Raw genomic sequence first — 115343 nt, 5'->3', positions numbered from 1 at the left:
CTTTTTTAAGAACTTTTGGACTACAAACCAAAATTTTCATTCGATTTCCAAGCATATTTTAACATCAATGCTGTACTTTAGCTCTATTTTTTAAATTTAAAATCAAAATACATACCATAAGTCCTGAACAATATGTAATAAAAGTAACGATTTGTAATCAACTAGTATCTTTTTACTATTTAAAGATTCTATAATATAATTTTTAGATTTTTATATGAAGTTTGTTAAAGATTTATAAAAATAGTGAACGAATCGTCTTAAGCCAGAGCGAACCTTTTCATACTGAGAGCATATAAAAAAAGCACACGGGCTTTGCCCGTGTGCTTTTTGGTTCATAAACTTAGTTAGATTTTAATTTTTCAAGCTCTACTAAGAATTTGTTGTTAAGAACTTTAATGTAAGTTCCTTTCATTCCTAGCGAACGTGATTCAATAACGCCAGCACTTTCTAATTTACGTAGCGCATTTACGATTACTGAACGTGTAATTCCAACGCGGTCAGCAATTTTACTTGCGACTAATAGTCCTTCATTTCCATTTAACTCTTCAAAGATGTGCTCAATAGCTTCTAACTCACTGTATGATAATGAGCTAATTGCCATTTGTACAACAGCTTTGCTACGCGCTTCTTCTTCAATCTCTTCTGCTTTTTCACGAAGAATTTCCATACCTACTACCGTTGCACCGTATTCAGCAAGGATTAAATCATCGTCTTCGAACTGACGGTCTAAACGAGATAGTACAAGCGTACCTAGACGCTCTCCGCCTCCGATAATTGGAACGATTGTTGTTAGTCCTGCATCAAATAAGTCTTTATTTTCAACTGGGAAAGCTGTATATTGACTTTCAATGTTTAAATTAGAAGATGTTTCTTGAATGTTAAATAGGCTTTGAGTATATTCTTCTGGGAACTGGCGTGCTTCTAACATATCTTTCATGCGCGCATTCTCAATTTGCTGTTTAACAGCGATTCCTAATAATTTACCGCGACGACTTACTACGAATACGTTTGATTCGATCACTTCGCAAAGTGTTTCAGCCATTTCTTTAAAGTTTACTGGTTTACCAGCTGCTTTTTGTAGCATTGCATTAATCTTTCTAGTTTTCCCTAATAAATCCATTAGTACTCTTCCTCCTGCGATTTCAGTTCTATAAAATAAATTGACTCAAATCTTTGTTTTTAGCGATTTTTTCTAATTTTTCTTCCACATACTGCGGAGTAATCACAATTTTCTCTAATGTTACTTCTGGTGCTTCAAACGATAAATCCTCTAGCAAACGTTCTAAAATCGTATGAAGCCTTCTTGCACCAATATTGTCTGTATCTTGATTTACCTGATATGCAATTTCTGCAATCTTACGTATAGCATCGTCAGAAAATTCAATTTGTATACCTTCAGTTTCCAATAATGCCGCATATTGCTTTAATAACGCATTATCTGGCTCTACTAAAATGTTTGTAAAATCTTCAACGGTTAGCTTCGTTAATTCAACGCGAATTGGGAATCGACCTTGCAATTCTGGAATTAAATCCGACGGTTTTGATACATGGAAAGCACCAGCTGCTACAAATAAAACATGATCAGTTTTGACTGCGCCATATTTGGTAACAATCGTTGACCCTTCTACAATTGGTAAAATATCTCGCTGCACGCCTTCACGTGAAACATCAGCGGAAGATGAATTACCACTTTTTTGAGCAATTTTATCAATTTCGTCAATGAAAATAATTCCGTATTGTTCTGCACGATTCACAGCTTCTTGCGTCACTTCATCCATATCAATCAATTTTTGCGCTTCTTCATTTGTTAATACTTTTCGTGCATCTTTAACAGTAAGTTTGCGCTTTTTTTGTTTTTTAGGCATAAAATTGCTTAAGGCATCCTGCATGTTCATGCCCATTTGTTCCATACCCGAACCTTGTAACATATCAAACATAGAAGGCTGTTGCTCTTCTACTTCAATTGTGACATAATGATTTTCAAGCTCTCCTAGAGCAAGCTGATGAGCAATCTGCTTGCGCTTCGTTGCAATATTCGTTTCCTCATCTTGATCAGGATCCGCATCGCTTGACTGTGTACCGTTTGAAAAAATCATTTCAAACGGATTTTTAAACGATTGCTGCTTCTTTTTGCTTGGAACAAGAAGCTCCACTATCCGCTTGTTTGCATTTTCTTCTGCACGATCACGCACGCCGTTCATTTTTTCTTCTTTCACAAGTCGAACTGACGTTTCCACTAAATCACGAACCATTGATTCCACATCGCGTCCTACATATCCAACTTCCGTAAATTTTGTTGCCTCAACCTTAATAAAAGGTGCACCGACAAGCTTAGCTAAGCGGCGTGCAATCTCGGTTTTACCCACACCTGTAGGACCAATCATTAAAATGTTTTTCGGCACAACTTCATCACGTAAAGATTCGTCTAGCAGACCGCGGCGATAGCGATTTCGCAGCGCAACAGCGACCGCTTTCTTTGCCTTCGTTTGACCAATAATATACTGATCGAGCTTTTCTACAATTTGTCGAGGTGTTAAATGAGAATTCATAAAAAAATCCCCTTTCCTACAGTTCTTCTACAATAATATGATCATTTGTATAAACACATATCTCACTTGCTACATCTAAAGCTGCTTTTGCAATTTCTTTAGCTGTTAAATGTTCGCCTGCATGTTGTTTTAATGCACGTCCCGCTGATAAAGCATAATTTCCGCCTGATCCAATTGCTAAAATGCCGTCGTCCGGTTCAATAACTTCACCCGTTCCTGATACTAACAGTAAGTTATCTTTGTTCATAACAATAAGCATTGCTTCTAACTTTCGCAATACTTTGTCACTTCTCCATTGTTTAGCAAGCTCCACGGCTGCACGCTGAAGATTTCCGTTATACTCTTCAAGCTTCGTTTCAAATAATTCAAAAAGAGTGAATGCATCAGCTACTGAACCTGCAAAGCCGGCAAGAACTTGCCCTTGAAATAGACGTCTTACTTTTCGAGCAGTATGTTTCATCACAACAGCATTTCCAAACGTTACTTGTCCGTCCCCAGACATGGCACATTGACCGTTATGCTGAACTGCAAAAATCGTAGTAGCATGGAAAGTAGACAAATTAACTCCTCCTTTTATGCGCGAGGATGGTGATTCATATAAACTGCCTTTAAACGATCCTTCGTCACATGTGTGTATATTTGAGTGGTTGATAAATGTTCATGACCTAGCATTTCTTGAACTGTACGTAAATCTGCCCCTTCATTTAACATATGAGTCGCAAAAGTATGCCGCAAAACGTGTGGACTAATATGTATATTCTCAGCGGTTTTCTTTACTAACTGATCAATGACTAAGCGTATGCCTCGGTCTGTCAACGGTGTCCCCTTATAATTTAAAAAGAGCGAATGAGTATCAGAAGGAGCCTTTTTTAAAAGAAGCTTTCTTCCATTATCTATATATACTCTAAGAGCGTCCTTGGCATAACAGCCAAATGGCACGTACCGTTGTTTTTTCCCTTTGCCATATACAAGCAAAGTTTGAAGTGAAAAATCTATATCGCTAAGCTTAATAGATGCACATTCACTCACTCGTATTCCGGTGGCATACAGCAATTCTAAGAGAGACTGATTACGCTGCCCTAACGGAGTTGTTAAGTCATTCATTTGAAATAATTTCACAATCTCCTCTTCATACAGGAAGCGAGGATTTCTCTCTTCCTTTTTAGGAAGGGTAACGAGCGCAAATGGATTATCTTCTACTAATTCTTCTCTATTTAAGTAACGATAAAACGTTCTCAAACAAGAAATTTTGCGTGACATCGATCTTTTTGAATACTGCTTTTCGTATAGGCGTGTTAAAAACAGCCTTGCATCAGCATATGTAACACTTTGTAGGTTTTGTATTTGCTCTTCCTGCATAAAAGACATGAAGATACCTATGTCTTTTTCATAGCAGTCAACTGTATATTTTGAATAATTTTTCTCAATTTGTAAATATTCTAGAAAGGAATTTAATACATCTTTAACAAATTCCAATGTTATCACCTCACAAGGGCTACTAAATATTATCACAATTAAGTAGCCCTTGCAAACAATTTTGATTATTTTGTTGTAAAATTCTGAATAGTTTCCAATGCTCGTTTAGCCAGCGTTTCATTTCTTTCTTGTTTGTTTTTGATTCGCACTTCCAATTCTTTGAATAAGCCAAAGTTGGCATTCATCGGCTGGAAGTTTTTGGCGTTTGTATGTGTGATATAGTGAGCCATACTGCCAATCGCTGTTTCCTGCGGCAATACAACCAATTCTTCACCAAGCACGAGTCGAGCCGCGTTCATTCCTGCCATTAGTCCGCTCGCAGCTGATTCTACATATCCTTCTACTCCCGTCATTTGTCCAGCAAAGAATAAGTCATCACGCTCGCGATATTGATACGTAGGCTTTAACAATTTAGGAGAATTAATAAACGTATTTCTATGCATAACTCCGTAGCGTACTACTTCTGCATTTTCTAAACCTGGGATTAAGCTTAATACTTCTTTTTGTGCTCCCCATTTTAAATGTGTTTGGAAACCTACAATATTATATAGTGTACCTGCTGCATCATCTTGACGAAGCTGAACAACTGCATAAGGTCGCTTTCCTGTTTTCGGATCTTCTAACCCAACTGGTTTCATTGGTCCAAAGAGCATTGTTTTTTCTCCGCGTGAAGCCATTACTTCAATTGGCATACATCCTTCAAAATAAATTTCCTTCTCAAATTCTTTTAAAGGAACCGTTTCTGCATTGATTAATGCTTCGTGAAAGCGCTGGAATTCTTCTTTTGTCATCGGACAGTTTAAATAGGCAGCTTCCCCTTTGTCATAGCGAGATTTAAGATATACTTTATCCATATCAATGCTGTCTTTTTCAATAATAGGTGCAGCCGCATCGTAAAAATATAAATAATCTTCACTTGTTAACGCGCGCAGCTGTTCCGATAAATCTTTTGACGTTAGCGGACCTGTTGCAATAACAGTTGGTCCCTGTGGAATTTCCGTAATCTCTTCATTAACAACCGTTACGTTCGGATGGTTTTTAACGCTTTCCGTCACACGAGAGGCAAATTCGTGACGATCAACAGCCAGTGCTCCACCTGCTGGAACCGCACACTCGTCTGCTGAACGAATAATGACAGAGTCTAATAATCGCATTTCTTCTTTTAGCACACCCACTGCATTTGTTAATGTATTCGCACGCAGTGAATTACTACATACTAATTCAGCAAATTTGTCCGTATGATGAGCAGGTGTTTGCTTTACTGGTCTCATCTCATAAAGACGGACTTTCAAACCGCGCTTTGCGATTTGCCAAGCTGCTTCACTTCCAGCAAGACCTGCTCCAATAACATTAATTACTTGTTCATTCATTGTAAATCCTCCAACTTCATTTCTATCTTTTCTATCATTTTACTTATTCATTCACTTGTCTTTTCCTTTTTTAACGGGACAAAGAAAATGCGACATTACTCAATGTCGCTAATAACGTTTCCATTTTAGCACATGAAGCAATGTCGCCGCATCTTATATAACTGCTATTTTTAAATTTAAAGTGTGGGAATTCATCCCATTCTCTTTTACTGCTGAGCTTCCTCTTTATAATCACAACTTGTACAGACCACTTGAGTTCCTTTTTTCTGTTTCTTCTCTACAAGCAGATTTTCACATTTCGGACATTTTCTTGCAATCGGTTTATCCCAAGATACGAAGTCACAGCCCGGGAATCGATCACAGCCATAAAATGTACGCTTTTTCTTCGATTTTCGCTCAACGATATTTCCTTCTTCACATTTCGGACACTTTACGCCAATCTCTTTTACAATTGGCTTCGTGTTGCGACAGTCAGGGAAATTAGAGCATGCCATAAATTTTCCGTAGCGTCCCATTTTGTATACCATAGGTGAACCGCATTCTTCACAGTCTTCTCCGGCAGGTTCATCTTTAATCTCCACTTCGCGCATTTCTTTTTCAGCATGTTCTAAGCGTTTTTCAAAATCACTGTAAAATTCGTCAATAACACGCACCCATTGAACATTACCATCTTCCACTTCATCCAAATCGTTTTCCATTTTAGCTGTAAACTCTACATCTAAAATTTCCGGAAAAAACTCCAATACAAGCTCTAGTACAATTTCTCCAAGTTCTGTTGGAACAAAACGCTTGTTATCGAGCGCTACGTATCCGCGCTTTTGAATCGTATCAAGTGTTGGAGCATATGTAGACGGTCGGCCAATGCCTAGCTCTTCTAATGTCTTAACTAAACGAGCTTCTGTATATCTTGGCGGCGGCTGTGTGAAGTGCTGCTTTTCATCGATGTCCTTAGAATAAGCTACTTCTCCTTCTTCTAAGTCTGGAAGAAGATTTTCTTTTTCCTCCACTTGATCATCATTGCCTTCAACATACACTTTCATAAAACCTGGAAATTTAACTTTTGAGCCGTTCGCTCTAAATGTTACGTCTCCATTTTTCAAATCTACAGCCATTGTATCCATAATGGCAGGTGCCATTTGACTAGCAACGAAGCGCTCCCATACTAACTTATACAGTCGATACTGATCACGCGATAAGAACTCTTTTACCTCTCCTGGTTTACGAAGAGCTGAAGTTGGACGAATCGCTTCGTGGGCATCTTGCGCATTTGAATTCTTCTTTTCTTTACGCTTTTCCGTCGCCACAAACTGATTTCCGTACGCGTTCGTAATGTAATCTCTAGCTTCTGTTTGAGCTGTTTCTGAAATACGAGTAGAATCGGTACGCATATACGTGATAAGACCTACTGTACCTTCTTTTCCTAAATCAATTCCTTCATATAATTGCTGCGCAATCATCATCGTTTTTTTCGCTCGGAAGTTCAGTTTCCGCGCTGCCTCTTGCTGTAATGAAGACGTGGTAAAAGAAGGAGCCGCATTACGCTTTCGCTCACGTTTTGTTACTTTAGAAATTGAAAATTCGTTTCCATCTAATTGTTTAACAATGTTGGTTACATCATCTTCATTCGATAGCTCTACTTTTTTCCCTTGATATTCGATTAACTGGCCTTCAAACTGGTCGTTCCCTTTTTGAAAAGTTGCTTTTACCGTCCAGTATTCTTCTGGGATAAACTTTGCAATTTCTTTTTCACGATCAATAATTAACCGCACTGCAATTGATTGAACCCTTCCGGCACTTAATCCTTTTTTCACTTTTTTCCACAGCAATGGACTGATATTGTAGCCAACCAGCCTGTCAAGAATACGTCGTGCTTGTTGAGCATCTACTAAATCCATATTAATTGCTCGTGGATGTTTAAAAGATTCTTTAATCGCTTCTTTTGTAATCTCGTTAAATACTACGCGGCAGTCCGATGCAATGTCTACATCCAAACTGTGCGCCAAATGCCATGCAATCGCTTCTCCTTCACGGTCTGGATCGGCTGCTAGGTAAATCTTTTTTGCTTTTTTAGCCGCTGTTTTTAGTTCTTTTAAAACCGGGCCTTTCCCGCGAATTGTAATATATTTCGGGTTGTAATCTTGTTCAATATCAATTCCCATTTGACTTTTAGGTAAATCGCGAACATGTCCCATCGATGCTTTTACTTTATATTTCTTTCCTAAATAACGTTCAATTGTTTTAGCCTTTGCAGGCGATTCTACAATTACTAGGTAGTCAGACATCTATTTGTTCCTCCTCAAGAGGTAGAATAAAATCTTCATTATTATTAAATATTTGGTTCTTGTTTGTCAAATGTCAAAAAGATAAGTCATACGATTTTCCTACGTATCTCACTAGTATTTCATACCATGCAAGAATATGACTACTTTGAAACATTCATCTTATATACATCATTTCATCTGTAATATCAGCAGCGCTTTGCACAAGTTTTGCCCCTAATTGGATTAACTTATTCGTTCCACATGATGTTTCTTCAAAAATAGAACCCGGTATGGCAAATACTTCTCTTCCTTGCTGAAGCGCCTGGTCGGCGGTAATAAAAGATCCACTTCTTTCTTTTGCTTGCACCACCAACGTGCCTCCTGTTAATCCGCTAATGATTCTGTTTCTGCGAGGGAAAAACCATTTCGTCGGCTTCATAAACGGGGCATATTCAGAAAGCAGCAAATGATGCTGCGCAATTTCTCTTGCTAAATTTTGGTTTCCTCTTGGGTAAATATTATAAAACCCTCCGCCTAAAACTGCAATCGTTTTAGCTTTTTCAGCGATAGCCAGTTCATGAGCAGCCTGGTCAATTCCTAAGGCTAGCCCACTCACAACGACAAATTCTTCATGCAGCATCGGCTTAACAATACGAGTTAAAGCTGCAGTTCCATATGAAGTAGGATTTCTTGTTCCTACAACGCTTAAGCTTGCCGGAGCGTGTAAAAGAGACAAGTTCCCCCTTGCAAATAATACCCAAGGCGGATCATAAATATGGCGCAAAAGTTCAGGATATTCATCATCTAAGATGGTGACACATCGAATATTCTCAGCGTCATATTTATCTAGAATATCTCGTATTGGAATAGTTTGCAAATCTTTTTTTATTTGATTAGCACGTTCAATCGAGAGAGTCAATAGTTTTTGAAGCTGTGATGGAGAGTACTCGTAGAGATTTTGTAATGAAGAATTCTGTTGAAGTAGCGTAAAAATTTGTTTCCAATTAACAGATGGACAATGTGCTAAATGAATTAATTTTTCCCGTAAACCAGACATTCTACAATCTCCTTTTTAAATGGACAAAATAGCCCCCGGTCAAAGGAGGCTATATGTCTTCTATTAATGAGTCTTACACTGCTCGTAAATGCCTTGTTCTTTTAACACCTTAATAAGTGTTTCTCCCATAACAGATGGTGTTTCAGCTACTTGGATACCGCACTCATTCATTGTTTTAATTTTTTCAGACGCTGTCCCTTTACCACCTGAAATAATCGCACCAGCATGGCCCATACGTTTTCCTGGAGGCGCTGTTTGACCGCCAATGAAGCCGACAACAGGTTTTGTCATATTTGCTTTTACCCATTCTGCCGCTTCTTCTTCTGCTGTACCGCCAATTTCCCCAATCATAATTACTGCATACGTATCTTCATCTTCATTAAACGCTTTTAATACATCGATAAAGTTCGTGCCATTCACCGGGTCACCGCCGATACCAACAGCTGTTGATTGGCCAATTCCAGCTTCAGAAAGTTGGTGAACAGCTTCATATGTTAATGTACCAGAACGCGAAACTACACCTACATGACCTTTTTTGTGAATGTACCCTGGCATAATGCCAATTTTACATTCTTCCGGTGTAATAACGCCTGGGCAGTTAGGCCCTACAAGACGCGTACGTTTTCCTTCCATATAACGCTTTACTTTTACCATATCTAATACTGGAATACCTTCTGTAATACAAATAACTAAATCTAAATCTGCGTCAACTGCTTCAATAATGGAGTCAGCTGCGAATGCTGGTGGAACATATACAACAGAAGCCGTTGCGCCTGTTTTTTCTTTCGCCTCGGCAACCGTATTAAATACCGGAACACCTTCTACTTCTAAGCCGCCTTTACCCGGCGTTACGCCACCAACAATTTTCGTTCCATATTCTAACATTTGCTGTGTATGAAAAAGGCCAACTCCGCCTGTAATTCCTTGTACAATTACTTTTGTATCTTGATTAATAAATACGCTCATTCCTATCCCCCAGCCTTTCTATTTCACTAGTGAAACGATTTTTTGTGCGCCGTCTGCCATAGATTCAGCAGCTGTGATATTTAAGCCTGATTTTTGTAAAATTTCTTTTCCAAGTTCAACGTTTGTTCCTTCTAAGCGAACAACTAATGGAAGGCTTAATCCAACTTGTTTTGTTGCTTCAACAACACCTGTTGCAATAACATCACATTTCATAATTCCGCCGAAAATATTAACGAAAATACCTTTTACATTTTGGTCAGATAAAATAATTTTAAATGCTTCTGTTACTTTTTCAGCAGTTGCGCCGCCCCCAACATCCAGGAAGTTAGCAGGGTCGCCTCCGTAATGCTTAATAATATCCATCGTTGCCATCGCTAAACCTGCACCGTTTACCATACAACCGATATTACCGTCTAGTGAAATGTAGCTTAAGTCGTATTTAGATGCTTCAATTTCTTTAGCATCTTCCTCTTCAAGGTCACGATATTCAAGAATATCTTTTTGGCGATACAGCGCATTTGAATCAAAGTTTAACTTCGCATCCAATGCCATAACGTCTCCGTCACCTGTTACAACTAGAGGGTTAATCTCTGCAATTGAGCAGTCTTTTTCAACAAATACTGTATATAAACCTGTCATGAATTTAACTGCTTTTCCAACTAATTCTTTTGGAATATTAATATTAAATGCAAGTCTGCGAGCTTGGAATGCTTGTAAACCAATCGCCGGATCTACATATTCTTTAAAGATTTTTTCAGGCGTTTTTTCCGCCACTTCTTCAATTTCAGTTCCACCTTCTTCAGAACCCATCAATACAACTTGAGACGTTGCACGATCAAGAACTAAACCGATGTAGTATTCTTTCTTAATATCGCATCCCTCTTCAACTAACAAGCGCTTAACTTCTTTTCCTTCAGGGCCTGTTTGGTGCGTTACGAGGGTCTTTCCTAAAATATCTTGTGCATATGTACGAACTTCATCTAAGTTTTTTGCTACTTTGACACCGCCCGCTTTACCGCGTCCACCAGCATGGATTTGTGCTTTCACCACTGATACTTGTGAACCTAATTCCTTTGCTGCTTCAACTGCTTCTTCAACAGTAAAAGCTACTCGACCGTTTGGTACTGCAACCCCATATTTTCTGAGTAGTTCTTTTCCTTGATACTCATGGATATTCATTTCCCATCCTCCTAACATAATCAACCACAAAACTATACTGCACAAAATAGACTGCGCTTTCATTGTATAAAAATAATTGTCTAATTGTCTACTATTCTAGTGAAAAATATTGAAATAATAAGAAAATTGATATTTTTATGGAGATAGTACTTAACCATACCTTATGAAGTAGATGAGGCTCTGCGGACGTTAAACGTGTGGTTGATCATGTAAATCAACCTTCATAACTAAAGCAGACTGAGAGGAAAATAATTTACGAATTTTTCCCGCTGCAATATCTCCGCTTACATAGGCTATATTCTTTTTAAGCCTAGAATCCCGCATTGAAACATGCGCTAAAAAGCAGAGATATGCTCGGGTATCATGTTCTAGTTTACTTGGTTTTTTATCGGTGCAAAAGATCGGCGGTGTTCTGGCAAAATTCCATATTGTTCGATTGCTTCTAAATGTTGTTTTGTTCCATATCCCATATGTTTTTCGAATCCGTATGCAGGATAGCGTTCACCAAGTTCTTTCATCATTCGATCTCGCGTCACTTTTGCAATAACAGAACTTGCAGCAATTGAAATGCTTGTAGCATCGCCTTTAATGATTGACTGCTGCGAAATAGGCACCGGCAGCTTCATCGCATCAATGAGCAGTTCATCAGGCTGAACTGCCAGCAGTTCAATGGCTTCAGTCATGGCCTTTTTTGTTGCTTCGTAAATATTAATAGAATCAATGACCTCTGCGTCTATAATCCCTATACCGATAGCGACAGCTTTTTTACAAATTTCTTCATAAAACGCTTCTCGCTTTGCTTCTGATAACTTCTTTGAATCCGTCAGACCAGGGAGAAAAAAATCGGGAGGCAAAATAACAGCAGCTGCTACTACCGGTCCTGCTAACGGTCCCCTTCCTACTTCGTCTACTCCGGCAATATAAGTTGCTCCTTGCCTATATAATTCATTTTCATATGCCATCATTTCATCAAACTGTTGCTTCAAGCGCTCAGCCGCTTCAAATTGCCTTTGTTTTTGAATAATAACCTGCTGCACACCTTTACGCTCATCTTGCGCATATGCCTTAAATAAAGCATCTTCCGGGCTTCTCACTTGCTTTAGTTCCTCTTTTATTTCCTTAATACTCTTTTTCATTAGCTCCACCTTCTTTATATCAACATTTTCACGCGGCACTTTCACATAAAAAACGCCTCATGCTGAAAAGGCAGAGGCGTTTTTTCCTTCAGTTCGCAATGTGTTGCTTACAGCTGTTGTTCAGCTTCACTTGGATCATCAAATGTAAAGGTGCCAATTTTATCCGTTCGAATTTCTCGAAGAACAAGCTCAGCTGTTTTATCGTAATCCACCATGCCGCCACCCATTAAACAGCCGCGGCGCGACCCAATTGCATCAAAAAGCTCTACAATGTCTTCAGGGATTTCATTTAAATCATAACGCTGCTTTAATTGTTCTGGGTAATGGCTAGTTAAGAAGCGCAGCGCATAAACAGCGACATCTTGCATATTTAAAATGGTATCTTTGATAGCACCCGTTGTCGCAAGCTTATATCCAACTGTTTCATCTTCAAACTTAGGCCACAAAATACCTGGCGTATCAAGCAGCTCTAGCTCGTTTCCTACCTTAATCCACTGCTGTGCCTGCGTCACACCTGGACGATCTCCCGTCTTGGCGATTTTTTTGCTGGCAAGGCGGTTAATTAGCGTTGATTTACCGACGTTAGGAATCCCTACAATCATCGCACGGATAGCGCGGGGTTTTTTAACTCCTTTTGCGCGCATGCGGTCAAACTTCTCTTGAAGAAGTTCTTTAGAAGACGAAACAATTTGTTTCATTCCTTTACCTGCTTGTGCGTCAATAGCTAAGGCATAAATACCTTGTTCTTTGTAATAATCTAACCACTGCTGAGTGACGCGCGGATCCGCTTTGTCCACTTTATTCAACAATACGATTCTGGGCTTGTTCACAATAATCTCATCAATCATTGGATTTCGCGATGATTGCGGAATGCGTGCATCAACCAGTTCGTATACAATATCAATCAATTTTAGCTTTTCAGTTACTTGTCTTCTGGCCTTGGCCATATGGCCAGGAAACCATTGAATTGTCATATTTTACTCACCTTTTATATTTTACTTTGCAAAACGCGCTTCTTTAATCGGCCAGTATACGGCACTCGTTTTACCAAGCACCTTGTCCATGCTCACAAAGCCAATCTGACGGCTGTCTTTACTGTAGCGTCGATTGTCTCCCATCACGAACAAATAGCCTTCTGGCACGGTCTTTTTACCCGTTACGTCTTCTAGTTTAAAATCTTCGGTTAAATTACCGTCAATCACTTCTTTTTTATACTGATCTAAATAGGGCTCTTTATAAGCTTTTCCATTTACATATAGCGTATCATTTCGATACTCAATATGATCACCCGGCAGTCCGATAATACGTTTTATGTAATCTTTTTCCGCTGTAGCATGAAAAACAATAATATCAAAGCGATCAGGATCACCAATCTTATAGGAGAACTTATTTACAATCATTCGATTTTGGTCATGCAGCGTAGGCATCATAGAAAGTCCATCTACTACAATCGGTGCAAACAAAAAATAGCGAATTACAACAGCTAACAGTACGGCAATGGCGATTGCTTTTATCCATTCCCACAGTTCATTTTTCTTTCGAGCCATCTTCAGTCCTCCAACTCTTATGTCATACCTTTATTTTAAACGATAATGTTTGAAACGCCTAATAAATAAATAGAATAAAAAAATGATGACTTGTACGTCTATTTTTCACTGTCAGAGAACGAATCGTTCTAAAAAAACATTTGAAAAAAGGAGCTTGTATAAACAAGCTCCCCTTTACTATTATCGAATTTCTTTAATACGCGCAGCTTTACCACGTAATTCACGTAGGTAATAAAGTTTCGCACGGCGTACTTTACCGCGGCGCATTACTTCGATTTTTGCAATTTTTGGCGTATGAAGTGGGAATGTACGCTCTACACCTACACCGTAAGAAATCTTACGTACTGTAAATGTTTCGCTGATACCACCGCCACGACGCTTAATAACAACACCTTCAAATACCTGAACACGTTCACGAGTACCCTCAACGATATTTACGTGTACACGTACAGTATCACCAGGACGGAACGTAGGAAGATCTGTTTTTAATTGTTCTTTTGTAATCTCTTCGATTAATTTTTGCATCGCGTGTTTCAACTCCTTCCAACAGACGCTCATACCAATGCTTTTCAATCATTGCAGCGGAACATCGTTATAGGTGACCAGACATCTGCCCAAGCCACAAAATCTATCTTAGCACACTCTTATACCGTATGCAACAGAGTTTATGCATAAATTTTATGGATTTATGAAAGGTTGTTTTCCTCTTTTAATTGAGCTACTAGTTTCTTTTGCTCTTCCGTTAGCTCCATCTTTTCAAGCATATCCGGTCTTCGAAGCAACGTGCGCTTTAAAGACTCTTTTTGGCGCCACTGTTCAATTTTTTTATGATTTCCTGACATAAGTACTTCAGGAACTGTTAAGCCTCTAAAATCAGCAGGACGCGTATAGTGGGGGTGCTCTAGTAAACCTGTACTGTGTGAGTCTTGTACAGCTGAATGATTATTGCCAAGCACATCAGGAAGCAGGCGAACAACGCTATCGATCACAACCATTGCACCAAGCTCTCCTCCAGTTAATACATAGTCACCAATTGAAATTTCATCAGTTACCAGCTGCTCACGAATTCGTTCATCATATCCTTCGTAATGACCGCAAATAAAAATTAAATGCTCTTCTGCTGCTAGTTCTTCTGCTTTTGCCTGTGTATAGCGTTCGCCCTGCGGACAAAGCAAAACTACCCGGGGCTTCTTAGCTGTTTCAGTCAGCTTTTCTACAGCGTCAAAAATAGGCTGAGGTGTCAATACCATTCCAGCACCTCCGCCGTAAGGATAATCGTCCACATTTTGATGTTTGTTCGTAGAATATTCTCGGAAATTAACTACATTCAGTTCAACCGCATTTTTTTCCTGTGCTTTTTTCAAAATTGATTCACCAAAAACACCGTCAAACATAGAAGGAAATAGCGATAGTACATCAATTTTCATTAGTCCAATAACCCTTCCATTACTGTAATAACAATCTCTTTTTCCTCTATATCGATAGATTGTACAACGTCGTCGATGTAAGGAATAAGAACTTCTTTTCCGCCTTTTTTAACGACCCACACATCATTAGCTCCCGGCGTTAGAATTTCTTTGACCGTTCCTACCTCTACTCCGTCTTCTGTTTTTACTGTACAGCCAATAATTTCGTGGAAATAAAATTCACCGTCTTCTAAATCCGTTAGCTGTTCCTCAGGAATTTTCACTTCGCAGTTTTTGTACTGCTCAACATCATTTACGTTGTGATAGCCTTCGAATGTAAGCAGATCAAAATTTTTATGCCTGCGATGGCTTGCTACCGTTACTTCCACCGGCTCGCTTTGCTTTTCTTTGAAGATATAAAGTTTATTTCCTTTTTCATAGCGCTCATCAGCAAAATCCGTAGTTGATACAATACGAATTTCTCCTTTTACACCATGGGTATTCACAATTTTTCCAACCTTAAACCATTTCATGCTTCTTCACCTCTATCTAATCTCAACAACTTTGCTATCTTTTATAATAATTGTTTTACTTTCTTTTATCTTTTCCCAATCATCGCCGATTTTTACCTCTACTAAGGCATCCAGTTCCGTTTCAACGAGTTCGCTCCCTAAAGGAAGCTTTTCTAATTGCGTCAGCTGAAAGTTCAACACTTCAATTTTTTCAAGGCGAGCGGATTTTTCTTTTTCAAATTGACTATGTAATAAAGAAGAACCTTTATTGGCTTTTTCCATGTGCTTTAACTGAAATTTCAGCTGTTCCATTTCCTTTTCAAGCGCCTGCTTGCGGTTTATAAAACGATTTTCAAGATCTTGTTTGCTTGCTTCAGTTAACACTTGTTTCACAACCACTTTTTGAATAATGTTCAAAACGTTCCCTCCGCCCTCAAGATAGTGACCTTGTGCTTTTTACATGCATATTGAAATAGCTGCTTCTTGCTCGCAAAAGACTTACTGTGATCAAAACGTTCATCTTATCATAACATAAAAAAAGGGGGAGGTTATCCCTCTCCCTTTTTGATTACTCTTGAATTTTCACATACACTTTTTTACCTTGCTGTGATGCTGCTGCATTCACAACAGTTCGAATCGCTTTTGCAACGCGGCCTTGTTTGCCGATTACTTTGCCGACATCTTCTTGGTGAACAGTAAGGATGTAAGTCACTTGACGTTCATCTTCTTGTTCCTCCACTTTAACATCAGCTGGATAATCAACAAGCGGCTTTACAATTGTTTCGATTAGTGATGTCATCTCGAGTGAAATTATTTTCCTAATTTAGCATTATGGAATTTTTCCATGATGCCTTCGTTAGAGAAAAGGTTACGAACTGTATCAGATGGTTTAGCACCATTTTGTAACCATTTAAGAGCTAGCTCTTCATCGATTTTAACTTCAGCTGGTTGAACTACAGGATTGTAAGTTCCAACTACTTCGATGTAACGTCCATCACGTGGTGAACGAGAGTCTGCTGCTACGATACGATAGAAAGGAGATTTTTTAGCTCCCATACGTTTTAAACGAATTTTTACTGCCATTTTATAAAGCACCTCCGAATATGTTTCAACAAGATAATATAATATCAAATAGGTAAAATGTTTGTAAAGGTTTTTTTCTTAACACTAGAAAAATATTTTATTTTCTTTGGTTTTTTCAGTTCAAATCAAGCATTTTATCATGAAAAGAATGGAAGTTTCATACCCTTTTTCTTGCCTTTTGACATATTTGTCATTTGTTTCATCATTTTTTTCATGTCTTCAAATTGTTTAAGCAAACGGTTGACTTCTTGTACAGAACGTCCGCTTCCTTTTGCAATACGCTTTCTTCGACTTGAATTAATGATTTCAGGGTTTGTTTTTTCCGCTTTCGTCATCGAACGAATAATTGCTTCTACATGATTAATTTGCTTTTCATCAACCTGCAGGTTTTTGAGCCCCTTTACTTTATTGGCGCCCGGAAGCATACCAATTAGCTCATCAAGCGGTCCCATTTGACGCACCTGAGCAAGTTGATCTAAAAAGTCATCGAATGTAAATGACTGCGTGCGCAGCTTAGCTTCAAGCTCTTTTGCCTTTTCAGCATCTACATTTGCCTGAGCCTTTTCGATAAGCGTCAGCACATCACCCATACCTAAGATACGGGAAGCCATACGCTCTGGGTGGAATGCTTCAATAGCATCCATCTTTTCTCCAAGACCGACAAACTTAATTGGTGTATCAGTTACTGCACGAATAGAAAGCGCTGCACCACCGCGCGTATCGCCGTCTAGTTTCGTTAATACAACGCCAGTTAATCCTAATTGCTTATTAAAGCTATCCGCAACGTTTACTGCATCTTGACCCGTCATCGCATCGACAACAAGGAAAATTTCGTCTGGGTTAGAAAGCTCTTTGATCTGTTCTAACTCCTCCATTAGATTTTCATCAACATGCAAACGTCCCGCTGTATCAATTAATACATAATCGTGATGCTCTTCTTTCGCATGAGCAATAGCTTGTTTCGCAATCTCCACAGGACTTACTTGATCACCTAATGAAAAAACAGACATGCTAAGCTGTTTCCCTAGTGTTTCAAGCTGTTTAATAGCTGCCGGACGATAAATATCTGCTGCTACAAGCAATGGATTACGGTTATATTTTTTACGTAATAAATTGGCAAGTTTACCAGTTGTTGTTGTTTTACCTGCACCTTGAAGTCCAACCATCATAATTACAGTTGGAGCTTTTGGAGCTACTGCAATCTTGCTTTGCTCTCCGCCCATAAGTGCAGTTAATTCTTCTTGTACAACCTTAATAACTTGCTGTCCAGGCGTTAAGCTCTTAAGAACGTCTTGACCTACAGCACGTTCGCTTACGCGCTTAACAAAGTCTTTTACTACTTTAAAGTTTACATCGGCTTCTAAAAGGGCAAGTCTAACTTCACGCATCATTTCTTTAACATCAGCTTCGTTAACTTTTCCTTTTCCTTTTAACTTTTGCAGTGTGCTTTGCAAACGGTCGGCTAATCCTTCAAATGCCATATACGCCGCCCCCTAATCTAATTTCTCGAGCGAATCAAGAAGAGAAGAAAGCTTACTGTTCTTGTGTAAGTCGGCTGCAAGTTCGTCTTTCAGTTGTTGAACAATTGATTGACGCTCTTGAAACCGTTGAAATAACAATAGCTTTTCCTCATATTGTTCAAGCATTTGCTCTGTACGTTTTATATTATCATAAACTGCTTGACGACTCACATCAAATTCTTCCGCTATTTCACCGAGGGAATAATCATCCAAGTAATAAAGTGACATATAACTTCTTTGTTTGGGCGTCAACAGCGCCTGATAGAAGTCAAATAAGTAATTCATTCTTGTTGTTTTTTCGAGCATATGCACGCTCTTTTCAACCATCTGACCGCCCCCTTGTTAAGTGAAAAGCCTTTACATGTTATTAGTTTAACTAGGCGAGGTTTGAATGTCAAGTTTTTTCCTTAACACCTCACATTTTTCCACTTAAAAGAGATGGAAACATAACTAAATTACTTCAATTTAAAGACGACTAAATATGAAACCTGCGTCCACCCTACTAATAAAAAGATCCGAACGATTAATCGTTCGGATCTTCCTTCAACGAAGATACTTTTATCCCAGCCTCTTTTTAGATTACGCCTCTTTTTCTGTTTCTTCTTCCACAGCATTGGCAAATAACCCATAGATATATTGCTCCGTGTCAAACGGCTGAAGGTCGTCTACTTTTTCTCCAAGTCCAACGAATTTAACAGGAAGCTTCAGTTCGTTTCGAATGGCAAGAACAATTCCGCCTTTAGCCGTACCATCTAGTTTTGTTAACACAATTCCAGTCACGTTCGTTGCTTCTGAGAATGTTTTAGCCTGACTTAAAGCGTTTTGACCCGTCGTCGCATCAAGTACGAGAAGCACTTCATGCGGAGCACCAGGAATTTCTCGCTCAATAACACGCTTTACTTTCTCTAATTCTTTCATTAAATTCACTTTGTTTTGAAGGCGACCTGCTGTATCACATAATAAAACATCTGCTTTTCGAGCCTTGGCTGACTGAACAGCGTCATACATGACAGCGGCAGGGTCAGAGCCTGCAGATTGCTTAATAACATCAACACCAACGCGTTCTCCCCATACTTCTAACTGCTCAATCGCACCGGCACGGAACGTATCTCCTGCCGCCATTACGACTTTTTTGCCTTCTTGTTTGAATTTATGTGCAATTTTCCCAATTGTTGTTGTTTTCCCAACGCCGTTTACCCCTACAAACAAAATAACCGTTAAATCATTTTGCTGCATATTTAATTCACCAATCTGCTCTTCACCAGATTCATAAATATCAATTAATTTCTCAGAGATGACAGCCTGTACATCTTGAGGGTCCTTAATATTACGGCGTTTCACTTCCGATTTTAAGTCATCAATTAAATCCAACACGGTAGCCACGCCGACATCAGCGCTAATTAAAATTTCCTCTAATTCCTCAAAAAACTCTTCGTCTACTTGACGATAGCGAGACACTAGATCATTCACACGTTCCGAAAAAGAATTGCGTGTTTTTGATAGTCCATCTTTAAATTTTTGTGTAACAGAATCCGTTTGCATTGTAATTTTTTCTTTTAATTTCTTAAAAAAGCTCATTCGTACCACCCTTTCATTCTATGAGTTAAACATATTGCTTTGATTCTTCTAAACGAACAGAGACTAATTTCGATACGCCAGATTCTTGCATTGTCACACCGTACAGTACGTCAGCTTCTTCCATTGTACCTTTTCGGTGAGTAATAACAATGAACTGTGTTTGATTACTAAATTTGCGTAAATACGTAGCGAAGCGATGAACGTTTGCTTCATCAAGCGCCGCTTCCACTTCATCTAGCACACAAAACGGCACCGGACGTACTTTCAAAATAGAAAACAGGAGGGCAATGGCTGTTAACGAACGCTCGCCGCCTGACAGCAACCCTAGATTCTGCAGTTTTTTCCCAGGAGGCTGGGCAACAATTTCCACCCCTGTATTTAATAAATCTTTCGGATCTGTTAATTTCAAATCCGCTTTTCCTCCTCCGAATAGTGAAGAGAACACTGTACCAAATTCATTGCGGATACGAGAGAACGTATCAGAAAAACGTTTCTTCATTTCCTCGTCCATTTCTTCAATCACTTGATACAGGGTATTTTTCGCTTCGTCGAGGTCAGCTCGCTGCGTATTTAAAAATTCATAGCGTTCTGAAACGCGTTCGTATTGTTCGATAGAACCTAAGTTTACGGTTCCTAATTCATCAATTGCCAGCTTAATGAGCTTGATTTTTTTCCTTGCTTCTTGAATATCTAATGTTAAAGGATACTTTTCTTTTGCTGCTTCAAAGCTAATTTCGTACTCTTCTGTCAGCTGCTGGAGACGGCTGTCTAGCTCTACGTCAATTCGATTGATTTTGACTTCTTCATCTTTTAAAGCATCCGTAATTTGTTTGTACTGACGCTGGAGCTCTTTTACAACCCTTTCTTCGTCTTCAAGCTTATTCTGGGCTTTCAACCGCTCTGATCTGCAGTCATCCATTAATTGTAACGTTTCTGTCTTTTCTTTTATTCGCTCATGCGCCGCTTCTTCGAGCTGAAGTTCACCCGAGTCGTTGCTCGTGATTTCACTCGTTAAAAGAGAAAGATCATCTGTAGCTTCAGACAAACGCTGAATGGTTTGATCAAGCTCAAAGCACACTCTTTCGTATTTTTCTTGCTGATTTGTGAGGAACTGTTCTTTTTTCGCAAGAAGCACTTTTACTTCTGTAAGCTCATGTTGAACCGTTTCTTTAGACGTTTGCTGTGTATGCTTGCGTGCAGCTAACTCTTCAATGTTTTTCTCTAATACATTTGCCTGCTGCTGATTTCCCTGCAAACTCGTATGCAGCTCATCAATTCGAGCGGACAAGCTTGTTTGATCTTGTCTAAAGCTAGCAATATCATGATCATACATGGTTAAGCGGTCATTCACTGCTTTTTCTTCGATGTCAATTTGCTTTACTTCTCGGTCAGATTCCTGCTCTTTGTCTTTCAAGCGTTCCACAAATGCCTGCTGTTTATTAATTTCCTGTTGAAGCTCTTCAATCTGTGACTTTTTATCTTTCACATCTTGCTCGAGCACAAGCGTCTTTTGTTCCATCTCTTCTATTTTTGCCGTAATGGCTTCTACTTCACGCTGACGGCCTAACAAAGAGTTGGACTTTTGCTTCATTGAACCGCCTGTCATCGAACCACCGGGGTTGACCACATCCCCTTTAACGGTCACAAAACGATAGCGATGCTGTACAAGACGGGCAAGTTCATTCGCGCCTTTTAAATCATTGACAACAATAACGGTTCCAAGCAAATTTTTAATAACTCGGTCGTAAGTAGCTTCGTATTTAACAAGAGATGAAGCGATTCCTACATACGCTTCGTGACTCTCTAGCATAGAAATAGTTTGAGCCGGAACATAACGGTCTTTTACAGACGTCAATGGTAAAAATGTAGCTCTTCCGTAACCGTTTTGTTTCAAAAAGCCAATTGCCTGACGGGCACTTTGTTCGTCTTGAACGACAATGTGCTGAGCTGCTCCTCCAAGCGCAATTTCAAGCGCTGTTTCATACTCTTTTGGGACATTAATTAGCTCAGCAATGGCACCTTTAATACCTGCAAGCTTCCCATCACGCGCTTTTAATACTTCTTTTACACCGTGAAAATAACCTTCATAGTCTTCTTGCATCTCTTCAAGCATTTCTTTTCGTGATTTTGTCTGTTGCACGTACTGATAAGCTTGATAAAGCGTAGACTCTTGTTTACGATAGGCTTGCCTTAATGACTCAAGCTTCTCTCCTTGCTGCTTATACACTTGTACAGCCTGCTGAAGCTCTTGACGAAACTGAGCGAGCCTTTTAATCGCCGCTTCTTTTCGCTGCGTTAATTCACGGCGCTGTTCGACGTATTGCTCGTTGGATTTTGTTAAGCGCTGCTCTTTTTCAAACGTTTGCATTTTTTGCTGCTCTAAAAATGAAATTTCATTTCGAGCGGATGTTTGAGCGTTCGCTAATTCAAAATATTCGCTTTTCATCTGTTCAAGTTTTTCTTCTAGATTCTCACTGTACTGCCTGAACAACTGTTCCTGCTCAGCAAGCTTCAAACGTATCTCTTGCACTTCTTTTTGAGATTGCTCAAGATCTGTTCCTTCGCTGTCTTTTGCTTTACTTAGCTCTTGATGCTTATGAGTATACTCTTTTACTAAACGTTCCAGCTGCTCTTTATTTTGAAAAGCATTTTTCTTACGCTCTTTTAATACTTCTTTTTTGCCTTCTAGCTTTTCTACTTCTTCACTTACATATAGTAGTTTTTTATGTAAAGAGTCTAGCTGTTCATCGATTTGCTGAATATGCGAACGAAGGGTCTGGATTTCTCCTTCACGCGTGCGAATATTGGTCGCGAGAGATTCTTCAAGCTGCTCGTGCTGAGCCATTTCAGCTTTTAATTTTTCCCATTTCTGATGAAGATCTTCAACTTCAAATACCGTAACAGCCACATCAATGTGCTCTAATTCTTCTTTTTTCTGCAAATAATCTTTTGCAATAGACGATTGAATCTGTAAAGGCTCTAACTGACCTTCAATTTCATGAAGAATATCTACTACTCGATTTAAATTTTCTTGCGTTTCGAGAAGCCGAAGCTCCGCTTTTCGTTTACGCGTTTTGTATTTTAATACACCTGCTGCTTCTTCAAAAATTTTACGGCGCTCGTCAGATTTACTGCTTAGTACTTCTTCTACTTTTCCTTGACTGATAATCGAAAAAGCTTCTCTTCCAAGTCCTGAGTCCATAAATAAATCGACAATATCTTTTAAACGGCACGGCTGGTTGTTAATAAAAAATTCACTGTCTCCTGAGCGGTACACGCGCCTTGTAATACTAACTTCATGATAATCAAGCGGGAGAAACTGGTCATCATTTTCCAAAGTCAGCGTTACGTCAGCCACGTTTACCGCACGGCGTGATTCGCTTCCTGCAAAAATAATGTCCTCCATTTTCCCTCCACGAAGCGATTTGGCTGACTGTTCTCCAAGCACCCAGCGTATAGCATCCGTAATGTTGCTTTTTCCGCTCCCATTCGGTCCTACTACCGCCGTTACACCTGGCACAAAATCTATCGATACTTTTTCTGCAAACGATTTGAACCCTGCAATATCTAATCGTTTGAGGAACATAGAAATCCCCCCTCACACATGTAATCTTTTCATAGCAAATCCCCCTTTATAACGAATGCGTTAAGAGGGGGATCATTTTATTTCGTTTGACTTGCTCTAATTTTCGTAATAGCTACTTGAGCTGCTTTTTGCTCTGCTTCTTTTTTCGAACGGCCTACACCAACGCCGAGCTCTTCACCATTTAACGATACGCGAGATAAGAATTCGCGATTATGCGCTGGACCTTTTTCTTGCAAAACTTTGTATTCTAATTGTCCAACTCCATCACGTTGAATCACTTCTTGAAGCTGGCTTTTGAAATCCATCACATGAGAAAAAGCACCTTCATTAATTTTTGGAAAGACAACTCTTTTTAGAATCGTTACTACCGTATCAAGCCCTTGGTCTAAATAAAGAGCTCCGATAAATGCTTCAAACACATCGGCCAGTAAAGCCGGTCTAGATCGGCCGCCCGTCATCTCTTCACCTTTTCCAAGTAACACTAGTTTACCAAAATCCATTTCATTTGCAAAAGTAACAAGCGACGGTTCACACACAACTGCTGCACGAAGCTTCGTTAACTCACCTTCACTCATCGTTGGATACTTTTTAAATAAAAATTGTGATACGGTTAGCTCTAATACGGCATCTCCTAAAAACTCAAGACGCTCGTTGTCTTCATACGGTCTTCTGCGATGCTCATTCACATAGGATGAATGTGTAAATGCTTGAAAAAGAAGCGCTTCATTTGTAAACTGAATACCAATTTCCTTTTGAAACTCGGCAAAATTTTGCTTGAATTTCACGTTCATCTTTCGATCTCGATTTGAATATTGTTTAGGCATAAAATACCTCCGCTTACCTGCTTCAATTGTTTCGTAGTTTTTCCCTACCATCTCTCATTATAAAACGAGGTATCTTAAAAGATACACTACCTTTTCAAAAAAAAGAGGTCTTTTTTTGAAATTCTTAAAAAGAAGAGAAAGCCCCGCTGTTTAACGGGGCTTTTCATACATATACTACAGATTAAATTTGGCTCTGTATGTAATTAACTGCATCTCCTACAGTTGAAATTTTTTCAGCTTCTTCGTCAGAAATTTCGATATCGAATTCCTCTTCAAGCTCCATTACAAATTCAACTACGTCTAGAGAGTCAGCACCTAAGTCTTCTTTGAAACTAGATTCTAGTTTCACTTCACTTTTGTCTACACCAAGACGATCAACAATGATTGTTGTTACGCGTTCTAGTACCTCTGCCATTGTTCTTCACCTCCCCTCAAGTCATTATAGATGATTTCCATCTAAAATACTATGGTTGAATAATAAAGTTTATCGGTCGCCTAGTAAACGTCCCTTTGTACTTTATCACCAAATTGCACTTTTCGTAAAGTGCCTTTTTTACATCACCATTCCGCCGTCAACGTGAATCGTTTGACCCGTAATATAACGGCTTGCATCTGATGCTAAAAACGCAACTGCGTTCGCAACATCCTCAGGCTGGCCAAAGCTTGCAAGAGGAATTTGCTTTAACATTTCCGCCTGCACTTCTTCATTCAATTTATCCGTCATGTCTGTTGCAATGAAACCAGGAGCAACTGCATTCACTGTAATATTGCGGCTTGCTAATTCTTTGGCAGTTGTTTTTGTTAAACCAATCACGCCTGATTTTGCTGCTACATAATTTGCTTGTCCAGCATTACCGCTGACGCCGACAATTGATGAAATGTTAATGATGCGTCCTGCGCGCTGCTTCATCATTTGACGAGTAACCGCTTTTGTACACAAAAACACGCCTTTTAAGTTTGTATTAATAACATCATCCCATTCGTCTTCTTTCATACGCATAAGAAGATTATCACGTGTGATGCCCGCGTTGTTTACTAAAATATCTACTGAACCAAATGTAGAAATCGCTTCTTTTATCATTGCTTGTACAGAATCACTTTCTGCCACATTTGCTTGTACAGCAATTGCATCCGTTCCTAGTCCTTTAATTTCATCCACAACTTCAAGAGCTTTCGCTTCGCTTCCAGAATAGTTTACAACTACTTTAGCACCAAGCTTTCCCAGCTCAATTGCAACGGCACGACCAATTCCGCGAGAAGCGCCTGTTACAACTGCAACTTTCCCTTGTAACATGTTATTCTCCCCCTTTTAGTGCGTCAATCGTTGATTTTAATGATGTAAGATCATTAACAGCGTAAACAGCCGCACGGCGATTTACTTTTTTCACAAGACCTGATAATACTTTTCCTGGTCCAATTTCAACAAATGTATCTACACCTTCTGCAAGAAGTGTCTCAACTGTTTCTTCCCATCTCACTGGAGAATACAGTTGTTCCACTAGCTTGTTTTGAATATCTTGACTGTCAGTAACCGGCTTTGCTGTTACGTTTGCTATGACTGGAACTTTCGCATCGCTAAAGCCCACTGTTTCTAGCGTATCACGTAATTTTTCAGCAGCTGGCTTCATTAAACTAGAGTGAAACGGACCGCTTACCACTAGAGGAATCACGCGTTTTGCACCTTTTTCTTTGGCAAGAGCTCCTGCTTTTTCTACGCCATTTACCGTACCTGAAATAACAATTTGACCCGGACAGTTAATATTTGCAAGCTGAACAGCGTCGCCTTCGTTTGTAATTTGAGCGGTAACGGCTTCTAGATCTTCCGCAGACATGCCAAGCACTGCTGCCATTGTACCTTGACCTGCTGGTACAGCTTCGTCCATATAGCGACCTCTTTTGTGAACAGCCACAACAGCATCTTTAAACGATAAAACCTCAGCAGCCACAAGCGCACTGTATTCTCCTAGACTGTGACCCGCAACAAAATCGGGTGTAATTCCGCTCGTTTTAAACGCTTCAAGCAGCATTGTACTCGTTGTTAAAAGAGCAGGTTGAGCGTGATAAGTTAAAGTCAATTCTTCTTGAGGCCCTTCAAAAATAATGTTTGAAAGACTGAACCCTAAAGCTTCGTCAGCTGTATCAATCAGCTTTTTTGCTTCCTCTGTTTCATCATATAAATCTTTTCCCATACCAACAGTTTGTGACCCTTGGCCTGGAAAGATAAAAGCAATTTTCCCCATTTCTTATCTCTCCTTTTCTTCATTAGCAGTTTGTTCGATTGCTTTTTGAATAGTGGAAGACACATTGTTTTCCACCATATTCACAGCTTGCTTAATCGCGCTAAATACTGCATTCGCATCCGACGAACCGTGCGCTTTGATAACAGGCGCATGCAATCCAAACAGCCCTGCTCCTCCATATTCACTGTAATCCATTTTCGCTTTTAAACCCTGCAGCTGAGGCTTGAGTACCGCTGCGGCTAACTTGCTTTTTAACGTGCTCATTAATTCTTGTTTAATCATTGAAAACAAGGAAAGCGCCGTTCCCTCAATGCTCTTAAGAGTCATATTTCCTGTAAAACCATCTGTTACAACCACATCGGCTACGCCGTTTAGCAAATCACGAGATTCTACGTTGCCTACAAAATTGAGATCAGCGTTTTTTAGTAGCTGAAAAGCTTGTTTGGTTAAGTCATTTCCTTTTTTATCTTCAGTTCCAATGTTCAACAGTCCCACTCTAGGAGCTTGAATGCCGCGTACTTTTTCGGCATACACCGACCCCATCACAGCGTACTGGAGCAAATGTTCAGGCTTGGCATCAACATTTGCACCAACATCTAGCATTAAAAAGCCTTTTCCATCTAGTGTCGGAAGCGTCGGAGCAAGTGCTGGGCGTTCAATGCCTTTGATGCGACCTACAATAAAAAGTCCGGCTGTCATTAACGCACCTGTATTTCCTGCTGAAATACAAGCATCGGCACGACCTTCGGCTACTTCATTTGCCATTAATACCATAGATGCTTGTTTTTTACGACGCACAGCTCGCACTGGCTCGTCAGTTGCATCAATGGTTTCTTCTGTATGAATAATCGAAATACGATCTGAATTCGTTAAATACTTTTTTATTTCTGATTCGTTTCCAATTAACGTAATATGTAATTCTTTAAATTGAGCAGTAGCTTTTTCTACACCTTCAATAATGGCTTTCGGTGCATGATCTCCGCCCATTGCATCAATAGCTAGTTTCATGTTGGGTCTCATCCTTTTTATTATTTATCCTTTGTAGAACGATACATTTTAAAAGTGCCAGAGAACACTTGCTCTTGCCCTACATAGCTGTTTACCTCAACGGTGGTTCGCACTTCACTAGTTGACAGAACTTTCGCTTTTGCTATCACTCGTTCATGAAGCTTAACAGGGCGATGATAACGGATCGACGCATCTGCTGTGAGCGCTAGTTCGTTGTTAATAACAGCGACAGCTAACGAATTAGCTTGCGCAAAAAGGTGGTGACCACGAGCAATTTGATTACGCTGAAACACATGCTCTGTTTTCACATCAAAAATAGATATCGCTGATTGATCTAGTTCAATGTCGATAACTTCTCCAATTACTTCTTCAATCGGAAGCGAACGCACTTCCTCGTCTAGTTGTTTTGAAGCTACATGCTTAATACGTTCTCGCAGTTCAGGAATCGACAACTCTAGGCGGTCTAATCGAATTGTTTGAACGCTCACTGAAAAACGGTCTGCTAGTTCTTCATCCGTAATAAATGGGTTTTCTTCAATTGTCGTTTTTAATAGCTGCTGTCTTTCTTTTTTACTGCGCTTCATTGTCCACCATCCGAACTTTTAATACTAGGTACTAATAGCAGTATATAATCATTGCCTTCTAATTGCAACATTTTTCACATGCTGTATTCTGTGCATCACACTATGGATATTCATGACTATTAACAGCCGCTAAAAGTATCTACATACATGAAACCGACGTTCACCCTGCCAATGAAAAAATCCGAACGAGTTGGATTCTTCATCAAGAATCTCGATTCATCGTTCGGATTTCCCTTCAACTAAACTACTTTCAGCCTCTTTTACTAATCAAATTTTTCTCCAGTTAATACGCCCGTTGCTTCTAATTGTATTCTCAGCAGCGCAAACTGCTCTTCTGTCCAAAAACTGTCGGAATTTACAAGCTTAGCAGCATCTTCTCGAGCTACTTCAAGCGCACGGTAATCGTGCACCATATCCGCTACTTTAAACTCAGGCATCCCGCTTTGTTTTCTACCAAAGAAATCACCAGGCCCACGAAGCTCTAAGTCTCTTTCTGATAATACAAATCCATCGTTTGTTTCCGTCATAATGGTCATTCGTTCTTTTCCAACTTCTGATTTCGGATCCGCGAGTAGAATACAATATGACTGTGCATCTCCTCGTCCTACGCGTCCTCTTAGCTGATGAAGCTGAGATAACCCAAAGCGCTCTGCATCATAAATGACCATTACGGTTGCATTCGGAACGTTCACTCCTACTTCTACAACCGTTGTTGATACTAAAATCTGCACGTCATTTACGCTAAACTGTTTCATCACTTCTTCTTTTTCATCAGGTGACAATCTTCCGTGCATGAGACCAACGCTTGCTTTTCCATTAAAATAGTGAGTGAGTGTTGCATGCACATCAATTGCATTTTGAACATCCAGCTTGTCCGATTCTTCAATCAACGGACAAATAACATAAGCTTGTCTGCCATCGTGTATTTCTTTTTCAACGAAATGTAAAATACGTTCAAGCATATCATGTTTTACCCAGTACGTTTCAATAGCCTTACGTCCTGCTGGCATTTCATCGATAATGGACACATCCATTTCTCCAAACACCGTAATAGCAAGGGTTCTTGGAATAGGAGTCGCCGTCATAAACAGTACATCCGGACTTTCTCCTTTTTCACGTAAAACCCGGCGCTGTCCAACTCCAAAGCGGTGCTGTTCATCCGTAATGACGAGCCCTAAACTATTATATATAACTTCGTCTTGAATTAAGGCATGTGTACCTACTAATACATGAACATCTCCGTCTCTCACTCGCTGAAGCAGCTCTCTTCTTGCTTTTCCTTTAACAGACCCTGTTAGCAAGCCTACGCTGATGCCTACCTTTTCAAGCATCGCAGTTAATGACTCTGCATGCTGTTCAGCTAAAATTTCAGTCGGTACCATTAAAGCACCTTGATGTCCCGCTAAAACAGTGGCGTATAAAGCAACCGCTGCTACGACTGTTTTACCTGACCCTACATCACCTTGCAGCAAGCGATTCATGCGATAAGGCGATTTCATATCGTGCGTAATTTCGTTTACTACACGTTTTTGAGCGCTTGTTAACGGAAACGGCAGCAAGTTCGTGAAGTTTACCAGCTCAGTTGAATCAAATGCTTGCTTCATTCCAGGCGTTTCTTCTCTTTCGCGCTTTCTCAGCGCCTGCATTTTTAATTGAAAAAGTAGAAATTCTTCATAGACAAACCGACGTCTCGCTTGTTTTAAATCTTCATGATCACGAGGTAAGTGAATACTTCTAACCGCTTCTTCACGCGTTACTAGTTTGTACCTAGAACGAATAGAGGCCGGGAGCATATCCTGAATGCTGCTCCCATAATTCTTCAACGCAAGAGAGACGAACTTCCGCATTCCTTTGACCGTTAAGCTGCCTTTAACTGAGTAAACAGGCTCAATCGTTTGATTTTTAACAAACGGAGAAAATTGAAGCTCCTGCAAGTTAATCGTTTGCCGATGCTGATCCCATTTCCCTGTAACCGTAACAGTTTGATCGATTTCTAACTTTGATTTATAGTAAGGGCGATTAAAACAAGTAACCGTAATCAAATAGCGGTTTACTAGCAGCCGAAACGTAAGGCGCGAACGTTTTTTGCCGTAATACGTAAGCGAGGGGACGCTGTGAACCTTTCCTTCTACGGTGACCTTTTCGTCGTGCTTTGCTTCAGCCAAATCTTTTAACTCATAATCTTCATAGCGGTATGGGAAATGTTCTAACAAGTCATGCACACTGTGAATATGCATATCCTCTAATGCTTGTGCTGTTTCATCTCCAATACCTTTAATGGTTTTAATTGAAATAGTTGTTAGTTCATTCACTTTTATTTAATGCAATACCAAAGATCTTCGCTTCAAGCTCGCGACCTGTTGGTGTTGCCGCTAAGCCTCCTTGTGCAGTTTCTCGTAATGCAACCGGCATTGTTTGACCAATTTTATACATAGCATCAATGACTTCATCACATGGAATACGACTTGTAATGCCTGCTAAAGCCATATCTGCTGCAATCATTGCATTCGCCGCTCCCATTGCGTTTCGTTTCACACATGGAACTTCTACTAGCCCCGCTACTGGGTCACATACTAATCCTAGCATATTTTTAAGCGTAATTGCCATTGCTTCAGCTGCCTGACTAGGTGTACCTCCTGCCATTTCAACGATCGCTGCAGCTGCCATACCTGAAGCTGAACCAACTTCTGCTTGACATCCACCTGCTGCTCCTGAAATAGACGCATTATTGGCTACAACAAACCCAAAAGCACCTGATGTAAATAAAAATTCAATCATTTCTTTACGAGTGGGATTTAGCTTATGTTGCACGGCAAACAGCGTTCCTGGCACTACCCCCGCAGATCCAGCAGTAGGCGTTGCACAGATTGTCCCCATTGCCGCATTTACTTCGTTTGTCGCTACAGCTTTGCTGACTGCATCTAAAATTAAATTTCCAGATAAAGATTTTCCGCTTTGAATATAGTTTTGAAGCAGCACTGCATCCCCGCCTGTTAAACCTGTAACAGACTGTACCCCTTTTAAACCGCGTTCAACCGCTTCTTCCATAACCGTTAAGTTCCGGTCCATTTTTTCCATGATTTCTTCACGAGTAACTCCCGTGATATCTATTTCCTGTTGAATCATAATTTCTGCAATTTTTACATTTTGACTTTCTGCTAATTCTACTAGTTCTGCTACATTTCGAAACATAGTAACCTCCGCTATTATTCTGTCTTATTTTCACTTTAGAACCATATATAATTATTCGATTTATTCTCCCAGGCCTTTCCTATTCAACCATTCTTGTTACTTGAATAATGTGAGGCAATGTTTTTAACTCTTCAATTACATCATCTTCAATATTCGTATCCATTTCAATTGCCATAAGCGCTACTTCGCCGCGCTCTTTGCGAGATACTTCCATATGTCCGATATTAATTGAATGTTTCATCAAAATATTTGTAACGGTCGCAATGGCACCAAATCGATCATTATGCACAACGAGAATAGCTGGATTCATGCCTGATAAATTTAATTCAAATCCGTTAAGCTCCGTAATTTGAATTTTTCCTCCGCCAATTGAAATTCCAACAACTTCAATTTCCTTTAATCCGTCGCTCATTTTGATGCGAGCAGTATTCGGATGGTCTGTGATTGCCGCTTCCTCAACAAATGTGACGTCAATTCCTTCTTTTTTAGCCAAGTCCAAAGACTCCGGAATACGCTGATCGAATGTATCAAAATCTAAAATACCGCCAATCAACGCTACGTCTGTTCCGTGCCCTTTATACGTTTGAGCAAAAGAACCGTACAATGAAACCACAACTTTTGTGGGCTGCTTACCAAAGAGTGTTCGGGCAACGCGTCCAATACGCGCTGCACCAGCCGTATGTGAACTAGATGGTCCAATCATTACCGGACCAATAATATCAAAGACAGATTTATATTTCATAAGGATTTTCCCCCTGCTATTTAGACATTGTTATTACTTATATGTTACTTGAGCTTTTGACTTTTTGGAAGCTTTGTTTCACGCTCTTAAAAAATTTAAAAATTCTCATTTTTGTTAGAGATTCACGCACAAAAAAAGCGGTGTATTTATCCATAAAAATAGGATAAGCACACCGCTTTTTTTGCTATGTTATGCAGGAAAAGATGAATTACTTACGCTGCTTCTTGCTCTGAAGCTACATCGTCTACTGTTTTAATTTTAAAGTTTTTAAAAACAACTGAACCTATAAACCCAGCTAATGCTCCCGCTAGTGCACAAAGTACTGCACAAATTGTGACCTTCATAGGGTCATTAAACCCAAACATCACTGCAAGTCCTGCGATTGGCGTTGCCGTGCCTGCAGCATCATTTACTAATCCGAACAGAGCCACAACTACACCCGCTAGTGCCCCTCCAACAAAGTTGGTAATGTAAATAGGAATTGGATTGGCTGAAATAATATTCGCTTGTGTTAAAGGTTCAACTGCAACTGAAATGGTTGTACGACGATCCCCAATTTTTAATCGATCAAACAGCACATAGTTCATGAAAGAAGAACCAAACACAGCAAGAGCTCCAATCGCCATAGGCAATCCCGTTAACCCTAGCATAGCCGTTAAAGCCATTGAGCTAAGCGGAGCCGTTGCTACTACTGTAATAACTCCCCCTAAAATAATTCCCATCAAAATAGGGCTAGCACTTGTTGTATCTTTAATAATTCCTCCAATATTTAAAAGCGTCGCATCTACAATAGGTGAGAATGCATTACCAATTAATCTTGTTAAAGGTGCTGCAATTAAGATATTGCCTAATAAGTCTAGACCAGCAGGTGCCTTTTTCTCAATAAATTTCACTACAAATGCCATGAGGTATCCCGCAAAAAATCCAGGGAGCAAGCCTAGTCCTGAACACACCACGCCCATCATAAGAGCATATACAGGAGATACTCCTAACGCCAAAGCAACTAGTGCAGCTGCTGCAACTCCTCCCATTCCTCCTGCAGCCTTTCCAACTTCACCTAAGAATGAAATACCTAGTAAATCTCCTCCTACATATGACTGAAAGGCCTCTACGAGAAACGCAGCCACCGCTCCGCTTGCCAGAGCCCCCATCGCTTTCATGCCATAAGGTGCCTTGTTGCTAAACAACCAAAATAAAAATAAAACTAATAACAATAAACCTGTTCCTTTTAAAATATCCACTGTTGCCTCTCCTCTCATGCTGTTTTCTTTCACATTTGACTCAATCAGTTTTCAAAACTACCATACAAACGGGTTCTTTTCAACTAATATACCTAATATGCCGAACGATTACAACATGTAAAAATAAAATAGTTCGTATTTAACTTAAAAAACACAAAAAAGAAGCGCCCCTTGAGAGGAGTGCTTCTTTTTTTGTTATTCAATTGCAAAAATGTAAGAATATAAAGGTTGATCTCCTTTATGAAGCTCTACCTCAACTTCTTCAAACGTTTCTTCTACAAACGATGTTAGCGCTTCAGCTTCATCGTCTGAGACATCCTCTCCTTGAAGAATCGTAAGGATTTCCGCTTCGTCATCAATCATATAAGTCAATAGCTTTTTCGCTGCTTCTAATTTCTCTGAATCTTTTACGACGATTTTCTTTTCGGCAATACCCATAAAATCGCCTTTAGCTAATTCAAGACCATCAATATTTGTATCGCGAACTGCATACGTTACTTGCCCTGTTTTTACGTGCTGCAGAGCTTCTGTCATTGCTTCCTCGTTTTCTTTTAAGCTTTGCTGAGGATTAAATGATAGCAGCGCTGTCATTCCTTGAGGAACCGTTTTAGACGGGACAACCGAAACGTGACTGCCCGCAACAGCAGCCGCTTGGTTAGCAGCCATTACAATATTTCCGTTATTAGGTAAAATAAGTACCTGTTCTGCATTTGTTTCTTCAATCGCTTTGACAATATCCTCCGTACTTGGATTCATTGTTTGTCCGCCTTCAATGACAACCGTTGCCCCAAGGCTCTTGAACAATTCAGCAATTCCTTTTCCCATTGATACAGTAACAATGCCAAAGGGCTGTTTTTCAGCCTTTTTTACTGCAGGCTTTTCTTCATCTGAAACAATGCTGCTATGCTGTTCTCTCATGTTTTCAATCTTCATTTTAATTAAACTTCCATATTGCTGCCCGTAGTTTAACACTTCTCCAGGATGCTCGGCGTGAATATGAACTTTCACAATTTCATCATCAGATACTACAAGCAACGAGTCGCCCCATTTACTTAAATCTTGGCGAAACGTTTCTTCAGAAAATGTTTTAGCTGCGGGCTTATCCTCTTCCAGCCTTACCATAAATTCTGTACAATAGCCAAATTCAATATCTTCTGTATTCATATGGCTTTGCGCATGCTTATGATGCTCAGCATTTACAAGTTCATTCATCGAAGGAGCTGACATGGGTACACCCGGAAGTTTTTCACCTTTTAATTCAGCTAAAAACCCTTCATAAATTAAAACAAGCCCTTGACCTCCGCTATCCACTACGCCTACTTCTTTTAACACGGGTAAAAGATCTGGCGTGCGATTTAACGAAGCATTAGCTTCCTTAAGTACTTCTTCCATGAACAGAATCATATCAGATTGCTTTTTAGCAACAGCCGCTGCTTTTTTAGCAGTATCCTTAGCTACTGTTAAAATGGTTCCTTCGATTGGTTTCATAACAGCTTTATAAGCAGTTTCTACACCAAGCTCAAGAGCTTCAGCAAACTCAACTGTTGTAATCGCTGACTTTTGCTCAACCGATTTCGCAAAACCGCGGAATAATTGAGATAAAATAACTCCTGAATTACCGCGCGCGCCCATCAATAAGCCCTTAGACAAAGCTTGACTCACTTGACCGATGTGATCAGATAGTTTATTTTTCACTTCTTTAGCACCAGACGTAATCGATAAGTTCATATTTGTTCCAGTATCACCATCTGGTACAGGAAAAACGTTCAGCGCATCCACGTAATCTGCATTGTTAGATAGATGCTGGGCTCCTTGAAGCACCATTTCTCTAAACCGCTTTCCGTCAAACGTTGTCATTGACACGAATCTTCCTCCTTAATTAAACGTTCGTTACACGAACACCCTGCACATAAATATTTACTGAATCAACCGTTAGACCAACCGTTTGTTCCAGCGTGTATTTTACTTTTGTTTGCACATTATGAGCAATTTCAGAAATTTTTGTTCCATAGCTTACGATAATGTACATGTCGATATGTACGTCATCCTCTTCTTGTCTTACCACAATACCTCGTGTAAAGTTTTCTTTGCGAAGAATTTCTGTAAGACCATCTTTAAGCTGATTTTTTGAAGCCATTCCGACAATCCCGTAACAATCAACAGCTGCTCCTCCAGCAATTGTTGCAATTACATCTGTAGAAATATCAATTTGACCATACTTCGTTTTCATTTCGATGGACATACTCGTTCCCCTTTCTACTTTCATAGGTTATAAATATTCTACTATAATCAATCTCGTTTTAAAAGAGGCGTCCAGCTTGTCCCTTTTAAAGATGACAGTATTGGGTATCAACTTGTCTTAAAATAAGTAATTGTCCAAGTTATACCTATTTCTACTCTCTATATTATTGAACATAGATTCATTTTATATGTCAAGGAAAATTTCTTGAAAGCTTTTCTCCAGAACTATTGCATTCTCTTTAAGGCTGTGATAAATTAATATAGTATTTCTCAAAACAGAATTGAGTAGTTTTTTTGGTGTTAGGAGGGAAAATCATGGCACGCAAATGTGTAGTAACTGGTAGAAAAGCTCGTTCAGGTAACGCACGTTCTCACGCAATGAACGCTACTAAGCGTAAATGGGGTGCTAACGTTCAAAAAGTACGTATCTTAGTGAACGGTAAACCAAAACGTGTGTACGTTTCAGCTAGAGCCCTTAAGTCTGGTAAAGTTCAACGCGTTTAATCTTTATAATGAAAAAGCACCATATTTTATGGTGCTTCTTTTATTATTCCGGCGTTGTTAATCTTTTTTAAACGAATTAAGCATGACCTTTACGATCCCACCTAAAAACTTTGGAAGTTTGATTGTATAGAATTTCATACTGTCCCTCCTAACCGTCTCCACACTTTATCTCCTTTTAAAGAAAGCCCTATGTCCTGCTCTCATTTTCCATACTTCATCACAAGCAACGTTTATCATTGCTTCTTACCATCATTAATATGCCTTTTGTAAATGAAAAAGTACCTCTTTGTTGAATAAGTTCATTGCTAATACATAAAGTTGAGCCGAGTTCTACTTCATGCTTATTGAGCGGATATTTGAAACCTTCTAGCGTAAGCTCTTTTACACCGCCTGCAAAAGGAACGAATGAAATATAGTGAAACTCCTTTAAACGATCAACATGATAAGTGCCTGGTTCAAACAATTGAATGATATTTTGATTGTCAATCATTTGTACATTCGCTTTCTTTTTTAAGCCTTTGTACAGGAGCTGAATGCTTCCAAACATGTGGTCAAGTCTTCCACCTGTTGCTCCAAAGATACAAATACTGTCCGGTTTTTGCTCTATTGCCCACTCAAAAGCAAGTTCCAAATCAGTTGCATCTTTTTCCGCAGGATACAATTCAACATCTTGTAATGCTTCTCTCACTCGCTTAAGCTGCGCATTTGTAATGGAATCAAAATCTCCGAATGCTTTCACGGGCAAAATGTCTTGTTGAAGAAGCAGGAATACGCCCCGGTCTACTCCTACCCACTTTACATCATTTGATTGGTGCAGGAGTGGCATATGTTCATCCGGTCCCCCTGCTAGAATATGAATTTTCATTATGTATATGCTCCTTTTCTATTAAAAAATGAACGAAATAAATATGTTTTCTTTATCCTAAAAGAAAAAGCTGCTGTGTACAAGTTCTACCCGTTGTACACAGCAGCTTTTATTACTTACGCTTGAACAGTTGTGCGAATTTGGCTGATTGCGCCAGCTCGATCTTCTTGATTATAAATAGCTGAGCCAGCCACTAAGACATTTGCTCCTGCTTCTACACATTTTCTTGCTGTTTCTTCATTAATTCCTCCATCAACCTCTACTTCAATAGAAAGGTGACGGATTTCAATAAGCTGAGAGATTTGCTCAATTTTCGGCAGTACACTTGGAATGAAGTTTTGTCCTCCAAAGCCTGGGTTCACCGTCATTAATAAAATAAGATCGATATCTTCTAAGATATGCTTTACCACGTCAATTGGCGTTGCAGGATTTAAAGCAACGCCTGCTTTCATGCCGTGCTCTTTGATTAATTGAATGGTGCGGTGCAAATGAGTACACGCTTCAGCATGTACCGTTAAAATATCAGCACCCGCCTTTGCAAACATTGGAACGTATTGATCTGGGTTTTCAATCATTAAATGCACATCTAATGGCAGTGTTGTGACAGGGCGTACAGCCTCAACGATAAGCGGTCCAATTGTAATATTAGGAACAAAATGGCCATCCATGACGTCTATATGGATGTAGTCTGCTCCACCTGCTTCAACTTCACGAATTTCTTCAGCAAGCTTTGAAAAATTGGCAGATAAAATGGAAGGTGCGATTTTTGTCATTTTTAATACCTCGGCTTTCTTTGCTTAATTTCCTCAATAAATTGCAAGTAATGTTCGTAGCGATAACTCGGAATTTCTTTTTGTTCGTATGCTTCTTTCACCGCACATTTTGGTTCTTTCACATGCAAACAACCTCGAAATTTACACTGTTCACTCAAACGCGACATTTCAGGAAAACAATCGGTCAACTCTTCTACTTCTAACGTTAAAAATTCCAGTGAGCTAAAGCCTGGCGTATCAGCTACTAAACCTTCACCAAACGAAATCAGTTCTACATGACGTGTTGTATGCTTTCCTCTTCCAAGTGACATTGAAATATCATTTGTCTTTAACTCAAGCTCTGGTTTAAGCGTATTTAGCAGTGAAGATTTACCTACACCTGACTGTCCAGCAATAACCGTTACGCGATCTTCAAATAACGGCTGAATTTGTTCCATGCCTTTTTCTGTGACTGTCGACGTTAAAATGACCTCATATCCTATTTTACGATATTCTTCGGCATATTGCTCGATTTCTTGCTTTTGCTGCTGTGATAAAAGATCTACTTTTGAAATACAAATAATAGGTTCAATATGATTAGACTCCACTAACACTAAAAATCGGTCAAGAAGCATTGTACTAAAATCAGGTTCAATCGCTGAAAAAACAAGCAGCGCCTGATCAACATTTGAAATTGGGGGACGAACTAATTCATTTTTACGTTCTTTAATTTCAAGTATATATCCTTCAAGCTTATTTTCCGCCTGAAATACTACATTGTCACCGACTAAAGGCGTTACCTTCTTTTTACGAAAAACACCTCGTCCTCGACATTGCGTTACTTGTCCGTCATGAAGAACATAATAAAATCCGCTAAGGGATTTAATAATTCTTCCTTCTGGCATAACCTCACTCCTATCACTCTGGATATTCAACGTCTTTTTCTTCAATAACTTCCCCGTCTCGGACAATTTTATAAGACGCTTTTTCATTTTCATCAACTAAAACATCGAATGATTCTTTTGTTGTTTCAGTAATCGTTAGTTCTTTAGCAGGAACCGACATATCGTTATCTGCATCTTCGATATAAATTTGTACTTTTTGCGGCTTTGGCTTTTCCTCTTCTGTTTCAGTGGCATCGCCTGTTTCCGTTGCGTCGCCTTGTTCCGTGCTTGCTTCGGTGTCAGCCTCTTCTTTATACGGAATGGTAACATCCACTGACACCGTTTGAGGAGCTTTTGGCTCTTTGCCCATTGAGACCGTAATGGTGAGCTTATCACCTTGCTCAATACTCTGCTCCGCTGCAGGCTTTTGAGACATCACAAGACCTTTTTCAACAGTGTCGGAATACGCTGTTTTTACGTCCACTTCAATATCTTCATCTGATGCATAATCTTTTACGCTTTTTTCCGTCCAGCCCGAGAAATCCTTTAATGCAATCTTCGGCGGACCTTTACTTACCCATAGCGTAACCGTTGTATCTTCCGGCACAACTTGTTCGGTTTCTTTAGGCGTCTGATCTGTAATATTGCCTTTTGGTTCTGTGCTTTCAACTTCGATGGATTGGATATCTTTATAATTCTGCTTTTCTAACAGACTTTTTACTTCCGTAAAGCTTCTTCCAATGTACCGGTTAAATGCTTCTTTTTTCTTTCCTGTACTTCGATAAATAATGACGTTAGAGCCTTCTTTGATCACGTCTCCCGCTTCTGGCATCGTTTTAACCACGTCGCCTTCTTCCACCTCATTATCAGATATATCTTTAGGATTCTTCACTTTAAAGCCTAAAGAAACTAAATCGGTTACAGCTGATTCATAATCTTGATTATGTAAATCAGGAACCTTTACGTCTTTTGGCAGTAATAAAGCCGGAATGAATGTAACGGCGGCTACGCTAGCAGCTGCCAGCAGCAAAAAAATTAAAACAAGCGTTACAATCAGCTTGCTTTTGCCTTTTTTCTTTTTCTTCTTTTTTTTCTTCGGCTTTACTTCTTCTTCTTCTTGTTCTTCGCGCTCTAAGTGAGGTGGTTTTCTCACAGGTACGTGCGTTTCTTCGGATTCAACAAAATCCTCCTTAATAACGGGAATGGCTCTTGTCACTTCTTCATCATCAGGCACCGTAAATCTTTGTTCATTATAACGATTTGGATGAACAGCAGACTGTAAATCCGCTTCGAGTTCTTCGACGGAACTGTATCGGTAAAATGGATCTTTAGTTGTTGCTTTTAATACAACATTCTCCACGCTTTGAGGGATAGATGGATTCCACCTTTTTGGAGAAGGTGTTTCTGTCTGTAAATGTTTTAATGCAATTGACACAGCCGATTCCCCAGAAAAAGGGACTCGACCCGTTAGCAATTCAAATAGGACGATGCCAAGCGAATAAATATCAGAACGCTTATTCGCAAGCCCTCCCCTTGCCTGTTCAGGAGATAAATAATGAACAGAGCCCAAAACAGAATTAGTATGCGTAATGGTTGTAGAACTTAGTGCTACGGCAATGCCGAAGTCAGTAACTTTAATGGTATCATCATGATCAATTAAAATATTTTGAGGCTTAATATCCCGGTGAATAATTCCGTACTGATGAGCATGGGCAATAGCTGATGTAATCTGCGTCATAATATGTATGGCTTTATCAAGAGATAATGGTGATTCTTGCAGAATGTATTGCTTTAATGTCATACCCGGTACATATTCCATGATGATATAGTAAATATCTTCTTCTTCTCCAACATCATAAATGCTGACAATATTAGGATGAGCAATACTCGTAGCAGATTGAGCTTCTCGATGGAAACGCTTTATAAACGCATCGTCACTTGCAAAGTCTAAACGAAGCACTTTAATTGCCACATCACGATCCAAAATCATGTCGCGACCTAAATAGACGTTTGCCATTCCGCCTCCACCAATTACTTGCAATACCTTATAACGGTCGTTTAGCCGTCTACCTATTAGCAACACTCTCACCCACTTTCAGATGTAAAGTCCACAATTGCAAGTGTAATATTGTCTTCTCCACCAAGCTCATTTGCTAATTGAATCAGGCTCGTACCCTTTTCGTGAAGTGATGAACTTGTTGATAACGTTTCGTTCAGCTTTTGTTCCGTTACCTTATTTGTCAGTCCATCTGAACATAATAATAATCGATCTTCTTTTTCCACTTCAATTGTTTTTACATCTAAACTAACATTTTCTTCGGTACCTAGTGCTCGCAATAAGATATTTTTTCGCGGATGATGTTCAGCATCTTCTTTTGTGATTTGACCATTTTTTACGAGTTCATTCACAAGAGAATGATCTTCTGTTACTTGTTGAAATCCATATTCATTGGAAATATAGCACCTGCTGTCTCCTATATTACCAATCGCACAAAACGTATCGGCGCATAAAGCAAGTACAACTGTCGTACCCATGCCTTTACACTCTTCATGCTCCTGAGCATACCGATAAATATCTTGATTAATTTGGGAAACATGCGTACGAATCCACTGCGTCGCCTCATCAGGAGACGTTACTTTGTTCGCTTCTTCCCACGCTATTTGCAATTTTTGAACCGCCATCTCACTGGCGATGTCGCCAGCTCGATGACCTCCCATACCATCAGCCACAATTGCAAGCAGCTGATTATGCTGGTTCAAAAATACCCCTCCGTTATCTTCATTGTGTTGTCTAACTCTCCCTCGGTCTGTCATGAAGACAGTTGCCATACAATCACCTCGTCTCTTCTTTACGCTCCTTCGCACGTAATTGGCCACAAGCTGCATCGATGTCATGACCTTGCTCACGTCGAATAGTCACGTTAACGCCACGCTTTTTAAGCGTACGTTCAAATGCAAAAATCTGTTCACGCGGTGTACGAACATAATCACGCTCAGGCACATAGTTTACCGGAATCAAGTTCACGTGACATTTAACGTCTTTAATCAAATCCGCTAATTCCTCCGCATGCTCTACTTGATCGTTTACTCCTCCGAATAGACCATACTCAAAGCTAATACGTCTTCCCGTTTTATCCGTATAATATTTAATGGCTTCCATCAAATCAGGAAGTTTATACGCGCGGTTAATCGGCATTAAGCGTGAGCGGATGTCATTGTTTGGAGCGTGAAGTGAAATCGCAAAATTGATTTGCATTTTTTCATCAGCAAACTTATAGATTTTTGGAATGATTCCACTTGTCGATACTGTGATATGACGTGCACCAATATTTAATCCATCATCACTGTTAATTGTTTTTAAGAAGCGCATCATTTCATCATAGTTATCAAATGGCTCCCCAATACCCATAATTACGACAGAGCTCACGCGTTCTCCTTGTTCATCTAGCGCTTTTTGTACTTTTACTACTTGCGCTACGATTTCTCCAGCTTCTAAGTTACGCTTTAAACCTCCAAGAGTAGACGCACAGAACGTACAGCCGATGCGACAGCCAACTTGAGTTGTTACGCAGACAGAATTTCCGTATTCATGACGCATAAGCACCGTTTCAATCGTATAACCGTCATGGAGTTCGAATAAAAACTTCATCGTGCCGTCTCCAGACGTTTGCTGAACAACTGTTTTTAATGTCGTTAATGCAAATTTGTCTTTTAATTGTTCACGTAATCCTTTAGATAAGTTTGACATATCGTCAAAGTCCGTTACGCGTTTAACATATAACCAGTCAAAAATTTGTTTAGCACGGAACTTCTTATCACCATGTTCCACTAACCAATTTTCTAGGTCGTGCATTTCTAATGAATAAATAGATGGTTTTTGCGTTTTTTCTTCTGCTTTTGCTTTTCTTTTAGCTACTTCTTCCATTTTTACACCTTCTTCTGTAAACATGCAATATAAAATCCATCGCTTTGTGCATCTGGCAGCAATTGAATTTCACCATGTTTTACGTTTTGTTTAAGTCTTTGCGGCATGCGTGCAGCAAGCGTTTCGTCTTTTTGAAAATCAGCATGATCTGCTAAAAATGCTGCTACAACATCCCCATTTTCATCCCGATCAATTGTACATGTACTATATACGAGGGTCCCACCTTTTTTTAATAAAGGCGCAACCGCATTTAAAATATCTTGTTGAATACGCGCCAGCTGCTTTACATCCTGCTCAGTTTTTGTATATTTCAAATCAGGTTTACGTCTCATCACACCAAAACCTGAGCACGGGGCATCTACTAAAATGCGGTCAAACATTTCTTTATCAAACTGTTCACCGGCTTTGCGGCTGTCTTGAACCGTTGGCTCAATATTGGTAAGATGCAGACGCTCTGCCTGCTGGGCAATCAGCTTTACTTTATGGTCATGAATGTCCAAGGAAATAACTCTACCACTGTTTTTAAGCTGCTCTGCAATATGAGTTGATTTTCCTCCCGGTGCAGCACAGCTATCTAAAATCAGCTCTTCTGCTTCTGCGCCTAGTGCATGAGCTACTAACATAGAGCTTTCATCTTGAACGGTAAACATTCCTTCACGAAATGCTTGTGTATGAGCTGCATTTCCTTTTTGAACTTCTAGCGCTTCTTCTACAAAATGGCCTGGTTCTACAACAATACCTTCTTTTTCTAGCGCTTCTTTTACTTCATTTTGCGTAAAGCGTGCACTGTTTACTCGGATTGTTTGTTTAGGGGCCATTAAATTAGCTAAACAGATTCCGCGTGTTTTGTCCAATCCATATTGTTCCACCCAGCGTTTTACAAGCCATACTGGATGACTCGTTTCAATTGCCAAGCGCTCCACAGGATTTTGTATTTCTTCTAAAGAAGGCGTGCCGCTGCGCTGAATATTTCGTAAAACGCCGTTTACCATTGAGGCAATTCCTTTGTGACCACGTTTTTTAGCAATTTCTACTGCTTCATGAAGGATTGCCCGGTCAGGTACTCGGTCTAAATACATCATCTGATAAAGAGATAAACGAAGCAGCACTCGCACCCAAGGCTGAAGTTTTTTGGGATTTTTCAAGAAAGGGGCTAACCCGTAATCTAACGTATCGCGTCTTTGAATCGTTCCATACACGATTTCCGTTAACAGCCCTGCATCTTTCCCTTGAATACCACGTTTTTGTATACTGTTATTTAACAATAGATTGCTGAATGCCTGATTTTTTTCAATAGCTAGTAAAATATCTAAAGCTATGTCTCGAACGTTGTACTTACTCATTGACATCCCCTAATACTGTTCCGACTTCAACAGATGTACCTCGTAAATACTGCGCTGCATCCATACGTTTTTTTCCAGCCGGCTGAAGTTCCGTCACTTTAATAGCTGTTTCATTTCCAGTTGCTACTACAAATCCGTCCTCTTCAAGTGATAAAACGGTACCCGGTTTGCCTGATGCGGATACTTTCTCTCCCCACCAAATTTTCATGACTTGACCGTCTGCTGTTGTATAAGCAACGGGCCAAGGATGAAGTCCGCGGATATGATTATAAATTTCTTCTCCTGTACGGGCCCAATCAATTTTCTCTTGTTCACGCTTAATATTAGAAGCAAATGTCGCTTCGCCATCGTTTTGTTTAACCGGCGTAATTTCACCTTTCACAAGAGAAGGAATGGTTTCTGAAAGCAATTTTGCACCAGCAGCGCTGAGTTTATCGTGAAGTGTGCCCACGTGATCACGTTCTTCAATCGGAACTTCTACCTGTGTTAAGATATCACCTGCATCTAATTTTTCTACCATATACATAATTGTAACACCAGTTTTCGGCTTACCTTGTAGAATTGAATAGTGAATCGGCGCGCCTCCGCGCAGTTCAGGTAACAGAGAAGCATGTACGTTAATACAGCCGTATTTAGGCGCTTCTAAAATAGGAGTTGGTAAAATTTGACCAAAAGCCGCTGTTACAATTAGGTCAGGCTCATACGCTAACACTTGCTGATATTCTTCTTCTAAACGAATCTTTTCTGGCTGCAGTACAGGTATTTCATGTTTTAACGCCTCAACTTTTACAGGAGGAGGTGTTAATACGCGCTTGCGTCCTTTTGGTCGGTCCGGCTGTGTAACCACTGCGACCACTTCATATCCATCTTTAAGTAATGTTTGTAAAACCGGCACTGAAAAATCCGGCGTTCCCATAAATACGACTTTCATCGTGTAAAACCTACCCTTCTAGTTCATCCTCTTCGTAATACTTTGTTACTTTTTCCGTGAACAATACACCGTGTAAGTGATCAATTTCATGTTGAATGGCTCGTGCTAAAAAACCTTTTGCTTCTATAAAATAAGGTTTTCCTTTACGATTTTGCGCACGTACTTTCACATAATCAGCTCGAGCCACGTCACCAAAAAGGCCCGGAAAACTTAGGCAGCCTTCTGGACCGATTTGTTCGCCTCGTTGCTCAATAATTACCGGATTAATTAACTCAATTTTACCGTGTCGATCGTCCACGTCTACCACTGCCACTTGCTGCAGAACTCCTACTTGAGGAGCAGCTAGACCCACACCGTCTGCTTCAAGCATTAAATCATACATGCCGTTTAGTAATTTCGCTAATTTATTATCAAAGTTTTTAACGACTTCACACTCTTGTTCAAGTACTTCATTAGGATGGTAAACAAGCTTAAGCTTAGCCAAATAGGCACCTCCTTTATTCTTTCTATTTATATCCAAAAAGCTTCTTCTTTAACGCCATCAAGACGACTAGTTACATCATCGAGTATGGATTCAAATCAATTGTAATCGTTAAATTTTCCTTCTGCATTTCCGCTTGATAACGTTCTAATATATATTTCAACAGCGGAATCAGGCTTGGTTCCAGCTTGTATTTTAACATGCATTGATAGCGATATCTATCTTTTATCTTAGCAATGGGAGATGCGACTGGCCCTAAGATCGTTGTTTGCGGCGAAAGTTTCTGACCCAGATACTGCGAAATTTTGTCTGTAACAGACACCACTTTTGCAATATTTTCATGAGATACGGTGACAAGCGCCAAGTAAAAGAAAGGCGGATATTTATGCATTTTACGAATTTCCATCTCCTGCTTATAAAACGCATCGTAATCATGCTGACTCGCAAGTTGAATGCTGTAGTGCTCAGGCGTGTACGTTTGAATCACTACTTCTCCTGGAAGCTTGTGGCGTCCTGCTCTTCCGCTTACTTGTGTTAAAAGCTGAAACGTTTTTTCAGATGCACGAAAGTCAGGTAAATTCAGCATCGTATCTGCTGTTAAAACGCCTACAAGCGTGACGTTTGGAAAGTCTAGCCCTTTGGCAATCATCTGCGTCCCTAGTAAAATTTGCGCTTCTCCACTTGCAAACTTGTTCAGGAGCTTTTCATGCGCGCCTTTTCGGCTTGTCGTATCAACATCCATTCGCACGACTCTAGCCTCAGGCAGCACTTTTGTTAATTCTTCTTCCACTTTTTGTGTACCAGATCCAAAAAAGCGGATATGTTCGCTGTGGCATTCCGGGCACTCAGTGTGCACATGTTCTTCGTGTCCGCAGTAATGGCATTTTAATTTATTTTGATAGCGGTGATACGTTAGTGAAATTTCACAGTGCTCACATGTCGGAACGTAACCGCAGTCCCTGCACATAACAAAAGAAGAATGGCCTCTTTTATTTAAAAATAAAACGATTTGCTCTCCTTTTTCCAAACGGTTTTTCATCTTTTCAAACAGCATAGTTGAAAACATAGAGCGATTGCCGCTGCGAAGTTCCTCTCTCATATCAACAATATCCACCGACGGCATCGATGACTTATTCATTCTTTGCTTTAACGTCAGTAGCTTATATACACCTTTTTGCGCTCTTGCAAAGGACTCAAGCGTTGGTGTTGCACTTCCTAAAATGACTGGACACTGATGATGCTGCCCTCGGTAAATGGCTACATCTTTTGCATGATAACGGGGGTTTTCTTCTTGTTTATAACTCGTCTCATGTTCTTCATCGATAATAAGAAGGCCTAAATTTTCAAATGGAGCAAATACAGCAGAGCGGGCCCCTACCACAACGGATACTTCTTTTCGCTGAATTTTTCGCCATTCATCGTATTTTTCTCCAGTAGACAAGCCGCTATGAAGCACAGCAACTTTTGAGCCGAACCGCTCTTTAAACCGCTTGACCATCTGAGGGGTAAGTGAAATCTCCGGAACAAGCATAATCGCTTCTTTTCCTTTTTTTAATACTTGATCAATCGATTGGAGATACACTTCTGTTTTTCCGCTTCCCGTTACTCCATACATTAAAAACACATCGTGAAGATTTTCTTCGATGTCCTGCAGAATCGGTGCGATTGCCTCAGCTTGTTCATCGGTCAATTGAAATGGCTTTGACGGTGTAAAGTATCGATCTTGATAAGGATCACGGTATATTTCAATTTCCGTTTCCTCTAAGAGTCCTTTGTTAATCAGCGCTTTTATAGGAGCGGAGGTAATCTGCAAATCTTCCGCTATTTCTTTTATGGCTACTTCTTCATTTCGCTCGAGCATAAAAGACAGCACTTGCTTTTGCTTTTCTGCCTGCTTATTTAACTCGTTCATAAACTGTTGAATGTCTTCAAGGCTTTGATTCAGTTTTACGCCTTTTGCCGTTTTTTTGTTTCCTTTGTTTTTCACCACGTAGACGACTTCAATTAGACCTTTTTGAATATCACGGTGAAAAGCAGGAGCAGCGGCTGTTTTTTCCACTTCACTCCACTTCAGCGAGGATCTTGACTGAAAAAACGGCTTGACTTGCTCATGAAGCTGTTCGTATGCCTCTTTTGAAAGGAGTGACAGTTCTTTATCATATTTTGCTTTCATCGCCGCAGGCAGCATGACTTGAAAAGCCGATATCATAAAACAAAGCGTTTTTTCTGTTAGCCAGTGCCCAATCTCTAACAGTTCAGGAGTCAGAACCGGCGTTAAATCAAGCAAGTCAGCGATTGGTTTAACACGCTTAACTTCAGCCTCTTCTTTAAGAGCCACCACAAACCCTTGAACTTTTCTTGGACCAAACGGAACGACAACTCGCATACCCGGAACAATGATTCCTTTCCATTTGTCAGGAATGGCGTAGTCAAAAGCTCGATCTGTTTGTTTAGCAGCCACGTCCACAATTACACTAGCTACACTCATTTTCTCCGCCCTTCTAACATTTCCTTCACTTCTTTTAACACCTCGGTAGCTACATCGTGTTTTGAAAGAATGGGAAGTTCTTTAGACTCTCCGCTTCGCTTATAGAGCGTCACAATATTTGTGTCCGTCCCAAACCCTGCTCCTTCTGTCGTCACGTTATTGGCTACAATCATATCCAAGTTTTTAGATGCAAGTTTCTTTTGTGCATATTCATCCACTTGTTCTGTTTCTGCTGCAAAGCCGACTAAAAGCTGGTGTTCTTTTCGCTCTCCAAGCGTGCGTAAAATATCTGGTGTTCTCTCTAGCTCTAATACTGCTTCACCAGGCTGCTTTTTCATCTTTTGATCAAACACATACTTTGGTCGGTAATCTGCCACTGCGGCTGATTTAATGACAACATCTGCTTCATGATAGCGCTGCATAACAGCTTCAAGCATCTGCTGCGCGCTTTCAATTTGAACAACCTGCACCCCTTTTGGATACTCTAAATTCGTCGGTCCCGTTACAAGTGTTACCGATGCACCTAACTTAGCAGCTTGTTCTGCAAGAGCATAGCCCATTTTCCCAGTAGAGCGATTGGTGAAAAATCGGACGGGATCAACGCGTTCTACCGTAGGTCCTGCTGTAACCAATACATTGATACCGTCAAAGATTTTTTGTGTATCTGATACTTTGGAAAAATAAGAGCCGATTAGTGAAACAATTGTTTCTGGCTCTTCAAGACGACCTTTTCCTACATAACCACATGCCAAATACCCTTCTCCTGGTTCTACAAAAGAGTAACCAAATGATGAAAGAGTGCTCATATTTTTTTTAACAGCGGGATGATCGTACATATGAACATTCATTGCAGGCGCAATCCACACAGGTGCAGTAGCAGCAAGCAGCGTTGTGGAAATCATATCATCTGCAAGACCATTTGCTATTTTCCCTATCATATTAGCCGTAGCAGGAGCCACTAAAATTAAATCGGGCCAATCGGCTAAATCAATATGTGCAATCACAGATGGATCTTTTTCATCAAACGTATCTGTATAAACTGGGTTTCGAGACAGAGCTTGAAACGTAAGCGGCGTTACGAACTCGCGTGCTGAAGCAGTCATCATTACTTTAACTTCCGCTCCTGCTTGTACTAATTTACTTGTTAAAGCTACGGCTTTATATACGGCGATTCCGCCGCTAACACATAATAAAATTCGTTTTCCCTTCATCATTATGCCCCCATCTATTTATCCCGCTCAACCAGCATCCGCTTGTTTACTCGGGTAACTATCTAAAGCTTTTCAATTCAATTATTATACCATTTTTGTAGTGAGACATTCACTATCCTGCTTGAATACAAACAAAAGCATCAAAAAAATAACAACCTATAAAGTAGGTTGTTATTTTTTCACTTACTGATGTTTAGAATCTTCTTCTGCTACACCTTGCTTATAGCTTAATTGTTCAGCATTAATTTCTTCTAAAGCACAGCCTACAAACTTATAAGAAACCGGCTTTTCAATCGGCGTATCATTGTGAAGCTGTAATTGACGAGCGCGTTTTGCAGCTACTGTCACAAGCGTGTACTTAGAATCTAATTTTTCCATTAGGGAATCAATTGATGGATAAAGCATGTTTATTCTACCTCCAGCATTCTTTTATAGCGCGCAGAAATACGATCACGACGGCAGTGTTCAGCCGTTACGATAGCACGGATGCGAGCACAAGCATTTTCTACTTTGTCATTTTCTACAACATAATCGTAGGCGTCCATAAGTTCAATTTCTTCTTTTGCCACGCGCATACGGTTATTGATTAAGTCTTCTGTTTCAGTACCGCGGTTTACGATACGACTTTTAAGCTCTGATAAACTCGGCGGTGCCAAGAAGATGAACAAACCTTCTGGAAATGCTTCTTTCACTTGAAGAGCACCTTGCACTTCAATTTCTAGAAATACGTCTTTTCCTTCAGATAACGTTTGTTCTACATAATCAACCGGGGTACCGTAGTAGTTGCCTACGTATTCAGCCCACTCTAATAATTTCTTGTTTTCAATCATGCGCTCAAACTCTTCGCGTGGTTTGAAGAAATAGTCAACGCCGTCTACTTCACCTTCGCGGGGCTTTCTTGTTGTTGCAGAGATAGAATACTGCAATTTAATGTCTTCTTGCTCAAACAATGCTTTTCGTACCGTTCCTTTTCCAACACCTGATGGTCCGGAAAGAACAATTAATAAACCTCTTTCAATCATCGGTTCAAGTGACCTACCCTTCTAATAATTCTTCTTTGTTTATAAGTCGCTGCGACACAGTTTCTGGCTGTACAGGAGCTAAAATAACATGATCGCTATCCATAACAATAACAGATCGTGTTTTACGTCCTTGCGTTGCATCTATTAAAGAGCCTCGATCTTTTGCATCTTGAATAATGCGTTTGATTGGAGCTGATTCAGGATGAACGACAGAGATTATACGATTAGAAGAAATAAAATTTCCAAATCCAACGTTCACTAATTTACCGCTCATAAGAAGCCTCCTGCTATACCAATATAATCTTTATCTTACACGAAGGCTATTCAATATTTTGAACCTGCTCTTTTATGCGTTCTAATTGTGCTTTCATACTAATAACATACTGAGCAATAGTACCATTATTTGCCTTCGCACCGATTGTATTCATTTCACGATTCAGCTCTTGAACAAGAAAATCCAGCTTGCGTCCCACTGAATCAGGTGTATTTAATGCTTGAATAAATTGTGAAACATGACTTTGAATTCGCGTAAGTTCTTCGCTAATATCTGCTTTTTCAGCAAAAATAGCTACTTCAGTCAGCACTCGCTGCTCATCGAAAGTACCTTCTAAATAGTCGCTCAGCTTTCTTTTAATACGCTCGCGATATTGTTCAGCAACTTCAGGAGCAAGCTGTGTAATTTTTTCGCGAATGTCTTGAATGTCCTGTAAGTATCCCATTAAATCGTGATACAGCTCTGATCCCTCTCGTTTCCGCATATCCACTAACTGATGAACAGCAGCTTCAACGGCTTCAAAGATTGCACCATGAATACTCGTCTGATCAGCTTCTTCTTCATAAGTTGTCATCACTTCAGGCATGTGTAAAATGTCTTGAATTTGAACAGATTGTGACAGCCCGTGCTTTTCTTTTACTTGCTGCAACGCATTCATGTATTCATCAAGCAGCTGCCAATCCGTCTGCAGTTTCTTTTTTGCCATTTCTTCACCTGAAATAGTAACAAATACTTCTACTCTACCACGTTTTATGTATGTTTGAACGATTTTTTTTATTTTATCTTCAATTTCAATTAATTGTCTTGGCATACGGATAACAATTTCACAAAAACGATGATTAACAGACTTCATTTCCACTGTTACTGATCGATTTTCCACTTCCGCTTTTCCGCGGCCAAAACCAGTCATACTTTTTATCATTATCATCACATCCACTATGTACATCTTACATAAAAAGTATCGTAAAAGAAAGTGTTAGCAAAAAAAAGAAATCTCTCTTCTTTATTCAACCTGTAAAGGCTGCCTTCATGAGTTTTCTCATTTGGGACAGCCTGTATTAAAGTATAGCACAATTTATGAAGGTTTTCTTGTTAAAAGTGAACCAGCAAGTAAAAAAGTTGGAAGGCTTGCAAGTCCTAAAATAACGAGCCATTCCCGCGGTGCAATGGCCATTGTATGGAAAATAGGCTGCAGCGGCGGATAGTAGATGGCCACCAGCATAAGGATAATAGATGAAATAACAGCCCCTACAAGATATAAGTTCTGAAATGGATTCCGATCAAAAATTGATTTTTCACTTCGGCAGTCAAATACGTGAATAAGCTGTGCCATGACAAGTGTGGCAAATGCAATCGTCTGAGCATACTGCAACCGATCTGGGTCATTGTCGTAAACAATCATAAACGCAGCAAGTGTAGCAGCTCCAATTAAAAATCCACGGCTGACTACTTTCCATCCTAATCCTCTTGCAAAAATACCTTCGCGCGGATGCCTTGGATGGCGCTTCATCACGTTGTCCTCTGGCTGGTCTAAGCCAAGAGCCATCGCAGGCAAACCGTCTGTTACTAAGTTTACCCATAGTATCTGAATGGGCACTAGCGGAAGCGGAAGTGCTAAAATCATCGCAAAGAGCATAACTAAAATTTCTCCTACATTTGATGCAAGCAAGTAACGGATAAACTTCCGAATATTTTCATAGATATTTCGCCCTTCTTTGATCGCTGATTTAATAGTGGCAAAATTATCATCAAGCAAAACGAGTGAAGACGCTTCTTTTGCTACGTCTGTCCCGGTGATGCCCATCGCAATTCCTATGTCTGCTGCTTTAATAGCCGGTGCGTCATTTACGCCGTCGCCCGTCATCGCTACAATGTGATCTTTTGCTTGAAGAGCTTTAACAATTTTAAGCTTATGCTCAGGTGATACCCTTGCATATACATAAACATCATCTACTACTTCTTCTAGCTCTTCCTGCGTCATTTTGGATAAATCCGTTCCTTCCAAGACTTGACCGTTTTTCGGTAAAATTCCGAGCTGTTTTGCAATCGCCTGTGCTGTAATAACGTGGTCACCTGTAATCATAACGGTTTTGATGCCTGCGTCTCGGCATTCTTTGACCGCTTGCTTGACCTCTGGTCTTGGCGGATCAATCATTCCTTGAAGCCCGAGGAAAGTCAGGTCTTTTTCTGCTTCCTTCTCTGTATGAACGCTCTCATGTTCTCCTAACGGTCGATATGCAATAGCAATGGTTCGAAGCGCTTGGCTAGCTAACTGATCAATCGCTCCTTTTACTTCATTATGAACCGTTACCGACAGCGTTTGTTGTCTGCTTTCCCACAAAATATTTTTGCTGTTTATAAGCAGCACATCCGGAGCACCTTTTGTTATCACATAGCGTTTATGAGATGCGTCTTCAATGACTACACTCATCATTTTACGCGTTGAATCAAATGGAAACTCTTCAATAATCGTAAACTGCTTTTGAATATTTTCTTTTGTCAGCCCCGCTTTCATCGCGGCAACAAGCAAAGCCGCTTCAGTAGGATCCCCGTCGATAACATATTCTTTATCTTTTCTCGAGATGGACGTTTGATTGCAAAGCAGACCAAACACCAAAAGCTGCTGAAGCGGTTTTTCACTCCGTGTATCAACTTCTCTTTCCTCTCGTGAAAATACGCCCGTAGGTTCATACCCTGTCCCTGATACTCTCCACGTCATTCCTCCCGACCAGAGGTGGGTAACCGTCATTTTATTTTGCGTCAATGTGCCCGTTTTGTCTGAGCAAATGACTGACGCGCATCCTAGTGTCTCAACAGCAGGAAGTTTGCGAACAATGGATCTTTGCTTAATCATGCGCTGTACACCAAGAGATAGCGCCACGGTTACGATGGCAGGAAGACCTTCGGGTATGGCAGCAACAGCTAAGGAAACTCCCGCTAAGAACATACTGTATAAATCATGCCCTTGCAGCACACCAATCCCAACAACTAATACAGTAAGTGCAAGAGCTACAACAATTAAAATTTTGCCCAATTGCTCTAACTTCCGTTGAAGAGGAGTAATCATGGCTTCAGCATTTTGAAGTAAATCAGCAATTTGCCCCATTGCTGTTTTCATTCCAATCCCTACAACGATACCTGTTCCGCTTCCTCTGGTTACAAGGGTACCCATAAACGCCATATTGTCCTGATCTCCAAGCGGCACTTCATCTCCTGACAATGCTTTTATTTGCTTACCAACAGGCAAAGACTCTCCCGTAAGCGCTGATTCTTCAATTTCTAGACTTTTGGCTTCCATAATCCGAAGGTCAGCTCCAATACGGTCTCCGCTCGAAAACTTTACAACGTCTCCTACCACCAGCTCTTTAGATGGTAACTTAACCCATTTCCCTTCACGAATGGCTGCTACTTGAGGAGCCGAAAGCTCTTTTAATGCATGAAGAGATTTCTCTGCTTTTCTTTCTTGGAAGAACCCGAGAAATCCATTAATTACCACAATAGCAATGATAGCAATTGCATCGATGTATTCTCCTAAAAGCCCTGAAATAAGCGTGGCAGCTAGTAAAACCAGTACCATAAAATCTTTAAACTGCTCTAGAAACACAAGAATGGCTGGTTTTTTCTCTCCTTCAGTCAATTCATTAAACCCTTGTTGCTGCTGACGTGCTTTTACTTCTTTGTGTGTAAGACCATGCTGCCTGTCTGTTTTTGTTACTTCTACTATTGCTTTTTCACCTAATTCATACCATTTCATTGCATCTTTTCACACCCTTTTATTTGTAAATGCACCTATTAGATTGTTACAATCTTATATCGTATGCTTATTCAGACTCGTCCTAAAAAATGCTATACTTTTCTATAGGACAATTTTCAATTACTTAAGGATGTGAGCACTGTGTCATTTGATGGTATTTTTACATATGGCATTTTACAAGAATTATCTGAGACCTTGGTTTCAGGACGAATTTCAAAAATATATCAGCCGTTTCCAAACGAGTTGATTTTACAAGTACGCGCTAAAGGTGAAAACCGCAAACTTTTAATCTCAGCTCACCCTAACTATTCACGCGTTCATTTTACAAATGAGCCCTATGAAAATCCATCTGAGCCTCCTATGTTTTGTATGCTTCTTCGCAAGCATTTAGAAGGAAGCATTATTGAACAAGTGTATCAGCTTGGATTAGACCGCATTTTAGTCATTGAAACAAAAGGACGAAATGAAATTGGCGACGTGACGTACAAGCAGCTTATTATTGAAATCATGGGAAGACATAGTAATGTTGTACTTGTAGATAAAGAAAAACAAACGATTATCGACAGTATTAAGCATGTTCCAATGGCCTTGAACAGGCATCGTACGCTTCTACCCGGAGCTCCTTACGTACTGCCTCCTAGCCAAGATAAGCTTCATCCATTTGAAGCGGACGAGGAAACCGTGGTTAAAAAAATTGATTTTAATAGCGGAAAGCTAGCTAACCAGCTAGTGCAGACCTTCTCAGGGCTTTCTCCTTTAATTGCAAATGAAGTAGTGTTTCGCTCTGGCTTAGCGAATCGTTCTACCCTTCCAAAATCATTCGTCGAAACCATGACGCTGATCAAAGAAGGTCAGTTTACACCGACTCTGACAACCGTTAATCAAAAAGACTATTTTTATTTACTCGAATTAACGCATTTAGAGGGTACGAAAAAAACGTATGCAACTATCAGCGAGCTTCTTGACCGCTATTACTACGGGAAAGCAGAGCGAGATCGTGTAAAGCAGCAAGCGCATGATTTAGTACAGTTTATTTCCACCGAGAAAAAGAAAAATGAGAAAAAAATAAAAAAACTTGAGCAAACGCTGCAGAATGCAGAAAAAGCATCTGATTATCAGCTAGCCGGTGAACTCCTTACGGCAAATTTACACCTTGTCAAAAAAGGAGATGCGAAAGTGGATGTTATTAATTATTACGATGAAAATAGCGGTACACTTACGATTTCATTAGATCCGCAAAAATCACCGTCTCAAAATGCTCAAAGCTATTTTACAAAGTATCAAAAAGCGAAAAATTCCGTTTCGATTGTAATCGAACAGATTGAAAAAGCAAACGAAGAAGTACAGTATTTTGAATCACTTATTCAGCAAATGGATACTGCTACTCACAAAGACATTGCCGAGATTCGCGAAGAGCTTGTGGAAGAAGGATATTTGCGCAACCGTCAGCAAAAGCAAGCAAAAAAACAAAAAAACACCACGCCTACACTTGAACAATACGTTTCAAGCGACGGCACGACGATTTTAGTTGGAAAAAACAATAAGCAAAATGAGTATTTAACAAATCGCCTTGCTGCTCGTGATGACGTTTGGTTTCATACGAAAGATATACCGGGTTCTCACGTTGTTATCCGCAGCCAAGAGCCTTCAGAAGAAACAATTTTAGAAGCGGCTCACCTTGCTGCTTACTTTAGTAAAGCCAAGAATTCAAGTTCGGTACCAGTGGACTATACAAAAATTCGCCACGTAAAAAAACCAAGCGGTGCTAAACCTGGTTTTGTGACGTACGATAATCAGCAAACGGTGTACGTAACGCCTAGCGAAGAACTTGTACTGAAGCTGCGCCAGTCATAACAAAAACCCCCTTTCTATATAGGGGGTTTTTAGTTTAGTTCATCCATGAAGGATCTGAAGGATTTTCACGCCATTTAAATAGCTTTTCCATCGCTTCTTCTTCAATGTATCCCGCTTCGTTTGCCGTCTCTACTAGCGTAGAGTAGTCTGTTAAAGAATAAACTTGAAGTTCTTTTTCTTTAAACAGCTGACGCGCTTTTTCCAGCTCATATGTAAAGATAGAAACAACTCCTAGCACTTCACAACCCTGCGCTTTTAATGCATCGACTGCGGTAAATACACTTCCGCCAGTTGAAATCAAATCTTCAATCACAACTACTTTTTGACCTTTTATTACTTTTCCTTCAATTTGATTTCCTTGGCCATGTTCTTTTGCTTTGCTTCGCACATAGCACATCGGAAGCTCTAGCGCTTCACTTACCCATGCTGCATGAGGAATACCAGCTGTAGCTGTACCAGCAATCACTTCTGCATTGGCAAAATACGTTTTAATTAAATGCTGCAGACCTTTTGCAATTTCTTTTCGCACTTTTGGGTAGCTAAGCGTTAGACGGTTGTCACAATAAATAGGCGACTTAATTCCAGAGGCCCACGTAAACGGATCGTTCGGTTGAAGGCTTACTGCCTCAATATCAATTAATTGTTTTGCAATTTCTTTTCGTAGTTTTGTCATCGCGTAATACGCTCCCCTTTCCACTGCTGTAACATCTCATAATATGCTTTAAGCGGGTCTTTTGCTTTAGTAATAGAACGTCCAACCACAATGGCACTTGAGCCATATTCTCTCGCTAGCTGAGGCGTTGCTACGCGGACTTGGTCATCTACTGAATCTGCGCCCATACGAATACCCGGCGTTACGGTCAAAAAGTCCTCTCCTGCTGCTTTTCGAATCGAAGGCACTTCATGAGTAGAACATACAACGCCGTCTAGTCCGCTTTTTTTAGCAAGCGCTGCATAATGCGTAACCACTTCTTGCATCGAGTGCGTAATCAGCTGCTGCTCTTTTAGCATTTCATCCGATGTACTTGTTAGCTGAGTAACCGCAATACAATCCGGACGTTTTTTGCCAGCAGCGGTTCCTAAGTCAAGTCCTTCAACGGCTGCTTGCATCATATTCGTTCCGCCGGCTGCGTGAACGTTAACCAAATCCACTTCAAGAGAAGCCAAAGACTTCATTCCTTGCTTTACCGTATTGGGAATATCATGAAGCTTTAAGTCTAAGAAAATCTGGTGGTTTTGCTCTTTTAATGCAGAAATAATGGATAGCCCTTCTTTATAAAACAGTTCCATGCCTACTTTCACAAATAATGATTCTTGTTGAAAAGGCATTAAAAACTGCTGTACATCGTTAATTGATGAAAAATCAAGAGCAATGATTAACGGTTGCTTCACGCTTTTTCCAGCTCCTTCCGATACATTCTGAAACATGCTCGTATCCTAATGATGTTAATAGCCTTGGCAGTTCGTCAATGATGGTTGGGCATACATACGGATCGACAAAGTTTGCTGTACCAACCGCTACGGCACTTGCACCTGCATATAAAAATTCAAGTGCATCTTCAGCAGTCGTCACTCCGCCCATACCGATAATTGGAATGTTTACTTTTTGGCTCACTTCATACACCATTCGAATCGCTACCGGTTTAATTGAAGGTCCTGACAGTCCGCCTGTGCCGTTCGCTAAAACCGGCTGAGCTGTTTTCAAATCCAGACGCATCCCGAGAAGCGTATTGATCATCGTTAAGCCATCCGCGCCAGCTTCTTCAACAGCCATTGCCATGTCTACAATATTGGATACGTTTGGTGATAGTTTAACATAAACTGGAACATTTGAAACATCTTTTACCGCTTTTGTTAAACGAGCAGCGATGACAGGATCTACGCCAAACGCAATTCCGCCTTCCTTTACGTTAGGACATGAAATATTCAATTCAAGTGCTTTCACATTTGATACGGTTGAAATTTCTTTTGCTACGTGCACATATTCTTCAATTGAAGCACCGGCTACGTTCGCGATAATCGGCACATCATATTGCTGAAGCCAAACGAGCTCTTCATTCATTACTTTTTCTAGCCCAGGATTTTGTAATCCAATCGCATTTAACATTCCTGCAGATGTCTCCGCTACGCGAGGAGTTGGATTGCCAAAACGAGTTTCAGCAGTAGTCGCTTTAATCATAATGGCTCCAAGTGCATCAAGTGAATAAAATTGAGCATACTCACGCCCAAATCCAAAGCAGCCGGATGCTGGCATAATTGGATTTTTCAAATCTAACCCTGGCAATGTCGTTTTTAGCATACTCATAGAAGCACCTCCCCTGCTTGAAAGACGGGACCGTCGCTGCAGATTTTTTTATACGCCGTAGAATCTTCACTTTCCCTGCATACACATGCAAAGCAAGCGCCGATTCCACAGCCCATTCTTTCTTCTAAAGAAATGTAAAGCGGCTTGTTTGTATAATTATTTTCTAGTGCTTTTAACATCGGAGTTGGACCGCATGAAAACATAACGTCATATGAAAACTGATGCTCGTCAATCACCGTTGTGACAAAACCTTTTGTTCCGTAAGAGCCGTCTACCGTTGCAATATATGTTTCTCCTAAAGCTAAAAACTCTCGTTCATAAAATACGTCTGCTTTTGATTGAAAACCTAGGACGTGAATAACCTGCACGCCTTTTTCACGAAGTCTTTTTGAAAGCTCATAGAGCGGAGGCACTCCAATGCCTCCCCCTACTAATAAAGCCGTTTGACCTGACTCTATTGCATCTAATGGAAAACCGTGGCCAAGGGGACCTAACACGTCAATCGACTGTCCGGCTTGTTTTTCAGCCAGCAGCGATGTTCCCGCCCCTTCTGCACGGTAAATCATCGTAAATTGTTCGTGCGTTTGATCAATTTCTGCAATACTGATTGGTCTGCGAAGCAGTGGCAAATAGTCGTTGTTGACGCGGATATGCACAAACTGCCCCGGCTCATTCATGAAACGAACAAGCTCGCCTTGAAGGGTTAATTCATATACATTGTGTGTTAACGGTCGCTGACTGACGACTTGCATCATTTCATGTTTGATCATACGGTTGTCACCTCTTTGGTTGGACGAACTTTTTTCATTGGCGTTGTATGGAAGCTGATCGTTTCAAGCACTCGTAAAATCGCTTCTGCTGTATCAAGTGATGTTAAGCAAGGTACGCCATTTTCAACTGCTTCACGGCGAATTTTAAATCCGTCACGCGCAGGCTGTTTTCCTTTTGTTAGCGTGTTGATGACCAGCTGGGCTTCACCTTTTCGTATCACATCTAAAAGATTGTGATCTTCATGATGAATTTTATTTACTATTTTTACGCGAATGTCTTCTTTTGTAAACGTTGAAGCTGTTCCTTCCGTTGCAATCACCTGGTAGCCAATATTAGCAAAGCGCTTTGCTAACGCTGTTGCCTCTTCCTTATCTTTATCCGCTACTGTCATAAGTACTGAACCGTACGGCTTAATGGACATACCTGACGCAATTAGTCCTTTATATAATGCTTTTTCGTACGTTGAATCTTGCCCCATTACTTCTCCAGTAGATTTCATTTCAGGTCCAAGCGTAATATCTACGCGGCGTAGTTTTGCAAATGAGAAGACCGGCACTTTTACGTAGACGCCTTCTTCTTCAGGGTGCATGCCTGATTCATAGCCAAGATCTTTTAAACTTGTTCCTAAAATTACTTTTGTTGCCACATTCGCCATCGGAATACGCGTGATTTTACTTAAGAACGGCACCGTACGGCTTGAACGAGGATTTACTTCAAGAACAAACACTTCTCCTTTTGATAAGACGAACTGAATGTTAAGCAGTCCAATAATGTTTAAGCCTTTTGCAATTCGTGTTGTGTAATCAATGATCGTATCTTTTACGTCCTGTGACAGAGTTTGCGGTGGGTATACAGCGATGGAGTCGCCTGAGTGGACACCCGCGCGCTCTACATGTTCCATGATCCCTGGAATAACCACTGTTTCACCGTCTGAAATAGCATCGACTTCAATTTCTTTTCCTGTTAAGTAGCGGTCGATTAATACAGGATGATCAGCGTGTACTTTTACCGCGTGTTTCATATAATGAAGCAGCTCTTCTTCTTTATACACAATTTCCATTGCGCGTCCACCCAGTACGTATGAAGGACGTACAAGCACCGGATAACCAATTTCTTTTGCGACAACCACTGCTTCCTCAACTGAAGTAACCGTCTTTCCAAGCGGCTGAGGTACTTCTAAACGCGCTAGCGTCGCTTCGAATTTTTTACGGTCTTCCGCTGCATCTAAGCTTTCAAGCGACGTACCTAAGATCTTGACCCCTCTTGCTTCTAGCTCATCCGCTAAGTTGATTGCTGTTTGACCACCGAACTGTACAACCACACCTTCTGGTTTTTCTAAATCGATGATATGCATCACATCTTCAATCGTCAGCGGCTCGAAGTATAATTTATCTGAAATACTGAAGTCAGTTGATACTGTTTCTGGATTGTTATTGACAATAATCGCTTCGTATCCAGCTTCTTTAATCGCCCACACCGAGTGCACCGTTGCATAGTCAAACTCAATTCCTTGCCCGATGCGGATCGGACCTGATCCTAACACCACAACGCTTTTACGATCTGTAACAATCGATTCATTTTCATCTTCAAACGTGCCGTAGAAATATGGTGTTGTAGATTCAAATTCTGCTGCACATGTATCTACCGTTTTGTATACTGGCATCACGCCGTTTTGTTTGCGGAAGTCGTATACTTCACGCTCTGTTTGATTCCATAGCTTAGCAATCGTGCAGTCTGCAAATCCCATTTCTTTTGCTTCCTGTAAAACTTCTACATTATGAATCTCTTCTTTTAACACATTTTCAAAAGCAATCACTTTTTCAAGTTTTACTAAGAAGAAAAGATCGATTTTACTCCACTCGTGAATTTGCTGAATCGTTACGCCGCGGCGGATGGCTTCTGCGACGTAGAATAATCGCTCATCGCCAGCTTTGCGAATACGTTTTTCAATAATGGCATCATCAAATTCATGCGCATCTTTTAACTCTAAGTGATGAACGTTTGACTCAAGTGAGCGTACGGCTTTTAAAATTGACTCTTCGAACGTGCGGCCAATTGCCATTACTTCCCCTGTTGCCTTCATCTGTGTACCTAGTTTACGGTTAGCTGATTCAAATTTATCAAACGGCCAGCGTGGAATTTTAGATACGATGTAATCTAGTGCAGGTTCGAAACATGCGTATGTCTTCCCAGTTACCGGGTTCATCATTTCATCTAATGTTAACCCTACCGCAATTTTTGCGGCTAATTTTGCAATTGGATACCCTGTTGCTTTTGATGCTAAGGCCGACGAACGGCTTACACGAGGGTTTACTTCAATTACGTAATACTGGAAGCTTTCTGGGTCTAGTGCTAGCTGAACGTTACATCCGCCTTCGATTTTAAGCGCTCGGATAATTGTTAGTGACGCATTTCTAAGCAGCTGATACTCACGGTCGCTTAGCGTTTGGCTTGGTGCTACAACAATTGAATCTCCCGTATGAATACCGACCGGGTCAAAGTTTTCCATATTACATACTACAATCGCATTATCGTTTGCATCGCGCATTACTTCATATTCAATTTCTTTAAAGCCTGCAATGCTTTTCTCAAGTAAGCACTGTGTTACAGGACTGTGTTTTAACCCACTTGTTACAATTTCAATCAGCTCTTGCTCGTTGTTACAAATTCCGCCTCCCGTACCGCCAAGCGTATAAGCAGGACGCACGATTACCGGATAGTTTACTTGTTCAACAAACGCATACGCTTCGTCTAGTGAATGAATGATTTCACTTGCTGGGACAGGCTGATTTAGTTCATTCATTAATGAACGGAACTGCTCACGGTCTTCAGCTTGTTCAATCGCTGATAATTTTGTCCCGAGAATTTCTACGTTAAATTCTTCTAAAATGCCCGTTTCGTGTAATTCTACCGCTAAGTTCAGTCCCGTTTGACCGCCAAGCGTTGGAAGCAGTGCATCCGGGCGTTCTTTACGAATAATTGAGCTTACAAATTCAACCGTTAGAGGTTCAATATATACTTTGTCTGCCATTTCTGAATCTGTCATGATTGTTGCAGGATTGGAGTTCACAAGAATAACTTTGTATCCTTCTTCTTTTAACGCAATACATGCTTGCGCTCCTGCATAGTCAAACTCTGCCGCCTGTCCAATGACGATTGGTCCTGATCCGATTACGAGAATTGTGTTAATATCTTGACGTTTTGGCATTAGCAATTACCTACTTTCTGATTGTTTTTCATAAGATCCATAAATTCGTTGAACAATCCGTTTGCATCTTCAGGTCCCGGTGATGCTTCAGGGTGATACTGAACCGTAAATGCCGGATATTCTTTATGCTTTACTCCTTCAACTGTTCCATCGTTAAGCGCAACGTGCGTCACTTCTAATGGCGTGTTGACAAGAGATGGCTCACACACTGTATAGCCGTGGTTTTGAGATGTAAGAGCTACTTTATTGGTTTTTAGATCCTTTACAGGATGGTTGGATCCACGATGACCAAATTTCATTTTTTCTGTATCTGCTCCGCATGCTAGAGCAAACAGCTGATGTCCTAAACAAATTCCGAAAAGCGGAACCTTCCCTAAAACCCCTTGAATCATCTCGATTGCTTCAGGTACGTCTTTTGGGTCTCCAGGTCCGTTGCTTAACATGATGCCATCTGGATTTAATTGAAGAATTTCTTGCGCAGTTACGTTATAAGGAACCACAATCACGTCGCATTGACGAGCTGTTAATTCACGTAAAATTCCGTGTTTCATTCCAAAGTCAACGAGTACCACTTTTTTACCTCTGCCTGGGCTTGGGTAAGGCTTCACCGTTGATACTTTTTTAACTGAATCATTTGGAAGTTCATGATTTTGAAGCTGTGCTACCACTTCTTCTACATTGACTTCCATGCTGCATACGCGTCCGCGAAGCGCACCGTGCTGACGAATTTTTCGCGTTAATTTTCGCGTGTCGATTCCAGCTAATCCTGGAATATCTTTTTGTTTTAAAAATTCATCTACTGATAGTTCGCTTCTGAAGTTTGAAGGAGCATCACAAATTTCTTTTACAATCAAACCGTGTACAGCTGGTTCAATCGACTCAAAGTCATCGCGGTTAATACCGTAGTTTCCGATTAAAGGATATGTTAATGTCACAATTTGTGCACAGTATGATGGATCAGATAGAATTTCTTGATATCCTGTCATTCCCGTGTTGAAAACAACTTCTCCTGTCATTTCTTTGTCGCTGCCGAATCCTTTTCCGATAAATACTGTTCCATCTTCTAAAATTAGTTGACGTTGCATGCTTTAACATCCTCCCATACTCGTTTACCTTCTACTAATGTCATTACCGGCCAACCTTTGCATACCCAGTTAGCAAACGGCGTGTTTTTACCTTTTGATACAAATTCTTCTGGATTAATTGCTTTTTCTGTTTCAAGATCAATGATGGTTAAATCCGCTGTTTTTCCCACTTCAATCGTGCCATAAGGAAGATTGAATGTTTCAGCCGGCTTGTTTGTTAAATACGATACTAGCTGCTCTAGCGTCATTACTTCTTTTAATACCAAGTTTGTATAAAGAAGCGGGAAAGCTGTTTCAAGTCCCACAATTCCAAACGGCGCAAGCTCCATGCCTTCTGCTTTTTCGTCCGCTGTGTGCGGTGCGTGATCAGTGGCGATAAAATCAAGCGTTCCGTCTAATAAAGCTTCAATTAATGCCTGTTGATCATCTTTTCCTCGAAGCGGCGGATTCATTTTGAAATTCGAATCAAGTCCCGGGATATCTTCTTCATTTAGTAACAGATGATGAGGCGTTACTTCTGCAGTTACGCGAATGCCTGCTTTTTTCGCATCACGAATGGCGCGAATGGATTCTTTTGTACTTACGTGACACACATGGTAGTGACAGTTTGCTGCTTCAGCAAGCAGGACATCTCGTGCAATTTGAACGGCTTCGCAGATAGATGGGATACCGTTTAGTCCATGTTCTTTTGCAAATTTCCCGTCGTGTACGCAGCCTTTGTTAATTAAATCATTATCTTCACAGTGTGCAACGATTGCTTTGTTTAATGAAGCGGCTTTTTTCATCGCTTCTAGCATCATTCCTGTTGACTGAACCCCTACTCCATCATCTGTAAAAGCAAATGCTCCCGCTTCTTTTAAGCCTTCAAAGTCCGTTAATTCTTTTCCCAATTGACGAGTAGTAATCGATGCGTACGGTAATACGCGCACATGTGCTGTTTGTTCAATGCGCTTGTTTACCCACTCCATTTGTTCAACAGTATCAGGCACTGGACGCGTGTTCGGCATTGCAGCAATTGCTGTAAAACCGCCCTTTGCAGCTGCTAGAGTACCTGTTTCAATTGTTTCTTTCTTTTCTCCCCCTGGCTCACGCAAGTGAACGTGGACATCGATTAAACCCGGTGATAAGAAGTTCCCGCCTGCATCAATGACTTCTTCATTCTCTACGTCAATGTGTGAAGCTATTTCAGCAATTACACCATTTTCAATTTTCAGTTCGACTTTTTCAATTTTTCCTTCATTTAACCATGTAGCATTTTTGATAATTGTTGTCATTATTAAGTCCCCTTTCAATTGGTTGTAGCGCTCTTGCTAATACTGCCATGCGAATGTATACGCCATTTTGCATTTGTTTAAAAATTCTTGAACGTTCACATTCAACGAGCTCATCTGCAATTTCGACTCCTCTGTTCACCGGAGCTGGATGAAGAATAATGCTATGTGATTTCATTTTCCGCTCTCGTTCAACGGTTAATCCGAAGCGGCTATGGTAGTTCTTTGCAAGCTCTGAAGTGTTCTCTTCATGCCTTTCAAATTGAATACGCAGTAGCATCACAACATCGACCGTTTCGATTGCTTCATCGATATTAAGATATGTACCGTGTCTGTTCTCTTCATCTTTCCATTCTTCAGGTCCCGCAAAATATACGGTCGCCCCTAGTTTTGTCAGCATTTCTGCATTCGATCTCGCTACGCGGCTATGTCGCAAATCTCCGACTATTGCGACTTTTAATCCTTTAAACGAGCCGAACTCTTGGCGAATTGTCAGTAGATCAAGCAGACACTGAGTTGGATGCTGACCGCATCCGTCTCCTGCATTAATGATGGGAATCGATACTTTTTCCTGCAGTGCTTCATAATAACGATCTTGCGGGTGGCGAATAACAACTGACTGAACACCGATTGAAGCTAATGTTTCAATCGTGTCATAAAGCGTTTCTCCTTTTTGGACGCTTGAAGTTGTTACTTCAAACGGAATTGTTGTTAATCCTAGCTGCTGTTCTGCCATTTCAAAGCTGCATCGAGTACGCGTGCTCGCTTCAAAAAATAAGTTGGCAACAAACATTTTCTCTTCCGGTTTCCATCCTTGTTTATTCGTTCGATAGTTTTCAGCGCTGTCTAAAATCTCTAGAATTTCATTTGTTTCTAGTGTTGAGACTGTCACTAAATGTTTCATATCGATTCCCTCCATTTTTGCTTTCCTCGCATTTCTTTATAAAAAACACCCTTTCTAACTTAGAAAGGGTGTAAGAAAACAAGCTTCGTCTATAACGCGCTTTTCACACACCCTTAGAAACCTCTCTGGATTTCAATTAAAAGGCGTTCTATGAAATTTTTCGTGCTGACGTTTGTTGAACGTTTTCTGCTTCTTTTATCTTCTCTTTCGGCAGAACTAGATTCAGCAGAACTCCCATGATAGCAGACAGTGCCATGCTATCAATCTTTACATGTTCTGAGATATCTAAGTGTGCTCCTCCGATTCCTAACACTAAGATAATCGAAGCAATCATTAAGTTTCGTTTTGATCCAAGATCTACCTTTGCATCCACCATCATGCGCAAGCCTGATGAAGCAATGATTCCGAATAAGAGAATTGAAATCCCACCCATGACCGGCGTTGGTATACTTGAAATAAGAGCGTTGATTTTGCCGACAAACCCGAACAAAATCGCGAAGACTGCTGCTCCTGCTATTACAAATACGCTAAGCACCTTTGTGATAGCTAACACTCCGATGTTCTCACCATATGTTGTGTTTGGAGGTCCGCCGATCAGCGCAGCAAGCATAGTGGCTACTCCGTCTCCTAAAATCGATCTGTGCAGCCCTGGCTTTTCAATATAGTTTCGATCCACAATCTTATTTAAAACAAGAATGTGTCCAATATGTTCTGAAAGTGTTACGACTGCTACAGGTACCATGATAAGCACAATCCCTAGTGAAATGGACGGCGTGTATGTGACGAACGGCACGTAGAAGTGAGGTATTTCAATCCACTCTGCTTTCATTACCTTTGAAAAGTCTACCAATCCTTGTGTATAAGCGAAGATGTATCCGCCGATAATTCCCATCAGTACCGGAATCAGGCTGATAATGTTTTTAAAGAAGATTGAGCAAGCAACTGTTATTGCTAGCGTTACAAGCGCAACCATCAGGTAAGTTAAGCTGTAATTTCCTTTTGCATCGTTCATCGCCATGCCTACTGCTGTATTAGCTAATCCTAAGCCTATAACCATAATAACTGGTCCTACTACAACCGGAGGAAGCAGCTTCATAATCCAATTGATTCCTGTTCCTTTTATAATCAAAGCAACGATTCCATACACAAGTCCGGCTAAGAAACAGCCAACCATCGTTTCTTCAGGTCCAAACGAAGCTTTTGCGAAAATGATTGGCGTGATGAACGCGAACGATGAACCAAGGTAAGAAGGAATTTGACCTCTTGTAATGAGCAGGAAAGCAAGCGTTCCTACCCCACTTGAAATCAAAGCAATTGCCGGGCTGAATCCGACTAGGAACGGCACTAGCACCGTCGATCCAAACATTGCAAACAAATGCTGCAGACTCAATGTTAACCAATTTACTGCTTTTGGTTTATCATGTATATCAAGTACAAAATCTCGTTGTTGACTCATATGTTTTTCCTCCTATCACTATAAAAAAACCTCTTTACGCAGAGGCAAAGAGGTTTTCAGCATACAAGGAAGACGCTATACCGCAGTATAGTTTTCCTTGTATAGTGACCCCCCTTTTGCAGCCTCACGGGACTACTATTTAAAAGGGTATATAATTTATTTTTCGTAAATAGACACGTGGTCTTTTTCGTCTACTTCCATCAAATGCACCGCAATTTTTTCACTTTTAGCTGTCGGTACGTTTTTACCAACATAGTCTGCTCGAATCGGCAGCTCGCGGTGTCCTCTATCCACTAAAACAGCCAGCTGAATGAGTTCCGGTCGACCGATATCAATTAGTGCATCAAGTGCTGCTCGAACCGTACGGCCCGTATATAACACATCGTCTACTAAGATGACGTTCTTATTTGCAATATCTGTCGGAATATCTGATCCTTTTACGAGAGGCTCATCATTGCTTGTCACTTTCGATAAATCATCTCGGTAAAGCGTGATGTCTAGTTCTCCGACTGGCAATGTATTTCCTTCAATTTGTGCAATTCGTTCTGCTAAACGTTTTGCGATATAAATACCTCGCGTTTTAATCCCCACTAGCACACAATTTTCGATTCCTTTATTCTTTTCAATAATCTCATGTGCAATTCGAGTTAAAGCGCGGCGAATAGCCTGTTCGTCAAGTACGGTAGCTTTTACGTTCACTGTTTTTCACCTCAAGTTGTTGACATAAAAAAATCCTCTTGCCTTGAGGCAAGAGGATTTGGTTTTAGACATATTTCTTCAAAAAGGCTATAAGTATGCCTTTTCTGCACCGTTTCCTTCTCAGCCTCTCTGGACTGTTCTTAAAGGTTCTTATTAAGTTAATACAAGTATGCCATCACTTATGGCAGTTGTCAACTTCTTTTTTCAATAAGCTCTAGCATCTCATTAAACTCTTTTGGAGCCGGTGCTTCAAATTCCATATATTCATTTGTACGAGGGTGAATAAAGCCTAATACACCTGCATGAAGTGCTTGTCCGTCAATCGGAAGCGTTTTTTTCGGTCCGTACTTCGGATCTCCAGCAAGCGGAAAGCCAATATACTTCATGTGAACGCGAATTTGGTGTGTTCGCCCCGTTTCTAGCTTACATTCGACAAGTGAAAAATCTTTAAAACGCTGCAATACAGTAAAGTGCGTCACTGCATCACGACTGTTTTCATCAGTGACCGTCATGCTTTGACGATCTTGCTTATCTCGGCCGATTGGCGCATCAATTGTACCGTGATCGTGCGCAATTACTCCGTGAACGATAGCTTTATAGCGACGCGTCACTGTTTTAGCTACAAGCTGACTAACTAGTGATTCATGGGCTAAATCATTTTTTGCAACCATAAGTAAACCTGACGTATCTTTATCAATTCGATGAACGATCCCAGGGCGCATAACGCCGTTAATACCGGATAAATCTTTACAGTGAGCCATTAAGCCGTTTACAAGCGTGCCGCTATGATGACCTGGAGCTGGATGTACAACCATGCCGCGAGGTTTATTTACAACAAGCACATCTTGATCTTCATAATAAATATCTAAATCCATTTCTTCCGCTACCACATCAAGCTCCTCTAGTTCCGGCACTTCAATAATAATAGCGTCTCCTGTTTTACATTTATAGTTTCCTTTAACGGTTTTATCATTCACTTTTGCATGACCTTCTTTGATCCACTGCTGCACTTGTGAACGTGACCATTCTGCATTTACAGTCGAAAGTACTTTATCAATACGTTCTCCCGCTTGTTCTTCATTTATAACTGTTTCAATTACATTCATTCTTTGTGCTCCTTCTTCATTTTCCCTTCAAACAGCGTCATAATAAACATGATGATTACTCCGACGACAAGTGCCGAATCAGCTACGTTAAAAATCGGAAAATCATACGTAAAGATGTATGTATTTACGAAATCAACTACTTCTTTACGGACCACTCGATCAATAAAGTTTCCAATGGCGCCGCCTAACATTAATGCTAGCGCAATACCGAACCATTTATCTTGTTTTTTGAGCTTTTGAATATAAATTATTAAACCGACTACCACAACCACCGTAATGAGATAAAAGAACCACATCTGTCCTTGTAAAATCCCCCACGCGGCTCCTCTGTTACGATGAGAGGTAATGTAAAGAAAGTTTTCAATTACGGTGATGCTTTGTCCATAATACATTTCTTTTACAATCATCCATTTTGTTACCTGATCAATAAGTATAACAGCTAAAGCGATAAGATAATAAAACACAAACGTTTTCCTCCCGCAATAAAATCAAACGAATCCATACTAAAGCATTTTAGCACATAATTCATTTTTTTTCTCGCTTCTCACCATAAAACAAATAAATCTTCGTTTGTGCGGGCCGTCGGCATTACTTTTAATTTATGAATAGACATCACTTCGCCAGTTAGTTCATCAATTCCGAACGCACCAACGTCAAGCTTTGCTAGCGCGTGTTCTACATCTTTTAAATCGGCTTTAATCATTTCTATTACGTAACGTTCCTTTTCATCTATATAACCAGATTGTTCTGTAGCATATCTCAATAGGCGATCTTGTAATTCTTCTTTGATAAGAGCTAATTCCTGTCCAATGGAAAGATAATTTTCATACATGCAAACGCCTCCTGTGCTGATAAGATGAAGTATTAATGATGTTAGGTTTACCGAGTTTTCCATCGAATCTACAACACAAGTTTTTCCTAAGGCTTTGAATGCTTTATACCATTGTATTTGGGAATTTCGTACAGCAAAAAACACGCCCAAAAAGGACGTGCTTTTGTTCATTACTGCTGAACGTAGTGATTTTTCACAACATCCGCACAGCGTGTACATAAAGTTGGGTGATCTTGATCTTCGCCAACTGTTGGTGATACTACCCAGCAGCGCTCACACTTCTCACCTTCTGCTTTACTTACAACAATTGAAGCATAGCTGAATTTTTGTGCTTCAGCAGGCGCTTCACCTTCTGCTACCTCGAGATCTGAAACGATGAAGAGTTGACCTACATTTTCAGAAATAGAGGCTAACAGCTCTTTCGTATCTGCTGTTGGATACAGCGTTAATTTTGCTTCTAAAGACTTACCGATTACTTTTTCATTACGAGCTTGTTCTAGCGCTTTTAAGACTTCATCGCGAAGCTCCATGAACGCATCCCATTTCTCTACTAATTGATCTGCTCCTTCAATTTCTTGAACATCTGGCATATCAACTAGCTGCGCGCTTTCTTCCGTTACGTTCGGAATGTGAACCCATACTTCGTCTGCTGTATGAGAAAGAATTGGAGACACTAATTTCGTTAACGATAATAACGTTTCATAAAGAACCGTTTGAATGCTGCGACGCTCTACATTATTTTCTGCTTCAATGTACAATACATCTTTTGCAAAGTCTAAGTAGAATGAACTCATATCAATTGTACAGAAATTATGCACTGCGTGATAAATGCTTGAGAATTCATATGAATCATAAGATTTTTTCACTTTATCAATTAATTTGTTCAGCTTCACAAGCATGTAGCGGTCTACTTCACGAAGGTCTTCAACGGCTACAGCGTCAGTTGTTGGATTAAAGTCCGCTAGGTTTCCTAGTAAGAAACGGAACGTGTTGCGGATTTTACGATATACTTCTGCTACTTGTTTTAAAATGTTATCAGATACACGAACATCCGCTTGGTAATCTACAGAAGCTACCCATAGACGTAAAATATCCGCACCTAGTTGTTTCATTACTTTTTCTGGAATTACAACATTCCCTAATGACTTACTCATTTTGCGACCTTCACCGTCTAAAGCAAATCCGTGGCTAAGTACGCCTTTATAAGGTGCTTCACCTGTTACAGCTACACTTGTAGAAAGACTTGAATTAAACCAGCCGCGGTATTGGTCAGAACCTTCTAAATACAAATCAGCCGGACGCTGTAAGTCTTCACGCTCTTCAAGAACAGCTTGATGTGAAGAACCAGAGTCAAACCATACGTCCATGATGTCTGTTTCTTTTGTGAAACGGCCATTTGGGCTTCCTTCATGAGTAAAGCCTTCTGGAAGCAAGTCTTTTGCTTCACGCTCAAACCATACGTTTGATCCATGTTCTCTAAATAGATTTGATACGTGCTCAATTGTCTCGTCCGTAATGATCGGCTCATCATTTTCAGCATAAAATACTGGAATCGGAACGCCCCATGCACGTTGACGAGAAATACACCAGTCTCCGCGGTCACGCACCATGTTATAAAGTCGCGTTTCACCCCAAGTAGGCACCCATTCTGTTTTTTCTACTGCTTTTAATAAATCTTCACGGAAATCTTTAATAGACGCAAACCACTGTGCTGTTGCACGGAAAATTGTTGGTTTCTTCGTACGCCAGTCATGTGGATATGAGTGGGTAATGAAACTTAATTTTAACAGCGCGCCTTCTTCTTCTAGTTTGTCTGTAATCGGCTTATTCGCTTTATCATAGAATAATCCTTCAAATCCTGGTGCTTCATTCGTCATATGACCCTTACTATCAACTGGACAAAGAACTTCCAAACCGTATTTTTGACCAACGATAAAGTCGTCTTCCCCGTGTCCCGGTGCTGTATGAACACAGCCAGTACCAGCATCAGTCGTTACGTGATTGCCAAGAACAACTAAAGAATCACGCTTGTAGATTGGATGTTCAGCTACCACGCGTTCAAGTTCTGAACCTTTTACTGTACGAAGTGTCTTATAGTCAGCCCATTCAATTTCTTTAGCAACTGTTTCAATAAGTTCAGTTGCTACTACATATTTTGCTCCATCTGCTTCAACTACGCTGTACTGAAGCTCGGGATTGACAGCAATCCCTTGGTTAGCTGGCATTGTCCATGGTGTTGTCGTCCAAATGATGAATTTTTCATCTTGTTCAAGCACGCCTTTACCATCTTTCACATTAAACGCTACGTAAATAGAAGCTGAACGCTTGTCATAGTATTCAATTTCCGCTTCTGCTAAAGCAGATTCACTTGAAGGGGACCAGTATACAGGTTTTAATCCTTTGTAGATATAGCCTTTTTTCGCCATATCGCCAAATACTTTGATTTGCTGCGCTTCGTACTGTGGCTGAAGCGTTACATATGGATTATCCCAATCTCCGCGTACGCCTAAACGCTTGAACTGCTCACGCTGGCCGTTTACTTGTTCCCAAGCATACTGTTCGCAAAGCTTACGGAATTCAGCTACTGTCATTTCTTTGCGGTTTACTTTTTTATTTTTTGTTAAAGCCGTTTCAATTGGCAAGCCGTGTGTATCCCAGCCTGGCACATAAGGTGCGCAGAAGCCTGACATCGACTTATAGCGAACGATAAAATCTTTTAAAATTTTATTTAAGGCATGTCCCATGTGAATATCGCCATTGGCATATGGAGGTCCATCATGCAGGACGAATAGCGGACGGCCTTCCGTACGTTTTTGTACTTTTTCATAAATATTCATTTCAGCCCACTGTTCTTGCATTTTAGGCTCGCGGTTCGGTAAATTTCCACGCATCGGAAATTCAGTTTTTGGCATCAATAATGTATCTTTATATTCCATGTTTTACCCTCCAAAAAAAAACGTAAATTTCATATCTTTTTGCACCATAACAAAAAGACCTCCTCATCCCAAAAAGGGACGAGAAGGCCTCCCGCGGTACCACCCTAGTAGATTTGCTGCACGCAAATCCTCTTTGCATTCGTAACGTGAATAAACCGCCACTGCTTACTATCATCATTTCAGCAATGGTACTCTAGGGTGATTTTCACTTTTTTGTTTGTTATCGAGCTCGCACCATCCTCGATTCGCTTTGACAAACTAAAAAAGCTACTGTCCCTGTCTCCGTACTGTTTGATATGAAATTTCATCTGTTACCAAATTATATGACAACAAAACGTGAGAAGTCAAGATGATGTCTTGACTAGTCAATTTTTTCTTCTAGCGCTGGCATCTCATAATCCATCAACTGATCCCAGTCATCGCTGTTTAACATTTCAAGCTGTGCTTCAATTAACATTTTGAAACGAGTTCTAAATACTTTAGACTGCTTTTTCGTCTCCTCAATGTCCATCGCAATTTTACGAGACTTAGACAGTGCTTCATTAATAATACGGTCCGCATTTTTTTCTGCTTCTTTTATAATGAGCTTCGCTTCTTTTTCAGCGTTTCGCTTTACATCTTCCGCTGCTTCTTGAGCAATTAAAATTGATTTATTTAACGTTTCTTCGATGTTAGTAAAATGTCCAAGACGATCTGTTAATTCAGATACTCTTCCTTCTAACTCCTTTTTATCACGCATTACCAGCTCATAGTCTTTAATTACTTGGTCAAGAAACTCATTTACTTCATCTTCATCATATCCGCGAAACCCGCGATTAAACTCTTTGTTATGAATATCCAAAGGGGTTAAAGGCATCTAGGCCACCTCCGTGTTGTCTCATTACATCATTAGTAATGGTTTATTCGACATATTTTTAAAATTTCCTGCTAGTAGATTTCTTTATTTCTGCTTCCCTACAACAATTCGCCATTTTTCTTTTTTGGTTTTGCCTTCAAGTGAAACGATACGACTTCTGCCGTGGCCACGAAGCGACAAAATATCACCTTCATGACATTCAAAAGAAGGCTGTTCAATGACTTTAAAATTTACTTTTACCGCTCCATTTGCAATAAACGGCTGGACTTTTTGTCTTGATAAATTGTGAATGGTCGACAGCAAAACATCAAGCCTCATTGAAGAAACTGTATAAACGTGTTCAATCAGCTCTTCTTTTACCACATGCAGCTGCTCTCTTTGAATAGAAGAAAGTGAAACTTTGGCTTTTCCAATTGATGTTAAATTCATCTCAATATAAGAAGAAATTTCCTCTGCGGCTACAAGCTGAATATCGTCTCCCGCGACCAAAATATCGCCAAATTTTGAACGGCGCAGTCCTAAGGACATCGCCGAACCAAGAACTTGAGGATGTTCAATCGTCACAAACTTTTTAGGATAATTCAATTCGTACATATGCAACTGAAAATCTTCGCTTTCAGGCACATAGTAATCCGGATATAGCAGCGCACGCTTGCGTTCAGCAAACGGTTGTCCACCATCAAATGAAACTTGAACCTCTCCTTCAGTCCCGACAATAGCCGTCACAATCTGCTGCTCTCTTGGATCTAAAAAATCCGTTAATTTTGGGCTGTATTGATGTAGGACATCTTCTTTCCACTGAAGAACTTGATCAATAAACCCATGTTCTTCTTGCCTAAAATGTTCATAAATAGACATATTATTACTCCTACTATTGGTATGTAAAAAAGGAATCCAGCGATTCCTTTTTTAAATAAACCCCATCACATTATTAAGTGAATACACGCCTCTTTCCGCAAATCGTAGTAAAAAGATTGCAACAAGAGGTGAAATATCAATCATGCCAATAGGCGGAATGATTTTACGAAAAGGCTCTAAGTAAGGCTCGCAAATACTGCCAAGCAGCTGACCAAACTTAGAGGCCCTTACATCGGGTACCCAAGACATCAAAATGTAAATAATCAGTGCCCATGAGTAAAGCCCAATCAATTTTGCGAGAATCCCAAAAACGATGTCCAAAAACTACCACCTCTTTACGTTTGTTGTATCGTGTTCTCCCATCATATCTGAAATGCTTCCGCTTACGTCTACATTATCAGGTGTACATAAAAAGATGTCGGTTCCAATTTTTTGAATGTCCCCGCCTAAAGCATAAACTGTACCACTTAAAAAGTCGACAATTCTCACTGCTTGATCTCGTTGAATGCGCTGTAAATTAACAACTACGACTTTACGATTTTTTAAATGATCCGTAATTTCTTGTGCTTCGGCATAGACGCGAGGTTCGCAAAGCATCATTTTTGATGATTTTTGAACGCTTTGCAAGCTAATCACGTTTTGCTGCTGATTCGGCTGCTGACTAGCTTTCACTGGTCTCGACTGCTGTACAGGCTCTTCTACCGACTCTTCTTGTTCGTAATGTTCTTCTACATATTCAGTATCGTCATCAAGAGCAAAAAAACTTCTAAAGCGATTTTTCATACTCATCTTGAATTACACCTCCTTAACGTTCATTCCCAACTAGCGTGGTTCCTAGTCGAATGAATGTTGCTCCTTCTTCAATTGCAATTGCATAATCGTTTGACATTCCCATTGATAGCTCCGTACAAGGTGCATACGGGAGGTTTAGTTCTTGTATACGATCCTGCAATTTCTTTAAACCTTGAAAACAGCTGCGAAGCAAGGACTCGTCATCTGTGTGAGGAGCCATGGTCATTAATCCAACTACTTGGATATTTGTAAATGTTTCAAGAGATTGAATAAATGGAATTACCTCTTCTACAGCAAGGCCATGCTTTGATTGTTCTTCGGCAACATTAACTTGTACAAAACATTTTATACGATGTCCTGCACGTTTATCAATTTCTTTTGCTAAAGATAATCGGTCCAGTGAATGAATATAGTCAACTTTATCAATCACATTTTTTACTTTTCTTGTTTGTAAGCTTCCGATAAAATGCCAGGTCGCTTTCTCACCGATTGATTCATACTTTTCTAGAAGACCTTCATCCCTGTTTTCTCCAAGATGTAAAATGCCTGCATCCACTGCTTCTGCTGCTCGTTTTGTGGAAACGTATTTTGTTACAGCAATCAGCTCTACATCTTCTCGATTTCGATTAACTTTTTTACATGCTTCAGCAATTGTTTGTTGAACTGCTTCTAGATTTTCACTTACGCTAGCTGTCACTATGTAATTACTCCTCCTTAAAGCCTATGAAGTTAAACATGCGTCCTGTTTTCCCTTGGTCGCGGCGATGTGAGAAGAACAGGTCATCTTCACAGCTTGTACAATACGACGATGTTAAAATTCGTTCCGGCAATACGCCTGCGTTTTGAATCAGCAGCTTATTGACTTTTTTTAAATTAAGCGCGTATTGTCCAGGGCTTACTTCTTGATATCCATTTTGGCCAACTACTTCGTTTACTTGTGTAATGACGCGGTTATCGACAACATAACAGCAATCTTCAATCGAAGGGCCAATCGCCACGTAAATATCTTCAACCGGAACATTTTCTTGCTCTACCCACCGCCGAATCATATTTCCTGCAATATCTTTTACTGTTCCCTTCCACCCGGCATGAGCAAGACCAACTAAATGGTGATCAGGCGCATAGAAGTACAGCGGAACACAATCTGCATAACATAAAGCTAACAAAATATCAGATTCATTTGTATAAATGCCATCCGCTGCTTTTATGCCCTCTTCATACTTGTAGAGTCCTTTTGCACAGTCGGCTTTTGTTACTTTTTGAACAGTTGCTTCATGTACTTGTTCAGCACATACAAAGCTTTCAAAAGACATGTCTAGTTCGGCTGCTAAAATTTTTCTATTTGTAATAACATCTTCTACGTTATCGTTTACGTGAAGCCCTAGGTTAAAAGAAGCAAATGGAGGTTTACTCACGCCACCATTTTTTGTGGTGAAACCAGCAACAAGCATATCATTCTTTTCTACCCAAGGGCTCAGCCACATAAACGACTCGTGATGGCTTTTTTTTAATGGCTCAGGATTCATGTATGTGACACATCCCTTGTTTCATTTGTTCTCACATATTGTACCACAGATTGCTAGGTGCTGTTGACAAAAAACTAATTCTCTTCAGGCTGAAATGCGTCTTTATAACGTACTAAAATGACATCGGAACCAATTTTCACAATATTTTTCCATGGAATCACAATTTCATCATCTTTTCCAAAGAAGCCCAATACACGAGAGCCTCCGATAATGACGGCCTGTATTTTTCCCGTTGTTAAGTCAATATCAATATCCCCTACATTTCCAAGTTTTTTGCCATCAGCTACATTCACTACATCTTTCAGCTGAAACTCTGAAATCTTTAACATGCTCTCTCCTCCTATAGCCAACTTTATTCCTTAGCCTATATATATTTTCAAATTTTCATTTCATGAAGGAAAAGCTTATTTTTTCTCTGCCATTCTCTTTCTATAAGCATTTTGTTCACTAATTACACAGTTTTTCATCAAGAGACATTGTCAACAAGCAGCGAGAAGTCCTCATAGCAATAGGAAATCTAACATGAATATCTTTTGGTTATGTATTCATTGATACATACAAAATAAGCATCGTGTCTGTTTTTATAGACACGATGCTTATTAAGTTGAACATCAAATAAAGTGAATGGTATTGATTGTATGAACAAGAGCAGCTGCCAGTTTAGAGAGCTTTTGTTAACTTTGAATATTTTTATTCATCTGTTTAATAGCAGCTTTTTCTAAACGAGAAACCTGCGCTTGAGAAATACCAATTTCTTCAGCAACTTCCATCTGTGTTTTACCTTGGAAGAAGCGCTTTCGTAAAATTAGTTTTTCTCGCTCGTTCAATCTTCTCATACCTTCTTGCAAAGCAATTTCTTCAATCCAAGTTGAATCACGGTTGCGTTCATCGCTTAGCTGATCCATCACATAGATTGGGTCTCCGCCATCATTGTAAATAGGTTCAAATAAAGAAACCGGATCTTGGATAGCATCTAAAGCAAACACAATTTCTTCATGCGGTACTTCTAGGACTTTTGAAATTTCCTCAGCTGTAGGTTCCTTGGATGTTTCACTCATAAGCCTTTCACGAACTTGAAGAGCTTTATAAGCAATATCACGAAGGGAACGAGAAACACGGATTGGATTATTGTCACGTAAATAGCGGCGAATTTCCCCTATAATCATTGGGACAGCATATGTAGAAAACTTCACGTTTTGACTTAAATCAAAATTGTCAATGGATTTCATTAATCCAATACACCCAACCTGAAATAAGTCATCAACAAATTCTCCACGATTGTTAAAACGTTGGATCACGCTGAGTACGAGACGTAAATTTCCGCTTACTAGCTTTTCTCTTGCTGTTCCATCTCCAGCCTGCATTTGTTTAAACAACTTTCGCATTTCTTCATTTTTTAATACGGGAAGTTTCGAAGTATCTACTCCACAAATTTCTACTTTATTTCTTGTCAACTCTTTCCCTCCTAACAGGAGATGATGTTCTGAATTCAGTATCTCCTCCGGAGGAAAAAATATGCACTTTTACAATTCTGACAATTCCACGCTAAAAAAGCTGATTGTATAAGATGCTTCTCAGCCCTTATACAATCAGCTTTTTTACTTAAACCATTTTATTAAATTCTTTTCGCAGCCGTTTAATAATTCGTTTTTCGAGCCTTGAAATATAAGACTGAGAAATGCCTAGCATATCGGCTACATCTTTTTGCGTTTTTTCTTCTCCGCCGGCTAGCCCAAAGCGCAGCTCCATAATTTGCTTTTCACGATCATTTAATTGGTGCAGTGCTTTCAGCAAAAGTTTTCGATCTACATTCGCTTCTAGGTCTTTTGTGATGATATCTTCTTCGGTTCCCATCACGTCAGACAATAACAGTTCGTTTCCATCCCAATCAATATTTAACGGCTCATCAAATGAAACTTCAGATCGAATTTTATTGTTGCGGCGCAAATACATTAAAATTTCATTTTCAATACAGCGAGAGGCGTACGTCGCTAGCTTAATTTTCTTTTCAGGATTAAACGTGTTTACTGCTTTAATTAAACCGATGGTGCCGATGCTAATTAAATCCTCAATATTGATTCCCGTATTTTCAAACTTGCGGGCAATATAAACAACAAGTCGCAAATTACGCTCAATCAACAGTGAACGTGCTGCTTCATCTCCTGATGGAAGTTTCTTCAAGAGCACTTCTTCTTCATCTTTTGTTAAAGGTGGTGGAAGAGCTTCACTTCCTCCTATATAGTACACTTCATCTGTTTTTAGCTTAAGTTTAATTAATAATTTGTACCACCATAATTGAAATCGAATTCGATATGTAGCCATTGTGTATCCTCCTTTATTTGTTCACACCTTTTACGATGCGGAACTTACTTCTCCAATAACGATAAGCTTCGGATGAACAATACATTCATATTGCTTCTCCACTGAAAGCGTTGTATGACTAATACCTACTAATACTTTAGTGACTTCAATCGTGTTGGACTGATGAACCAGCCTTACCATATCTGGCTTTAGAGCAAGCAGCAGCTGATTGGCTTGGCCTACGCTTCGATAAGGGACAAAGCGGACTTTTGAATACCACTCTTGATCAATATCTTCGCTGTGTGAAAAGGATTGAACATTTTTGCTTAATTCCATTAAGCCTTCAGGCAATATTTCTTTTAAAGAATCTGCTGTAACAATCATAACCGGGGTTTTCGTCAGCGGATCTACAAGCTGATTCCCACTATCAATAAGTCCTTTCATCGACAGCGTCTGTTCGTTTAAAATAACTTCTACATCTACCAGCTGATCAAATGTAATATTTTTCATTCGCAAATCATCAACTCGTGCTTTTGAAAAATAAGATAATAGCGGAAAACCAATAAGAACAAATATCCAGCTAATAGGATCACCAAACTGTGGAGATTTCGTATCAACCATTTGATTAAGAACAAGGAACTGATCTTGAAATAAAAAGTGAACGCCCATTAACCCTCCACCCACAACAAAGGTTGCAAAATAAAACGTTAATAAATTCTCAAAGAAAAAGCGCAGTCGTTTATAACCAAACGCCATCAATACCATAAAAAACGAGAATAAAATTTTAATAGCAGGGTGAACCATAAGATGAGAAAAAGGTGTAAACATAAGAAGGACAATCAATGAACCGATAAAGCCGCCAAGCAAAAGCCGCCACCACTTGTAATTCCGTTTAAGTACAACAGCACATAACATTAGTAAGATCGTATCTAACCCAAAATTCAGCATCCATATTAAATCTAAATAGATTGGCAATGTTTATAACCTCTCCATTCTTTCTGAATTTTTCTGTTAAAAATTAGTATATAGTACATCCTATTAGAAAGTCTGTCAGTTCATGCCGAGAAACAAGCAGTATTTTTGAGGAAATCATTCGATATTTGTCACACTACTTTTAGAAAGAAAACACAAACCCTTTGAAGGCGTCATATTGACCATGTCGAATGTTTTTTATACTCTTTTTGAGTTTTCTAGATTCATTGCATAAAAAAAGACCTCTGTATAAAACAGAGGTCTTGGCTTTTTATTTTCTTAGCGTCTACGATTACGGTTTCGTAAGAATGTTGGAATATCTAGCGCATCTTCAGACTGTGGCTGAGATGGACGCGTATATTCTTGCTGTACAGGTTCTTCACGCTTTACTTCACGCTTCGGCTGTGGAGCCGGTTGCTGTGTCGATTGCTGCATGCGATTCGCCGATAACGAAGGACGACCTGGTTTTGGCTGTGATAAATCTTGGTCACTAAAGCCAGTTGCAATAACTGTAACAACAATCTCATCTTTTAGGTTTTCGTTAATAACAGATCCAAAGATCATGTTCACTTCTTGGTCAGAAGCCGAAGCAACGATATCTGCAGCTTCTTGTACTTCGTAAAGACTTAGGTTTGTACCGCCTGTGATATTCATTAATACACCTTGAGCTCCATCGATAGATGTTTCAAGAAGTGGACTTGAAATAGCTTTTTTAGCTGCTTCAGCAGCGCGGTTTTCACCAGTCGCAATACCGATACCCATAAGTGCAGATCCTTTGTTAGACATAATTGTTTTCACGTCCGCGAAGTCTAAGTTAATTAATCCAGGAACTGCGATTAAATCTGAAATACCTTGCACACCTTGTCGTAATACGTTATCCGCTTCACGGAACGCTTCTAGCATTGGCGTGTTTTTATCAACGATTTCTAATAAGCGATCATTTGGAATAACAATCAGCGTATCCACTGCTTCTTTCATTGACGCAATGCCGCCTGCCGCTTGAGTAGAACGCTTACGGCCTTCAAACGTAAATGGACGAGTAACAACGCCTACCGTTAGTGCTCCTAGCTCACGAGCAATTTGGGCAATGACTGGAGCTGCACCAGTTCCAGTTCCTCCACCCATACCAGCTGTTACGAAAACCATGTCTGCACCTTTTAGTGCTTCTTGGATTTGTTCCTTACTTTCTTCAGCTGCTTTTTTACCAACTTCTGGATTAGCACCTGCACCTAATCCTCTTGTTAATTTAGCGCCGATTTGCATTTTTGTTTCAGCTTTTGATAAATTTAATGCCTGTGCATCTGTATTAACTGCAATAAATTCTACACCTTGGACGCCATGTTCAATCATTCGGTTAACCGCGTTGTTACCGCCGCCTCCGACACCGATTACTTTAATCGTCGCTAATTGGTCTACACTTGTATCAAACTCCAACATGATAGTTCCTCCTAATTCTTCGAAATTACCAATCCGTAACGTTAATCAAAGAAGTATCCAAAAAACTTCTTCATTAAATTTTGGTCATTTTTCTTTTTCGGCTGCTCAGCTGATTGTTGCGGCTGCTGTGGTTTCGGGCTAGGTTTGATCATTTCTTGCTCAATCGGCTCTTCTTCCACAACTGGCGCTCCAATTTCCCGGCCTTGTATTTTAGCATTTTTGTATGCAAATTTTATTAATCCTACGCCTGTTGTATAATGCGGCTCACGTACTCCAATATAATCAGGCACTGCTATGCGCACGTTATTCTTTAAAATCACTTGAGCTAGCTCAAGAATACCAGGCATCGCTACTACTCCGCCTGTTAGAACAAATCCTCCTGGAATATCTTTGTATCCTAGGCGGTTTACCTCCTGCGTAATCATATCTAAAATCTCTTCTAATCTAGCTTCAATAATATCAGAGATTTCGAGCTGATTAAACTGCTGATGCTGATCGCTTCCAATGATCGGTACACTAAATACTTCTTCTTCAGAAGCATGATCGTAGAAAGCATGTCCATGCTTTATTTTAATATTTTCCGCGTCTTCAGTCGATGTGCGAAGGCCAATCGATAAATCTTTGGTAATGTGCTCTCCGCCAACAGCTAGTACATTTGTTACTTTCAAATGTCCTTGGTCAAAGATCGCAACCGTTGTTGAACCTCCACCGATATCTACCAGTGCGACACCTAAGTTTTTTTCATCACGAGATAATGCAATTGAACCAGCGGCTAGAGGCTGTAAACAAATATCACTGATTTCTAAACCAGCTCTTTCTACACAGCGTAATAAGTTATGTAAAACCGTTCTAGATCCTGTTATGATTGTGCCTTCCATTTCTAAACGTACCCCAATCATACCTCTAGGATCGTTAATACCTTCTAAGCCATCTACGATAAATTGCTTTGGAATAACATCAATGATTTCACGATCTGGCGGGATAGACATGACTTGAGCAGCATCAATTACTCGATGAATATCTTCGTTTGTAATTTCACGATTTTCGCTTGACACGGCTACTACTCCGTGACAATCCTGTAAAAATACATGATTTCCGCTTATGCCCACTACAACCTTTTTAATTGTAATGCCTACCATTCGTTCAGCTTGTTCTACTGCTTTTCTAATAGATTGAACTGTTGCATCTATATCAACGATAGAACCTTTTTTTAGTCCGTGTGATTTAACATTCCCTACACCAATGATATTCAATGAATCGTTACTCATCTCTCCGATGATTACTTTCACACTGGATGTACCGATGTCTAAACTAACGTATATTTCATTGCTGTTCATTCTTTGGCACCTCCTTTTTCTTTCTGCACATGTCATCTTAAATAAATTAAGAAGAACAACAATATTAATTTTTTATTATATGAAAATATTCAACAAATACATCTGTTTCCCTTTTGTAAAATCAATTTTTTTCAAGTTTTTCACAGACTTTATCTCTTTCAAAGAACAAAACGTTCTTGTTTTGACTTTTTTTTAGATTTAAGCCTCAAATTCACTGAAAAAAAGCTATTTAACTACAAGTCTACACTAAGATGTACACTGAGAAAAGCGAAACTTACCTAGAACAAATATTACATTTCCATTTCACAGCAGCGGAGAAGAAAATCATATGTATGCAGAATACTTGCATGTGATTATACAATGTACAAGGGCTAGTTTGCCAGTCTCAACTCATCTATTTCCTTTAATTAACACTTATAAAAAATAATTACTGCTTGCTCTTTTTATAAGGTTTAAATGCATATCCTTCTTCTAAATCAATAATGCCTTTTTGATCATCACTCAATTTACTTGCAATAGCTGGGTAATGAATAATTTTATCAGAGAAGTTGCTAATTTTCCCGCTTACTTCACGCGTATCATTCATAAACACCTCGATGTGAAGAGGTTCTGATTTTGTCGGCGCGTAGTAAATCTCAGAAATAGCCCCTTTTATACTCTTAGGCGTTTTAGCTAATTCTTGAACCATGCTTTGTATAGCGTCTCCGTCTTTCCAGTCAATTAGCAACGGAGCGTCGGATGACACTTTCTTAGCACTTACTTCTTTTAAAACTTTTCCATTTTCATTCACAGGGAAATATTTATTCCCCGAGGTTACATATGCAATTCTTGCGTACTCTTTTACGTCGATTACAACCTTATTAGGAAATGTTTTATGAATGACAGCTTCCTTTACCTCAGGGTTTTTTTCGACTTTTTCTTGAATTTGATCAGCGTCAGCTTTCCAGTAGCTGGTTTTTTTGGACAGACCACTCGCTTTGACAATATCCTTATCACTTACATGTTTATTCCCTTGTACTTCAATGTTAGAAACATTACTCAGAGAAGATTGAGAATATACAATAAATAAAATAAGGATGAAAAAGAGTGATAAATACAAAATAAGCCGTCTATTTGCTTTTTGCTTTCGCTGTTCTTGCAGCTTCGGTACACGATCTTCTAAAACAATTAACTTACCTTTTTCCATTTTTTTCACCCTTATCCATTTGAGAAAATAAACGAGGACTTACCATCTATTTATTTCCAATCTTTGCTTCATGAGAATATCCCCATTATAGCATAGAATAAACACATAAAAGCTACCTTTTCACGCATAACCATACAGCGAAGGGCTGAGTAATTAGCGACCGATAATCTCAACTTCTGTATGAATATCAATATCGAATTTCTCTTTAATTGTTTTCTTAACATGAGCAATTAAATTCAGCACGTCTGAAGCCGTTGCATCTCCTGTATTGACAATGAAGTTCGCATGCTGTTCACTAATTTGCGCACCGCCTACTGAAAAACCTTTTAAGTTGGACTTTTCAATTAAGTCTCCTGCATAATTTGGAAGCGGATTTCTAAAAATACTTCCTGCACAAGGGAAATTCCAAGGCTGTGTTTCGCGGCGATAGTCTTTATTTTTCTGCATGACCGCCACAATATCATCTTTCGTTCCCTTTTTCAAACGCAGCACAGCTTCTACACATACTCCAGGACGGTCTTTTTGTAGAATGGAATGACGATACGAAAATTGAAGCTCTTCATTTGTCAGCCACTCCAGAGTGCCATCTTCAAATAAAATCAGCGCTTTTTCGACTACATGAGACATATCAGAACCATGGGCACCTGCATTCATATAAACAGCGCCTCCCACAGATCCAGGAATTCCACTTGAAAACTCCAATCCAGACAGACCTTGTTTTGTAATAACTGTTGCAAGCTTGATGCTAGGGTATCCCCCACCTACAGTAACCGTCTCTCCATCTACTGTTAAATCATCTAATCCGGCTCCGAGCTTAATGACCACACCTTCAATTCCCTTATCAGAAACAAGAAGATTAGATCCTCGACCAATCGCTCTCCATTTCACGCCGTGTTTTTTAATCATATCCATTGTAACTTTTAAGTGATCAACAGAATCAGGTTCTACAAGCACATCTGCTGGACCACCAATTTTCATTGTTGTATGTTTTGCTAGCGGTTCATTTTCACGAACCTTTCCAATATTCGCTTCGACTAACTCTTTTACTAACGCTTCCATAAGAACCTCCTAAAACCCTCTTTGCTGTTATAAAACTTTCATGTCAATGCGCCCTTACTTCTAATGCATAAGAATAATAAGAACAGATTCATAACTAAGCAGCAGCACCTTGTAAGATACCTTTTTTCTACGAAGGCACTCTATTCTGTTGTCAATTTCATCATTTTTATTTATCGTATGACATTCACCCATAGAATGTACGTTCATCTGCTATATAAAGTAATTTTGATTGTTTTTTTATCGTTTTTCATTTAGAAGTTAAACACATGCTGACAGTCATAAAAAAACGCTACGCTCATAAGTGCACATACGTTCACCTACTCACTAAGATAAAACATTTAACCTTACACATCATACCATAGTTGGACTCAAAATTGGTTATCACAACATTACATTTTAAAAACATTTCATACAAAAATATCATCTATCTGTAAAAAATCGAAAATAAACCGCCAACAAAATCCGGCGTGCACTTGGATTTAAGATGACGGTTTACTTCAGTAGACCATTGCCTACCTGACATTATACAATTTTTTTCAATTAATAGCGAGAATATCTACTAACATTTAACAAAACTCCAACTGCTGCCAGCATGAGCGTCAGCGACGATCCGCCGTAACTTAAAAATGGAAGCGTAATTCCCGTAACAGGCATAAGACCTGTTACCACGCCTATATTGATCATGACTTGAATCGCAACCATTGAAATAATTCCTAAGGCTAAAAACGTTCCGTAAAGATCAGGTGCTCCGAGCGCTACTTTAATTCCTCTCCAAAGCAATAAGCTAAACAAAAGTAGAACGAGTGTTCCGCCGATAAAACCGAGCTCTTCTGCCAGAATAGCAAAAATAAAATCAGTTTGAGGCTCCGGCAGATAAAAGAACTTTTGTCTACTTTGCCCTAACCCTAATCCAAGCAATCCCCCCGGCCCAATTGCATAAAGAGATTGAATGATTTGAAACCCGCTTCCAAGCGGATCTTCCCAAGGATTTAAAAATGAGGTGATGCGTTTAATCCGATAAGGAGCTGATAAAACAAGCCCTACAAAACCGGCAACGCCAAGCAACCCAAGACCTGCAAAGTGACTTACCTTTGCTCCTGAAACAAAAATCATGACTAAACAAGTTCCAACAAGCACCGTTCCAGTTCCTAAATCCGGCTGCATCATAATAATGCCAAACGGTAAGAAAACCAGTAATAACGCCGGTAACATTCCTTTTCTAAAGGATGTAATTTTCTTCTGGTTTTCTGATAAATATTTCGCTAAAAATATAATCATAGCAAACTTCATAAATTCTGAAGGCTGAATCGAAAACGCTCCAACTCCTATCCAACTTTGCGACCCATTCCGTACTAGCCCTACTCCCGGAATCAATACAAGTACCAGCATAACAAAGCAAATGATTACAATTGGCTTTGCCCACGTACGCCACATCCAATAATCAATATTCATGATGACAAACATCGCGCATACTCCAAGCCCTGCAAATAAGAGCTGGCGTTTAGCAAAGAAAAAAGAATCATTAAACTTGTATGTAGCCCATACCGCACTTGCACTGTATACCATGATAAGGCCGATGGTTAGCAAGGAAAGCGTAACGATTATGAGAAAAAAATCTGGGGTAGACCTTTTTGTCGACACTGTCACACACCTCTAAAAATAGATTAGGGCTAGTGTATTTTCTAGGTGTTTAGACAAGCCCTTATTTCAGTTTATGCACAGATTCAATAAAGATGTCACCACGTTCTTCAAAAGTTTTAAATTGATCCCAGCTTGCACAAGCAGGAGATAATAAAATAACATCTTCTTCATCTGAACAAGCATATGCTTCTGAAACTGCTTGTTTAACATTATCGACACGTTTTACAATTTGTATTCCCTCTTCTTTGGCTACGCGTTCAATTTTAGGAGCCGTTTCACCAAACGTAATAACAGCTTTCACATTTTTAAACTCTTCTTTTAAATCATCAAACTCATTGCCGCGATCGAGTCCGCCTGCAAGTAGAATCGTCGGCTGTGAAAAAGCGGAAAGAGCTACTTTTGTAGCAAGCATATTTGTAGCTTTAGAGTCATTATAAAACTTACGTTTGTTGATTGTCGTGACATATTGAACGCGGTGTTTAACACCAGCAAACGTTGTGAGCACGGAGTAGATAGCTTCATTTGAACAGCCGTACAGCTTCACAACGGATACAGCTGCTAAAATATTTTCTTGATTATGTTTGCCTGGCAGCACCACATCTTTTAACGACATCACTTCTTCATCTTTAAAGAAAATCGTTTCGTTTTTAATATACGCTCCTTCTGTCGTTTGAGCTGTAACAGAAAAAGGTACTTTTGTCGCTTTAATATTTGCACTAGCTTTCATCACTAGCTCATCATCCGCATTAATAACGGCAAAGTCTTCACTTGTTTGATTGTTAAAGAGATTTGCTTTCGCTTTGATATATTCCTCTTTTGTACCATGATAGTCTAAGTGAGCATCAAACAAATTCAATAATAAAGAGATTTTCGGACGGAATTTTTCAATTCCCATCAGCTGAAAAGAAGAAAGCTCCGTTACAATTACATTGTCCTTTGTTGCTTTTTGCGCCACTTCACAAGCTACTGTTCCAATATTTCCAGCAATCAACGGCTGCTTTTGATCTTCTTCTAACATTTTATAAATGAGCGTTGTTGTTGTTGTCTTCCCATTGCTTCCCGTAATTCCGATAAAAGGAGCTTCGCTAATTTCATAAGCTAATTCTACCTCTGTTAAAATCGGAATATGTCGCTTTAATGCTTCTTGCAATAGAACATTTGAATACGGAATCCCAGGGTTTTTTACAATAACGTCCGCTTTGTCTAAAAGCTCAAGCGGATGATGTCCACAGACAACTTCAATGCCCGTTTTTTCTAATTCCTGTGCTGCTGCGTTCTCTTCGTACGGTTTTTGATCATTAACGACTACTTTAGCACCAAGCTGTTTAACTAACTGAGCGGCTGCTAAACCGCTCTTGGCTAATCCTAAAATAAGTACTTGTTTACCTTGATACGTATTGACTGATTTCATTTAAATCCACACCTCGATATAAATTCCAAGCATTGCAAATAATAGTCCTACAGCCCAAAAAGTCATAACTACGCGCCATTCCGACCAGCCGCTTAGCTCGTAATGGTGATGAAGCGGGCTCATTTTAAACACACGTTTTCCTGTTGTTTTGAAAGATGCGACTTGAATAATAACAGATAATGTTTCAATAACAAACACACCACCGATAATAACAAGCAAGAATTCCATTTTCATTAAGACAGCCACCGTAGCGATAGCTCCTCCTAGCGCTAAAGAACCCGTATCTCCCATAAATACTTTTGCAGGATGGGCATTAAAAACTAAAAATCCTAACACAGCTCCTACTACAGCAACTGAGAAAATAGATAGTTCAAACTGCTCTGCATTCCAGGCGAGAACTGCAAATGCACCAAAAGCAATCGCACTTGTACCAGATACAAGTCCGTCTAATCCATCCGTTAAGTTGACCGCGTTTGAAAAACCAACAAGCCAGATGATGAGGAAAACAACATAAAACCAACCTAAATCGATTGGGTCTTTAATTCCTGGAATCGTCACTTCAGTTGAAAACTCAAACTGTCTTGCAATAAAGTAAAAAATAATTGAAATGACAACCTGACCTAAAAACTTTTGTTTAGATGTTAATCCAAGGTTACGCTTTAACACTACTTTTATAAAATCATCTAAAAATCCTAATAAACCAAATCCGATTGTGACAAATAATAATAGAAACGTCTTATATGTAAGTTCTGCATATTGATTGACCATAATAAGAGTTGCCACAATAATAGATAATAAAATCATGATACCGCCCATTGTAGGTGTACCTGATTTTTTCTGGTGAGATTTCGGGCCTTCATCACGAATACTTTGACCAAACTTTAATCTTCTTAAGAAGGGAATAAAAATCGGCGACAATACAACCGTAATCAAAAAGGCTACGCCGATTGTCAATAAAATTGATTGTTCTAGCACGATGTCCCCTCCTTAACTTCTAACTCATTCCGACTCATTTTGTTCTCTACCCATTTCATTACTACTTTCGCTCCTCAATCATTTTGCGTGCTACTTCTCGATCGTCAAAATCGAATACTTTTTTACCAATAATTTGATAGGTCTCGTGCCCTTTTCCAGCAATGACAATAACATCATCTGCATGCGCTGTTTCCACTGCATAGCGAATAGCTTCTGCACGATCAGCAATCGTCACATAGTTATCTGTATCCAAACCTTCTTCCATATCTTTTAAAATAGCCAATGGATCTTCACTTCGTGGATTATCAGATGTCAAAATAGCTTGTGTACTGTATTCAGCTGCAATCCGAGCCATGATTGGTCGTTTTGTACGATCTCGATCTCCGCCACAACCAACAATAACATATATATTGCGTTTTGCGAATTCTTTTACAGTTTTTAACACGTTCTCTAAGCTGTCCGGCGTGTGGGCATAATCCACGATAACCGTAAAATCTTGCTGCGCATCAACCACTTCAAAACGCCCAGACACACCTTCTAACACTTTTATTTCCTCGACAATAACTGACAGAGGGAGACCAGATACTAAACATGTAGCCGTAGCCGCTAATACGTTGTAGACGCTAAATTTCCCAATAAGCTTCATTTCTACAGAAACCGTTTCTGTCGGTGTTGTCAAATCGAACGTTGTGCCGCTGTTTGTAATTTGAATATTCGTTGCACGAATATCACTTTCACGGTCAATACCGTACGTAATCACTGTAGCAGCCGTGTTTTTAATATATTCCTCGGTTGCCGCATCATCGACATTAAGAACAGCAAATTTAGGACGAGTATGGTTATAAGCATTTCCTAACTGTGCAAATAGCAACCCTTTCGCACGACGATAATCTTCCATTGTATGATGATAGTCGAGGTGATCTTGCGTTAAGTTACTAAATACCGCCACGTCAAAGTCGCACCCGTGTACGCGTCCTAAGTCAAGCGCGTGAGATGATACTTCCATCATCGCTACTTCTACATTCTCTTCCACCATTTGATTAAATGTTTTTTGAAGAGTCAGCGATTCAGGCGTTGTGTTTTTCACATCATAAGACGTATCACCAATACGAATTTCAATCGTTCCAATTAGACCCGTCTTTTTATGCTGTGATTTAAAGATATGCTCAATTAAATGTGTAATCGTTGTTTTTCCATTTGTGCCTGTTACACCAATTAAATGCATTTTTTGTGTGGGCTGATTGTAGAAAGCATCCGCCAGCACTGCCATTGCTCGCTTTGTACTCTTCACGCGTACAACGGGCACTTCTACATCCACAGGCTTTTCTGCTAAGATTGCTACTGCCCCTTTTTCCACAGCCATCTGTGCAAAGCTATGACCATCAACCGTATAGCCGTCTATACAAATGAACAATGCTCCGGGCTTAACTTCTCTTGAATCCATTTCAATTGACGTAATATCAATATTCTGTTCAGGAAGCTGAACAAAATCATGTAAATGTGTTAGTAGTTCTCGTAAATCCATTCCTACCATGTCCTCTCTATTTGTAAAGTGAAACGTTTGTTATAAGACGCTATGGCAACTATTCTTCTTTTTCTAGCACCTAACCTATTACATTTTACAGAAAAAGAAGCCCGGAGGGAACACCCCCAAGGCTTATTTGTTGATTTCATGTTCACACGCAGCGTAACCTGCTGATTATCATGCAAGGAAGAATAATAGTTTATAGAGATTTTTATTTTCCCATATAAATTCTAACCGTTTCGCCTTCTTTAACTTTCGTTCCGGCTGCAGGAGACTGCTTGACCACTTTATCTCCTTCGCCACTCACATCTAATTTTAAATTAAGTAGCTGTTCTTGTAACTCTTTTTTTGACATTCCTACGACATTTGGTACTTTTATCATTGGTGTGTCCAGCCACGTTAACTCTTTTTCAATTTGTCCTTTACGCGGTTTAACGTCCATCACACGCAAACTGTCTTCAATCATTTTACCTACAATCGGAGCTGCTACCACTCCACCAAACTGAATGGTGCCCTTTGGATTATCAACCGCAACATACACGACAATTTCAGGGTTATCTGCTGGTGCAACACCGATAAAAGAAACGATGTGATTATTTTTTAAATACTTTCCATTTTGAGCTTTCTGCGCCGTACCCGTCTTTCCTCCAACGCGGTACCCTTCCACAAAAGCTCCTTTTCCGCTTCCTTGCGCGACTACACTTTCAAGAGCAAAACGCACTTGCTTAGACGTTTCCTCGGAAATAACTTTTCGCTTAGCAACCGGTTTATGACTGCTTACAACTTTTCCGGTAGTTGGATCCACCCACTCTTTTGCAATATAAGGTTCATAAAGCGTTCCACCGTTTACGGCTGCTGAAACAGCAGCTACTTGTTGAATAGGAGTAACAGCAACCCCTTGCCCAAAAGCTGTTGTAGCTTGTTCAACCGGACCCACGCGCTCAAGCGGGAACAAAATTCCTTTTGCTTCCCCTTGTAAATCAATACCTGTTTTTTGACCAAAGCCAAATTCTTTAATGTATTTGAACAATTTCTCTTTTCCTAAACGTTCCCCAAGCTCCACAAAACCAGGGTTACATGAGTTCTGTACAACTTCTAAAAAAGACTGCTGTCCGTGTCCGCCTTTTTTCCAGCAGCGAAGTCTCGCTCCTCCAACTTCCGCGGCTCCATCATCGTAGAATTGATCTTTTAGTAAATCCACTTTCTTTTCTTCAAGAGCAGCTGCCAGTGTAATAATCTTAAACGTTGATCCGGGCTCATATACGCTCCAGATTGGAAGATTGCGATTATACACCTCAGGCTTCACATTTTTAAAATCCGTCGGATCAAAGCCCGGACGACTTGACATACCTAAAATTTCACCGGTTTTAGGATTCATGGCAATGGCAATCATACCATCTGGATTATAAGCTGTCTGAGCATTATCCAACTCACGCTCCATGATTGTTTGCACACGTGAATCAATGGTCAATCTCAAATCGAGCCCGTCCACAGGCGCTGTGTAGTCATCGGCTATATTGGGCATCTTTTTACCTTTAGCATCAGAATACAATTTAACTGAACCTTTTTGTCCTTTTAGCTCTTTATCATAATATAATTCAAGGCCCGTTAACCCTTGATTATCTACTCCCGCAAAGCCTAATACATGCGACAAATAACTTCCAAACGGATAGTACCGCTTCGAATCCTCAGCTATATATACGCCTTTTAAATTTAAATTTCGCACTTCATTTGCTTTCGCATGTGAAATTTTTCTTCCTTCAGGACGCAAATATACGCTAGAAGAAGCTTTTGTTATTTGTTCATATATTTTTTCTTTTGATGCTCCCAGCACTTTTGCTAACTTTTCAGCCGTAACAGCTGGATTTTCAACTTGTCTTGGCATAACTAAAACGGTCGGTGCACTTTTATTTGTAGCAAGTGCCACATCATTGCGATCTAGTATCTTTCCTCTTTCAGGTTCAAAAGGAATATTCCGACTCCATAAGTCTTTGGCTTTTTCAGTTAGCGTATCCCCAGTCAGCAACTGTACATATCCAAGCCTTGTATCAATAATCAAAAACACAATAAAACCGACAAACAAAACAATGGCTAGCCTTTTACGAACTGTGACTCCTGATACCCGCATATATTAGAACCTCCTCTGAATCGGCTCGTTCCAATATATGCTTGTACAGGATTCACTAGAACTTATTTTCTAGTCAAGTTGCTTATCGTCTTTTTTACTGTCAGATTCACTTTTTTCCGTTTCTTTTAGCTTATTTAACGTGCTTGAAAATTCTTTAGGCGTTTCAAGTTCCACTTTCAGGTACGTTCCTGCTTTTAGCGGATCTCCTGCTTTAATACTTTGACTTACAACATAACCATTTTCAAGTGCGCTAGGTCGAACGTTGACAAATTCACTAAAGCGAATAACGTCACGATGTGAAAAACCTGTTAAATCAGGCATTGTGGCTTTTCCGTTTGTCTTAATGAACACGCGTTGACCAGTGACAATGGTATCAGAAGTCGGTGATTGGCTTTCTACCGTATCTCCTTTACCTATTACAACAGGAACAAGCCCTTTTTGTTTTAAGTCTTTCACGGTACTATCAACTGATTCATTAACGTAAGATTTAAGCTTGATTTCTGAATCCACTTTCTTTTCTTTCGTTTCTTTTCCGTCTTCATCCGTTTTTTGAGGCTCCACTCCTAAATACTGCAGACTATTTTTCATCACCGGATTAAATACAGCTGTAAGCGGCGCAGTACCCGTTTCTTGAGGCGTGAGAGTTGGATTTTTAACGGCTACATAGACAAGGAGCTTTGGATCCTTAGCAGGTGCAAAGCCCATAAAGGAAATGAAATTTTTCCCGTGTCCATGCAGGTAACCTCCGGTAGGCCCAGGAATTTGAGCTGTTCCCGTCTTTCCAGCGACATCGTATCCTTCAATCGCGTAAGGTTTGCCTGTTCCATCATCAGAAGAAACAACGGTTTCTAAAATACCTAGCGTTTCGTTCGCTGCTTTTTTAGAAATAGGCTGGCCTACTACGGTAGGTTTTGTTTTCTTAATTGTTTTCTTATTTGTTTCATCGACTACTTGTTTAATCACGTAAGGCTTCATCATTTTCCCGTCATTTGCAATCGCAGTAGCCGCTTGAATTTCTTGAATAGGCGTAAAAGCAGACGCCTGTCCAAACGCAGTGGTTACGCGGTCTCTCGGGTACTTCGTCACTAACTTGCTAGAAGCTTCGTTTGGCAAGTCAATTCCCGTCTTATCCATAAAGCCAAACTTGTCCAAGTATTTATACAAACGGTCGGTACCTAATTTTTCGTTGGCTAAAATGGCAACCGCTACATTTGAAGACCTTTGAATTCCTTCATTAAATGTAATAGCTCCCCAGCCGACTCCGCCGTTGTGATCGTTAATTGGAACGCTGTTTTTCGTTACTTTATAAGATCCCGACTGATAGCGGTCTTCGCCGTTATAAACGCCTGCATCAATCGCGGCTGCTAGCGTAAAGATTTTCATCGTTGAACCAAGCTCATAGCTGTTTTCAACAAACGGATTGCGATAAGAAGTGATATCACGAATATTTGGATCAAATGAAGGTCGGTTTGACATCGCCAAAATTTCACCGGTTTTCGGATTCACTACCGTTGCCATTAGCTCTTCTGGTTTATATTCTTTAGCAGCAGCTGTCATCGCATCCTCTAAAAACGTTTGAATTTTTTCATCAATCGTAAGCGTAACGCTGTCTCCGTTTTTAGGAGCTACAATTGACTCTTTTGGATCCGGAAGCTTAATTCCGTTTTTAGCAGCTTCGTATTTCACATATCCATCTTCTTCAGAAAGCTGCTTATCAAATACTTTTTCAATTCCCATTTTCCCTACGATTTTACCCGTATCATCCTTTTGTGCATATCCTAAAATACTTGAGGCAAATACACCGTTTGGATAGAAGCGCTTCGAATCGCGTAAAAACGTGATGCCCGGGAGATTTAGCTTCTCAATTTTTTGCTTTAGCACGTTATCAATATCACGTCCGCCTGGGCCAAGTTCTACTTGGAAGGTACCACGTTTAATTCCTCTCGTTAACATGCTTTCAATTTTCGATTCGTCCATCTTCAACAATGGGGCTAATTTTTGAGCCGTCTTTTCTGGGTCTACCACATGTTGCGGGTGATCTTTATCTTTTGTTTGTTTTTTATCTAAAATCGCCACAACCGTATAAGCACCCGTGTCTTGGGCGATTGCTTCTCCATTTCGATCGTAAATCGTACCGCGCTGTCCTTCAATTTTAGACGTTCGCGTATGCTGTTTTTGTGCAATTTCGGCTAAAGCTTCTCCGTCTGCTTTGCCCGTCGCTTGGATGTAAAAGAACCTGATGGCTAATACAAAAAAGAGCAATGCAAATATTAAAATTAATATTGCTGCTCCTGTACTAATATTGCTATTTTTTCTTGGCGTAGTCATCGCAATTAATCGTTAACGACTTTTACGTTATTTTCATTCAATTTTAGTCCAAGTTCTTTTGCTTTTGTCCAAATACGATCGTATGCACTTAACTCTGTTACCTGTAATTTTAACTCATTGTTTTTTGCTTCTTGCTTGTCAATCTTTCCATCGAGTGATTGCACTTCTTCACTGATGCTATAAAGCGAAGATTGATTTGAAATGATTTGCACAGACCCAAACAGCATGAGTGCGACAAACCCAGAATACACAATTTTTTCACCAACCGTGATTTTTCTTTTTGTCTTTCGAACAACTTGACGTACCGTCTTTTGCTGCTTCTGCTGCTGGTCTTGCTCTCTTACTTTGTATGCTGCATTGTTCATTCTCGTCCCCTCCTCTTTGATTAAACCCTTTTATTAGACTAATTTCTCAACAATTCGAAGCTTTGCCGAACGCGCGCGCTTATTTTCTTCTACCTCTTCTTCTGAAGGTAAAATAGGTTTTCTTGTAATGACTTTCATTTTAGGTTTAAATTCTTCTGGAATAACCGGCAGTCCATGAGGAAGCTGCGGAACCGTGCTTGCATTTTTAAACGCTACTTTACAAATTCGGTCTTCAAGTGAATGGAAGGTAATAACACTTACACGTCCACCTTTTTTGATTACATCCATGGCCTGTTCAATTGCATCTTCAAATACTTGAAGCTCATCATTTACAGCAATTCGAATAGCCTGGAAAATCCGTTTTGCCGGATGTCCGCCCGTTCGTCTAGCTGGCGCTGGAATACCATCTTTAATAAGATCAACCAGCTCTAGCGTTGTTTCAATTGGTTTAGACTCTCGATATGCCTCAATTTTGCGGGCAATTTGTTTCGAAAACTTTTCTTCTCCATATTGGAAAAAGATTTTTACAAGTTTTTCATAAGGCCATTCATTTACTACGTTGTACGCAGAAAACTTTGAGTTTTGATCCATGCGCATATCAAGCGGGGCCTCATGATGAAAGCTGAACCCTCGCTCTGGTGTATCCAACTGAGGAGACGAGACGCCTAGGTCAAACAATACTCCATCTACTTCTTCAATTCCATGTTTCATTAGCTGCTCTTTTAAATAGCGAAAATTACTTTTGATTAGAATAACTCTGTCTAGATACGGGGCTAATTTTTCTTTTGCATTTTCAAGAGCAACATCGTCTTGATCAAACGCAATTAATTTCCCTTTTTCTGATAGCTGTTTTACGATATATTCACTATGACCTGCTCCGCCAAGCGTGCAGTCGACATATACTCCATCCGGCTTAATATTTAAGCCTTCCGCTGCTTCTTTAAGCAAAACAGTTGTGTGATTAAACATTATGACACCTACTTCTTTCTAAACTACTTAGTTATGTATACAAAAAGCAAAAAACGGTGTTTTTCTTTGATATATATACACGTTTATATTATATATCAAAGTTCAACATTATTTCAGCTATTTATATAAGAATTAAGTAGAATTTTGTCTTTTTGTCACAAATAGTGTCATTTTGTTAAAAGTAGGACATATTCGTAGAATAAAATGTAAGGAATATAAGGTTTTTTTGTGTAATTAGAAATAAATACCTTATAAGGATTCAATTGGCTGACATTCACCTTGTAAACTTGTTCTCTTTTTCAAAATAAAAATCCTGCTTTTCAGCAGGATTTTATTAGACATAATAGACTTTTAACTGGTGATTTAATTCGACTTCAGCACTTAGTAAATCTGACACAAATTGCATACCATAGCCGTTTAAATAATACATAATATTCCACATGCGTTCTTGTGGAGCATTGTAGGGACGAAGAGCAAGTTCAATTTGAGCATATTTTGAATGCTTCACATCGTGCTTAATGAGCTGTTTGGATTCGACAATCTTTTGAATGGTTTCAAACTGCTTTTGAATAATCGCTCGATTTTTAAGCATGACTTCATCAAATGTTTTGTCTTCTTTTTGAATATTTTCACGAAGAGTTTTATGAATTTTTTCAAAATCTTCTTTCGCTTTTTCAAAATACATTTCGTACGGGTTGTGAACTTCTGTCTTAAGCCAGTGCTCCCTCTCTGCATCTACGCCTTTGTTAATGACATTCGAAAGGTCTAACTGAAGTTCATCCATATACTTCTCGATATGTCTTTCTACGATTGCATAGGATAACCTCGGAACCACGGGAGGCATTTTAAAGCTAAATAAAGAAAATGCTTTTTCAAGCTCTGCCCAATACGCTACTTCCCCTGGACCTGCAATAAACGCAAGGGTAGGAAGTAAGTACTCCTGCATAAGGGGTCTAGTCACAACGTTATTACTAAGAAGCTCTGGCGTTTGTTTAGCAATTTGAACCAGCTCTTCTTTAGACAGCGCGAGTTCATTTTGCTTTCCAACAAACTGCTCTTGCTCTGCGTCTCTTTCTAAAAGTACTCTGTTTTCGTTGTGTGAATAAAAGAGATGGGCCGTTTCTTCTCCCACTTCAATCATTCGTCCGTATTGTTTTTGAATCTCTGTTTGCTGTTCCATAACGGCTGACGATAATTTGTCATTTTGTTCAATTAACGTCACAAAGAAAGAAGATTCAATGCTGCGCACTTCTCTAGAAGCTGCATCCATTAAAATAAGACCTGACTCTGCAAACAATGTGGTAACCAAATGAGCAAAGAAATCGACATAGGTACGTGATTTATCTAACGCCTCTAAAACAAAGTGTAACACCTGATTTGTATGCGCCGTTTCGTTAAACGTTTGAAAAACATCACGAACCCAGCTTCTACAGGCTTCATGATCTAATTCGATTTGAGAAACCATTTGCTTTTTCTTTAAAGAATGCTTTAACGTTTTCTTTAAAAGCTGGTTTTTATGCTCTGTGTATACATGGTTGATCTCAGCAAAATCATGATCTTCTCCAGCAATCCAAAATACCGGAAGCACGGGCACGTTTAGAGCTGCCTCTTGTTGTTTAGCTAGCAGCACAATTGAAATCACTTTATGAATGGTGTACAAAGGACCCGTAAGCAGCCCCGCTTGCTGACCTCCAACGACCACTACGCTGTTAGGATCTTTTAGCTTTTCAATATTTTCAATCGTCTTAGAAGATGCTCCGTAGCGCTTATTAAAATCAAGCAGATACTCAGCAAGCTGTTCTCTTGGATAAGACTGCTTTTGAACGTCCGCTAAACGTTTTTCATATACGTCTTTTTCGTGTATATTATAATGAAAAAAGGAAAGTGCTTGCTTTTCACCTTTTATGTAATCGTTCGTTAGTTTGTTTCCCGCCTTTAAAGAGACGTCTGTAATCTCCATGAAAGAACTTCCTTTCTTTTCCTAATACTTATATTCTCTACATATAGCTTCATTATCCATAATGTAACTGCTCACGTCTAGTAACATGCTTTACAGAGAGGAAATACGAAAAGCGATTCCACCTATATTTAACACAATATGTGCAATAAGAAACAAAACGAAATTCATCCGAAAGAACCCTTTCGCAATAAGCTTCATTTCTAAGTCATGTTTGACTTTCCAATGTACAAACATCATAATCATTGCCACAACTAAAAGGACTAACGCAATCAACCACAAAAAAGAGTGCCCGAAAATTTCCAGAGCTGCATAATGCACGGACAAAATAAGAAAAACCGTAGTAATGTACGTTGCTATGTGGACAGATTTCCTTTTATTTTTCGTCAGTTTGCGTAAAAGCATGTATAGAATAAAAAAACCGACGAGCGGCAGAGTGACAAACGTCGCAAAAACGCCAGCAATAAAACTTCCCATGTTACTCACCCTTTTCTTCTTCGATTCCTTTTATTGACCTATATAAAAAGTCAACAATAGGCGTCGACGTTCTTTTTTCAGCAGCTTGTGTTTGGATATAACCTAAGATAGCATCAATCTCGGTTTGCCGCCCCTCCTGTATATCTTTTAGCATAGAAGATTGATTGGTACTCGTGCGCGAACAAACCCCCAGCGCATTTTCCCAATAATTAAAAGCTGAATCTAGTTTTAATACATCCGCAATCTCTTCAAACAATAGGCGCATCGTTTTATAAAAATAGCTGTTGTGAATCAGCTGCCCATTTTTCACGCGATACAGCGCCGTAAGAGGATTAATGAGCGCATTTACAACTAATTTCTTCACCAGCATCGCATACCAATCTTTTTCAATTACCCAAGGAAAATTCACAATTGGTAAGATAGACTCCATTTCTCCTCTGTACGAAGCAATACGGGTTGTTCCTATTCCTGTATGATGGACGCTATCCATATTTGTACGCATTGCCCCATGTTCAACTGTACCCAAATAGAGAGTGCGCTGCGGGAGGTTTTTGAGAATTTCAATATGGCTCATACCGTTTTGAATAAACAAAAGGGGAGTATGTATAGTAAGGGTTTTAATAAAAGGAATAATCTCTTTTAAATGATACTGTTTTACAGTAATAATGATTAAATCTGCTTCTTTTATGTTTTTTTCCAGAGGGATAGCACTGACTTTTTTCGTGTGATGTTCCCCTTGTCTATGTAAGGTAATTCCATTTTCGTTAATACACTTTGCTTGAGTTGGTGTTTTCGTGTACAAGGTTACATCATAACAATCTGATAAATACGCGCTAAACAACAGACCTAATGATCCGCCTCCAATAATACCTATAGTTTTCATCGTATTTTTTGTTCCTCTTTCTATTATTGAGTTTCATTTTAGCAAAAAAATGCTTTGAATTAAATGCATTCTTTAAATTTTACCTATTCATATAGCCCGTGTGATTAAAAATCACCGGGCTTATTGTAAATTATTTAGAGTGATCCCGTTTTTTTCTATTATACGGGATACACCGGATGTTTACGACGGCTAAAGGTCACATTCTTTGTTTCATATAAGCGAAAGCGGTCAATTAACGTTCGACGCAGTTCGTTAGCAGGAACGATGTCGTCAATAATAAGTTCAGATGCCAGCGTATAGATATCGATGTGTTCTTTATACTCTTGCTGTTTCTGTTTAACAAACATGAACCGCTCTTTCGGATCTTCAATTTCATTAATTTTATTAGAATAGACGGCATTTACTGCAGCTTCAGGACCCATTACGGCAATTTGAGCAGTAGGCAATGCAATGCAGCAATCTGGTTCAAAAGCCGGACCAGCCATAGCGTAAAGCCCTGCGCCATAAGCTTTACGCATGACTACGGAAATTTTAGGAACTGTAGCTGAACTCATCGCTGCAATTAATTTGGCTCCATGTCTAATGATGCCAGCTCTTTCTACTTTGGTTCCAATCATAAATCCAGGCACGTCAGCTAAAAACAGCAAAGGAATATGGAATGCATCGCACAATTGAATAAATTTTGCGCCTTTATCTGCTGAATCTACAAACAGCACTCCCCCTTTAACTTTTGGCTGATTAGCAACAATCCCTACTACTTTTCCATCTATTCGTGCAAGCCCTGTTACCAATTCGGCGGCAAACAGTTTTTTTATTTCAAAAAAGCTCCCCTCGTCAATAAGGGTATCAATTGCTTCATAGATATCAAATGGAACATTTTGATTCTCCGGAATTAGTTCTATTAAATCTTTTGTCTGCTTAGGCTCTTTAGCTTTTTGTACTTTAGGCTTCTCTTGATAGTTTTGTGGAAAGTACGTTAAATAAGATTTGGCATACGAAATAGCTTCTTCTTCAGAATAAGCCAGCACATCCCCGCACCCGCTAACGCTGCAGTGCATATGTGCTCCTCCCATTTCTTCTAGCGTAACCTTTTCTCCAATAACGGCTTCCGCCATACGCGGCGACCCTAAGTACATAGAAGCGTTCCCATCTACCATCACAACAATATCACAAAATGCAGGGATATAAGCCCCTCCAGCTGCTGACGGACCGAAAAGCAAACAAATTTGAGGAATGACGCCGGAAAGTTTTACTTGATTGTGAAAGATCCTTCCAGCTCCTCGGCGGTTTGGAAACATATCTAATTGATCCGTAATACGCGCTCCAGCAGAATCCACTAGGTACAGTAAAGGCACATGCAGTTTTTCTGCAACTTCTTGAATCCGAATAATTTTTTCTACTGTTCTAGCTCCCCAAGACCCTGCTTTTACAGTAGAATCATTAGCCATTACACAAACCGTTTCACCGTTTACTTTTCCAATCGCAGTTACAACACCGTCTGCCGGCAACCCTTCGGCTTTATTATTTGCAAACATGCCGTCTTCTTCATATTTCCCGTCATCGAATAAAAGGGCTAAACGATCTCTTACAAAAAGCTTCTGTTGTTTTGCAAGTTTCTCTTTGTACTTTTCAGCGTTGCCCCGCTCTACTTTTTGACGGTTTTCATCATATTTTTTCTGAGATTCACCTGTATGTATCATGATATCTCCCCTTTATGAGTTATGAAATAGTCACCAAAACGTCGCCTTCGTTCACAAAATCCCCCACGGCTATATGGACAGTCTCTGCAATACCAGCTTGATCGCTTTCAATAGGAATTTCCATTTTCATAGATTCTAATACAACAACAACTTCTCCTTTAGTTACACTTGCTCCTTGCTGAACAAACACATTAAATACCATGCCTGCCATTGTCGCTTTGATTTCACTCATTGTGGTGCTCCTCCTTTATTTAATACTGTTGATAATAACGATGTGTTATAGGTGCCCTTTTCATATAACTCTTCATTTAACAACTGCTTAAATAGAGGAATATTTGTTTTGATTCCCTCTACAACAGCTTCTGTAAAATATGATTTAGCTAGTTCAATTGCATTTGAACGCGTACGACCAGTAATGATAACCTTTGCAATCATTGGATCATAAAAAGGTGTAACCGCATTCATATCACTGTAGCCGCTATCTACGCGCGCGTAGGTTCGCTCCGGCAAGTGATAACCCGTAATTTTCCCCGGAGCCGGTAAAAAAGTAAACGGATCTTCTGCATAAATTCGAAATTCAATGGCGTAGTTATTTGCTGCTATTTCCTCTTGCATACGAGGAAGCTTTTCACCGCGCGCAGCTAAGATCTGCCACTTAACTAAATCGACCCCTGCAATTTGCTCGGTGATCGGATGCTCAACTTGCAGCCGCGTGTTCATTTCAAGAAAATAAAAATTTTCGTCTTCATCCACGATAAACTCCACCGTACCCGCATTATAATAGCCGATTGCTTTAGCCGCTTGAACGGCTTGGTTTTGCATGGCTTGTCGCGTACTTTCTTTTAAAGAAAGCGCAGGGGCTTCTTCAATCACTTTTTGATTTCTTCTTTGTACAGAACAATCGCGTTCAAAAAGATGAACGACATTACCATGCTGATCTCCAAAGACCTGTACCTCGATATGTTTTGCGTTTGTGATAAGCTTTTCAATAAACATTCCTTCATGACCAAAATATGCTTTTGCTCTTGCTTTTGTTGAGGCATATACTTGTTTTACTGCTTCTTCGTTATCGCAGCGCACCATTCCAATTCCTCCGCCGCCTCCGCTTGCTTTTAACATAACGGGATATCCAATTACCCCCGCTACTTTACAAGCCTCTTCAACCGACGTCACATCACCTTCGCTGCCGGGGACAACAGGTACACCCGCTTCTTTCATCGCAGCGCGGGCAGCAATTTTGTCGCCCATCATCGAAATGATTTCGGGAGAAGGACCGATAAAACAAAAACCTTCATCAATCGCTCTTTTAGCAAATGCACTATTTTCCGATAAAAATCCATATCCAGGATGAATGGCGTCTACTTTTTCTTCATGACTAATTCTAAGCAGCTCTTCCACATTCAAATATGACTTTTGCACAGGAGGCTCTCCAATTCGACGTGCTTTTGTAGCCGCTTGAACATAAGGAAGTTCTGCATCTGCATCGGAATAGACAGCCACCGTTTCAATGCCCATTTGTTTGCATGTATGAATAATACGAAGAGCAATTTCTCCTCGATTTGCAATCAGTATTTTTTTCACCTTTCTCTCCCCTTTCCTCAAATTTCTACTTTCCCCCATATAATTCTACAATAATTTTAAAACTCCTCTACAATTTTTGAAAACGCTTTCTATTTGAATTCTGTTTCCCTTTTGCCTCCTTTCTAAAAAGTGATGTTTATAGTAATGTATTCTTCGTGTTTAACCGAAAGAATTCATTTTTCTTTGTGCGCATTGAATATTCGTTCACCAATCACGAAAACAGAATATTTTGTATTTTTGTTATATAATATTAGATGAACGAACCAATCCAGTTCGTTCATCTAGCAAGGAGACATAACAAGGGGGATATGGGATGAATTACGAAGTGAAGCATTTAAAAATTAATTTTAAAACGCTAGAAGAGTTCAAGAAATTCAAAGAATATGGCATTCAAGAACTTTCAATGCTAGAAGAATTACATGCCAAGATTTCCGATAATGAAATAAATTCTCCGTTTTACGGCATTTATTTTGGAAATAGCTTAGTGGCTCGCATGAGTCTCTATAAACGAAACAAACAGTACGATCAATATTTCGAGCCGCCTCAAACGTATATTGAAGTGTGGAAACTTGAAGTGCTCAGCGATTTTCAGCGCAAAGGATTAGGTCAAACGCTCGTTGAATATGCCAAATCCTTTCAATTACCTATCAAAACAAGCCCGCGAGTAAAATCGAGTGATTTTTGGTCAAAAATGGGGTTCGTACCTGTAACGTATGATATCGATCGGGATTTGGGAGAAAACCCTCTTATTTGGCTACCAAACGGTGTAAGCGAACAAAAATAAACAGCTGATTTCCAGCTGTTTATTTTATATCTATGTGGTATATATGATTAACATGAAGTAGGGAGCATTCAAGCTATCGCTTTACTTTTGAACTTTTTCTAAATTTAAATTTTTATCCACTTGAAATTTCACTTTTCTACTTTTTTCATCCTCTTTTAATACAACCATTTTACGAGCCCTCTCCATAATTTCAATAAGAGCTTTATAGTCATCTTCCACAATTAACAAATTGTTTTGCAAAGCTTTTTTTTCTTTTTCCAAAATCGTTACTTTCTCTTGTAAACGTTCAATCTTTTGCTGCAGTTCTTCATTAGCTTCGAGAAGCTCCGACGAGTGTTTTTGCCCTTGATCTACATTTTCTAAATACTTAATTACCTCATTAAGCGAAATATGTTTCTCTGCTTCCATATATGATAAGCGTGCAGGCTGCTCGTCGTCTTTTGAAACAGTTCTTGCTTTTAATTCTTTTCTCTGTTTTTTCGCAAGGTCAATACCAGTCTTGTATTGTTTGCGCACAAAAGAATTCCAGCGGAAGCCACAAGCTGCTGATGTTCGTGTAAGTTTCTTCCCCACTTCTTCAAATGCAGCTAGCTGAGTGCCACCTTCACGTATATGACGCAGTACAATTTCTGCGAGTAATAAATCTTCATCATGAGTCCATGCATCTTGACGAGAAGAAGTCATTTTTCTATCCCTCCTTATCCGTACTTATTAAATGAATATGCACCTACTAGATAAGATAGACTATTGTTCCTCTTCTCAATCAAGAAAATCTTTCATATACTTTGAAGCAAAATGGGAAATCCGTGATTCTTTCATCTTTTGCTTATTAACTATATTACTATGGAAATGCAGTTCATAACTATGTTTTTTTAACGATGACCTTTTGAACCGCTTCTTCATGTTCAGGCGATTCCCACAATATCGAACAGCGATGAATTTCTTGTTCCATTCGATTCCAAACCCGGCTTTGCTCCCATTTCTCAATAGCGATTTCTTTGTAAGCTTGCAATACTTGGGTCGATTTATGAGTAATAGGAGCTAACCACTCCTCACACCTCATAGTTAGCTCTTTAAACGACGTAACATAGGAAAGAAATCCAATTTGCTTTGCTCGTTCTACTCCATACAGCTGAGCACTGTAGATCATTTCCATCGCTTCTTGATACCGCAGCTTTTCAAGAAGAATGGTTCCTCCTCCCCAGCCTGTTGTAATTCCTAAATTCCCTTGAATAAAGCCCATTTCGCTATGTGTTGCACTTATACGGAAGTCACATGCAATCGCAAGCTCACACCCCCCCCCAACCGATGTTCCATTCAAAAGGGCAACTGTTGGTTTTGGGAGCGTTAAAATTTCATAAAGAATTCTCCCCATTTTCGTTAACATTTGAGACGCCTCTTTCGAAGTCTTTAGCTCATGAAATACGCTTAAATCTCCTCCACTGCAAAATGCGTCTGAACCAGCACCTGTAATTACAAAAGCTTTTACTAACTGATTATGTTTCACATAATCTACAGCTTGCTGCAGTTCATTCATCACATCATAATCAATGGCATTACGCTTTTCAGGGCGATTAATCACAAATGTAGCAATGCCTTGGCTTGTAGTAAACAGCTCGCTTTTTTTCATGCTTTTTCCTCCTTATGGACAAGGTATGAATCCTTTTACAACAGTAATTGTTTATTTAAAAAGAGTTCTTGTTCTATAAGAAAAATCCTTCTCTTCCAAAGGGCAGAGAAGGAAAAAAGGCAAAAAAAATAAAAGACCCTTTAAGAGGGTCTTTTATTTAAATAAGCAATTATTTGCTTACTACGTCATTTCCTTTGTAAGTACCACAAGCTTTACATACGCGGTGTGATAGTTTCATTTCACCACAATTTGGGCACTCTACCATACCAGGAACTTGTAATTTAAAGTGCGTACGACGCGTTCTTTTCTTCATTTTAGATGTTCTTCTAAAAGGTACAGCCATTATTCCCACCTCCTTAAAAGAATTTTAAAATCATATGAAGGCCCGAAAGCCGGATCTTCGCATTTTTATTTCTTTTTGTCTTTAAAGAAATTTTCGAGTACGGCTAAGCGGGGATCTACTTTTTCCTGCTGTTCTTCTTCGGTAACAACTTCCCAGTCTTTTCCTGACTGTGGAGCTGCTCCTGCCGCTTGCTGATTTTCACTAAATACCTGCAGAGGAATTTCAACAATAATTAACTCTTGAATCAAAGGTTGTAAATCAACCGTTTCTCCCTCTACAATGCGTACTTCAGCATCTTCTTCATAATCAGCATTCACATTCAATAAAAACGTTTCAGTTGCGTTAATTTCAAACGGATACGGAACGTCAACTAATGTACGAGCACAAGGCAACGTCATTTCTCCTGAAATTTTAAGGTGAAACGTTACTTTCGAAGAGCTAATGTCGGCTCTTCCTTTCACGTTTACATCTGACATTCTACGAATTTGAGGATCAGCATTCATAAACTCTTTGCCGTCAATCACTTCGTCAAATGTTAGACCTTTATTTTGCAGCTGATACAATTGATGTATTGTCCATTTCATTGTTAATCACCTCAAGGCAACAAAGGTTATTATAGCTTTCACAAGATTATTTGTCAATATTTTTTCTTTACACTATAATGTACTTAAATATGCTTTTTTGTAAAAATTTCTTACTTTCATAAAAAAACGTTTTTAAAACAAAGAGCTAGACTAAAAATAATAAATTAAAAGGAGACATTATGCAAGCAGTTGGAATAATTGTCGAATATAATCCTTTTCATAACGGACACGCTTATCATTTGCAGCAAGCCAAACAACAAACCGGAGCAGATTGTGTGATTGCTGTGATGAGCGGGCACTTTTTGCAGCGCGGAGAGCCTGCTCTTGTATCGAAATGGTCCCGCACAAGAATGGCTTTAGCCGCTGGTGCAGACTTAGTCGTTGAATTACCCTATGCTTTTTCTACTCAAAAAGCTGAAACATTCGCAAGCGGCGCTATTTCTATTTTGGAATCCCTTCACGCTGACTTTGTATGCTTTGGCAGCGAAAATGGCAATATTGACTCATTTACCCGCACCGCTGATTTGCTCGAAGCTCATGAATCAGAACTATCTGCCTTAATTCAACAAGAGATGAAAAAAGGAAACAGTTATCCAAAATCAGCTTCCAATGCTTTCTTACAGCTTTTCACGGAGGCTCCTATTGATCTATCTCAGCCAAATAATGTGCTTGGAATGAGCTATGTAGCTGCCATAAAAAAACAGCATGCATCTATTAAACCATATACAATCACTCGAATTCAATCACATTATCACGATGATTCCCTGTCTTCCTCTTTTATTTCAAGCGCTACAAGCATACGTAAAGCTATTTTTGATAGCAGCAGCAATGGGGACCTGGGCAAGCATATGCCAGTTAGTACAGCAAACGAATTAGCAGCTTACAAACAAGCACACGGACAGTTTCATCATTGGGAGCACTATTTCCCATTTTTGAAATACAAATTATTAACTACTCCACTTTATGACTTACAGCGTATTTATGAAATAGAAGAAGGTATTGAACATCGACTGCTATCTTATATTTCTTCATCTACTTCATTTGAAGATTTTTTAACAAATGTTAAAACGAAGCGATATACGAGAACCCGTTTACAGCGCATGTGCGTTCACCTTTTAACCAATACAACAAAAAGTGAGATGCAACAAGCTGATCCTTATATTCGCTTATTGGGAATGTCAAAGACCGGACAAGCCTATTTAAAAACAATTAAGAAAAAGCTGTCCCTTCCTATTGTATCCACTGTATCGCAATGTAAACTAAAAGAAATTGATACCGATATTAAAGCGACACATGTTTATAGTACGCCGTTTCAGGAGCCTCTGCGCTCTCAGTTTATGAAACAAGAATATACGCAGCCTCCTATCATTTGGCCATAAAAAAATCGTCTGCAAGAGACGATTTTTTTATGGTTTCAGCTTTTCTAAATAGGTTACGGCATCCGAAAATGAATCTACGGGTACAATTTTCATATCACTGTTTATTTTTTTGGCTGTCTTCACTGCTTCTCGGTAGTTAGAGCCAGCAGCCCCTTTTTCATTTGGTGCAAAGAAAATCTCTGCTCCTTCTTTATCTGCGGCTACAATCTTTTGTGAAATACCTCCGATTGGTCCTACCTCTCCTTTATCATTGATAGTCCCTGTACCTGCAACGCGGTGGCCTTTTGTCATGTCCTCTTTAACAAGCTGATTATAGATTTCAAGTGAGAACATCAGTCCCGCTGAAGGCCCTCCTATTTTTTCAGTATCAATATGTATATCGGGCTTGACTTTTAATTCTTGGTTCGTTTCTAAGGCAATTCCTAGGCCTACTCGTTTCGGCTCGTCAGGAAATGCTTTAACTTTTAGAGTATGTTTGCTTTCTTTGCCATCTCTTTTTACATAAATTGATACTGAATCTCCTGCTTTTTTAGTCGATACGTAGTTGATTAAGTCCTCAGCAGTTTGAATTTTTTTCTCATCTACTTTTGTCACGACATCTCCAACATGAAGTTTTCCATGTGCAGGCATATTTTCTACAACATATGTAACATATACGCCTTTATTGTGGTAGGAAACGCTCTTTCCAGCTGCTTCATATGCTACTGAAATAGCGGCATTTTTTGACGTATCCATCATATGTAATTGCCTTGTCGAGTAATCTTCATCGCTTTCACCCTGCTGCAAAATTTGCTTTGTAGGGAAAATTTCATGAAAGTCCTGTATTTTCGCAAGACCATATGAAAGAGGAGTTGCTCTGCCCATTCTTACAGTTGTAAGCATAAACGTCCCTTTTTCATGGTATCCATCTTCTACCTTAATAATAGGCGCAAGTTCTTCTGCCATTCCAGGCTTTGTAATGTAGTACGGTAATGGATAAAAACAAAGCATTGCCACCACTGCAATAACAGCCAAATATACCAAAATTCTAATTCTAGATTTCACTTTTTTTGTTCTCCTTCCAATGATCAATTGCTTGTAGAATAGAAGGCAACTGCTCATGTGCTGCTTGTTCACCAATTGACATCATTTCTTGAATGTTTGTAAATGCTCTGGAACTAAAAGTATCGAGATTAGGACGAATCATAACGTCTGAAGCAATAGTTCGGTGAGCTACTAGCTCATCTTGCAAAATATCTAAACTTTGCATAATGACATCAAAAATGGAGCTGATTTCTGCATTCACTTTCGCTTTTGATACATCGACTCCAATGACAATATCAGATCCCATCTCTTTTACAACCGATACAGGAATACGGTCCACTACCCCGCCGTCTACAAGCAATCGCCCATCAATTACTTCGGGAGCAAAGATTCCTGGAATTGAAATACTTGCTCTCACCGCTTCAGCGATAGGTCCTTTTTTAAACACCACTTTCTCTCCTGTTTTCAAATCTGTCGCTACAATGGCAAACGGTATAGATAACTGTTCAATGTTTCTATTTTGCGTAAAAGTGCGAACCAACGACTTTACTCTGTTGCCCGTAATAAATCCCATTTTTGGCACGGTAAAATCCAAATAATACTTTCGTTTGAACGTTAGCGCCATTTTATAAAGAGTTGCCAGTTCAATACCTGACGCATATAGTGCACCAACTAAAGCTCCCATGCTGCTGCCAGCTAGAAAATCAATAGGAATGTTATTTTCTGTTAGCGCTTTGATTACTCCTAAATGTGCAAAACCTCTAGCTCCACCTGAGCCTAACGCAACTCCTATTTTTGGGCTTTCCACTTTACCTGCCCCCTCGTTTTACCTTATAGACTTCTAAAAATGTAAAAACTTTTGATGAGCTTCTCTATCATTGTTGCCCTGTCTTCAATAGGACTATTCTTCATTTTCTATTTGTTCATTTTGTATGAAGCTAAAGATATGTTTTGCTCAATCAACGGTGGTTATTAAGCATTATACTATACTGAAGGTTGTTTTAAGAAATTCTTACTCTTCTCTTGCTGCGTATACGTTTTTTTACTCCTTGACTATTCTAGAAGTGCATTGATTTATGTATATGAATTGTATTTCCAAATGTGACAAGACGCCTTTTTATTCAGTATGAATTTATTTTCTCCTTACACATAGGCATAAAGTCGATGCATAGCTTCGTATATTGATATATAGAAGAACTTGTACATTTGCCTAAAACTCCTCATTTCATTCCTATCAAAATGACGTGAGCTTAGAAAAGGAGATGAATCGTTCGTTGAATAAATCGATGGTGAAAACACTTCTGCTCGGAACGAGCGTAACACTTCTCGCTATTGCGCTTATTGTATATCCAAAAGAAGCGCTAGAAGGTTCAGTAAGAGGTCTCAACACATGGTGGAAGGTCGTCTTTCCTTCTCTGCTGCCCTTTTTTATTGTTTCAGAAATGCTTATTGGGTTTGGCGTAGTGAAGTTCATTGGGATCTTATTAGAGCCGTTTATGAGGCCTTTATTCCGAGTACCTGGAGTAGGGGGTTTTGCTTTAGCAATGGGCATGGCTTCTGGATTTCCTTCAGGTGCAAAAATCACTTCCCGGCTGCGCCAAGAAAAACAGCTAACAGCTATTGAAGCTGAAAGACTCGTATCATTTACTAACTCATCTAACCCTATTTTTATTTTTGGAGCTGTGGCAGTTGGCTTTTTTCACAATCCAGCTGTCGGTATCATATTAGCTCTCTCTCATTACATAGGGAATATTTGTGTAGGACTGGTGATGCGGTTTTATGGATCAGCAAAACCTAAAGGACAAGTAATTCAAAAACCTTCTTTATCGTTAGCTTTTCACGAAATGCATAAAACGCGATTAAAAGATAAGCGTCCTATCGGGAAGCTTTTAGGAGATGCGGTTACTTCTGCAGTTCAATCTCTCTTAATGATTGGCGGTTTTATCATTTTATTTTCTGTATTAAACAAACTTTTATATGTGACTCATATCACGGCCGTTTTAAGCAGCGGTCTAGCTTATTTATTTTCCCTTTGTCATATAGGGACTGAGCTGAGCCTTCCCTTTATTTCGGGGCTTTTTGAAATTACGTTAGGAAGCCGCCTAGCAAGCGAAGCACCGGACACGCTGCTGTTTCATCAAATTATCATCGTTAGCTTTGTATTAGGCTTTAGCGGTTTCTCTGTTCAAGCACAAGTAGCTAGCATACTCGCCGAAACAGATATTCGATTTTTTCCGTTTTTTATTGCCCGAATTTTTCACGGCTGTTTTGCGGTAGTATTCACTATCTTTCTATGGGGTCCTCTTCGGGAATCCATTACTACTTTTCAAGCATCTGAAGGAGCACTGCCGGTTTTTTCTCACTTGGAGTCCGTTACGATTCTATCGCAGTGGCTAAACGTGTACGGCCCCCTCCTAACGATTTTTACGCTGTGCTGCTATATTTATCTATATTCAAAACGAGCGTTTCTTCATCGTTCCTAGTAAAAAAAGAACGTGACGTTTTCTTATCGGCAAAGAAAACGTCACGTTCTTTTTTATCTTATTTTTGAGACAGCTGTTCAAATTTTTCTGCAAGCGCTTCTCTAACAGGGGGAGGAACTAATTCAGAAATATTCCCGCCATATTTAGCTACCTCTTTTACAATACTAGAACTTAAAAACGAGTATTGATTATTTGTCATCATAAATAACGTTTCGATTTCTTTATCTAATACGCGATTTACAGATGTGATTTGCATCTCGTACTCAAAATCTGATACTGCACGCAAACCTCTTAAAATGGTCTTTGCCTGCTTTTCTTTTGCATACTCCATTAATAATCCGCTGTACGACTCTACTACCACATTAGGAAGTGATTTTGTTACTTCTTTCAGCAAAGCTACTCGCTCTTCCCCTGTAAATAGAGGACTTTTTGAGGAGTTATTTAAAACAACCACATAAATCGTATCAAATACATTTGCGCCTCGTTTAATAATATCAAAATGTCCATTCGTAACTGGATCAAAGCTTCCTGGACAAACAGCTATACTGCCCATACGTATCCCCTTTCTACATCTAACAGCTCATTGATTTATTCAACTGATTCTTCTTTCTTGTATGTATAAATAGAAACACCAATGATACCGTACGTTTCGCTTTTTATTTTTTCAAATAAACCAATCTCATTATCTAAATGTACATCATGAGAATGCTCCGCTACAATAATTCCTGTTTTTGCCAGAAGGTTTTCTTCACTTACCGTTTCGATAAGCGCTTTCAACTTTTGTGCTTTATACGGTGGGTCAAGCAAAAGTAAATCGACAGTCAGCTCCCTTTTCTTTATCGCTTTCAGTGCACGCTCTGCATCATTTCGATACACTTCAGCGCGGTCTTCTAACCGACAGGATGCTAAGTTTGCTTTAATCGTCTGAATCGCTTTGCCATCCCGATCCACAAAAATGACTTTATCTATTCCTCGACTTAGAGCTTCAATTCCCAAGCCACCGCTTCCACCGAACAAATCAAGAGCTGTTCCACCTTCAAAAAACGGTCCAATCATATTAAAAATAGCTTCTTTCACCTTATCTGTTGTAGGGCGGGTTGAGTATCCTGGAACCGCCTTTAACGCATGGCCTTTATATAAACCTGCTACTACTCTCATCCTTATCACTACCTTACTTTTACTTCCTTATTCTTCATTATCCTAACATATTTTGAATTACAAAGACTAGCAAAAATCCTCAATTTATTCAATGCTGTATGCATTCTGTGCAATAACCCAGCAGCTTGCTTTTATGCTGGACTTTTACGACCGTCTCCTTAGATACATCTATGCAGATCATTCGGCATTTCGTTCATAAAAGATTTCCTTTACTTTAATATGTCATCATAAACGTAAATTTACCCTTTTTCTCTGTCATGTTATCAGTCTTTTATATTTTAAAAAGTGAATTTCACGAAACAGGTATATGAACGTTTAAAACGGACATACTGACTAGTAACAACATCATCTAACCGATGTTGTTGCCAACCGCGGAGAAGACTTACGTTTCCCCATAAGTTCTTCCTCCGGTTTCTCCTCTCCCTTTGCCTTCATCAAGGTGCTTGTAATCGCAGAGGTGATTACACCCCTTTATTGAAGGGCCCTACAATGAGTAGTTGTAGGGATTTTTTTATTTACTCCTAAAATATTCAGTGATACATTAAACTACGTGAGTTTGCTTTTTTAATACATAGAGGGGGAAATACATATGATTCAGCGTTTTATTGAGCTCGGAGAAGGGTATTCAGATATTTATGAGCTGTTAGAGATTGTCAAAAGCAACAAACATCGTCTTGCCCATCTTATTATGCTGCGAACAGTAAAAGAAGATCGACAAGTAGCTTCTTTTGTCGCTGTCTTGCATCCAACAGCTGAAGGGAATTTCCAACCGCTTTACGTTTGCCGAGAAGGAATTGTTTTAAAACAAAACGACAGCAAGCGCGTTGAGTTATTTAAACGAGCAGCTGAGGAAGCGGGAAAAGAAATTGTGGTACTCGATGTCAAACCATCTACTACCTTTCCAGAAACAGCACTATACTATCAGCACCTTATTGGCATTTTGCGAATGAACCGCTTTATTCCGCCAATGCAATAACCTCATCCCTGCCTATTCGTTTGCTAAGGCCAAGTAAAATAAAAAAAGGAATGTACATTACATTCCTTTTTTGTTTAAATTCCTATCTTATAGTCATATTCCTTCGCTTTATCCGGCTTTGAATTTTCGAATTCTGTTTTTAAAAACGGCCGATAAGAAGGATCTACTTTCTTCACAAAAGGTAGAGACTGAAGTTTATGGATTGTTTTTTCAATGCCATCTTGGTTGCAATATAAGACAACATACTTTAATTCTTTAGATACGTAATGTACATTTCCGTACTTTCGCAATGCTTTTGCTTGCTTAACAGAATGCACATACGCCACAATTCCTTGACGTTCAACAAACATATTTAGTTCCCCTTTTGCATACGTTATATTGGTTTTCTTTATCATAAATTCTTTTATATGAAGTAGGTGCTTTATGTATGAATTTAGATGATATCTGGATGCTCTTTCTTACTCATTTTAACGAGCACAGAGCTATTGAACAAGTCATTTTCAAAAAAATCACAAATATACCCTTTTTGTATATAAACACATCAATTGAGCGTAGAAAAATAGATGAGCTTCTAGAAGCTTCATCTATTTTTGCTACATCCAATACAAATGCTACGTGGCGCTCAAGTTTTGTCAGAAGTCAGCATCTTACTTATGTCTATCAGCACAGGTTTTACGTTCCACAGCGTAAAATGGCCTGCTGCGGAAATTCCTGTGCTGATTGCGTTCGATTTATACAGTGAACGGCTTATGCGCTGCACCCGCAGCTTCCACCAGATCCGCAGCCACCGCCGCAGCTGCTTCCCGTATCAAAAAACGGATTTCCCGTCGGTACTTTAACATGCTCTGAAACAGCTTGACCAAGGATAACGCTAATTTCATCAAGCAGTTTTTGCAATTCATTTTCTGCTTTTTTGAACGCAGCGATTGTCGCATGTAAATCAACTTGACGCTTTACATCACGTACTTGTCTCGTAATGGTTTTATAGTCAGGATGATATTTTCCAAATCGCTGAACATCCTCATACTGTTCCTTTATTTTCACAAATTGAGCAATTAATGCCTGTGCATGTGAATCTTTATTTAATCTATATAAACATTGACGATAGTTCTCGGCTACGTCTGATTGTAACACCATGTTCGCTACGTGATCAGACTCGTCGAGTAATTCAACAGTTCTCATTGTTGTCAGCATGGCTGTGCACCTCCGTTTTTATCTTATCACGTTTTGGATCTAAAGAAAAAGAACTTGCTAAAACAGCTTACACTGATTTACTACAAGTTCTACTTTTTAACTATATAATTTCAACCGTAAAGGTATTCCTCACTTGATAACTTTCTTCTTTAGATTTCATCAGTTCAATCGTAACAGTATGAGATCCTTTTGGAAGATCACTTAAAACAAAGGCTGCTTGCTTCATTTCTTTAAATGGTTTTCCATCTACTGTGATTTGAAGGAATCCACTCTCTGTTGAAAATGAAAACCCGCTTAGAATACATTCGACATATACGTTCTGTCCTTTCACATGCTGGTGTACCATCAGTGAAGGTTTTGTATTCATTGCACCAAACGTTTCAGCTGCCCGCGGTTGAGAGGAAGTTTTAGTCTCAGGTTTTGGTTTATCATGGTTGCATCCTAGCAGAGAAACTACACATAAAGCCGTCGTTAATAGTAAGCGCATAATACCATTCCTTTATCATTCGTTTCTCCATAGTGTTTACAAACTCTTTATTTTTACTCATGACGTGCAAAAATCTCTGCATCGCTATGTATGCAGAGATCATTGATTTTTCATGGATTGAAACATATGAAACATCATGTTTGCCATTTGAATCGAATTCGAAAACTTTTCAACTTTATGAGGAATGGTTTGTTTGTAGTAGTGTTTGGATTCTAATTCAAATTTCTCCAGTTCTTCAGGATTCCTAGATAAACGCCGGTACCACATTGGCTGTTCACGAACGAAGTCGTTGAGTTTAGGACGAGACTGCATATACTCGTATATATCTTTTCTCATTGCGTTTAATCTTTCCTAAAGCCAAATGGATTCCCTGGCCCGGAAGCTGCTCCTCCACCGGATGGCTTAGATGGCTGAAATTGCTGCAGTACTTGTTGAATATTCGAAATAGCGGAATTTACATTTGTGATATGATTTTGCATTTGATTCAAGTCCATGTTTTTCAGCGAGGATACGATTGTACCCATAATATCTTTTTTCTCCTCTGTGGTAGCAGCTGGTTCAGCCTTTTCACTTTCTTCTGAACGATATGCCTCCCACATTGGGTCTTCTGCACCGAATAAATACCAATCTTCATAAAGTTCTTTCCACGTTTTTTGCTGCTTTCGAACCTGTTCTACTAATTTGGGATGTGATTTTACAAATTGTTTAAATTCCACAACGGACGGATGAAGCTCTCGTTTGGTTTCCTTCACAGTCACTCACCTCATACTTAAATATAGCCTACTATATCTTAGAAAAAGAGAGCTCGTTTCGTGCGCCTATTTCAAAAATTTTTTATAGCTGTTTTTTTGAAGAAGCACGAACTGTGAACCAGTATGT

Annotated in this window: 114 protein-coding genes and 1 other annotated feature (1 of these 115 running past the window's edge); of the genes, 7 read left to right on the top strand and 107 right to left on the bottom strand. The window is 39.6% G+C overall.

The window, feature by feature from the left end; translation table 11 throughout:
* Positions 1–340: 340 nt before the first annotated feature.
* From codY to AC1VNJ_RS03390, 34 genes are all read right to left on the bottom strand, one after another.
* Positions 341–1120, bottom strand: coding sequence for a GTP-sensing pleiotropic transcriptional regulator CodY (codY, locus tag AC1VNJ_RS03555; RefSeq protein WP_013058882.1), 780 nt, complete (start codon positions 1118–1120; stop codon positions 341–343).
* Positions 1121–1148: 28 nt separating this feature from the next.
* Positions 1149–2549 (bottom strand): HslU--HslV peptidase ATPase subunit, encoded by a 1401-nt coding sequence (hslU, locus tag AC1VNJ_RS03550; RefSeq protein WP_482640307.1) that lies wholly within the window; start codon positions 2547–2549, stop codon positions 1149–1151.
* 16 nt (positions 2550–2565) lie between these two features.
* Positions 2566–3108, bottom strand: a complete 543-nt coding sequence (gene hslV / locus AC1VNJ_RS03545; protein WP_013058884.1) for an ATP-dependent protease subunit HslV — start codon at positions 3106–3108, stop codon at positions 2566–2568.
* A gap of 14 nt (positions 3109–3122) precedes the next feature.
* Entirely contained in the window at positions 3123–4025 is a 903-nt protein-coding gene (xerC, locus tag AC1VNJ_RS03540) for a tyrosine recombinase XerC (protein ID WP_014458427.1), read from the bottom strand.
* 65 nt (positions 4026–4090) lie between these two features.
* The gene (gene trmFO, locus AC1VNJ_RS03535) at positions 4091–5395 is read right to left on the bottom strand and encodes an FADH(2)-oxidizing methylenetetrahydrofolate--tRNA-(uracil(54)-C(5))-methyltransferase TrmFO (protein WP_028411436.1); all 1305 of its coding nucleotides are present in this window, start codon (positions 5393–5395) and stop codon (positions 4091–4093) included.
* Positions 5396–5601: 206 nt separating this feature from the next.
* Positions 5602–7677 (bottom strand): type I DNA topoisomerase, encoded by a 2076-nt coding sequence (topA, locus tag AC1VNJ_RS03530; RefSeq protein WP_028411437.1) that lies wholly within the window; start codon positions 7675–7677, stop codon positions 5602–5604.
* Between the two features lie 154 nt (positions 7678–7831).
* Complete coding sequence (gene dprA, locus AC1VNJ_RS03525; protein ID WP_033579776.1) at positions 7832–8713, bottom strand: DNA-processing protein DprA; 882 nt, start codon at positions 8711–8713, stop codon at positions 7832–7834.
* Positions 8714–8776: 63 nt separating this feature from the next.
* Positions 8777–9679 carry a succinate--CoA ligase subunit alpha gene (gene sucD / locus AC1VNJ_RS03520; protein WP_013058889.1) on the bottom strand — a complete coding sequence of 301 codons (903 nt, stop codon included), beginning with the start codon at positions 9677–9679 and terminating at the stop codon, positions 8777–8779.
* Positions 9680–9697: 18 nt separating this feature from the next.
* The gene (gene sucC / locus AC1VNJ_RS03515; RefSeq protein WP_013058890.1) at positions 9698–10858 is read right to left on the bottom strand and encodes an ADP-forming succinate--CoA ligase subunit beta; all 1161 of its coding nucleotides are present in this window, start codon (positions 10856–10858) and stop codon (positions 9698–9700) included.
* Positions 10859–11226: 368 nt separating this feature from the next.
* Positions 11227–11994 carry a ribonuclease HII gene (locus AC1VNJ_RS03510; RefSeq protein ID WP_033579775.1) on the bottom strand — a complete coding sequence of 256 codons (768 nt, stop codon included), beginning with the start codon at positions 11992–11994 and terminating at the stop codon, positions 11227–11229.
* 107 nt (positions 11995–12101) lie between these two features.
* Complete coding sequence (ylqF, locus tag AC1VNJ_RS03505) at positions 12102–12968, bottom strand: ribosome biogenesis GTPase YlqF (RefSeq protein WP_025750333.1); 867 nt, start codon at positions 12966–12968, stop codon at positions 12102–12104.
* 21 nt (positions 12969–12989) lie between these two features.
* Complete coding sequence (gene lepB, locus AC1VNJ_RS03500; protein ID WP_013058893.1) at positions 12990–13541, bottom strand: signal peptidase I; 552 nt, start codon at positions 13539–13541, stop codon at positions 12990–12992.
* 180 nt (positions 13542–13721) lie between these two features.
* Positions 13722–14066 carry a 50S ribosomal protein L19 gene (gene rplS, locus AC1VNJ_RS03495; RefSeq protein WP_013084808.1) on the bottom strand — a complete coding sequence of 115 codons (345 nt, stop codon included), beginning with the start codon at positions 14064–14066 and terminating at the stop codon, positions 13722–13724.
* A gap of 161 nt (positions 14067–14227) precedes the next feature.
* Positions 14228–14968, bottom strand: coding sequence for a tRNA (guanosine(37)-N1)-methyltransferase TrmD (trmD, locus tag AC1VNJ_RS03490; RefSeq protein WP_014458419.1), 741 nt, complete (start codon positions 14966–14968; stop codon positions 14228–14230).
* On the bottom strand, positions 14968–15480 hold the full coding sequence (rimM, locus tag AC1VNJ_RS03485; protein ID WP_028411442.1) for a ribosome maturation factor RimM: 513 nt from the start codon (positions 15478–15480) through the stop codon (positions 14968–14970). The genes trmD and rimM overlap by 1 nt, the downstream gene beginning before the upstream one ends.
* Before the next feature lie 12 nt (positions 15481–15492).
* Complete coding sequence (locus AC1VNJ_RS03480; protein WP_013058897.1) at positions 15493–15876, bottom strand: YlqD family protein; 384 nt, start codon at positions 15874–15876, stop codon at positions 15493–15495.
* Between the two features lie 151 nt (positions 15877–16027).
* On the bottom strand, positions 16028–16258 hold the full coding sequence (locus AC1VNJ_RS03475; RefSeq protein WP_013058898.1) for a KH domain-containing protein: 231 nt from the start codon (positions 16256–16258) through the stop codon (positions 16028–16030).
* Positions 16259–16269: 11 nt separating this feature from the next.
* Positions 16270–16542: a 30S ribosomal protein S16 gene (gene rpsP, locus AC1VNJ_RS03470; protein ID WP_013058899.1), complete on the bottom strand. Its 273-nt coding sequence runs from the start codon at positions 16540–16542 to the stop codon at positions 16270–16272.
* Positions 16543–16679: 137 nt separating this feature from the next.
* Positions 16680–18023: a signal recognition particle protein gene (ffh, locus tag AC1VNJ_RS03465; RefSeq protein WP_028411443.1), complete on the bottom strand. Its 1344-nt coding sequence runs from the start codon at positions 18021–18023 to the stop codon at positions 16680–16682.
* A 12-nt stretch (positions 18024–18035) separates the two neighbouring features.
* On the bottom strand, positions 18036–18368 hold the full coding sequence (locus AC1VNJ_RS03460) for a putative DNA-binding protein (protein WP_025750337.1): 333 nt from the start codon (positions 18366–18368) through the stop codon (positions 18036–18038).
* 273 nt (positions 18369–18641) lie between these two features.
* The gene (ftsY, locus tag AC1VNJ_RS03455) at positions 18642–19640 is read right to left on the bottom strand and encodes a signal recognition particle-docking protein FtsY (protein ID WP_013058902.1); all 999 of its coding nucleotides are present in this window, start codon (positions 19638–19640) and stop codon (positions 18642–18644) included.
* A gap of 25 nt (positions 19641–19665) precedes the next feature.
* On the bottom strand, positions 19666–23226 hold the full coding sequence (gene smc / locus AC1VNJ_RS03450) for a chromosome segregation protein SMC (protein ID WP_482640306.1): 3561 nt from the start codon (positions 23224–23226) through the stop codon (positions 19666–19668).
* Positions 23227–23303: 77 nt separating this feature from the next.
* Positions 23304–24050 carry a ribonuclease III gene (rnc, locus tag AC1VNJ_RS03445; RefSeq protein WP_243495125.1) on the bottom strand — a complete coding sequence of 249 codons (747 nt, stop codon included), beginning with the start codon at positions 24048–24050 and terminating at the stop codon, positions 23304–23306.
* Positions 24051–24231: 181 nt separating this feature from the next.
* Positions 24232–24465 (bottom strand): acyl carrier protein, encoded by a 234-nt coding sequence (acpP, locus tag AC1VNJ_RS03440; RefSeq protein ID WP_013058905.1) that lies wholly within the window; start codon positions 24463–24465, stop codon positions 24232–24234.
* A 138-nt stretch (positions 24466–24603) separates the two neighbouring features.
* Positions 24604–25344 carry a 3-oxoacyl-[acyl-carrier-protein] reductase gene (fabG, locus tag AC1VNJ_RS03435; protein WP_013058906.1) on the bottom strand — a complete coding sequence of 247 codons (741 nt, stop codon included), beginning with the start codon at positions 25342–25344 and terminating at the stop codon, positions 24604–24606.
* Position 25345: 1 nt separating this feature from the next.
* Complete coding sequence (gene fabD / locus AC1VNJ_RS03430; RefSeq protein WP_034265275.1) at positions 25346–26290, bottom strand: ACP S-malonyltransferase; 945 nt, start codon at positions 26288–26290, stop codon at positions 25346–25348.
* Positions 26291–26293: 3 nt separating this feature from the next.
* Positions 26294–27298 (bottom strand): phosphate acyltransferase PlsX, encoded by a 1005-nt coding sequence (gene plsX, locus AC1VNJ_RS03425; RefSeq protein ID WP_028410795.1) that lies wholly within the window; start codon positions 27296–27298, stop codon positions 26294–26296.
* Positions 27299–27318: 20 nt separating this feature from the next.
* Complete coding sequence (gene fapR, locus AC1VNJ_RS03420) at positions 27319–27882, bottom strand: transcription factor FapR (RefSeq protein ID WP_013058909.1); 564 nt, start codon at positions 27880–27882, stop codon at positions 27319–27321.
* A 263-nt stretch (positions 27883–28145) separates the two neighbouring features.
* A complete protein-coding gene (gene recG / locus AC1VNJ_RS03415; protein ID WP_033579773.1) occupies positions 28146–30194 on the bottom strand; it encodes an ATP-dependent DNA helicase RecG in 2049 nt (682 codons plus the stop codon).
* Positions 30187–31074, bottom strand: coding sequence for an L-serine ammonia-lyase, iron-sulfur-dependent, subunit alpha (gene sdaAA / locus AC1VNJ_RS03410; protein WP_013084817.1), 888 nt, complete (start codon positions 31072–31074; stop codon positions 30187–30189). Before sdaAA ends, recG begins: the two co-directional genes overlap by 8 nt.
* A gap of 79 nt (positions 31075–31153) precedes the next feature.
* Complete coding sequence (gene sdaAB, locus AC1VNJ_RS03405; protein WP_028411448.1) at positions 31154–31816, bottom strand: L-serine ammonia-lyase, iron-sulfur-dependent subunit beta; 663 nt, start codon at positions 31814–31816, stop codon at positions 31154–31156.
* Positions 31817–32028: 212 nt separating this feature from the next.
* Positions 32029–33057: a PTS sugar transporter subunit IIC gene (locus AC1VNJ_RS03400; protein ID WP_016765419.1), complete on the bottom strand. Its 1029-nt coding sequence runs from the start codon at positions 33055–33057 to the stop codon at positions 32029–32031.
* A gap of 195 nt (positions 33058–33252) precedes the next feature.
* Positions 33253–34920: a DAK2 domain-containing protein gene (locus tag AC1VNJ_RS03395; RefSeq protein ID WP_482640305.1), complete on the bottom strand. Its 1668-nt coding sequence runs from the start codon at positions 34918–34920 to the stop codon at positions 33253–33255.
* Between the two features lie 16 nt (positions 34921–34936).
* The gene (locus AC1VNJ_RS03390; protein ID WP_013058913.1) at positions 34937–35299 is read right to left on the bottom strand and encodes an Asp23/Gls24 family envelope stress response protein; all 363 of its coding nucleotides are present in this window, start codon (positions 35297–35299) and stop codon (positions 34937–34939) included.
* Between the two features lie 314 nt (positions 35300–35613).
* Between AC1VNJ_RS03390 and rpmB the strand changes: the two genes are divergently transcribed.
* Positions 35614–35802, top strand: a complete 189-nt coding sequence (gene rpmB / locus AC1VNJ_RS03385; protein WP_013058914.1) for a 50S ribosomal protein L28 — start codon at positions 35614–35616, stop codon at positions 35800–35802.
* A gap of 57 nt (positions 35803–35859) precedes the next feature.
* Here rpmB and spoVM read toward each other — a convergent pair whose 3' ends face one another.
* The 17 genes from spoVM to AC1VNJ_RS03300 form a co-directional block, all read right to left on the bottom strand.
* On the bottom strand, positions 35860–35940 hold the full coding sequence (gene spoVM / locus AC1VNJ_RS03380) for a stage V sporulation protein SpoVM (protein ID WP_016765421.1): 81 nt from the start codon (positions 35938–35940) through the stop codon (positions 35860–35862).
* Between the two features lie 79 nt (positions 35941–36019).
* Positions 36020–36667, bottom strand: coding sequence for a thiamine diphosphokinase (locus AC1VNJ_RS03375; RefSeq protein WP_028411450.1), 648 nt, complete (start codon positions 36665–36667; stop codon positions 36020–36022).
* 116 nt (positions 36668–36783) lie between these two features.
* Complete coding sequence (rpe, locus tag AC1VNJ_RS03370; protein ID WP_013058916.1) at positions 36784–37440, bottom strand: ribulose-phosphate 3-epimerase; 657 nt, start codon at positions 37438–37440, stop codon at positions 36784–36786.
* 2 nt (positions 37441–37442) lie between these two features.
* Positions 37443–38324, bottom strand: coding sequence for a ribosome small subunit-dependent GTPase A (gene rsgA, locus AC1VNJ_RS03365; protein ID WP_013058917.1), 882 nt, complete (start codon positions 38322–38324; stop codon positions 37443–37445).
* Positions 38325–38337: 13 nt separating this feature from the next.
* Entirely contained in the window at positions 38338–40383 is a 2046-nt protein-coding gene (gene pknB / locus AC1VNJ_RS03360; protein WP_482640361.1) for a Stk1 family PASTA domain-containing Ser/Thr kinase, read from the bottom strand.
* A 5-nt stretch (positions 40384–40388) separates the two neighbouring features.
* Positions 40389–41132, bottom strand: coding sequence for a Stp1/IreP family PP2C-type Ser/Thr phosphatase (locus AC1VNJ_RS03355; protein WP_028411452.1), 744 nt, complete (start codon positions 41130–41132; stop codon positions 40389–40391).
* A 4-nt stretch (positions 41133–41136) separates the two neighbouring features.
* Positions 41137–42228, bottom strand: a complete 1092-nt coding sequence (gene rlmN, locus AC1VNJ_RS03350) for a dual-specificity RNA methyltransferase RlmN (protein WP_028411453.1) — start codon at positions 42226–42228, stop codon at positions 41137–41139.
* A gap of 2 nt (positions 42229–42230) precedes the next feature.
* Positions 42231–43571 (bottom strand): 16S rRNA (cytosine(967)-C(5))-methyltransferase RsmB, encoded by a 1341-nt coding sequence (gene rsmB / locus AC1VNJ_RS03345; RefSeq protein ID WP_028411454.1) that lies wholly within the window; start codon positions 43569–43571, stop codon positions 42231–42233.
* Positions 43564–44502, bottom strand: a complete 939-nt coding sequence (gene fmt, locus AC1VNJ_RS03340; RefSeq protein WP_028411455.1) for a methionyl-tRNA formyltransferase — start codon at positions 44500–44502, stop codon at positions 43564–43566. The genes rsmB and fmt overlap by 8 nt, the downstream gene beginning before the upstream one ends.
* Before the next feature lie 10 nt (positions 44503–44512).
* The gene (def, locus tag AC1VNJ_RS03335) at positions 44513–44986 is read right to left on the bottom strand and encodes a peptide deformylase (protein ID WP_013084828.1); all 474 of its coding nucleotides are present in this window, start codon (positions 44984–44986) and stop codon (positions 44513–44515) included.
* A 70-nt stretch (positions 44987–45056) separates the two neighbouring features.
* Positions 45057–47471 carry a primosomal protein N' gene (gene priA, locus AC1VNJ_RS03330; RefSeq protein WP_028411456.1) on the bottom strand — a complete coding sequence of 805 codons (2415 nt, stop codon included), beginning with the start codon at positions 47469–47471 and terminating at the stop codon, positions 45057–45059.
* Positions 47468–48685 (bottom strand): bifunctional phosphopantothenoylcysteine decarboxylase/phosphopantothenate--cysteine ligase CoaBC, encoded by a 1218-nt coding sequence (coaBC, locus tag AC1VNJ_RS03325; RefSeq protein WP_221817790.1) that lies wholly within the window; start codon positions 48683–48685, stop codon positions 47468–47470. The genes priA and coaBC overlap by 4 nt, the downstream gene beginning before the upstream one ends.
* Before the next feature lie 180 nt (positions 48686–48865).
* On the bottom strand, positions 48866–49087 hold the full coding sequence (gene rpoZ / locus AC1VNJ_RS03320) for a DNA-directed RNA polymerase subunit omega (RefSeq protein ID WP_013058926.1): 222 nt from the start codon (positions 49085–49087) through the stop codon (positions 48866–48868).
* 2 nt (positions 49088–49089) lie between these two features.
* Positions 49090–49704 (bottom strand): guanylate kinase, encoded by a 615-nt coding sequence (gmk, locus tag AC1VNJ_RS03315; RefSeq protein ID WP_013058927.1) that lies wholly within the window; start codon positions 49702–49704, stop codon positions 49090–49092.
* 13 nt (positions 49705–49717) lie between these two features.
* Positions 49718–49978, bottom strand: coding sequence for a DUF370 domain-containing protein (locus AC1VNJ_RS03310; protein WP_013084831.1), 261 nt, complete (start codon positions 49976–49978; stop codon positions 49718–49720).
* A gap of 46 nt (positions 49979–50024) precedes the next feature.
* Positions 50025–50900, bottom strand: coding sequence for a YicC/YloC family endoribonuclease (locus tag AC1VNJ_RS03305; protein ID WP_028411458.1), 876 nt, complete (start codon positions 50898–50900; stop codon positions 50025–50027).
* Between the two features lie 153 nt (positions 50901–51053).
* Positions 51054–53732, bottom strand: coding sequence for a cation-translocating P-type ATPase (locus AC1VNJ_RS03300; protein ID WP_221817791.1), 2679 nt, complete (start codon positions 53730–53732; stop codon positions 51054–51056).
* 141 nt (positions 53733–53873) lie between these two features.
* On the opposite strand from AC1VNJ_RS03300, the gene AC1VNJ_RS03295 reads away from it, so the two are divergent.
* Positions 53874–55586, top strand: coding sequence for an Rqc2 family fibronectin-binding protein (locus AC1VNJ_RS03295; RefSeq protein ID WP_028411460.1), 1713 nt, complete (start codon positions 53874–53876; stop codon positions 55584–55586).
* 34 nt (positions 55587–55620) lie between these two features.
* On the opposite strand, the gene pyrE is transcribed toward AC1VNJ_RS03295, so the two are convergent.
* The 42 genes from pyrE to AC1VNJ_RS03085 all read right to left on the bottom strand — a co-directional run bounded on the left by pyrE (position 55621) and on the right by AC1VNJ_RS03085 (position 102423).
* Positions 55621–56259, bottom strand: a complete 639-nt coding sequence (gene pyrE / locus AC1VNJ_RS03290; RefSeq protein ID WP_482640304.1) for an orotate phosphoribosyltransferase — start codon at positions 56257–56259, stop codon at positions 55621–55623.
* The gene (pyrF, locus tag AC1VNJ_RS03285; RefSeq protein WP_028411462.1) at positions 56256–56978 is read right to left on the bottom strand and encodes an orotidine-5'-phosphate decarboxylase; all 723 of its coding nucleotides are present in this window, start codon (positions 56976–56978) and stop codon (positions 56256–56258) included. Before pyrF ends, pyrE begins: the two co-directional genes overlap by 4 nt.
* Positions 56950–57891 carry a dihydroorotate dehydrogenase gene (locus tag AC1VNJ_RS03280; protein ID WP_013058933.1) on the bottom strand — a complete coding sequence of 314 codons (942 nt, stop codon included), beginning with the start codon at positions 57889–57891 and terminating at the stop codon, positions 56950–56952. The genes pyrF and AC1VNJ_RS03280 overlap by 29 nt, the downstream gene beginning before the upstream one ends.
* Positions 57888–58661 carry a dihydroorotate dehydrogenase electron transfer subunit gene (locus tag AC1VNJ_RS03275; RefSeq protein WP_034265289.1) on the bottom strand — a complete coding sequence of 258 codons (774 nt, stop codon included), beginning with the start codon at positions 58659–58661 and terminating at the stop codon, positions 57888–57890. Before AC1VNJ_RS03275 ends, AC1VNJ_RS03280 begins: the two co-directional genes overlap by 4 nt.
* Positions 58658–61870: a carbamoyl-phosphate synthase large subunit gene (gene carB, locus AC1VNJ_RS03270; protein WP_014458390.1), complete on the bottom strand. Its 3213-nt coding sequence runs from the start codon at positions 61868–61870 to the stop codon at positions 58658–58660. The genes AC1VNJ_RS03275 and carB overlap by 4 nt, the downstream gene beginning before the upstream one ends.
* Entirely contained in the window at positions 61870–62955 is a 1086-nt protein-coding gene (locus tag AC1VNJ_RS03265; RefSeq protein WP_155010532.1) for a carbamoyl phosphate synthase small subunit, read from the bottom strand. The genes carB and AC1VNJ_RS03265 overlap by 1 nt, the downstream gene beginning before the upstream one ends.
* Complete coding sequence (locus tag AC1VNJ_RS03260; protein WP_028411465.1) at positions 62940–64229, bottom strand: dihydroorotase; 1290 nt, start codon at positions 64227–64229, stop codon at positions 62940–62942. The genes AC1VNJ_RS03265 and AC1VNJ_RS03260 overlap by 16 nt, the downstream gene beginning before the upstream one ends.
* Positions 64192–65130: an aspartate carbamoyltransferase catalytic subunit gene (locus AC1VNJ_RS03255; RefSeq protein ID WP_482640303.1), complete on the bottom strand. Its 939-nt coding sequence runs from the start codon at positions 65128–65130 to the stop codon at positions 64192–64194. Before AC1VNJ_RS03255 ends, AC1VNJ_RS03260 begins: the two co-directional genes overlap by 38 nt.
* Positions 65131–65278: 148 nt before the next feature.
* Positions 65279–66586, bottom strand: coding sequence for a uracil-xanthine permease family protein (locus AC1VNJ_RS03250; protein ID WP_028411467.1), 1308 nt, complete (start codon positions 66584–66586; stop codon positions 65279–65281).
* A 156-nt stretch (positions 66587–66742) separates the two neighbouring features.
* The gene (pyrR, locus tag AC1VNJ_RS03245) at positions 66743–67285 is read right to left on the bottom strand and encodes a bifunctional pyr operon transcriptional regulator/uracil phosphoribosyltransferase PyrR (protein WP_013058940.1); all 543 of its coding nucleotides are present in this window, start codon (positions 67283–67285) and stop codon (positions 66743–66745) included.
* Positions 67286–67476: 191 nt separating this feature from the next.
* A complete protein-coding gene (locus AC1VNJ_RS03240) occupies positions 67477–68391 on the bottom strand; it encodes an RluA family pseudouridine synthase (RefSeq protein WP_013058941.1) in 915 nt (304 codons plus the stop codon).
* Positions 68388–68855 (bottom strand): signal peptidase II, encoded by a 468-nt coding sequence (gene lspA / locus AC1VNJ_RS03235; protein WP_013084844.1) that lies wholly within the window; start codon positions 68853–68855, stop codon positions 68388–68390. Before lspA ends, AC1VNJ_RS03240 begins: the two co-directional genes overlap by 4 nt.
* 80 nt (positions 68856–68935) lie before the next feature.
* Positions 68936–69223, bottom strand: coding sequence for a conjugal transfer protein TraR (locus AC1VNJ_RS03230; protein WP_013084845.1), 288 nt, complete (start codon positions 69221–69223; stop codon positions 68936–68938).
* Between the two features lie 170 nt (positions 69224–69393).
* Positions 69394–72159, bottom strand: a complete 2766-nt coding sequence (ileS, locus tag AC1VNJ_RS03225) for an isoleucine--tRNA ligase (RefSeq protein WP_482640302.1) — start codon at positions 72157–72159, stop codon at positions 69394–69396.
* 71 nt (positions 72160–72230) lie between these two features.
* Positions 72231–72451 (bottom strand) — a binding site (T-box leader).
* A 69-nt stretch (positions 72452–72520) separates the two neighbouring features.
* The gene (locus tag AC1VNJ_RS03220; RefSeq protein WP_013058945.1) at positions 72521–73015 is read right to left on the bottom strand and encodes a DivIVA domain-containing protein; all 495 of its coding nucleotides are present in this window, start codon (positions 73013–73015) and stop codon (positions 72521–72523) included.
* An 84-nt stretch (positions 73016–73099) separates the two neighbouring features.
* Entirely contained in the window at positions 73100–73873 is a 774-nt protein-coding gene (locus tag AC1VNJ_RS03215) for a YlmH family RNA-binding protein (RefSeq protein WP_013058946.1), read from the bottom strand.
* A 51-nt stretch (positions 73874–73924) separates the two neighbouring features.
* Positions 73925–74194 (bottom strand): YggT family protein, encoded by a 270-nt coding sequence (locus AC1VNJ_RS03210; RefSeq protein ID WP_028411469.1) that lies wholly within the window; start codon positions 74192–74194, stop codon positions 73925–73927.
* A 3-nt stretch (positions 74195–74197) separates the two neighbouring features.
* Positions 74198–74662 carry a cell division protein SepF gene (locus AC1VNJ_RS03205; RefSeq protein WP_028411470.1) on the bottom strand — a complete coding sequence of 155 codons (465 nt, stop codon included), beginning with the start codon at positions 74660–74662 and terminating at the stop codon, positions 74198–74200.
* A 16-nt stretch (positions 74663–74678) separates the two neighbouring features.
* Positions 74679–75362 carry a YggS family pyridoxal phosphate-dependent enzyme gene (locus tag AC1VNJ_RS03200; RefSeq protein ID WP_028411471.1) on the bottom strand — a complete coding sequence of 228 codons (684 nt, stop codon included), beginning with the start codon at positions 75360–75362 and terminating at the stop codon, positions 74679–74681.
* 7 nt (positions 75363–75369) lie between these two features.
* Positions 75370–76191, bottom strand: coding sequence for a peptidoglycan editing factor PgeF (gene pgeF / locus AC1VNJ_RS03195; RefSeq protein WP_028411472.1), 822 nt, complete (start codon positions 76189–76191; stop codon positions 75370–75372).
* Between the two features lie 74 nt (positions 76192–76265).
* A complete protein-coding gene (locus AC1VNJ_RS03190; RefSeq protein WP_013058951.1) occupies positions 76266–76520 on the bottom strand; it encodes a YlmC/YmxH family sporulation protein in 255 nt (84 codons plus the stop codon).
* A 345-nt stretch (positions 76521–76865) separates the two neighbouring features.
* Positions 76866–77645 carry an RNA polymerase sporulation sigma factor SigG gene (gene sigG, locus AC1VNJ_RS03185; RefSeq protein WP_013058952.1) on the bottom strand — a complete coding sequence of 260 codons (780 nt, stop codon included), beginning with the start codon at positions 77643–77645 and terminating at the stop codon, positions 76866–76868.
* Between the two features lie 148 nt (positions 77646–77793).
* Positions 77794–78513, bottom strand: a complete 720-nt coding sequence (gene sigE / locus AC1VNJ_RS03180; protein WP_013058953.1) for an RNA polymerase sporulation sigma factor SigE — start codon at positions 78511–78513, stop codon at positions 77794–77796.
* Positions 78514–78543: 30 nt separating this feature from the next.
* Positions 78544–79467, bottom strand: coding sequence for a sigma-E processing peptidase SpoIIGA (gene spoIIGA, locus AC1VNJ_RS03175; RefSeq protein WP_014458377.1), 924 nt, complete (start codon positions 79465–79467; stop codon positions 78544–78546).
* 276 nt (positions 79468–79743) lie between these two features.
* On the bottom strand, positions 79744–80901 hold the full coding sequence (ftsZ, locus tag AC1VNJ_RS03170; protein WP_013058955.1) for a cell division protein FtsZ: 1158 nt from the start codon (positions 80899–80901) through the stop codon (positions 79744–79746).
* Positions 80902–80942: 41 nt separating this feature from the next.
* Positions 80943–82238, bottom strand: coding sequence for a cell division protein FtsA (ftsA, locus tag AC1VNJ_RS03165; protein ID WP_013058956.1), 1296 nt, complete (start codon positions 82236–82238; stop codon positions 80943–80945).
* A 427-nt stretch (positions 82239–82665) separates the two neighbouring features.
* Positions 82666–83424: a cell division protein FtsQ/DivIB gene (locus AC1VNJ_RS03160; protein WP_033579764.1), complete on the bottom strand. Its 759-nt coding sequence runs from the start codon at positions 83422–83424 to the stop codon at positions 82666–82668.
* Positions 83425–83577: 153 nt separating this feature from the next.
* Positions 83578–84483, bottom strand: coding sequence for a UDP-N-acetylmuramate dehydrogenase (gene murB, locus AC1VNJ_RS03155; protein ID WP_028411473.1), 906 nt, complete (start codon positions 84481–84483; stop codon positions 83578–83580).
* Positions 84484–85023: 540 nt separating this feature from the next.
* Positions 85024–86124 (bottom strand): stage V sporulation protein E, encoded by a 1101-nt coding sequence (gene spoVE / locus AC1VNJ_RS03150; RefSeq protein WP_013058959.1) that lies wholly within the window; start codon positions 86122–86124, stop codon positions 85024–85026.
* Between the two features lie 61 nt (positions 86125–86185).
* Positions 86186–87535 (bottom strand): UDP-N-acetylmuramoyl-L-alanine--D-glutamate ligase, encoded by a 1350-nt coding sequence (gene murD, locus AC1VNJ_RS03145; protein ID WP_028411474.1) that lies wholly within the window; start codon positions 87533–87535, stop codon positions 86186–86188.
* On the bottom strand, positions 87536–88510 hold the full coding sequence (gene mraY / locus AC1VNJ_RS03140; RefSeq protein WP_013058961.1) for a phospho-N-acetylmuramoyl-pentapeptide-transferase: 975 nt from the start codon (positions 88508–88510) through the stop codon (positions 87536–87538).
* Between the two features lie 61 nt (positions 88511–88571).
* Positions 88572–90035, bottom strand: a complete 1464-nt coding sequence (locus AC1VNJ_RS03135; protein WP_482640301.1) for a UDP-N-acetylmuramoyl-L-alanyl-D-glutamate--2,6-diaminopimelate ligase — start codon at positions 90033–90035, stop codon at positions 88572–88574.
* A gap of 211 nt (positions 90036–90246) precedes the next feature.
* A complete protein-coding gene (locus AC1VNJ_RS03130) occupies positions 90247–92163 on the bottom strand; it encodes a stage V sporulation protein D (RefSeq protein WP_482640300.1) in 1917 nt (638 codons plus the stop codon).
* A 69-nt stretch (positions 92164–92232) separates the two neighbouring features.
* Complete coding sequence (locus AC1VNJ_RS03125) at positions 92233–94491, bottom strand: penicillin-binding protein (protein ID WP_028411476.1); 2259 nt, start codon at positions 94489–94491, stop codon at positions 92233–92235.
* 5 nt (positions 94492–94496) lie between these two features.
* Positions 94497–94856 (bottom strand): cell division protein FtsL, encoded by a 360-nt coding sequence (ftsL, locus tag AC1VNJ_RS03120; protein WP_028410764.1) that lies wholly within the window; start codon positions 94854–94856, stop codon positions 94497–94499.
* A gap of 33 nt (positions 94857–94889) precedes the next feature.
* The gene (gene rsmH / locus AC1VNJ_RS03115) at positions 94890–95825 is read right to left on the bottom strand and encodes a 16S rRNA (cytosine(1402)-N(4))-methyltransferase RsmH (RefSeq protein WP_028411477.1); all 936 of its coding nucleotides are present in this window, start codon (positions 95823–95825) and stop codon (positions 94890–94892) included.
* Positions 95826–96159: 334 nt separating this feature from the next.
* Positions 96160–97785: a bacillithiol biosynthesis cysteine-adding enzyme BshC gene (bshC, locus tag AC1VNJ_RS03110; RefSeq protein ID WP_033579763.1), complete on the bottom strand. Its 1626-nt coding sequence runs from the start codon at positions 97783–97785 to the stop codon at positions 96160–96162.
* 90 nt (positions 97786–97875) lie between these two features.
* Positions 97876–98259 (bottom strand): DUF3397 domain-containing protein, encoded by a 384-nt coding sequence (locus tag AC1VNJ_RS03105; RefSeq protein ID WP_482640299.1) that lies wholly within the window; start codon positions 98257–98259, stop codon positions 97876–97878.
* A 1-nt stretch (position 98260) separates the two neighbouring features.
* The gene (locus tag AC1VNJ_RS03100) at positions 98261–99142 is read right to left on the bottom strand and encodes a 2-dehydropantoate 2-reductase (protein ID WP_034265299.1); all 882 of its coding nucleotides are present in this window, start codon (positions 99140–99142) and stop codon (positions 98261–98263) included.
* A gap of 158 nt (positions 99143–99300) precedes the next feature.
* Positions 99301–100842, bottom strand: coding sequence for an acyl-CoA carboxylase subunit beta (locus AC1VNJ_RS03095; RefSeq protein WP_049166164.1), 1542 nt, complete (start codon positions 100840–100842; stop codon positions 99301–99303).
* A 19-nt stretch (positions 100843–100861) separates the two neighbouring features.
* Positions 100862–101074, bottom strand: a complete 213-nt coding sequence (locus AC1VNJ_RS03090; RefSeq protein ID WP_033579761.1) for a biotin/lipoyl-containing protein — start codon at positions 101072–101074, stop codon at positions 100862–100864.
* The gene (locus AC1VNJ_RS03085; protein WP_033579760.1) at positions 101071–102423 is read right to left on the bottom strand and encodes an acetyl-CoA carboxylase biotin carboxylase subunit; all 1353 of its coding nucleotides are present in this window, start codon (positions 102421–102423) and stop codon (positions 101071–101073) included. The genes AC1VNJ_RS03090 and AC1VNJ_RS03085 overlap by 4 nt, the downstream gene beginning before the upstream one ends.
* A gap of 313 nt (positions 102424–102736) precedes the next feature.
* Here AC1VNJ_RS03085 and AC1VNJ_RS03080 point away from each other — a divergent pair, with 313 nt between their 5' ends.
* Positions 102737–103207, top strand: coding sequence for an N-acetyltransferase (locus AC1VNJ_RS03080; RefSeq protein ID WP_013058973.1), 471 nt, complete (start codon positions 102737–102739; stop codon positions 103205–103207).
* Positions 103208–103288: 81 nt separating this feature from the next.
* Here the strand turns inward: AC1VNJ_RS03080 and AC1VNJ_RS03075 are convergent, their stop codons facing one another.
* From AC1VNJ_RS03075 to AC1VNJ_RS03060, 4 genes are all read right to left on the bottom strand, one after another.
* Positions 103289–103891 (bottom strand): RsfA family transcriptional regulator, encoded by a 603-nt coding sequence (locus AC1VNJ_RS03075; protein ID WP_028411482.1) that lies wholly within the window; start codon positions 103889–103891, stop codon positions 103289–103291.
* 178 nt (positions 103892–104069) lie between these two features.
* Positions 104070–104837: an enoyl-CoA hydratase/isomerase family protein gene (locus AC1VNJ_RS03070; RefSeq protein ID WP_028411483.1), complete on the bottom strand. Its 768-nt coding sequence runs from the start codon at positions 104835–104837 to the stop codon at positions 104070–104072.
* Positions 104838–105006: 169 nt separating this feature from the next.
* Positions 105007–105180: a 50S ribosomal protein L32 gene (rpmF, locus tag AC1VNJ_RS03065; protein ID WP_013058976.1), complete on the bottom strand. Its 174-nt coding sequence runs from the start codon at positions 105178–105180 to the stop codon at positions 105007–105009.
* 65 nt (positions 105181–105245) lie between these two features.
* Positions 105246–105764 (bottom strand): YceD family protein, encoded by a 519-nt coding sequence (locus AC1VNJ_RS03060; protein WP_014458367.1) that lies wholly within the window; start codon positions 105762–105764, stop codon positions 105246–105248.
* Between the two features lie 179 nt (positions 105765–105943).
* On the opposite strand from AC1VNJ_RS03060, the gene AC1VNJ_RS03055 reads away from it, so the two are divergent.
* The gene (locus tag AC1VNJ_RS03055) at positions 105944–107143 is read left to right on the top strand and encodes a nucleotidyltransferase (RefSeq protein WP_221817794.1); all 1200 of its coding nucleotides are present in this window, start codon (positions 105944–105946) and stop codon (positions 107141–107143) included.
* A gap of 27 nt (positions 107144–107170) precedes the next feature.
* Here the strand turns inward: AC1VNJ_RS03055 and AC1VNJ_RS03050 are convergent, their stop codons facing one another.
* Both AC1VNJ_RS03050 and AC1VNJ_RS03045 read right to left on the bottom strand, forming a co-directional pair.
* The gene (locus tag AC1VNJ_RS03050) at positions 107171–108187 is read right to left on the bottom strand and encodes a SepM family pheromone-processing serine protease (protein ID WP_028411485.1); all 1017 of its coding nucleotides are present in this window, start codon (positions 108185–108187) and stop codon (positions 107171–107173) included.
* On the bottom strand, positions 108177–108974 hold the full coding sequence (locus tag AC1VNJ_RS03045; RefSeq protein ID WP_028411486.1) for a patatin-like phospholipase family protein: 798 nt from the start codon (positions 108972–108974) through the stop codon (positions 108177–108179). Before AC1VNJ_RS03045 ends, AC1VNJ_RS03050 begins: the two co-directional genes overlap by 11 nt.
* A gap of 466 nt (positions 108975–109440) precedes the next feature.
* Here AC1VNJ_RS03045 and ylbJ point away from each other — a divergent pair, with 466 nt between their 5' ends.
* Complete coding sequence (ylbJ, locus tag AC1VNJ_RS03040; protein WP_033579758.1) at positions 109441–110649, top strand: sporulation integral membrane protein YlbJ; 1209 nt, start codon at positions 109441–109443, stop codon at positions 110647–110649.
* A 58-nt stretch (positions 110650–110707) separates the two neighbouring features.
* Here ylbJ and coaD read toward each other — a convergent pair whose 3' ends face one another.
* Both coaD and rsmD read right to left on the bottom strand, forming a co-directional pair.
* Positions 110708–111202 carry a pantetheine-phosphate adenylyltransferase gene (gene coaD, locus AC1VNJ_RS03035; RefSeq protein ID WP_013058982.1) on the bottom strand — a complete coding sequence of 165 codons (495 nt, stop codon included), beginning with the start codon at positions 111200–111202 and terminating at the stop codon, positions 110708–110710.
* Between the two features lie 35 nt (positions 111203–111237).
* On the bottom strand, positions 111238–111807 hold the full coding sequence (gene rsmD, locus AC1VNJ_RS03030; protein ID WP_013084870.1) for a 16S rRNA (guanine(966)-N(2))-methyltransferase RsmD: 570 nt from the start codon (positions 111805–111807) through the stop codon (positions 111238–111240).
* 589 nt (positions 111808–112396) lie between these two features.
* Between rsmD and AC1VNJ_RS03025 the strand changes: the two genes are divergently transcribed.
* A complete protein-coding gene (locus tag AC1VNJ_RS03025; RefSeq protein ID WP_013084871.1) occupies positions 112397–112783 on the top strand; it encodes a DUF7147 family protein in 387 nt (128 codons plus the stop codon).
* Positions 112784–112857: 74 nt separating this feature from the next.
* Here AC1VNJ_RS03025 and AC1VNJ_RS03020 read toward each other — a convergent pair whose 3' ends face one another.
* The gene (locus AC1VNJ_RS03020; protein ID WP_013058985.1) at positions 112858–113133 is read right to left on the bottom strand and encodes a YlbG family protein; all 276 of its coding nucleotides are present in this window, start codon (positions 113131–113133) and stop codon (positions 112858–112860) included.
* A gap of 77 nt (positions 113134–113210) precedes the next feature.
* Between AC1VNJ_RS03020 and AC1VNJ_RS03015 the strand changes: the two genes are divergently transcribed.
* On the top strand, positions 113211–113525 hold the full coding sequence (locus tag AC1VNJ_RS03015; RefSeq protein ID WP_033579757.1) for a hypothetical protein: 315 nt from the start codon (positions 113211–113213) through the stop codon (positions 113523–113525).
* A gap of 5 nt (positions 113526–113530) precedes the next feature.
* Here AC1VNJ_RS03015 and AC1VNJ_RS03010 read toward each other — a convergent pair whose 3' ends face one another.
* The 5 genes from AC1VNJ_RS03010 to lhaT all read right to left on the bottom strand — a co-directional run.
* On the bottom strand, positions 113531–113977 hold the full coding sequence (locus tag AC1VNJ_RS03010) for a YlbF/YmcA family competence regulator (protein WP_028411490.1): 447 nt from the start codon (positions 113975–113977) through the stop codon (positions 113531–113533).
* A 100-nt stretch (positions 113978–114077) separates the two neighbouring features.
* Positions 114078–114464, bottom strand: coding sequence for a carbohydrate-binding protein (locus AC1VNJ_RS03005; RefSeq protein WP_033579756.1), 387 nt, complete (start codon positions 114462–114464; stop codon positions 114078–114080).
* A gap of 99 nt (positions 114465–114563) precedes the next feature.
* The gene (locus AC1VNJ_RS03000; protein WP_013058988.1) at positions 114564–114800 is read right to left on the bottom strand and encodes a YlbE-like family protein; all 237 of its coding nucleotides are present in this window, start codon (positions 114798–114800) and stop codon (positions 114564–114566) included.
* Between the two features lie 5 nt (positions 114801–114805).
* Positions 114806–115216, bottom strand: coding sequence for a YlbD family protein (gene ylbD / locus AC1VNJ_RS02995; RefSeq protein WP_034270859.1), 411 nt, complete (start codon positions 115214–115216; stop codon positions 114806–114808).
* 82 nt (positions 115217–115298) lie between these two features.
* On the bottom strand, positions 115299–115343 hold the final stretch of the coding sequence (gene lhaT / locus AC1VNJ_RS02990) for a lipoprotein heptaprenylglyceryl N-acetyltransferase LhaT (RefSeq protein ID WP_482640298.1). The gene runs 543 nt beyond the window's last position; 45 of the gene's 588 nt are visible here — the last part of the coding sequence; its start codon lies off the right edge, out of view — the gene reads right to left on this strand; its stop codon occupies positions 115299–115301.

This window comes from Priestia sp. 3CA3, from assembly GCF_056836725.1.
This window is presented reverse-complemented; position numbering and strand designations above follow the sequence as displayed.

What these genes read in the sequence shown, in the direction of transcription:
- codY (WP_013058882.1), bottom strand. Translation starts at nt 1,120, where the DNA reads ATGGATTTATTAGGGAAAACTAGAAAGATTAATGCAATGCTACAAAAA.
- hslU (WP_482640307.1), bottom strand. Translation starts at nt 2,549, where the DNA reads ATGAATTCTCATTTAACACCTCGACAAATTGTAGAAAAGCTCGATCAG.
- trmFO (WP_028411436.1), bottom strand. Translation starts at nt 5,395, where the DNA reads ATGAATGAACAAGTAATTAATGTTATTGGAGCAGGTCTTGCTGGAAGT.
- topA (WP_028411437.1), bottom strand. Translation starts at nt 7,677, where the DNA reads ATGTCTGACTACCTAGTAATTGTAGAATCGCCTGCAAAGGCTAAAACA.
- dprA (WP_033579776.1), bottom strand. Translation starts at nt 8,713, where the DNA reads ATGTCTGGTTTACGGGAAAAATTAATTCATTTAGCACATTGTCCATCT.
- sucD (WP_013058889.1), bottom strand. Translation starts at nt 9,679, where the DNA reads ATGAGCGTATTTATTAATCAAGATACAAAAGTAATTGTACAAGGAATT.
- sucC (WP_013058890.1), bottom strand. Translation starts at nt 10,858, where the DNA reads ATGAATATCCATGAGTATCAAGGAAAAGAACTACTCAGAAAATATGGG.
- AC1VNJ_RS03510 (WP_033579775.1), bottom strand. Translation starts at nt 11,994, where the DNA reads ATGAAAAAGAGTATTAAGGAAATAAAAGAGGAACTAAAGCAAGTGAGA.
- ylqF (WP_025750333.1), bottom strand. Translation starts at nt 12,968, where the DNA reads ATGACAATTCAATGGTTTCCTGGCCATATGGCCAAGGCCAGAAGACAA.
- lepB (WP_013058893.1), bottom strand. Translation starts at nt 13,541, where the DNA reads ATGGCTCGAAAGAAAAATGAACTGTGGGAATGGATAAAAGCAATCGCC.
- rplS (WP_013084808.1), bottom strand. Translation starts at nt 14,066, where the DNA reads ATGCAAAAATTAATCGAAGAGATTACAAAAGAACAATTAAAAACAGAT.
- trmD (WP_014458419.1), bottom strand. Translation starts at nt 14,968, where the DNA reads ATGAAAATTGATGTACTATCGCTATTTCCTTCTATGTTTGACGGTGTT.
- rimM (WP_028411442.1), bottom strand. Translation starts at nt 15,480, where the DNA reads ATGAAATGGTTTAAGGTTGGAAAAATTGTGAATACCCATGGTGTAAAA.
- AC1VNJ_RS03475 (WP_013058898.1), bottom strand. Translation starts at nt 16,258, where the DNA reads ATGACATCACTAATCGAAACAATTGTAAAGCCGCTTGTTGATTATCCA.
- rpsP (WP_013058899.1), bottom strand. Translation starts at nt 16,542, where the DNA reads ATGGCAGTAAAAATTCGTTTAAAACGTATGGGAGCTAAAAAATCTCCT.
- ffh (WP_028411443.1), bottom strand. Translation starts at nt 18,023, where the DNA reads ATGGCATTTGAAGGATTAGCCGACCGTTTGCAAAGCACACTGCAAAAG.
- AC1VNJ_RS03460 (WP_025750337.1), bottom strand. Translation starts at nt 18,368, where the DNA reads ATGCTCGAAAAAACAACAAGAATGAATTACTTATTTGACTTCTATCAG.
- ftsY (WP_013058902.1), bottom strand. Translation starts at nt 19,640, where the DNA reads ATGAGCTTTTTTAAGAAATTAAAAGAAAAAATTACAATGCAAACGGAT.
- smc (WP_482640306.1), bottom strand. Translation starts at nt 23,226, where the DNA reads ATGTTCCTCAAACGATTAGATATTGCAGGGTTCAAATCGTTTGCAGAA.
- rnc (WP_243495125.1), bottom strand. Translation starts at nt 24,050, where the DNA reads ATGCCTAAACAATATTCAAATCGAGATCGAAAGATGAACGTGAAATTC.
- acpP (WP_013058905.1), bottom strand. Translation starts at nt 24,465, where the DNA reads ATGGCAGAGGTACTAGAACGCGTAACAACAATCATTGTTGATCGTCTT.
- fabG (WP_013058906.1), bottom strand. Translation starts at nt 25,344, where the DNA reads ATGTTACAAGGGAAAGTTGCAGTTGTAACAGGCGCTTCTCGCGGAATT.
- fabD (WP_034265275.1), bottom strand. Translation starts at nt 26,290, where the DNA reads ATGGGGAAAATTGCTTTTATCTTTCCAGGCCAAGGGTCACAAACTGTT.
- plsX (WP_028410795.1), bottom strand. Translation starts at nt 27,298, where the DNA reads ATGAAACTAGCTATTGATGCAATGGGCGGAGATCATGCACCGAAAGCC.
- fapR (WP_013058909.1), bottom strand. Translation starts at nt 27,882, where the DNA reads ATGAAGCGCAGTAAAAAAGAAAGACAGCAGCTATTAAAAACGACAATT.
- sdaAA (WP_013084817.1), bottom strand. Translation starts at nt 31,074, where the DNA reads ATGTTTCGAAATGTAGCAGAACTAGTAGAATTAGCAGAAAGTCAAAAT.
- sdaAB (WP_028411448.1), bottom strand. Translation starts at nt 31,816, where the DNA reads ATGAAATATAAATCTGTCTTTGATATTATTGGTCCGGTAATGATTGGA.
- AC1VNJ_RS03390 (WP_013058913.1), bottom strand. Translation starts at nt 35,299, where the DNA reads ATGTCCATCGAAATGAAAACGAAGTATGGTCAAATTGATATTTCTACA.
- rpmB (WP_013058914.1), top strand. Translation starts at nt 35,614, where the DNA reads ATGGCACGCAAATGTGTAGTAACTGGTAGAAAAGCTCGTTCAGGTAAC.
- spoVM (WP_016765421.1), bottom strand. Translation starts at nt 35,940, where the DNA reads ATGAAATTCTATACAATCAAACTTCCAAAGTTTTTAGGTGGGATCGTA.
- AC1VNJ_RS03375 (WP_028411450.1), bottom strand. Translation starts at nt 36,667, where the DNA reads ATGAAAATTCATATTCTAGCAGGGGGACCGGATGAACATATGCCACTC.
- rpe (WP_013058916.1), bottom strand. Translation starts at nt 37,440, where the DNA reads ATGACAAAAATCGCACCTTCCATTTTATCTGCCAATTTTTCAAAGCTT.
- rsgA (WP_013058917.1), bottom strand. Translation starts at nt 38,324, where the DNA reads ATGCCAGAAGGAAGAATTATTAAATCCCTTAGCGGATTTTATTATGTT.
- AC1VNJ_RS03355 (WP_028411452.1), bottom strand. Translation starts at nt 41,132, where the DNA reads ATGGCAACTGTCTTCATGACAGACCGAGGGAGAGTTAGACAACACAAT.
- rlmN (WP_028411453.1), bottom strand. Translation starts at nt 42,228, where the DNA reads ATGGAAGAAGTAGCTAAAAGAAAAGCAAAAGCAGAAGAAAAAACGCAA.
- rsmB (WP_028411454.1), bottom strand. Translation starts at nt 43,571, where the DNA reads ATGAGTAAGTACAACGTTCGAGACATAGCTTTAGATATTTTACTAGCT.
- fmt (WP_028411455.1), bottom strand. Translation starts at nt 44,502, where the DNA reads ATGAAAGTCGTATTTATGGGAACGCCGGATTTTTCAGTGCCGGTTTTA.
- priA (WP_028411456.1), bottom strand. Translation starts at nt 47,471, where the DNA reads ATGAGTGTAGCTAGTGTAATTGTGGACGTGGCTGCTAAACAAACAGAT.
- coaBC (WP_221817790.1), bottom strand. Translation starts at nt 48,685, where the DNA reads ATGATGAAGGGAAAACGAATTTTATTATGTGTTAGCGGCGGAATCGCC.
- rpoZ (WP_013058926.1), bottom strand. Translation starts at nt 49,087, where the DNA reads ATGCTTTATCCATCAATTGATTCCCTAATGGAAAAATTAGATTCTAAG.
- gmk (WP_013058927.1), bottom strand. Translation starts at nt 49,704, where the DNA reads ATGATTGAAAGAGGTTTATTAATTGTTCTTTCCGGACCATCAGGTGTT.
- AC1VNJ_RS03310 (WP_013084831.1), bottom strand. Translation starts at nt 49,978, where the DNA reads ATGAGCGGTAAATTAGTGAACGTTGGATTTGGAAATTTTATTTCTTCT.
- AC1VNJ_RS03305 (WP_028411458.1), bottom strand. Translation starts at nt 50,900, where the DNA reads ATGATAAAAAGTATGACTGGTTTTGGCCGCGGAAAAGCGGAAGTGGAA.
- AC1VNJ_RS03300 (WP_221817791.1), bottom strand. Translation starts at nt 53,732, where the DNA reads ATGAAATGGTATGAATTAGGTGAAAAAGCAATAGTAGAAGTAACAAAA.
- pyrE (WP_482640304.1), bottom strand. Translation starts at nt 56,259, where the DNA reads ATGACAAAACTACGAAAAGAAATTGCAAAACAATTAATTGATATTGAG.
- AC1VNJ_RS03280 (WP_013058933.1), bottom strand. Translation starts at nt 57,891, where the DNA reads ATGAGTATGCTAAAAACGACATTGCCAGGGTTAGATTTGAAAAATCCA.
- AC1VNJ_RS03275 (WP_034265289.1), bottom strand. Translation starts at nt 58,661, where the DNA reads ATGATCAAACATGAAATGATGCAAGTCGTCAGTCAGCGACCGTTAACA.
- carB (WP_014458390.1), bottom strand. Translation starts at nt 61,870, where the DNA reads ATGCCAAAACGTCAAGATATTAACACAATTCTCGTAATCGGATCAGGA.
- AC1VNJ_RS03265 (WP_155010532.1), bottom strand. Translation starts at nt 62,955, where the DNA reads ATGCAACGTCAACTAATTTTAGAAGATGGAACAGTATTTATCGGAAAA.
- AC1VNJ_RS03260 (WP_028411465.1), bottom strand. Translation starts at nt 64,229, where the DNA reads ATGACAACAATTATCAAAAATGCTACATGGTTAAATGAAGGAAAAATT.
- AC1VNJ_RS03255 (WP_482640303.1), bottom strand. Translation starts at nt 65,130, where the DNA reads ATGAAACATTTAGTGACAGTCTCAACACTAGAAACAAATGAAATTCTA.
- AC1VNJ_RS03250 (WP_028411467.1), bottom strand. Translation starts at nt 66,586, where the DNA reads ATGAGTCAACAACGAGATTTTGTACTTGATATACATGATAAACCAAAA.
- AC1VNJ_RS03240 (WP_013058941.1), bottom strand. Translation starts at nt 68,391, where the DNA reads ATGAATGTAATTGAAACAGTTATAAATGAAGAACAAGCGGGAGAACGT.
- AC1VNJ_RS03230 (WP_013084845.1), bottom strand. Translation starts at nt 69,223, where the DNA reads ATGTATGAAAATTATCTTTCCATTGGACAGGAATTAGCTCTTATCAAA.
- ileS (WP_482640302.1), bottom strand. Translation starts at nt 72,159, where the DNA reads ATGGAATATAAAGATACATTATTGATGCCAAAAACTGAATTTCCGATG.
- AC1VNJ_RS03220 (WP_013058945.1), bottom strand. Translation starts at nt 73,015, where the DNA reads ATGCCTTTAACCCCTTTGGATATTCATAACAAAGAGTTTAATCGCGGG.
- AC1VNJ_RS03215 (WP_013058946.1), bottom strand. Translation starts at nt 73,873, where the DNA reads ATGTCTATTTATGAACATTTTAGGCAAGAAGAACATGGGTTTATTGAT.
- AC1VNJ_RS03205 (WP_028411470.1), bottom strand. Translation starts at nt 74,662, where the DNA reads ATGAGTATGAAAAATCGCTTTAGAAGTTTTTTTGCTCTTGATGACGAT.
- pgeF (WP_028411472.1), bottom strand. Translation starts at nt 76,191, where the DNA reads ATGAATCCTGAGCCATTAAAAAAAAGCCATCACGAGTCGTTTATGTGG.
- AC1VNJ_RS03190 (WP_013058951.1), bottom strand. Translation starts at nt 76,520, where the DNA reads ATGTTAAAGATTTCAGAGTTTCAGCTGAAAGATGTAGTGAATGTAGCT.
- sigE (WP_013058953.1), bottom strand. Translation starts at nt 78,513, where the DNA reads ATGGCTACATATCGAATTCGATTTCAATTATGGTGGTACAAATTATTA.
- ftsZ (WP_013058955.1), bottom strand. Translation starts at nt 80,901, where the DNA reads ATGTTGGAGTTTGATACAAGTGTAGACCAATTAGCGACGATTAAAGTA.
- ftsA (WP_013058956.1), bottom strand. Translation starts at nt 82,238, where the DNA reads ATGAACAGCAATGAAATATACGTTAGTTTAGACATCGGTACATCCAGT.
- AC1VNJ_RS03160 (WP_033579764.1), bottom strand. Translation starts at nt 83,424, where the DNA reads ATGGAAAAAGGTAAGTTAATTGTTTTAGAAGATCGTGTACCGAAGCTG.
- murB (WP_028411473.1), bottom strand. Translation starts at nt 84,483, where the DNA reads ATGGAAGCGTTAGTAAAAGAGTTAGTCGAAGCGAATATTGGAAAGGTT.
- murD (WP_028411474.1), bottom strand. Translation starts at nt 87,535, where the DNA reads ATGAAATCAGTCAATACGTATCAAGGTAAACAAGTACTTATTTTAGGA.
- AC1VNJ_RS03135 (WP_482640301.1), bottom strand. Translation starts at nt 90,035, where the DNA reads ATGGATTTACGAGAACTACTAACACATTTACATGATTTTGTTCAGCTT.
- AC1VNJ_RS03130 (WP_482640300.1), bottom strand. Translation starts at nt 92,163, where the DNA reads ATGCGGGTATCAGGAGTCACAGTTCGTAAAAGGCTAGCCATTGTTTTG.
- AC1VNJ_RS03125 (WP_028411476.1), bottom strand. Translation starts at nt 94,491, where the DNA reads ATGACTACGCCAAGAAAAAATAGCAATATTAGTACAGGAGCAGCAATA.
- ftsL (WP_028410764.1), bottom strand. Translation starts at nt 94,856, where the DNA reads ATGAACAATGCAGCATACAAAGTAAGAGAGCAAGACCAGCAGCAGAAG.
- rsmH (WP_028411477.1), bottom strand. Translation starts at nt 95,825, where the DNA reads ATGTTTAATCACACAACTGTTTTGCTTAAAGAAGCAGCGGAAGGCTTA.
- bshC (WP_033579763.1), bottom strand. Translation starts at nt 97,785, where the DNA reads ATGGAGATTACAGACGTCTCTTTAAAGGCGGGAAACAAACTAACGAAC.
- AC1VNJ_RS03105 (WP_482640299.1), bottom strand. Translation starts at nt 98,259, where the DNA reads ATGGGAAGTTTTATTGCTGGCGTTTTTGCGACGTTTGTCACTCTGCCG.
- AC1VNJ_RS03100 (WP_034265299.1), bottom strand. Translation starts at nt 99,142, where the DNA reads ATGAAAACTATAGGTATTATTGGAGGCGGATCATTAGGTCTGTTGTTT.
- AC1VNJ_RS03095 (WP_049166164.1), bottom strand. Translation starts at nt 100,842, where the DNA reads ATGATACATACAGGTGAATCTCAGAAAAAATATGATGAAAACCGTCAA.
- AC1VNJ_RS03090 (WP_033579761.1), bottom strand. Translation starts at nt 101,074, where the DNA reads ATGAGTGAAATCAAAGCGACAATGGCAGGCATGGTATTTAATGTGTTT.
- AC1VNJ_RS03080 (WP_013058973.1), top strand. Translation starts at nt 102,737, where the DNA reads ATGAATTACGAAGTGAAGCATTTAAAAATTAATTTTAAAACGCTAGAA.
- AC1VNJ_RS03075 (WP_028411482.1), bottom strand. Translation starts at nt 103,891, where the DNA reads ATGACTTCTTCTCGTCAAGATGCATGGACTCATGATGAAGATTTATTA.
- AC1VNJ_RS03070 (WP_028411483.1), bottom strand. Translation starts at nt 104,837, where the DNA reads ATGAAAAAAAGCGAGCTGTTTACTACAAGCCAAGGCATTGCTACATTT.
- rpmF (WP_013058976.1), bottom strand. Translation starts at nt 105,180, where the DNA reads ATGGCTGTACCTTTTAGAAGAACATCTAAAATGAAGAAAAGAACGCGT.
- AC1VNJ_RS03060 (WP_014458367.1), bottom strand. Translation starts at nt 105,764, where the DNA reads ATGAAATGGACAATACATCAATTGTATCAGCTGCAAAATAAAGGTCTA.
- AC1VNJ_RS03055 (WP_221817794.1), top strand. Translation starts at nt 105,944, where the DNA reads ATGCAAGCAGTTGGAATAATTGTCGAATATAATCCTTTTCATAACGGA.
- coaD (WP_013058982.1), bottom strand. Translation starts at nt 111,202, where the DNA reads ATGGGCAGTATAGCTGTTTGTCCAGGAAGCTTTGATCCAGTTACGAAT.
- rsmD (WP_013084870.1), bottom strand. Translation starts at nt 111,807, where the DNA reads ATGAGAGTAGTAGCAGGTTTATATAAAGGCCATGCGTTAAAGGCGGTT.
- AC1VNJ_RS03025 (WP_013084871.1), top strand. Translation starts at nt 112,397, where the DNA reads ATGATTCAGCGTTTTATTGAGCTCGGAGAAGGGTATTCAGATATTTAT.
- AC1VNJ_RS03020 (WP_013058985.1), bottom strand. Translation starts at nt 113,133, where the DNA reads ATGTTTGTTGAACGTCAAGGAATTGTGGCGTATGTGCATTCTGTTAAG.
- AC1VNJ_RS03015 (WP_033579757.1), top strand. Translation starts at nt 113,211, where the DNA reads ATGAATTTAGATGATATCTGGATGCTCTTTCTTACTCATTTTAACGAG.
- AC1VNJ_RS03010 (WP_028411490.1), bottom strand. Translation starts at nt 113,977, where the DNA reads ATGCTGACAACAATGAGAACTGTTGAATTACTCGACGAGTCTGATCAC.
- AC1VNJ_RS03005 (WP_033579756.1), bottom strand. Translation starts at nt 114,464, where the DNA reads ATGCGCTTACTATTAACGACGGCTTTATGTGTAGTTTCTCTGCTAGGA.
- AC1VNJ_RS03000 (WP_013058988.1), bottom strand. Translation starts at nt 114,800, where the DNA reads ATGAGAAAAGATATATACGAGTATATGCAGTCTCGTCCTAAACTCAAC.